Origin of the sequence: Sorangium sp. So ce131 (genome assembly GCF_051519095.1) — a bacterium.
Classification (GTDB): domain Bacteria; phylum Myxococcota_A; class Polyangia; order Polyangiales; family Polyangiaceae; genus Sorangium.
Genome location: NZ_CP150455.1, coordinates 9,499,135 through 9,614,477 on the forward strand (window position 1 = coordinate 9,499,135; position 115,343 = coordinate 9,614,477).

General features: G+C 68.9%; 66 protein-coding genes and 1 tRNA gene (1 of these 67 running past the window's edge). 27 read left to right on the forward strand and 40 right to left on the reverse strand.

What is annotated here, in order from left to right:
* Positions 1 to 7 precede the first annotated feature (7 nt).
* The 7 genes from WMF43_RS34420 to WMF43_RS34450 form a co-directional block, all read right to left on the reverse strand.
* Positions 8 to 1,282 (reverse strand): extracellular catalytic domain type 1 short-chain-length polyhydroxyalkanoate depolymerase, encoded by a 1,275-nt coding sequence (locus WMF43_RS34420; protein WP_437671165.1) that lies wholly within the window; start codon positions 1,280 to 1,282, stop codon positions 8 to 10.
* A gap of 140 nt (positions 1,283 to 1,422) precedes the next feature.
* A complete protein-coding gene (locus WMF43_RS34425; protein ID WP_437671166.1) occupies positions 1,423 to 2,472 on the reverse strand; it encodes a hypothetical protein in 1,050 nt (349 codons plus the stop codon).
* Positions 2,473 to 2,491: 19 nt separating this feature from the next.
* A complete protein-coding gene (locus WMF43_RS34430; RefSeq protein WP_437671167.1) occupies positions 2,492 to 3,775 on the reverse strand; it encodes a glucuronyl esterase domain-containing protein in 1,284 nt (427 codons plus the stop codon).
* Between the two features lie 1,354 nt (positions 3,776 to 5,129).
* The gene (locus WMF43_RS34435; protein ID WP_437671168.1) at positions 5,130 to 6,497 is read right to left on the reverse strand and encodes a Kelch repeat-containing protein; all 1,368 of its coding nucleotides are present in this window, start codon (positions 6,495 to 6,497) and stop codon (positions 5,130 to 5,132) included.
* A gap of 983 nt (positions 6,498 to 7,480) precedes the next feature.
* On the reverse strand, positions 7,481 to 8,044 hold the full coding sequence (locus WMF43_RS34440; RefSeq protein WP_437671169.1) for a hypothetical protein: 564 nt from the start codon (positions 8,042 to 8,044) through the stop codon (positions 7,481 to 7,483).
* The gene (locus WMF43_RS34445; RefSeq protein ID WP_437671170.1) at positions 8,041 to 8,817 is read right to left on the reverse strand and encodes a hypothetical protein; all 777 of its coding nucleotides are present in this window, start codon (positions 8,815 to 8,817) and stop codon (positions 8,041 to 8,043) included. The genes WMF43_RS34440 and WMF43_RS34445 overlap by 4 nt, the downstream gene beginning before the upstream one ends.
* Positions 8,814 to 9,347 (reverse strand): hypothetical protein, encoded by a 534-nt coding sequence (locus WMF43_RS34450; RefSeq protein WP_437671171.1) that lies wholly within the window; start codon positions 9,345 to 9,347, stop codon positions 8,814 to 8,816. The genes WMF43_RS34445 and WMF43_RS34450 overlap by 4 nt, the downstream gene beginning before the upstream one ends.
* An 862-nt stretch (positions 9,348 to 10,209) precedes the next feature.
* Here WMF43_RS34450 and WMF43_RS34455 point away from each other — a divergent pair.
* The 3 genes from WMF43_RS34455 to WMF43_RS34465 all read left to right on the forward strand — a co-directional run bounded on the left by WMF43_RS34455 (position 10,210) and on the right by WMF43_RS34465 (position 13,794).
* Positions 10,210 to 11,685: an MYXO-CTERM sorting domain-containing protein gene (locus tag WMF43_RS34455; RefSeq protein WP_437671172.1), complete on the forward strand. Its 1,476-nt coding sequence runs from the start codon at positions 10,210 to 10,212 to the stop codon at positions 11,683 to 11,685.
* Positions 11,686 to 11,824: 139 nt separating this feature from the next.
* Complete coding sequence (locus WMF43_RS34460) at positions 11,825 to 12,514, forward strand: helix-turn-helix domain-containing protein (protein ID WP_437671173.1); 690 nt, start codon at positions 11,825 to 11,827, stop codon at positions 12,512 to 12,514.
* A gap of 119 nt (positions 12,515 to 12,633) precedes the next feature.
* Positions 12,634 to 13,794 carry an epoxide hydrolase family protein gene (locus tag WMF43_RS34465; protein ID WP_437671174.1) on the forward strand — a complete coding sequence of 387 codons (1,161 nt, stop codon included), beginning with the start codon at positions 12,634 to 12,636 and terminating at the stop codon, positions 13,792 to 13,794.
* Here WMF43_RS34465 and WMF43_RS34470 read toward each other — a convergent pair.
* The 6 genes from WMF43_RS34470 to WMF43_RS34495 all read right to left on the reverse strand — a co-directional run bounded on the left by WMF43_RS34470 (position 13,791) and on the right by WMF43_RS34495 (position 23,076).
* Positions 13,791 to 15,599: a tyrosine-type recombinase/integrase gene (locus WMF43_RS34470; protein ID WP_437671175.1), complete on the reverse strand. Its 1,809-nt coding sequence runs from the start codon at positions 15,597 to 15,599 to the stop codon at positions 13,791 to 13,793. The two genes, WMF43_RS34465 and WMF43_RS34470, sit on opposite strands and share 4 nt — an antisense overlap.
* 524 nt (positions 15,600 to 16,123) lie before the next feature.
* Entirely contained in the window at positions 16,124 to 16,912 is a 789-nt protein-coding gene (locus WMF43_RS34475) for a hypothetical protein (RefSeq protein WP_437671176.1), read from the reverse strand.
* Positions 16,913 to 16,926: 14 nt separating this feature from the next.
* Entirely contained in the window at positions 16,927 to 18,378 is a 1,452-nt protein-coding gene (locus tag WMF43_RS34480; protein ID WP_437671177.1) for an OmpA family protein, read from the reverse strand.
* A gap of 24 nt (positions 18,379 to 18,402) precedes the next feature.
* Entirely contained in the window at positions 18,403 to 19,026 is a 624-nt protein-coding gene (locus tag WMF43_RS34485) for a peptidoglycan-binding protein (RefSeq protein ID WP_437671179.1), read from the reverse strand.
* A 437-nt stretch (positions 19,027 to 19,463) separates the two neighbouring features.
* Positions 19,464 to 20,963, reverse strand: coding sequence for a hypothetical protein (locus WMF43_RS34490; RefSeq protein ID WP_437671180.1), 1,500 nt, complete (start codon positions 20,961 to 20,963; stop codon positions 19,464 to 19,466).
* A 175-nt stretch (positions 20,964 to 21,138) separates the two neighbouring features.
* Positions 21,139 to 23,076, reverse strand: a complete 1,938-nt coding sequence (locus WMF43_RS34495; protein WP_437671182.1) for a protein kinase domain-containing protein — start codon at positions 23,074 to 23,076, stop codon at positions 21,139 to 21,141.
* A gap of 403 nt (positions 23,077 to 23,479) precedes the next feature.
* Here WMF43_RS34495 and WMF43_RS34500 point away from each other — a divergent pair, with 403 nt between their 5' ends.
* Complete coding sequence (locus tag WMF43_RS34500) at positions 23,480 to 25,447, forward strand: type VI secretion system Vgr family protein (protein WP_437671184.1); 1,968 nt, start codon at positions 23,480 to 23,482, stop codon at positions 25,445 to 25,447.
* A 13-nt stretch (positions 25,448 to 25,460) separates the two neighbouring features.
* A complete protein-coding gene (locus WMF43_RS34505; RefSeq protein WP_437671186.1) occupies positions 25,461 to 26,447 on the forward strand; it encodes a hypothetical protein in 987 nt (328 codons plus the stop codon).
* Between the two features lie 12 nt (positions 26,448 to 26,459).
* On the opposite strand, the gene WMF43_RS34510 is transcribed toward WMF43_RS34505, so the two are convergent.
* Positions 26,460 to 26,753, reverse strand: coding sequence for a PAAR domain-containing protein (locus WMF43_RS34510; RefSeq protein ID WP_437671188.1), 294 nt, complete (start codon positions 26,751 to 26,753; stop codon positions 26,460 to 26,462).
* A gap of 59 nt (positions 26,754 to 26,812) precedes the next feature.
* Between WMF43_RS34510 and WMF43_RS34515 the strand changes: the two genes are divergently transcribed.
* The 3 genes from WMF43_RS34515 to WMF43_RS34525 all read left to right on the forward strand — a co-directional run bounded on the left by WMF43_RS34515 (position 26,813) and on the right by WMF43_RS34525 (position 30,495).
* Entirely contained in the window at positions 26,813 to 27,400 is a 588-nt protein-coding gene (locus WMF43_RS34515; protein WP_437671190.1) for a hypothetical protein, read from the forward strand.
* Between the two features lie 155 nt (positions 27,401 to 27,555).
* Entirely contained in the window at positions 27,556 to 28,161 is a 606-nt protein-coding gene (locus WMF43_RS34520) for a hypothetical protein (protein ID WP_437671192.1), read from the forward strand.
* A 714-nt stretch (positions 28,162 to 28,875) separates the two neighbouring features.
* Positions 28,876 to 30,495, forward strand: a complete 1,620-nt coding sequence (locus WMF43_RS34525) for a protein kinase domain-containing protein (protein ID WP_437671194.1) — start codon at positions 28,876 to 28,878, stop codon at positions 30,493 to 30,495.
* 435 nt (positions 30,496 to 30,930) lie between these two features.
* On the opposite strand, the gene WMF43_RS34530 is transcribed toward WMF43_RS34525, so the two are convergent.
* The 4 genes from WMF43_RS34530 to WMF43_RS34545 form a co-directional block, all read right to left on the reverse strand.
* A complete protein-coding gene (locus WMF43_RS34530; RefSeq protein ID WP_437671195.1) occupies positions 30,931 to 31,242 on the reverse strand; it encodes a hypothetical protein in 312 nt (103 codons plus the stop codon).
* 170 nt (positions 31,243 to 31,412) lie between these two features.
* Positions 31,413 to 31,877: a hypothetical protein gene (locus WMF43_RS34535; protein WP_437671197.1), complete on the reverse strand. Its 465-nt coding sequence runs from the start codon at positions 31,875 to 31,877 to the stop codon at positions 31,413 to 31,415.
* 121 nt (positions 31,878 to 31,998) lie between these two features.
* Complete coding sequence (locus tag WMF43_RS34540; protein ID WP_437671199.1) at positions 31,999 to 32,412, reverse strand: hypothetical protein; 414 nt, start codon at positions 32,410 to 32,412, stop codon at positions 31,999 to 32,001.
* Between the two features lie 1,193 nt (positions 32,413 to 33,605).
* Positions 33,606 to 33,896 carry a helix-turn-helix domain-containing protein gene (locus tag WMF43_RS34545; RefSeq protein ID WP_437671201.1) on the reverse strand — a complete coding sequence of 97 codons (291 nt, stop codon included), beginning with the start codon at positions 33,894 to 33,896 and terminating at the stop codon, positions 33,606 to 33,608.
* 167 nt (positions 33,897 to 34,063) lie between these two features.
* On the opposite strand from WMF43_RS34545, the gene WMF43_RS34550 reads away from it, so the two are divergent.
* The 6 genes from WMF43_RS34550 (at position 34,064) to WMF43_RS34575 (ending at position 45,820) form a co-directional block, all read left to right on the forward strand.
* Complete coding sequence (locus tag WMF43_RS34550; protein WP_437684143.1) at positions 34,064 to 34,714, forward strand: sigma-70 family RNA polymerase sigma factor; 651 nt, start codon at positions 34,064 to 34,066, stop codon at positions 34,712 to 34,714.
* A 91-nt stretch (positions 34,715 to 34,805) separates the two neighbouring features.
* Complete coding sequence (locus tag WMF43_RS34555; RefSeq protein WP_437671202.1) at positions 34,806 to 35,435, forward strand: JAB domain-containing protein; 630 nt, start codon at positions 34,806 to 34,808, stop codon at positions 35,433 to 35,435.
* A 199-nt stretch (positions 35,436 to 35,634) separates the two neighbouring features.
* Entirely contained in the window at positions 35,635 to 39,234 is a 3,600-nt protein-coding gene (drmD, locus tag WMF43_RS34560) for a DISARM system SNF2-like helicase DrmD (RefSeq protein ID WP_437671204.1), read from the forward strand.
* A gap of 4 nt (positions 39,235 to 39,238) precedes the next feature.
* Positions 39,239 to 43,279 (forward strand): Eco57I restriction-modification methylase domain-containing protein, encoded by a 4,041-nt coding sequence (locus WMF43_RS34565; protein ID WP_437671206.1) that lies wholly within the window; start codon positions 39,239 to 39,241, stop codon positions 43,277 to 43,279.
* Complete coding sequence (locus tag WMF43_RS34570) at positions 43,276 to 44,970, forward strand: DUF262 domain-containing protein (RefSeq protein ID WP_437671208.1); 1,695 nt, start codon at positions 43,276 to 43,278, stop codon at positions 44,968 to 44,970. The genes WMF43_RS34565 and WMF43_RS34570 overlap by 4 nt, the downstream gene beginning before the upstream one ends.
* A 61-nt stretch (positions 44,971 to 45,031) precedes the next feature.
* Positions 45,032 to 45,820, forward strand: a complete 789-nt coding sequence (locus tag WMF43_RS34575; protein ID WP_437671210.1) for a hypothetical protein — start codon at positions 45,032 to 45,034, stop codon at positions 45,818 to 45,820.
* A gap of 102 nt (positions 45,821 to 45,922) precedes the next feature.
* Here WMF43_RS34575 and WMF43_RS34580 read toward each other — a convergent pair whose 3' ends face one another.
* Positions 45,923 to 46,945, reverse strand: coding sequence for a hypothetical protein (locus WMF43_RS34580; protein WP_437671212.1), 1,023 nt, complete (start codon positions 46,943 to 46,945; stop codon positions 45,923 to 45,925).
* The gene (locus WMF43_RS34585; protein WP_437671214.1) at positions 46,942 to 47,580 is read right to left on the reverse strand and encodes a hypothetical protein; all 639 of its coding nucleotides are present in this window, start codon (positions 47,578 to 47,580) and stop codon (positions 46,942 to 46,944) included. The genes WMF43_RS34580 and WMF43_RS34585 overlap by 4 nt, the downstream gene beginning before the upstream one ends.
* 158 nt (positions 47,581 to 47,738) lie before the next feature.
* Here WMF43_RS34585 and drmA point away from each other — a divergent pair, with 158 nt between their 5' ends.
* From drmA to WMF43_RS34615, 6 genes are all read left to right on the forward strand, one after another.
* Entirely contained in the window at positions 47,739 to 51,158 is a 3,420-nt protein-coding gene (gene drmA / locus WMF43_RS34590; protein ID WP_437671216.1) for a DISARM system helicase DrmA, read from the forward strand.
* Positions 51,155 to 53,014 (forward strand): DrmB family protein, encoded by a 1,860-nt coding sequence (drmB, locus tag WMF43_RS34595; protein ID WP_437671217.1) that lies wholly within the window; start codon positions 51,155 to 51,157, stop codon positions 53,012 to 53,014. The genes drmA and drmB overlap by 4 nt, the downstream gene beginning before the upstream one ends.
* Positions 53,011 to 53,787: a DISARM system phospholipase D-like protein DrmC gene (gene drmC / locus WMF43_RS34600; RefSeq protein WP_437671219.1), complete on the forward strand. Its 777-nt coding sequence runs from the start codon at positions 53,011 to 53,013 to the stop codon at positions 53,785 to 53,787. Before drmB ends, drmC begins: the two co-directional genes overlap by 4 nt.
* Before the next feature lie 1,272 nt (positions 53,788 to 55,059).
* On the forward strand, positions 55,060 to 59,925 hold the full coding sequence (locus tag WMF43_RS34605; RefSeq protein WP_437671221.1) for an FAD-dependent oxidoreductase: 4,866 nt from the start codon (positions 55,060 to 55,062) through the stop codon (positions 59,923 to 59,925).
* A 607-nt stretch (positions 59,926 to 60,532) separates the two neighbouring features.
* On the forward strand, positions 60,533 to 61,540 hold the full coding sequence (locus WMF43_RS34610; protein ID WP_437671223.1) for a hypothetical protein: 1,008 nt from the start codon (positions 60,533 to 60,535) through the stop codon (positions 61,538 to 61,540).
* Positions 61,541 to 61,699: 159 nt separating this feature from the next.
* On the forward strand, positions 61,700 to 62,968 hold the full coding sequence (locus tag WMF43_RS34615) for a sigma 54-interacting transcriptional regulator (RefSeq protein ID WP_437671225.1): 1,269 nt from the start codon (positions 61,700 to 61,702) through the stop codon (positions 62,966 to 62,968).
* 6 nt (positions 62,969 to 62,974) lie between these two features.
* Here the strand turns inward: WMF43_RS34615 and WMF43_RS34620 are convergent, their stop codons facing one another.
* A complete protein-coding gene (locus tag WMF43_RS34620) occupies positions 62,975 to 64,885 on the reverse strand; it encodes a bifunctional serine/threonine-protein kinase/formylglycine-generating enzyme family protein (protein ID WP_437671227.1) in 1,911 nt (636 codons plus the stop codon).
* 367 nt (positions 64,886 to 65,252) lie between these two features.
* On the opposite strand from WMF43_RS34620, the gene WMF43_RS34625 reads away from it, so the two are divergent.
* On the forward strand, positions 65,253 to 67,115 hold the full coding sequence (locus WMF43_RS34625; RefSeq protein WP_437671229.1) for a HEAT repeat domain-containing protein: 1,863 nt from the start codon (positions 65,253 to 65,255) through the stop codon (positions 67,113 to 67,115).
* Between the two features lie 515 nt (positions 67,116 to 67,630).
* Here the strand turns inward: WMF43_RS34625 and WMF43_RS34630 are convergent.
* Positions 67,631 to 68,548, reverse strand: a complete 918-nt coding sequence (locus tag WMF43_RS34630; RefSeq protein WP_437671231.1) for a TIGR01777 family oxidoreductase — start codon at positions 68,546 to 68,548, stop codon at positions 67,631 to 67,633.
* A gap of 138 nt (positions 68,549 to 68,686) precedes the next feature.
* On the opposite strand from WMF43_RS34630, the gene WMF43_RS34635 reads away from it, so the two are divergent.
* A complete protein-coding gene (locus tag WMF43_RS34635; RefSeq protein WP_437671233.1) occupies positions 68,687 to 69,781 on the forward strand; it encodes a hypothetical protein in 1,095 nt (364 codons plus the stop codon).
* Between the two features lie 129 nt (positions 69,782 to 69,910).
* On the opposite strand, the gene WMF43_RS34640 is transcribed toward WMF43_RS34635, so the two are convergent.
* Positions 69,911 to 70,750, reverse strand: coding sequence for an acyl-CoA desaturase (locus tag WMF43_RS34640; RefSeq protein WP_437671235.1), 840 nt, complete (start codon positions 70,748 to 70,750; stop codon positions 69,911 to 69,913).
* A 164-nt stretch (positions 70,751 to 70,914) separates the two neighbouring features.
* Here WMF43_RS34640 and WMF43_RS34645 point away from each other — a divergent pair, with 164 nt between their 5' ends.
* A complete protein-coding gene (locus tag WMF43_RS34645; protein WP_437671237.1) occupies positions 70,915 to 71,685 on the forward strand; it encodes an NTP transferase domain-containing protein in 771 nt (256 codons plus the stop codon).
* Between the two features lie 42 nt (positions 71,686 to 71,727).
* Here WMF43_RS34645 and WMF43_RS34650 read toward each other — a convergent pair whose 3' ends face one another.
* The 3 genes from WMF43_RS34650 to WMF43_RS34660 all read right to left on the reverse strand — a co-directional run bounded on the left by WMF43_RS34650 (position 71,728) and on the right by WMF43_RS34660 (position 75,399).
* Positions 71,728 to 72,720 carry a D-cysteine desulfhydrase family protein gene (locus tag WMF43_RS34650; protein WP_437671239.1) on the reverse strand — a complete coding sequence of 331 codons (993 nt, stop codon included), beginning with the start codon at positions 72,718 to 72,720 and terminating at the stop codon, positions 71,728 to 71,730.
* Between the two features lie 85 nt (positions 72,721 to 72,805).
* On the reverse strand, positions 72,806 to 73,309 hold the full coding sequence (locus WMF43_RS34655; protein WP_437671241.1) for a biotin/lipoyl-containing protein: 504 nt from the start codon (positions 73,307 to 73,309) through the stop codon (positions 72,806 to 72,808).
* Positions 73,310 to 73,500: 191 nt separating this feature from the next.
* Entirely contained in the window at positions 73,501 to 75,399 is a 1,899-nt protein-coding gene (locus WMF43_RS34660; RefSeq protein WP_437671243.1) for a hypothetical protein, read from the reverse strand.
* 229 nt (positions 75,400 to 75,628) lie between these two features.
* Here WMF43_RS34660 and hutH point away from each other — a divergent pair, with 229 nt between their 5' ends.
* A complete protein-coding gene (hutH, locus tag WMF43_RS34665) occupies positions 75,629 to 77,191 on the forward strand; it encodes a histidine ammonia-lyase (RefSeq protein ID WP_437684145.1) in 1,563 nt (520 codons plus the stop codon).
* Between the two features lie 149 nt (positions 77,192 to 77,340).
* Positions 77,341 to 77,646, forward strand: coding sequence for a hypothetical protein (locus WMF43_RS34670; RefSeq protein WP_437671245.1), 306 nt, complete (start codon positions 77,341 to 77,343; stop codon positions 77,644 to 77,646).
* A 330-nt stretch (positions 77,647 to 77,976) separates the two neighbouring features.
* Here WMF43_RS34670 and WMF43_RS34675 read toward each other — a convergent pair whose 3' ends face one another.
* The 6 genes from WMF43_RS34675 to WMF43_RS34700 all read right to left on the reverse strand — a co-directional run bounded on the left by WMF43_RS34675 (position 77,977) and on the right by WMF43_RS34700 (position 82,972).
* The gene (locus WMF43_RS34675; protein WP_437671247.1) at positions 77,977 to 78,177 is read right to left on the reverse strand and encodes a hypothetical protein; all 201 of its coding nucleotides are present in this window, start codon (positions 78,175 to 78,177) and stop codon (positions 77,977 to 77,979) included.
* 763 nt (positions 78,178 to 78,940) lie between these two features.
* A tRNA-Leu gene (locus WMF43_RS34680) sits at positions 78,941 to 79,026 on the reverse strand.
* A 160-nt stretch (positions 79,027 to 79,186) separates the two neighbouring features.
* Positions 79,187 to 79,417, reverse strand: a complete 231-nt coding sequence (locus WMF43_RS34685; RefSeq protein ID WP_437671249.1) for a hypothetical protein — start codon at positions 79,415 to 79,417, stop codon at positions 79,187 to 79,189.
* An 867-nt stretch (positions 79,418 to 80,284) separates the two neighbouring features.
* Positions 80,285 to 81,073 carry an IS21-like element helper ATPase IstB gene (istB, locus tag WMF43_RS34690; protein WP_437671251.1) on the reverse strand — a complete coding sequence of 263 codons (789 nt, stop codon included), beginning with the start codon at positions 81,071 to 81,073 and terminating at the stop codon, positions 80,285 to 80,287.
* Positions 81,070 to 82,557, reverse strand: coding sequence for an IS21 family transposase (gene istA / locus WMF43_RS34695; protein ID WP_437668776.1), 1,488 nt, complete (start codon positions 82,555 to 82,557; stop codon positions 81,070 to 81,072). Before istA ends, istB begins: the two co-directional genes overlap by 4 nt.
* Positions 82,558 to 82,645: 88 nt before the next feature.
* Positions 82,646 to 82,972: a hypothetical protein gene (locus tag WMF43_RS34700; protein WP_437671252.1), complete on the reverse strand. Its 327-nt coding sequence runs from the start codon at positions 82,970 to 82,972 to the stop codon at positions 82,646 to 82,648.
* Positions 82,973 to 83,392: 420 nt separating this feature from the next.
* Here WMF43_RS34700 and WMF43_RS34705 point away from each other — a divergent pair, with 420 nt between their 5' ends.
* Together WMF43_RS34705 and WMF43_RS34710 are read left to right on the forward strand one after the other, a co-directional pair.
* Complete coding sequence (locus tag WMF43_RS34705; RefSeq protein WP_437671254.1) at positions 83,393 to 84,028, forward strand: hypothetical protein; 636 nt, start codon at positions 83,393 to 83,395, stop codon at positions 84,026 to 84,028.
* 437 nt (positions 84,029 to 84,465) lie between these two features.
* Positions 84,466 to 85,422 carry a hypothetical protein gene (locus WMF43_RS34710; protein WP_437671256.1) on the forward strand — a complete coding sequence of 319 codons (957 nt, stop codon included), beginning with the start codon at positions 84,466 to 84,468 and terminating at the stop codon, positions 85,420 to 85,422.
* 194 nt (positions 85,423 to 85,616) lie between these two features.
* On the opposite strand, the gene WMF43_RS34715 is transcribed toward WMF43_RS34710, so the two are convergent.
* From WMF43_RS34715 to WMF43_RS34750, 8 genes are all read right to left on the reverse strand, one after another.
* Complete coding sequence (locus tag WMF43_RS34715) at positions 85,617 to 86,531, reverse strand: cupin-like domain-containing protein (RefSeq protein ID WP_437671258.1); 915 nt, start codon at positions 86,529 to 86,531, stop codon at positions 85,617 to 85,619.
* Positions 86,532 to 86,812: 281 nt separating this feature from the next.
* On the reverse strand, positions 86,813 to 98,359 hold the full coding sequence (locus WMF43_RS34720) for an amino acid adenylation domain-containing protein (RefSeq protein ID WP_437671260.1): 11,547 nt from the start codon (positions 98,357 to 98,359) through the stop codon (positions 86,813 to 86,815).
* Between the two features lie 23 nt (positions 98,360 to 98,382).
* Complete coding sequence (locus WMF43_RS34725; protein WP_437671262.1) at positions 98,383 to 100,599, reverse strand: B12-binding domain-containing radical SAM protein; 2,217 nt, start codon at positions 100,597 to 100,599, stop codon at positions 98,383 to 98,385.
* Positions 100,600 to 100,819: 220 nt separating this feature from the next.
* Complete coding sequence (locus tag WMF43_RS34730; protein WP_437671264.1) at positions 100,820 to 101,899, reverse strand: SGNH/GDSL hydrolase family protein; 1,080 nt, start codon at positions 101,897 to 101,899, stop codon at positions 100,820 to 100,822.
* Positions 101,896 to 102,108: a hypothetical protein gene (locus tag WMF43_RS34735; RefSeq protein ID WP_437671265.1), complete on the reverse strand. Its 213-nt coding sequence runs from the start codon at positions 102,106 to 102,108 to the stop codon at positions 101,896 to 101,898. Before WMF43_RS34735 ends, WMF43_RS34730 begins: the two co-directional genes overlap by 4 nt.
* Before the next feature lie 11 nt (positions 102,109 to 102,119).
* Positions 102,120 to 103,958 (reverse strand): carbamoyltransferase family protein, encoded by a 1,839-nt coding sequence (locus WMF43_RS34740; RefSeq protein WP_437671267.1) that lies wholly within the window; start codon positions 103,956 to 103,958, stop codon positions 102,120 to 102,122.
* A 168-nt stretch (positions 103,959 to 104,126) separates the two neighbouring features.
* Positions 104,127 to 108,878 (reverse strand): amino acid adenylation domain-containing protein, encoded by a 4,752-nt coding sequence (locus tag WMF43_RS34745; RefSeq protein WP_437671269.1) that lies wholly within the window; start codon positions 108,876 to 108,878, stop codon positions 104,127 to 104,129.
* 2 nt (positions 108,879 to 108,880) lie between these two features.
* A protein-coding gene (locus WMF43_RS34750; RefSeq protein ID WP_437671271.1) for an amino acid adenylation domain-containing protein crosses the window boundary here: on the reverse strand, positions 108,881 to 115,343 show its 3' portion. 6,197 nt of this gene lie beyond the right edge of the window; only the last 6,463 of its 12,660 coding nucleotides appear in the window; its start codon lies off the right edge, out of view; the stop codon is at positions 108,881 to 108,883.

Consider the following 115,343-nt stretch of genomic DNA (forward strand, 5'->3'; position numbering starts at 1 on the left):
GCACCTATCATTTCCGGCGACGGAACGTCAACAGCGCGAGGCCCAGGGCGACGGCCGCTGCGTAGGAGCTCTTCGGCTTCGCATTGCCGACGACACAGGCACATCCGCCCGACTCAGAGGAGGAATCCGGGCCCGCGCCCGGGTCGGCGCCGCCCGCAGTGCCGCTCGGGGCGCTGCCGCCCGTCGCGCCGCCGCCGGGGCTTCCGCCCTCCCCCGCGATGCCACCGCTCCCGGCAGCAGGTCCGGCGCTGCCGACGTTCTGATCACCCCCGGCGCCGCCGCCCGAGCCGCCCATGCCGCCGCTGCCGTCTGGACCCGAACAATCGATCTCTGGATCGGTAGCACCGGCCCTGTCGAGACCGAAGAACGCGAGGATGGCGTCGTGCTCGTACGGCATGGAGTGCGCGCCGTTTCTCCCTGACCAGGCCTCGAACACGGTGTAGCCACATTCGTGCTTCCAGAACTGGCGGTCATAGGTGGTCCCGTTCGCGGTGGTCGTGTTGTCGGTCGAGGTCGGGGTCTCGCTCAACCCGAGGACGTTCGTCCACTCCTTGATCGCCTCGCCGTAATTGTTGTAGTTGATCGTCGCATCCGCCGTGCCGTGGAAGATCTGAAGGCGCGGGCGACGCCCCGTATAACCAGGGTACATCGCACGAACCTGGTCTCCCCACGCCTGCGCCGTCTTGCTCGTCCTGCCCGCCGCGCAGTTGCCGCTCCACTGGTTGCTCTGGTCGAAGCCGTCCGCCCAGCACCCCGCCGGCACCCCTGCCCTCGCCGCTCCAGCCCTGAAGATGTCCGGGTACACCGCGAGCAGGGCTTGCGTCATCATCGCTCCGGAGGAGCCGCCCATCGCGTAGACCCGCTTCGGGTCGCCGCTGTACTCCGCGAGCGTGTACTTCACCATCTGAGCGATGGCCTGCGTGTCGCCGCCGCCGTCATGGGTCAGGGATCTCGTCGTGCCGACGTCCCAGCAGTTTCGGCCGGCGGCCTCCGGAAGGATGATGATGAAGCCGTTCCGGTCGGCCCCCTCGCGGATACCCGAGATGCTGTTGAAGAACCCGCTCACCGGAGTGCTGCAGGAGTGGCAGGCCACCACGATGGGTGGGTTCTCCGCCAGCTGATCCGGGACGTAGATGTGCATGTTGACGTAATCCGGTACGCCGCTGGCTCCCCACGTCGCCCGGTTCACCATCACCACGGACGCCGCGTGCACCGGCACGGCCGCGAGCAGTCCCAGAGAGATCGACGCGACCGCGAAAACGCGATTCTGAACTCGACGCATGTCCGAGCACCCCTTGAGCTGGCGTCGCCGACGATGGCGCGCTTGACGCACTGAGCCTAATCGACAAAAGACATTCGGCTCTTCAGAGCTTCAGGATCCACCAGGCGGCGGTTCGACGCGAGCGGCGAGGGAGGTCGCCGTCACTCCCAGCCGGACACGCCGTTCGTGTCGCGCAGGATGGCGTGGACGGCGTGCACCTCACCGCCGGACATCTTGATCATATGCATGTCCAGGTGCCCGTCCGTCATGAAGTCGAAGAGGGTGAGACCGACGGCGATGCCGCGCACCTCGTCGGCCAGGATGACGCGCGGGATGAAGGTGCCGCCGGGCCCCGGATCGCCGGCGCTGCAGGAGGCTCCGGTGCGGCAAGAAAAGTTGCCGCCCCCGTTCTCCAGGCGCCTGCAGGCTCCCGTGACGTCGCAGACGCCGGCGGGGAACGCGCGGAAGTACTTGTCGATCCAGCTCGTCAGCTCTTCCCGGGTGGCCCGCTCGGCCTCCGGGACCTCGTCGTGCCAGCCGATGTCGTCCGAGATGGCGATGATCGCGGCAGGATCCGAGGCGACTGCGAAAGATGCCGTGTAGTCGCCCGGGCGGACGACGATCGTCTCGATCTCCGTCATCTCCGAACCTTCCACCTTGATGCGGAGGGCGACGGGCAGATCCATCCCGCCTTCCGGGATCACCGCCTGAGCGCCGGCGCTGCACGCCTCGGTATCCAGGGCGCGCTGCGAGTGCTTCACCTCGCCGGCGTTCCTCCAGAAGTCCGTCGTGCCGATCCCGGCCTGCACGGCGTTTTCGGTGAACTTCACGCCTTCTGCCAGGGGTAGGCTGGAAGGATCCCCGGCGGCGAGGGCGGCGAAGTAGTCGTCCAGCAGGCCATCCAGGAGCTCGCGCGTGCAGTCGCCCCCCGGAGCGCCGCCCGACCCCGGGGATCCACCGCCGCTGGAGGTGCCGCCGCTCGCCCCCGCCCCGCCGGTCGGCGTCGCGCCGCCGCCCGATGAGGCGCCGCCGGTCTCGTGCGGCGCGCCGCCGGCGCCTCCCGAGGGGCTCAGGCCGCCCGAGCCCACCGCGCCGCCCGAGGCTCCACCACCTCCGGTGCCGCCCGTGGCGTCACCGTCTTGGCCAGGGCCGCAAGCGCCCAGCGTCAGGGCCAGGGCGACCCCGAGAGAGCGGAACGAGTGATGATTCATGCGCTGCCTCCGCGCTGGATCAAAGCTCGCCGGTGAGCGTCGGCGGTGTCCAGTCGATGTGGTCCAGGTGGTTGGGCCGGTTGGGCAGGTCCGTCGCGAAATTGCCGGTCTCCGTGGCGGCGTTGCCCTTCAGGAACTTGTCGACCATGGCGTTGAGCGATGCAGTGTACTGCGAGCGCCAGCTGCAGTGGCTCCCGCCTGCGCCCGTGTAGGCCATGTTGTCTCCGACGCCGAGCGCCTCGAAGATCATCTTGCCGACGTTGGCGGTGACCCACGCCGAGTTCCGATCGAGCCCGTTGTACATGGTGCTCGGGTTGTCCACGATGTAGAGGCCGCGTGGAGCGATGAGGCCCATCATCTCGTGCATGTCGACGGGCAGCTTGTTCGTGTTGTCGGCCCCAGCGCTGTTGCCCGTGGTGAACTGGCCGAGCGCCACCTCCGAGAGCCAGCGGACGTAGCTGATGCCATGATAGGGCCACTCGGCGCCGCTGTAGCTGTCGAGCACCTCGACGAGGCGCAGGCCGACGGTGCCCCCGAGACCCGACTCCACCGGGATGGTCAAGGCGATGCGGTTGTCGAGCGCGCCGGCGACGAAGGCGCCCTTGCCCCAGCGTGAGCAGCCCGTCACACCCACCCGGCGCGGATCGATGACGCCGGGGTTCTGCTCCAGGACGTCGAGGACGCGGCTGATCTGCCAGGCCTGTGCCGTGAGGTACCCCGCGGGGTGGTCCGAGCCGTACACGCTGTAGAACGGCCCGTTCTTCGCGCCGCTGCCGCCCGTCGACTCGACCGCGGTGAAGGTGATCGTCGCGACGCCGCTCGGAACTGGCATGCCGCTCAGGCCCCCGTAGCCGATGATGGCCGGGGCGGGCGCCGTCGCCCCGTTCATGTTCACGGTGAGGTTGAACGAGGTGCTGCCGCCGCCATCGTTGACCTGGACCGTGATCCTGCTGTCGCTCACGGTGCCGGACACGGTTCCCTCTGCCGGGACGGGCTTGTCGCCGTAGATGAACTTGTAGGCTTGCTGGAGGATCTCCTCGCGCCGGCAGGCCCACTCGCTCTTGTCGGAGATGCGGCTGCCATCCATCTTCTTGAAGGGGTCCGGCAGCTTCGCGTTCGCCGTGAGCGAAGCGGCGCTCGGCATCGGTCCGACGGTGCATCCGGCCCCAGGGTTCTCCACCTGGCCCCACTCGGCGCGCTCGGCGTTGCCGCTGCCGCCGCTGCCGTCGGTACCACCGGTCCCCGTCGCTCCGCCCGTTCCGGCCGGGCCCCCACCCCCGGTGCTGGCGTCGCCCGTCCCCACGTCGCCGCCCGTCCCGGTCGGGGAACCGCCCGAAGAGGGCGCTCCACCAGTGCCCGTCGGCGCCCCTCCGGTGCCGCTGCCGCTCCCCGTGCCGACGGCATGGCTTCCTCCTGAACCGCCAGGATCCGATCCGTCTCCGGTACCGCAGGCGGCGAGCGCCCAAGGCAGCGCTGCGAACAAGGCCAAAGAGATCGTGGGACGTGCAGTGCGTAGACGCATGTTGAGCGCTCCTCGTGAGGGGGTCGTGAAGCAGGATCCCGCCAGGGTCGGGCGATGGGATGGCGGCCGAGGGCCCGACCCGCGAGTGCCGGCGGGGTTATTCCTCACTTTGCCGGTCGTCTTCAAGTCAATTCTGTCCTATCTCGTGGCGTCCGCGCGCTGCGCAGGTAGACGTTTGTCGGCACTTGCGGGAGCTCGACTCCTGCGGAATGCGCCGGGCGTGCAGCCGGTGCGCTGCTTCGACGGCCCGCCACCGAACGAGCTCTCTGCGTCCTTTTCGATGGCCGCGAGCCCTGCGGCCGCAGCGGATAGTCGTCCGCTTCGCCCACGCCAGGGGCCAGGAGCAGGCCGAAGCCGATTCCCTAGCTGCCCCTCGACGGTGCGACGAAAGAAGTCTTTACCTTCTACGCGAAGCATTGAGATGCACGATCGAGCTCTCGCAGACGTACGGCGAGTCGCCGATGAAAGATATCTATGTGTGCCTGCACCGTGGTGAGTGGCCCGCCGGCATAGGGCGCAGCGCTCTCTTCTGTGGGGAGAAGGGAGTCCGAACGTCTCGGAGACGTCAAGCCTCACCTTTGGGACCTGCCCTGGGCTGACAGGGCGTTCTTCTATGCGCTCCGCCCTCCTGAACAACGACGCTAGTTCACCAGTTTATCCATGCATCGAAAAGGTCGCCTGAACGAAGCAGCCTGCGGGGCGACTCACGCCTCGAAAAATTACACCCACACCGAAAGCACTGTGTCTCTCCGCACCACCACGCCGAACGTCGGACATCGGTCCCTTGAATGCCCGCGCGGCGGCGCCTTGATCACGAGCCCGTCAGAAATCCGACGACCTCCGGCGCGCGCGGCGTCCCAGGGACGGCTCCGAGCTCGACCAGGTGGACGGTGGACGGCGACGGCCCCGAGCTCGCGCGGCGCTTCTACATGGAGGAGATGATCCCCCGCCGAGGTGCGTGCCGCCCGAGCTCCCTCGCGGCGAGTATCGCCACGGCCGCGCCGCGGGCCGAGTAGGCCGGCTCAGTCCCTCCCGCGAACAGGCGGAGCGGCTCGTTTTGAGGACCGTATCGATCCCCCACTCGGCGGATCATCGCTTTCCACGTCGGGTACTGTCCCTCAAGGATCCTTGTCCCTCAAGGACCCTTGTGGATGCAAGGCGGCGGTGCGGAGAGATATAGCTCCGCGCTGGAGAGCGCGACACTGCCGGTATCGCCTCCCGCCACCAGCACATGGCCGTCACCGAGCCTCGTCGCGGTGGGGTTCATGCGAGCGTGGGTCATCGGCGCAGCCGCTGACCAGCTGTCCGTTACCGGGTCGTACAGCTCCGCGTCCGACAAGGCCCTTAGCAACGTACCCTTCCCACCGGCCACCAGGACCGTACCGTTCCCCAGCAGCGTCGCGGCGTACGATGCGCGAGCCACGCTCATGTCGCCGGCGTCTGCCCACCTGTTCGTCGCCGGGTCATACAGATCCGCGCTCCGCACGGAGTCTGAGTAACCCTCGCCTCCCGCGAGCAGCACCTTACCGTTCCCGAGCAGCGTCGCGGCGGCCGCGCCACGTAGCAGTCGGATCGTGCCGGCGTCGGACCAGGTGTTCGTCGCCGGATCGTATAGCTCCGTTTGCGTCACAGTGCTCATGTTGTCGGAACCGCCTGCCACAAGGACCTTACCGTTCCGGAGCAGCGTCGCGGTGTGCCATGCGCGGAGATGCCGCATCTCGCCGGCATCGGACCAGGTGTTCGTCGCCGGGTCGTACACCTCTGCGCGCGGCCGGAACACCGCTCCATGGAGGGTACCGCCGGCCACCAGCACCCTGCCGTCCCCGAGCAACGTCGCGGTGTGATACAAGAGACTCTCGCTCGTGGCGGCGGCGTCCGACCAGGTGTTCGTCATCGGGTCGTACAGCTCCGTGCTCGTCATGTTGCCGCCGGCCACCAGCACCCTGCCGTCCCCGAGCCGCGTCGCGGTGGGGTAGCTCCGAGGCTGGCTCATTCCGCCAGCCGACGACCAGGTGTTCGTAGGCGGATCGTACAGCTCCGCGCTCCTCATCGCGGACGAGCCATCGAAGCCGCCCACCACCAGAACCTTGCCGCTCCCGAGCAGCACCGCTGCGTGAAATGTGCGGGCATGGCTCATCGAGGCCGCGGGCGCCCACAGCGGGGTGACCGGCCCCGCCCCGCCAGAGCCGCCCGTCCCGTCGTCGCACGTGGGCATGCCGCCCTCACCGCCCATGCCGGCGACACCGCTCGACCCCATGTCACCCCCGACGCCGCCCTGACCGCCTGTGCCGCCGACGCCGCCCTGGCCGCCTGTGCCGCCGACGCCGCCCTGGCCGCCTGTGCCGCCGACGCCGCCCTGGCCGCCTGTGCCGCCGACGCCGCTGGACGACGCGGCGTTCTCCGCGCCCACGAGAGCATCCTCTCCCAGGGGCTTTGCGCATCCGCCCTCTGCAGCGATCGCCATTGCGATCGTCACCGAAACAGCTGACCAGGTATGTTTCATGGCTTTTTCCTTGAAGTGCCTTGTCCCATGATCGACCCTGCCACGTGCCTGCGCAGGCGCACTCGTGATCCCTGCGAGGAGCCGAGTCTAGCAAGGTGGTTCGCATCAGCGTGGGGAGCGGGTCGATCGCCGCTGGCGCGCTCTGTGGCCGTGGTCACTAATGCACCGTATGTGCCAAGAGGGGACCACGGGGGAGGGGGTGCTCTTGCCGCTCCCCGGCGGGTTTCCCCTTCGACTGCACCCGAGGCAACCTCTTCGGTTGCGGGAAGCGGGGAGGCGGCTCATCGCCCACGGGCTCAGCCCCCGGTGTCCCGCGGTCCTCGCTCGGAGACATCGAGCGCCGTGTCGCGCACACGCGGCAGCTCCGCGATCACCACCACCTGAACCCGCCACGCCGCTGCCGGCGCGTCCAACCCCTCCGGGGAGGCTGCGCCCTAGGGCTCCTGGCCGGACAGCCCGCGGTCGCACTCTGCCGCGCGGATCGATCAAAACGTCCGATCCGCTTGATCAGACGATCAGCGGAGGGGGCCTTCGCGACGACCGGTACCCCGGCGCCTGGCTGGTCAGCCCTGTGGTCATAAACACCTACACGGCCCGACCGGGCGAGCTCGTTTGTGTCAACGCGCACGACCCGGTGACCGTCCGCCTTCCGCCGGCCGCGGGGAACGTCGGCGCTGAGATCGTGGTGAAGGAGGTCGCCGGGGAGGAGGAGGCGATCGAGGTCATCGCGAGCACCGGCCAGCAGGTCGCGCGGGATGGGTACCCCTACCTCACCATCCGGCTGGTGAGCGACGGCGCGGCGTCCGCCGGGGCCACGGGCGGACGCAGCCGCGCCCAGCATCGTCGACCCCGGCGAGCTCCCCCCTGCGCGTGTCGCCACGGCCACGCCGCCGCGGAGGGGGCGCCGCCGAACTCGCCGCGAGCTCCTCGACGGCGAAGCGCCCGAGCTCGGCCACGTGGACCGCGGTCGCCCAGGGGAGTAGCTAGGGATCCACCCAAGTCCAGACGTTCGAGAAGAGGCACACATAGATCGTCGCCTCGCCCATCATCAACCCGTCCATGTCCACATCCGGCACCACCTCGTTCCCGAGTTCCGGTGGGATCGGCTGGTAGCCGGGGTACGTGGCCTCGATCTCTTTTGCGACCGCCGCCGGTATCTCGTCGGGCTCGCCCCTACTGTGGATTCCATAATGGGGCCCGAGAAGGCTCACGTGGAAGCTGAGCGAAGCCCTGTCGCTGATCGAGGGAACAGGCCCCGAGTCCCGGGGGCGATAGATGCGGGCCGAGTACGCCGGGTCGCTCCCCCCCGCCACGAGGCTGAGCGACTCGTTTTGAAGGCCATATCGGTCCCCCAGTCGGCGGATCATCGCTTTCCACGTCGGGTACTGCGCTCGCCCGTGGTTTGCGGCTTCTACCAGGCGGCGGTGCTCCTCCGTGTCCTCGTAGACGGGCTCGCCCGGAGGCACATAGATGCGCTGGATTTTATGCACACCCCGCGGGTAGAAGCGGTAGACGACGTCGAGCAGCTCGGAGCGAGTTATCGTCATGGGTTCGTCACCGAGGCGCCGAGTCGGGGGTACTTGGACTTGAATGCAGCGTCCGCCTGAACGGCAAATCTTTTGCAAAAGATCCCCGGCGGGAGGTTGTAGTCCATGAGCTGTCCGACCTCCTCCGCGATCTCTTCACTTAGGTTGGCTGCACGGAGCGGATCGATTTTTCCCATCACCTCAGTCCGGAGCGGCATTTTGATGGTGATAGCACAGTGCCACTCGGTGGTGCCGCCTGGAAATTTGTGCGTAAACTTCAGGTTTGCCTTGGCCTGCTGGTACCCTCCGCCCTTATCCGTTCCATCATCCTGGACAATGGTGACAAACGGAAAGTCCGACGGATCGAAATCTACGTAGACGAAGTGGGCCATTCCAGGCTGCGGACACTTCGAGCTGCATGCACCGCTACAGCTCAAGAAGGTCGCTCCGTCTCCGGCCATGTCATCGAATCCGGCGCACGGGTCTTGCGGTTCCGCTGGGCTCTCTGTCGGCCTCTCCGAGCTGTCGCTCGGTCTCTCCTCTTCGTCGTCGAGGTCCGACTCGTTGCATGCGATCCTGCGCCCGCTGCCGTCGTGCGGGCCGTCCGGCGGCTCCGCCCCGAAGTCGCCGGATCCGGCGGAGGTGAAGATGGGGCGGGGCTCCGAGCCTGGACCGGCACCTACACCCGAAGTGCCTTCCCCGACAGGATAGCAGTCTCCTATCGTCCAGTTGCACGCCGCCAGCGCCCAGATCGCGATGGGCACGATCAACAATGCAAATCTTCTCGCGTTCATTTGGCACTCCATCGAAGCACAGCACCAGCAACAACGACGACGGACACGTAGCCCGGGAGCACCAGACTTCCCCGACCGACCCAATCCACGTTGACGCTCACCGACACCCCCAGCGGTTCAGCAACGTACGCGTTGGTCTGCGCGTGGCCGCCTACGGCCAAGCCACCGACGAGGCCGCACAAGGTGATGCCGCACGCCGGCACGACGTAGAACGCGACCGACGGCCCCGCGCTGACGTTGCCGTCCTCCCACGCGTACCCGATGTCAACCGAGGTCTGGTTGTAGACCCCGGGCCCGCCCTCCTGGGTCGGGGGTAGGATCGTGCACATGTCGTGCACCGTGAACAGGATGTCTCGCTGGATGGGCCACGCTATGCCGGCGTGCGGACCCACCGCGAGGCGCGGAACGGTCCCGGCCTGGAACCACCCGAGGCTCACACCGGCGCTCAGCTCGGTCGCTTCTACCTGCGTCGGAACAAGTACGAGAGCGGCCAGTGCCGCCGATGGGATCCGCCGGGCCAGTGTTCTCACCGTCTCATTGCCCCCTCCACAACCCCCGGACAACGTAGCGATGCGGCCCATCCTTCTAATGGCAGGATTAGGCGTCAACCGGAATCCATGGGAGATCAGCATGGTGGCCGTGGGTCGTACCGTCCAGGGCGTGCGCCAGCGCAACTGCCTGCGGCGACCGGCGCCTGTGCTTCGGAGCGTTCGCCCGGACCGGTCGCCCGCGGCCATCGCGCGCGCCAGCCGGCAGGTCCGCAGGAGAGAAACGCGCCCTCAGCCTCGGCGAGGCCGGTCGACCCACGTTCACCCTGCCGCCGTGGCGGCGTCGGTACCGGATGGGCGAGCCAGCTCGCGCCGGTAGCACGCAAGGCCTGTTGCCGCGGGGATGTGGCCTCCGCGGGTTTGCACCGTGTCGCTGCTGCTCTTGGTCAGCTACGGAGAGCAGGTGTTAGCGCTTCCTGTACATTATGGCTGAAGACTGATTTCGCTCAAGCGAGCGATGATGGCTCGCTCACGCGCTCGATGGCCAGCGCCCATCCGGTACCCTGAGCCGCCGCCGAGGCTTCGTGACGCCATCACCTGCGCGACGCGGGCGCCGGGGCGCGAAGGGCGCGTCAAGGGCGGTGTAGCGGTTGGAGGTGGCAGGCACCGTCAAGGACCCCGGATCTCGAGCGGGCAGCAGAGACTCGGCTGCCATCGGCGCGGTCAGCTGCTGGAAGACAGGGTGGCCATCAGCTGCTCGGCCGCGTGCGCCGGGTCGCCTGCGCGGGGAGTGTCGCGGAGCAGCGGGATGGCGAATGACCGTTTGGGGAGAAGGTCGCGCACGGCCGTCACACGTTGCACGCGCCGTCTTGACGGACGAGCGCACCGGCGCATCCTGGCAGCCATGTCGCTACGCCGCGCGCCCATCGCTCCGCTCGCCCTGCTCACCTCCCTCCTCCTCGCCGCCCCCGTCGCGGCGGCCGTCGTGCCGGTCGGCACCACCGACGAGCTCGTCGCCGCGATCGGCGCGGCCAAGGCCGGCGACGAGATCGTCCTCGCCTCGGGTACCTACGCCTTCGACGGCGTCTCCTGCGCGGCCGCAGGCACCGAGGCCGCGCCGATCGTCGTGCGCGCCGCCGAGCCGCTCGGCGCGATCCTCGAGCTGTCGGGCCTCGAAGGCTTCAAGGTCAGCGGCCCGAGCTGGCACTTCGAAGACCTCGACATCCGCGGCGTCTGCGCCGACGACTCGGACTGCGAGCATGCCTTCCACGTGTTCGGCGCTGCGAGCCGCTTCACCCTCCGCCGCTCGAAGGTGCGGGACTTCAACGCCCAGCTCAAGATCAACGCCGCGCAGGTGGACGGCGTCTGGACGGCCCCCGACGACGGGCTGATCGAGCGATCGGAGCTGTTCGACACCCACCCGCGCAGGACCAGCAATCCCGTCACCAAGATCAACATCGACGGCGGCAAGCGCTGGAGCGTGCGCGACAGCTACCTGCACGACTTCCAGAAAGACGGCGGCGACGCTGTCAGCTACGCCGCGTTCATGAAGAGCGGCGGCTCGGACGGGCTCTTCGAGCGCAACCTCGTCGTCTGCACCACCACCGGCTCGCCGGACGGTACGCGCATCGGGCTGTCGTTCGGCGGCGGCGGCACGGGGGCGCAGTACTGCGCCCCGGCGTACGACCCCAACGTGCCCTGCGATGTCGAGCACACCGGCGGAACGATGCGGAACAACATCATCGCGAGCTGCTCGGACGTCGGGATCTATTTGAACCGCGCGACGGACACGCGGCTTCATTTCAATACGCTGATCGCGACGAGCGGGATCGACTTCCGCTTCGCGACGACCAGCGGCGTCGCGCGCGGCAACGTGCTCACGGGCAAGATCCGCGACCGCGACGGGGGCACGCATCAGGAGAGTGACAACCTGGCCGAGGTAGGACTCGCGACGTTTCAAACGTGGTACGAAGATCCAGGTCTCGGCGACCTGCACCTCAAAGGGGATGTGGCGTCGCTCGTCGGCGAAGCGCCCGCCGAGGCCGCGGTGACCGACGACTACTGCGCGCGCGGGCGGCCGGGCAGCGGGAGCTTCACGCTCGGCGCGCTCGAACATTCGCTCGGCGACTGCGCGACGGTGCCACCGCCGGGGCCCTCCGGCGAAGGGGGCGCGGGCGGCGGCACCACCGGCTCGGGCGGGATGGGCAGCGGCACCGGCGCGGCCGGCGGGGGTGGCGACGCCTCCAGTGACGGCGAGGGCTGCGGCTGCCGCGTCGCGGGCGTCGGCGGGGATGACACCCTTGGCCTCCTGACGGCGGTCCTCGCCGCGTTCGCCCTCCGGCGACGACAGGCCTCCTCATCGAGGAGCGACGCCAGTTAGGTGGAGAGGGGCATCGAGAAGCCGCAGCCGAACCGGTTGCAGCTGGGGTCGGACCGAGCCGTCCGCCGCGCCCGGCGTGGGAATTCCCCTTGCGGCGCGGGTCGGCCATACTGCGCAGCATGACGAAGGGAAGCTGCCCATGAGGACCACGCGCTCCATCCGCGGCAGCGACCATGCGCTGGTGCAGCGGATCACGCACGTCGCGTATGGCGACGACACGCAGGACCAGTCCCTGCCCGACGGCTGCTGGGACCTGGTGTTCATGAAGCACCGCGGCCGGCTGCAGGTGCTGCATACCGGTCTGATCACGCACCCGGTGACGCTGGGCTACGAGACCGGCGACGAGTACCTGAGCATCGCCTTCCGGCCAGGCGTGTTCATGCCGGGGGTGCCGGCGATGGGCATGCTGGACCAGGGCGTGCTGCGCCCGCTGGCGAACCCGCGCTCGTTCCTGCTGGGGCCGCAAGCCTTCGAGGTGCCCGACTTCGAGAACGCCGACGATCTGGTGGCACGCCTCATCGGGGCCGGCCTGCTGGTGGCGGACCCGGTGGTGTTCCGTGTCCTGCAAGGCGATTCCGCCGGCACCAGCCTGCGCTCGGTGCAGCGCCGGTTCCTGAGCGCCACCGGTCTCACGGCGAAGCAGCTGTCACAGATCCACCGTGCGCAGGCGGCGCTGCAGCAGCTGATGCATGGCGATGCGCCGGCCGATGTGGCTGCCGCCTGCGGCTACGCCGACCAGGCGCACCTGGGCAATTCGCTGAAGCGGATCATGGGCAGGACGCCCGGCGAAGTGGTGCGGGCTGCGGCCCGGCCCGGGCCTAGGCGCTGAGGCCCAGACGGTCCGTCGAGGCCTGAGCCTGTCGTTTTCTTCCAAGACCGGGCCCACCCCGGTGGATACGGTGTCGCCGCCGGCTCGCACCGGCGAGTTCGACCAACCCGAGGACCCCCATGCACCGCGACTCCGAGCTCCACCCCTTCCGCATCGACATTCCGCAAGCCGACATCGACGACCTGCGCGAACGCCTGGCGCGCACGCGCTGGCCGGCGCAATTGCCGGGCGGCGACTGGGTGAGGGGCGTGCCGGTGGTCTACCTGCAGCGGCTGGCCGCGCACTGGCAGCACCGGTACGACTGGCGACGCTGCGAGGCCCACCTGAACAGCCGCCCGCAGTTCACCACCCGGATCGATGGCCAGACGATCCACTTCGTGCACCTGCGCTCGCCCGAGCCGGACGCGCAGCCCCTGTTGTTGCTGCACGGCTGGCCCGGCAGCTTTGCCGAGTTCGACCGCGTGGTGGACGCGCTGTCCGACCCGCGCCGCCACGGCGGCGACCCCTCGCAGGCTTTCCACCTGGTGATCCCGTCGATCCCGGGTCACGGGTTCTCGATGCCGCTGGCCGACGCCGGCTGGAACCACGGCCGCTGTGCCCGTGCGTTGGCGGCGCTGATGCAGCGCCTGGGCTACACACGCTACGGCGTGCAAGGCGGCGATGTGGGCGCGTTCATCGCGGTGGAGCTGGGCCGCATCGACAGCGAGCATGTCAGAGGCCTGCACTGCAATGCGCTGGTGACGGTTCCATCCGGCGACCCCGCCGAGCTGGAAGGCCTGACGGCCTCGGAGCAGCAGCGCCTGGACCGGCTGCAGAACTTCCGCGACCGGATGATGGGCTTCGCGCACATCCAGGGCACGCGGCCGCAGACGCTCAGCTACGGGCTGCACGATTCGCCGGTGGGCCAGCTGGCCTGGATCGTCGAGAAGTTCAAGGAATGGACCGATCCCGCGGCCGCGCTTCCGGAGGATGCGGTGGGCCTGGACGCGCTGCTGGACAACGTGAGCCTGTACTGGTTCACCGGCACCAGCGGCCCCTCGGCCAACCTGTACTATGAAGCCTTCAACGACCCGTCCGCCTGGGCGCCCAAGCCGCGCGGCACCGTGCCCATGGCCGTGGCCGTGTCGCTGACGCAGGACGTGGCCGTGCGCCGGCTGGCCGAACGCGACCACCACATCGTGCGCTGGACCGAGCTGGCGCGCGGCGGGCATTTCCTGGCGACGGAGACGCCCATGGCGCTGGCCGTCGATCTGCGGGAGTTCTTCGGTTCGCTGTCCTAGGGCCAGCCTGTCCACACGACTTGCGCGCCCGCGCCGGCGGGGGGAGCCACCGCAAATTCGTCCTTGGGCTTCTTCCCTGGTTGTGGCGAGGGAGCGGCGGAAAGCAGAACGATTTCAGGGTGTTCTAGCTCGTCGTCGGCTGGGCCTTCTTCCGGTGTGGCCCAACGCGGGCCCAACCGGCGCCCCTTGGCCGGCACAGCGTCCACCTCGGGGAGGGCGGCATCGTCGCCCAGGGCCAGCGCCCCGTCGGACGGCGCGGAGGCGAGGGAGACCGCGTCGCTCGACGAGCCCGCGTCCGGCTCCTCGGACTCCTCGGACGCGCGACCGCTTCCTCCGACCGAGCCGCCCTTGCCGGCCAGCTCAGGGATGGCCTCGTCTAAGGGGGCGAAGTCGCCCAGAGCGAGCTCCGCGACCTTGCGCGCGGCGCGCTTGTAGTTGTGGATCTGATCGCTCGAACTATGCCCGGTGCGATCAGAGATCCACGTCTCTGTGCGGCCGTTCGCGAGCTTGACCGTGATGAAGGTCGCACGGGTGTCATGCAGGCGGATGTTCAGCCTCGCATCCGTGGTCTCGAACAGCTCTGGCCGATCGACTCCGGCACGGCGGAGGTGATCTCTGAAGTTCTTCGCCCCGTTGTGCCCCGGCAAGGCGTTGCCCCACTTGCCGACGAAGACGCGTACCTTGTCCGGGCAGATCTCGCGCCACTTGCGGAGCGCGCGCACCACGTCGGGCGAGAGTGCCCAGGCCCGGGGATCATCCGTCTTGTTCTCGTCGAGAACTACGGCCCCCCGGTCGAGGTCCAGATCCGACCATTGGAGCCTGCCGGCCTCATCAGCTCGCATGCCCTCCCGGTCGAGGAAGCCGTAGTAGATCCGGAAGCACAGGGGGATGGCCTTGCACCGCATCAGGCGATGGTCCTCGTCGGGGTAGAGGTATCCCTTTGCCTTCTCATCATCGGTTTTGGGGATCCACCCCCGCGGCAAGGGGTTGCTGGCGATAATGCGCGCCGGATAGGTCGCGAGTGTCAACATACGATGGATGATTTGAGCGATCTTTTGACGCGTTCCGGGCTGCAAGTGCCCTGGAAGCAACGACATCGCGTGATCGGCGTGGTCGAGCGTGAAACGCACGAGAGGGACGGGACCGAGCACGTCAAGTACGTGAGCGAGTCTCCTTCTATAATCATCGGTACTTCGAATCGCCTTTACATGATCCGGATACTGCTCGGCGAGCTTCCCGGATAGAACCCGCTCCGCGAACTCGGCGAAGGTCGTTTCCCCGGTTGCGCGGGCCCGCGCTTCGCCTCGGCACAACTGGTCGATCGCGAGCCGGACATCACGGAGCGCGTTCCCCTCGCGCGCGGCAGCCTGCTCCAGCAATGGCAGGCCGAGCACGATCTGGCCGGCTGCGAGCAGGCGGCCGGCGAGGTCGGCCAGCACCTCCAGGCGCGCGTTGGCTTCGTGCTCAGTCCGGCACGTCGGCAGGCTGAAGGTGCGTCGACCGGCCTCGCCAAGGGTGAGGCGCGCGGTCCACGTGTTCCTGCGCAGCCGGACGGAGCCGGAGCCATTGGCGCGCTTTTCTCCTGCTGGACTGCCGGGGGCGCGGGCGGCCAGCTTCGGACGCTCCGTTCTGCTCGCCGAGCGCGGCGAGCCCGCAACGGGTGCTGCTGCCTCCGCCGGAGTGGGGCGTCCGCCAGAGCGGCTCGAGCGCAAATGCCGGTCGGTCGATGCCGGTGCAGGGAGGGATGAGGTGGGGATCGAAGCCGAGCGCTTGGCGCGCGCCCGTCGCGGGGGTACGTCGGTCACGGGTCGGTCTCCGGTGAAGGCGGGGGTCGATCAAGGGCCCGTCCGGCGTTGGTAGCGCCGAGCGGGCCCGCTCTACTTCGGCGGCAGCCTAGCATGGCTTGCGCCTGCGGGATCCGCCCGCCCGGCCGGTGCGCGGACCTGGGACAGCTTCGAGGCCGGCAGAGGCCAGCACGGCGGCAAACATCACCATCGCGGAGACGCACAACGTGCTCTTGATGGGTGCACCGCGCTCTGGTCGAGCCGGAGGACCCAGGCCCATGCGGACCATCCGGCCTCCGACTGCCGCCTGTTGGCGCCGATTGCCTGAGATGGCCTTCTGGAAAGTGCGCAGAAATCCGGTCCTACCGCGACACCCGTTCAGATGGTGTTGGATGCGGCAAAAGATGCTCCGCTGAGTTTTACGGCACGTAGCGTGATTATCATGAAAAATTCATGAAACAGCCATTTGTTGAGCAGGTCTGTAATTCGTGCGCTTCGCGCTCAACTATCTCAACGCGCGTCATGCGCGGAGAACACTTATGACTCTAGATTGTGGAGCAGCCAGCGCGATGGAATGCGGACTTTATAGCATTATCAACAAACCGGTTCGCTACTGGCGGATTGAGCTCAAGCGGTGGTCCAGGAGGAACCTGAAGCATGCCGTCCAAAGTCCCTTGTGGGTCAGATCCAAAATCGTAATCACCATTCACATTGATACTGAGGCGCATCGAGAAGCCATAATCTTTTGTTGACGTTGCTATCCAAAACACATCTTTTCCACGTCTGGCCAACAAACCGGCACGGAAGAAGACGTCAATGGTGGACTCAAGGATACCGCCGCACTTCGTCATGCCAAAAAAGTGCACCATGGGGGAGTCATAAAACTCGAAGTCTGGCACTGTCACCACTTCGTCTATCGTTGTTGTGGTGACTATCACCGGAGACATCTTTCCTTGATTCCCCGGCGCATCGGGGGTTGAGCACCAGACGTCCGTCGCGTCGCTTAAGACATCCAGGAGCGGTACGCCGACAAACCATGATACACGACCATTGTCGTAACGATTATTTCCCCGGTGGATGACTACATTCTGCACCAGACCGATCTCCCACCGGCCAGGAACAGGAAAACGGAGCTGCAGCTTATTCGCTCCTAAATACATGACTCCGATAGGAATATCGTAATATCCGAAACGATGGAAGCCCGGTGTAGAAATCTTAGACGCTCCTTGGAGATGACGCTCGAATCCGCCGCCGACAAGTTCAGGTGCAGAGCTGGCACTCGCTCGGATCTGGGCGCGGGGCGGGACGACGGGACGGCGTAGGGGCGGGGGCATGGCGCTCCTTGTGGTCAGGTGGCCGAGAGTTCTTCATGCACCGCGACGAGGCGCGCCTCGGTTGCGTCATCGAGGGATCCCGTCTCAAAGAGCTCTTGGTCTCTCTGGAAAGCGCGGATGTTGTCGGCCAGGGGCTCGGACTCTGGGTAGCCGATATTGTGGAGGCGGCGCACAGCGTTCTCCTCGCGCGACCCAGAGTCGACGTCGATGTGGACCGTCATCTGCCACCGGGCTGTCCCGGAGCGCTTTTCTAACTTCTCGTCGCCGGGCGGGCTCCACTCGACGAGGCAGTCGGCCGGAAGCACTACACGTTTGAGGGTCAAGACCGCGCCGAGCAATTGCCCGGCGCGCACCTCGACGCCGATGGTGACCCGGTAATGAGCCTTGTCGACCGGCTTCGCGGCGTCATCGTGGAGGTGGAGCGTGATGGTCCTCATCGCGACGCCCTCGCACGGCGACCGTCGCGCGAAGCCGTCATAATAGCGGCAGGCGAACGTGTCGCGCGTGCGCCGGTACTCGCGCTCCGCGTCGCCCGGTTGACGCCGCGCGTCCCCGTCGGGCCAGAACTGCGCCTTGCAGCCGGTATCGCCTTCGCTCACGCGGGGGCACGGCCAGTCGGTCACAGCAATATGCGTGCCGGCACGGAAGAAGAACACGAGGGCGCGGCGATTGATACCATTGCGCTGGTTGCGCTCCTCGGCGGTCTTGCCGAATGCGGGCTTGTTGGCGTCCGCCTTCGCGAACAGGAAGACCGGGTTGAACTCGCTGCACCCCTGGTACGCACCCTTACCGTTTGGATCGCCGCCGTGGCCGATGAACTGCTCCGGGGGGACCTCGAAGGGGCTGTTGTCACCCCGGACGCATACGGCATCCATGTATGCACGAAAGAGCTTGGCGCGCGTCTTCGGCCCCGGATCGCCATCGTCGGCGAGATCGTTGTCCCTCTGGAACGCCCGCGTCGCCTCATAGGATGAGCCGGATGTGGTGTCGAGGTAGGAGATCCCGTCAGAATTCTTCAGAACGGAGAGCATCGTACGGATGACGTCGAGCCCCCAGGTGTCACCGCCGATTGACGTCGCATAGAGGTCCTCCCAGAGATCCACCCGCCGCGTGAGGAGCGCGTAAACAGAGGTTGCGCGGCGGCCGCTCAGCTGCTTATTATACGCGTCGTCGCCTATAGGATCAGCATGGCCGAACACCGAGAGCGGCGCTCCCGGGTTCGCGTCATAGACCGCGCCGAGCTGCTGCAACGCGGGTCGCATTTCTGGGGACACGAACGACGAGTCGAAAGCGAAGCCTGCATGATTGAGCCGCGCGCACGCGATCGGGATGGGGCGGAACCGGATCGTGTTGATCTCGCCCTGCGTCGCGGGGGCGACGAAGAGCGGGAGGACGGGCCTGGCGTCGTGGTGCGCCGCGATCCCGGGGCCGTCGACAAAATCCGATGAGGAGTATTCGTCTGCCATATCTAGGGCCTAAAGGGAGGGCGATCAGCAGCCATGGATATCCAGGAGCTTGGCGCGCGTCGCATCGTCGAATGCTCCGGTGATCTTGATCCCATGATCGGCCTGAAACTCCTGGAGCGCGAAGCGCAACTCCTCCGTGTCGTCGGCGTCCTCAACGACGCCGATCAGATAGCCCAGATTGGCGAGCCGCGCGCGCAGCCCAGACTCCTCATCGATAGGATCCAGGTGCCCGATGTGGATCGTCGCGGAGCCCTGAGGGAGCGTAATTGTCCCGCCCTCAGCCGCCGCCGCGATAATGAGCTCCATGCGGCCATCGCCGTCGGTGATCGCACGCAAGTTCGATTGTATATCGAGCGCACCTTCTGTATTCGCGATGGGTCGGTGCAAGAAATCGAGGAATGCCAAGCGGAGCTGCAACCGGGATCGCTTTACCTTGAAAAAATGCCGTTTGCCGGACGATACCTTGGCGCTTTTCACTTCTCTGTCAGGAATGAAGACCCGATCGCCCGGCATGAGGACGTTGGGGGTGCGGCGCCTTGCTTTGAGCTCGGCATTGCGTGGGTGATTCCATATCACATCATAGCTCGTGAAGCCGAAGCGTACCGCTATCTTCGTGAGATGATCCCCCTGTTTTATGATGTAATCCACGGTCACCGCGTAGAGCGCCCCCGCACCGCAACGGATATCGCGCTCGTGAGCGTAGAACAAGCATAGGCCCGGAGGCAAGTCCGAAAGTGTCCAGATGCCTGGAGCGGCGACGGATCGGTGAGCAGGCGATCAGTTATACGGCCGTGGACTCTCGGTCCGTCGAAGAGGAGGAAAAGGACTGGCTGGACGGGCAATTCCGCGCGTCGCCGAGGAGCATCTTGCCGAAGCGCGAGGAAGGCCGCTCGGGAACCGCCGGGTCGTGTCGGGCCGGCATGCGGGCCCGGGAAGCTGCTCGCTCGAGCTCCTTGCTTGTATCGTTCGTCCATTCGCATATGTATCCAGAACGGAACCTTTGCTCGTCTCTATTCGTGGTCGTCGACGACCTCTATAGATGTGCATCGTGTACATGCTGTGGTGTTGCGGAACATGGCAACACCTCATCGACCGGAATTGTCGACGCCGAGGATCCATGCCTTATATACGGAGTAGGCACGTTCCCAGGCGGCGCGCACATTCGAGTTTTCTGCCAATCGTTGCGTCCAGTGATTGTGGATGTGTTGCCATTGGTCCTGGGTGATCCGATAGCGAACAAGGATTTCACCACAACGGATGGGATTCAGGTCGAGCTCGACACGTAGCGAAGCGTACTGCTCGATCGACAGAGAAGTTGGCGCCCTTTCAGTAGACAGAAGCGAGCGATTACCAGCTTCATCGCGTGTGTGAGATGAGGGGCGCAGCTGGTTGCAATCGCGTTCGACTGCACGCGACGGACTTATTGGTTCGAATCTGTGTTCGGAGGCTTTCAACGGCTGCGTCGACCCGATTGGCGCCTCGGTGGCGCTCGGCATGCTCCTCTCGTTTAAGAGCTGGGTACCGGCAACGTCGGCGAAGCCTCGCATTCCGGCTGGAAGCCAGGATGCCAGCTCGGTGGAGGACAGGGCGGGCGAGGAAATTGGGGGCTCGTCGGGCACTTGTGCTTGAGCGAGGGACTTGTTCGGTTCTTGTGATGTCGCCCGTGGTTCAAACGGCAGGACGGCGCTTGTCGGCGTCCCGGTTGTGGCTTGCGTGCCTCCCCCGACTAGACGCATAGTACCCGCGCCGTCGGCGAAGCCCCGCATTCCGGCCGGAAGCCAGGATGCTAGCTCGGTCGATGACAGGGCAATTGAGGGAACTGAAGGGTTGTTGGGCGGTTGTGCTTGAGCTGGCGGCTTGTTCGGCTCTTGGGATATCGCCCGTGGTTCGAATGGCAGGATGGCGCGTGTTGGCGCCTCCGTCGCGAGTTGAGTTCCATGGACGTCCTGTATTTGCTGCATTGCCTTGGGCGCGCTCACGACCGGGGAGGCAGGTGCGGCCGGCTGTGAAGCAAGCGTCGAGTATGCAGTAGGATCGAACGGGAGGGCGGGGCTAACAGGCACATAGGCGGTGATCTGGGTGCCGTGGACGTCATCGCACTGCCTCATGCTTGCAGGAATCCATGGTGACGGAGCGACGGAGCTCGCAGCCGTTGAACAAGCCAGGGCATGCGCACTGTTAGCGGAAGCGGAAGGCAAGAGGAACGACGGCAGTTGCGCAGCCGTCCGAGCGGCCGCAGGCACCAGGAGCGAGGCAAAAGCAGCTTCTTCGCGCTGGGGCTGAAACTCAGCGCTCAAGACGCGCAGGTCCTCCTTCGGGAAGGCATCCTGAGCTGAACTGTTGCGGCGGGCATCGCGAAGCGCCTGCCGAGCTCGAGCGTAGGCATCGCCGAAGCGCTGCGCTAACGCAGCGGTTCCATCGGGAGCCTTCGCGAAGGTTGCGGCCCAGTGCGCGCAGACTTTCTGGTAGGATTTCTCGTTAAGGTTGGCATTGGTGAGCACCGCAGCGCGATCCGCGAACACATCCTCTGTTCGGGCGAGGAGTTCGGCGAAGGTGTCGAGGTCTGTGTGAAGGCTGCTGAGCATGGTTAATCCTCAATCGTTTGTGCAGTGGAGCAGCCTTGGGCGGGTGACAACATATGTTTCATCTGCGCCCTTCCACCATTTCATCTCCAGAAGCTGGCCAGAACACGGTGTTTTATGCTGTCGAGCTATGTATCGGAGCGCTCAGAGCTTTCGATAGCGTTCAAGCTCCGGCGCTCTAGAACGGCCGCGGCACGGACGGACCTGACCGGAGCTTTGTTGCCGGCCCAGGCTTTATCTCCGGTTCTGGTTTAGCCGTTGACTCTGATTTCGCTACGGGCGGGATCGCTGGCGGGCCTGCGTCCGCGGAGCGCCCGCTCGGCGCGACGTCTGCGGCGGCAGGAGCACGCGCCGAGTCTCCGCCCCCTACAGGTACCGGCGCCGTAGAGAACGGGGCTGGTTTCTCCCCCGGTGCTGACACCGCCGGCGGCGGGGCTGATTTATCCGAAGGTACAGGTGCTGCAGGCGGGGGAGGCTGTGTCTCCGGCGGCACGGATGCTGCCGGCGGGGAGGGCTGTGTTTCCCCGGGTACAGGTGCTGCAGGAAGGGGGGGCTGTACCTCTGCGGGCGTTGACAAGCCTCGCTGATTGGAGACATGCGGACCCTTCTTGGGCCAAGAATCAGCCGACGCGAATGGATCGGGTGACGGCGGTCGGATGGTCGCCGGAAACATTGCTGCAGACATGCTGGGCTCGGGGGACAGCCGGTGGACTAAATCTGGCGTGCTTGCAGGCGGAGGCGCATGGAGTTCGACCGTTGACAGGGGCATCATTGCCTGAAGACGTTCCGAAGAATCGGCGCCAGTCTCAACTCGGTCACCCAGCGACACGAAACGCATAATGCCCACAGTCGTTACGGTTAATGCGACTAGGAAGCCCGTGACAACGAACGGGGCGCGGCTATGCAAGTGTGTGCGCTGCTTGTACGATGCGGGCGGCGAAGTGTTCTCTGCAGCTGAAAGGACATGAGAACTGTCACTGCTCGCTCCGGGCGAGCAGGGGATTGTCGCTCGTGGAAATTCTAGTATGGGCGGAAGCTCAACGGTGGTCGCCAGTGCCGATGAGGACGCTGCGACGGGCGGCGCTATCAAAGCCGTCCCAGTCGGAAAGGAACCGCCGGCTCCTGCTGAGCTCGAACCACTGCCGGGAACGGGCGTGGACACCGCCGTTAGAGCGGGTACCACAGCCGGGAGCTCTGGAGAAGGTGTCGGTACCCGCTTGGCTCGCAGGACGCGCGAGACGCGCTCCGCATACATGCGCGCCCCTGCGGGTGCATGAGGTACGAGCGCGGCCGCAAACTCGGCGACGTCACGCCAGCGTCGCTCTGGATCGCGCTCGAGGCACCTCAGGATCACAGCCTCGAATTCTGGTGGGGTGTTGCTTCGGTACTCCCCGAGCGGCGTCGGGCGACCAAAGAAAACACGCGTGCAGAGCGCCTGGATCGTGTCAGCGTGGAACGGCGTCCGCCCTGCTACGAGTTGGTACAAGCTGACGCCAAGCGCCCAGAGATCGCTGCGCGCGTCCACATCTCTTGAGGAGTTCATCTGCTCGGGCGACATGTACAGCGGCGAACCGAGCGCCTGTGAGTTGTTCGTGAGCGTCAGGTCGCCGACAAGCTTTGAGACACCAAAGTCCAGCACCTTGATGCACGGCGAGCCGCTTACGTCCTCGGTGAGAAAAAGGTTCGCCGGCTTCAGGTCGCGATGGACGATCCCTACGGCGTGCGCCTCGCCGACCGCCTCGCAGGCTTGGAGCACGTACTCGGTGGCCTCGTGGTAGGGGAGCGGGCCGCGTACTTGAAGCAGCGCAGCAAGGTCCTGGCCGTCGAGGAACTCCATCGCGATGTAGGGCGCACCATTCTGGAGGGCGTCCACGTCGAGTACCCGGGCGACGTACTGGCTCCTGAGCCGGACAGCGGCGCGCGCCTCGCGCAAGAACCGCTCCCGCTGCTCTGGGCCGGCGGTCCTGCCCGGCAGCATCAGCTTGAGCGCGACGAGCTGGCCGTGGCCCATGTGCGTCGCCGCGACGACCACCCCCATGTTCCCCGAACCGAGGACCCGCTCGACGCGGTACTTGCCCGCCAAGATGTCGCCAGGCCCAACAAGGGCAACGTTCATGGATACGTATGACGCCCCAACAGCCGGACGAGGTCAAGCCTGCCCGAAAAAACCGTTAGGGCTGCCGCAGGTAACGCGCAGCTTGTGTTTCATGCAGGCAATGACTGTGCCCGGTGGAGGTCGCGAAGGGGCCGGGCTGCAGTTAGCACGGGTCAGGCTTCCGCTATGGACGTACCTACTGGTGACCATCCGCTCGCGCTGTCAAGGACGGCTCATGCCGCCGCTGGGTTAAGGCGGCGCTCGGTCGATCTTGGCTTTCGCCGGCCATGCTGGCATTATCGCGCCTCGGTGACCCGAGCCTTCGAAGCCTTCTGTCCGCAGCCATAGACGCTTCTCCGGCTCTGCTGGAGCCGGGGATTATTCAGTTCATCCCGAGAGGTAGCGGCTTCCCGCATCGCAGCTTATGGCGCTCAACGTGACGCTCGATTTTCTTCATCGCGAAAGGCCATCGCCAATCGCGGCGCTGTTTGTCCACCGATATCACTTGCGCGATGGCCTTTCCGAGCTCTTCGAGCTCACGCTCCAGATCGTCTCGACCGATCCGGCTATCGACATGCACACACTGATTGGTGAAACGGTCATCGTTCACTTCGAGGACGAGCCGGTCGTGAGCCAGATCCAGGGCATGGTCCGGGGCGTGCGGCAGCTCTCCACGGGCTCTACCGCCACCTCGACCCAGGGCTCCTCGATCTATGAGGTCGACGTCGTGCCGCCGCTCTGGCTCACGACGAGACGGCGCGATCACCGCATCTTCGTCAACCAGGATACTCCCGGGATCGTACAGGAGATCCTTGACGGCTACGATCTGCGTATCCCAGCGCCCACTGTATCTCTGCGGGTGCCATCGCCGAAACGTGAATACGTTGTTCAGTACGGTGAAACCGACTACGATTTCATTTCGCGTATTCTCGCCGCCGACGGCATCACCAGCTTCTTCGACCATGCGAGCCAGAGCACCTGGACGCTCCTCGATGACACTGCGATCCTGACGGCGCAGCCGGTTGCCCCGACGCCGTTCATTCCACCTTCCCATCTTACCCTGCCTCCACCGCATGTCTTCAACGTGGCGGTCTCGTCGAACATCGAAACGTCGGCGACCCACGTGCGTGACTACAACTTCGCGAACGTCGACGCGTCGCTTGACGCCGACGGTGAACCACGCAGGTCGGGCAGCGGCCGCTCTTCGGTGGACCGTCCATATCTCAACGAACCTCGGCTCGAGGCATACTTCTTCGAGGTGGGGAAGTTCACCACCGAGAGCGCCGGCAAGCAGCGGGCATCCGGTCTGCTCGAAGCCCTGCGCGCGCGCGGGCGCTCTTACACTATGGAGGCGAACTTCACTCAAGGACCAGGCACGCAGATCGAGATTACAAACCACCCGCGCGATGACGCAAATGGTAGATTCGTGGTCGTGCGTGTGCGCGTCATCGTTGACGATGCCGCAGCGAACACTGGGGATTCCATCACCAATATTCACGTGCTCGAATGCGTGCCCGCGAGCGTCCCGTTCCGACCCGTCCCAGGACCGAAGCCGCGAATCCACAGCAATCAAACGGCCTTTGTCGTGGGCGGCGATGACGGCGAGATCGTCTCCGATTCGATGGGTCGAGTGCGGGTGCAGTTCAAGTGGGATCGCGAGGACGTGGGTTGCACGACACGTATGGTCCGTGTCTCGCAGGCGTGGGCGGGCGGGGGGTATGGGTTCTTCGCACTGCCGCGCGTCGGTGATGAGGTGATCATCGCATACCTCGACGGTGACCCGGACGAGCCACTCATCGTGGGTCGGGTTCACAACAACAAGCGCCCCGTGCCGGTTAACCCGACCGGCAACACGAGGACCGTCTCGACCTGGCGGTCGCAGTCACTGAAGGACCCACAGGGGTTCAACGAGGTCCTGATGGATGATGCGACGGGCAAGGAACGGCTCGAACTCCACGCTCAGCGCGACTTCAGGTCCGTCGTGGAGCACGACTCGACGGCGGTGGTGAAGAACGACGACAAGCGAAGCGTCGAGCACGATCGATTCGACAAGGTGAAGCAGGTATACACGATACACGCCGGGAGCCTCAACATCGCGTGCGGGCCGTACCAGCTTTCGACGAGCAAGATCAAGGCGAGCGCCACGGGCACGATCCACCTCGAGGCCGACGAGCCGCTCACGGCGAAGGCGCCCGCCATCGAACTAGATGGAGGCTCAAGCATCGTCCTCAAGAGTGGTCAGGTGATCATCGATACGGACGCAATCGTGCTTCAGGCTGGCGCAAGTTCGATCGAGATCGGCGCGAGCGGCGTCACCATCAAGGGTCCACAGGTTACGATCGAGGGCTCCGGCGTCGTCGACATCGACGGCGGCCTGATCACGCTCAACTGACAGACGCAGACCGATGAAGCTCCTACGCCTCACGCTTGAGAACTTCCGTGGCGCCCCGAATGGCACCCACTTATTCACCCGCACGGACGACGGTCCGCCCGTGGACACGGTGTACATCACCGGCGCCGAGGCGTCGGGAAAGACGTCGTTCCTGGAGGCGATCGTCGCGCTGAAGGAGAGTGTCGGAGCCTACGGTGCACCGCCCAACCCGGCGCGTCTGCTCCGCTCCGGAAAGAGCACGGGGCGGGTCGAGGGTATTTGGCAACTCTCCCCCGAGGAGATGGACCGAGTAAAAACGACTCAACGCACTTGGACGACGAAGCTCGATCTCGGCAATCTGACGCCCGAGCCAGCGGACCCCACAATACGCCAGCTCTTCGAGGCATACGACCACGATCCTGCTCACGGCAAGTTTGAGTACTTTCCCTCGAACCGCCGCCTTGAAGGGCGTGACGCGCGCACGTCGACGGTGCTCGACGTGGAGGCGCGGCTTCGCCCCGGCACCGAGCGCGATAAGTATACCTCAGTCAAGCGGTTCCTGATCGATCTCGCCTTGAGCGACGGGGTCAAGGCCATCGAGGAGTCGATGGCGCGGGGGGTCCTGTTCCGCGCCGAGCAACGGGACTCGCTCGCCCCGTATCGAAGAGACCTTGCAAGCGTCTCACCTAGCATCCGGCTGAGCGGCGTCGAAACGAACAGAGGCTTGCCCGATTTGGCGTTCGAGCGAGCCGACGGGACGCGGCTCTTCGTCGATGATCTATCCGACAGCGAGAAGCAAGCGGTCCTCTTCTGCGTCACGTTCCGACGCATCGGGCTTTCGAGGTCGATTGTGCTGGTTGATCAGCCAGAACTCCATCAGCACCCCGATGCCCACGTCCGCATCGTGCAGGCCATCACGCAACTCGGCGAGAACAATCAGATATTTTTCGCGACGAGTTCGCCCGAAGTCACGCGGACGGCGGCGCCGCACCAGATCGTCCGGCTCGGAACTAAGGGGTAAACCGTGGGCGCGTCATCCGCCGATGTGAACCGTTGGAAGGCCACCTGTGAGTGTGCCGCCGTGAGCTGTCGCGTCGCCAAGGCGTGCGGCACCAAGGCCGCCAATCTTTACCGTAGCGGAGCCGGCGACGATGGCGTCCGGAGGGCCGGCGCAGATGGCCACGTCGCCGATGCGGGCGGCGGGCATGCCGCCAATGAGAACGGTCAGTTCGCCTGGTGGCAGCACAGGGCCCCCGACGTGCGGCACGCCGGCCGTGTTCATCGGGCACGCGTGCATGTCTGCGATGCGAGCGGCTGGGTTCCCCATCAGCGAGGATGGTCGCCCGGAGGCCCGGGCGTGGTCAAGGTCGGTCAGCGAGTAGCGGCGTGACCACGGTGCTGTTTCCGTCCTGGTACCTGCGTGGGCTAGGCGACGAACTGCTCGTGGTCCAGCCGTTCGAAGCGCCGCGGCCGCCGCATCACGATGTGCTGCCCTCAACCTTCGTGCTCGGGTACCTGGAGCGGTGGCTCGGCGATCCGGATGCGCGACGAGTCCTTCTCGACATCCACGCGCGGCTATGTGGAGGTCTGAGCCTCGGAGTGTGGGCGTACGACGAGGTTGAGCGAGACGTCAGGCCGGTACTGGTCGCGGCTCTGGAGCGGCGCGACTTGGTGGTGCTGACGCGCCGGCCGGTAAGCGTACCCGCACCGGGAGAGCCAGTCGGCACGGTGCCGTCGGAGAGGATCCCTACAGGAAGGCCGCAAGAGGTAGGCACAACGTTCATCGAGATTGTACTGATGGACCAAGCCGGTGTTCCAGTGGCTGGCGGGCGCTTTCGGATCACTCTGCCCGATGGGACAGTGCGCGAGGGGCGACTTGCCACGAACGGCTTTGTGCGGATCGATGGGATCGAGCCGGGAGAGTGCGAAATAGAATTCCCGGACCTGGATGGAAGGGAGTGGGGGCCACAGTAACTCGAAGAGAACCTGAACCCCGAAGAACATCGTCTAACGACTGCAAGGATCAAGGTCTATCGTACCCAAGAGATCTCGCCCCTCGAGCCGCCGGAGGGTGGTCGTGCCAGAGCCGATGGACAGTGAATGGACTCGTTACAACGAGGAGGTTCAATATGCAAATGCGCCTTCTTGCAGGATCTATTCTGGTCGCTTTCTTCTTACTAAGCCATGGTGCCCATGCCGGACCAGACGATAATAGAGCATTGTCCGACGCACTGTTCAATGAAGGCCGTGCGCTTGTCAAGCAAGGCAGGTATGCCGAAGCATGTCCGAAGCTCGAAGTTAGCCAAAGGCTCGATCCCGCGGCGGGAACGCTGCTGGTGTTGGGGGATTGCTACGAGGGGAACGGCCAGACGGCGAGCGCTTGGGTGACCTTCCATGAGGCTGCTGCGATGGCCCGCAAAGCGGGAGACGAACGTCGTGCTAACGAGGCGGTCCGTCGTGCGTACCTCCTTGATCCGAAGCTCTCGAAAATCGTAATCGAGGTGGCAGCGGAGAGCCGGACCGCGATGCTTGAAGTGCGGCGAAACGGTAAGCCGATCGATGCGCTTCTCCTCGGCACACCGATTCCGGTGGATCCGGGGATGCACACGATTGAAGCGTCCGCGCTCGGAAAGGAGACGTGGAGCATGACGGTACAGGTCGACGGTAAACCTGGCCTGACCATCGTGCGGGTACCTGCACTCACCACTCTGAAGTGGCTGAGGCGGAGGCGTTAAACCTCCCTACATCCGTCCTTGCGTTCATCGCAATTCGCCTTCCATCCGAAGTCGCTCGAGCGCTGAAGCTACGGGTACGACAATGTCTAGGCGTCTAGGCCGCGCCTCAGTGATGGATCATGGCTAAACACCGGACATTTTCGGCATAGCTGCCGAGCTCCGCCAGCCGGAGCGTGATCTGCCCGAGCGTGGGCGTCTCTCTCGGGATCCGCTCGTTGCACCGCTTGTTCTGCCACGTCACGAGCGGGAGGTTCAGTGCCGGATGTACGGATTGGCCAGGAAATCGTAGCCGGCCTGTCGCGCCTAGCTGCTGGGGAACACCTCGTGAACCGCGCCGCCGGGCCAGGGGGCCGCGGTGGTGCCGCGCGTGTCGCCTAGCTCCACGTGTCCGAACTCCGCTAAGCCCGTCGCCTTGCGTCATCCCGACCGACGTCACTCACGGCGACCCGGGGCGACCGCCCCTGGATCAGATTGACGCAGCAGATCGAGATCCGGTCGATGCCGAGGGGGAAGTGGAGAGGAGCACTTCTCCCGCGTTCATTCTTCGGCCAAAAGAACGCGCCCCTCTGCTGGCGCAAGCCGGCAGATTTTGCTTACTGAACTATAGAACAGTAAACACAATGAGGGCGGAAATGCTAGGCGCTGGTTTCCTCACCCGAGCAGTGCTCTACACCACGCTTGACCCCGGCAGGCCGATCAGACGTCATGGTACCCATGAACGATGCTCCTGTTCGGCTTGGCGACGTCTTGGCGGGCAAGTACCGCGTCGAGCGCATCCTCGGTGCGGGAAACATGGGGGTGGTCGTCGCAGCGACACACGTGGGCCTGGGCCAGCTCGTCGCGCTCAAGCTCATGCTGCCCGGCAAGACCGCTGGCCCGGAGCAGCGTGAGCGGTTCTTGCGCGAGGCTCGCGCAGCCGTGAGGCTCAGGAGCCAGCACGTCGCGCGAGTGTCCGATGTAGGCGTGCACGAGAACGGGGCGCCCTACATCGCGATGGAGTTCCTGGATGGGCAGGACCTCGCCGCCTTGCTCCACGCGCGCCGGCAGCTTCCCTTCGAGGAGGCGACGGAGTACGTGCTCCAGACCTGCGAGGCCGTGGGAGAGGCGCACGCCGCAGGGATCGTACACCGTGACCTGAAGCCGGCGAATTTGTTCCTGACGACAGACGTGAGCGGCTCGCCCTGCATCAAAGTGCTCGATTTTGGTGTGTCGAAGCTCGCAGGCGACCTGACACTTACGAACGAATCGCAGGCACTGGGCTCGCCGCTCTACATGTCGCCCGAGCAGATGAACTCCTCAAGAGATGTGGACGCGCGAAGCGACCTCTGGTCCCTCGGCATCATCCTGTACCAGCTCGTCGCCGGGCGGACTCCCTTCCACGCGGACACGATCCAGGCGCTCTGCGCGCGCGTGTTTTTCGGGCAGCCGACGCCGCTCGGTGAGTACCGCAGCGACGCTCCGCCGGGGTTCGAGGTGGTGATCGCGAGGTGCCTCGGCCGCGATCGGGAGCGGCGATGGCATGACGTCGCCGAACTCGCTAGCGCGCTCGCGCCGTACGCCCCTGCAGAGGCACGCGTGTACGCACATCGCGTGTCGCGCGTGCTGGCAGGGAAGATAGCGCCCACACCATCGTCGCCCGAACTGCGGGCTAGGACGCCAGGTACAGCCGCATATCTCTCGCCGATTGTACCAGTCCCCGTGCAGCCTACAGGAGCCGTTGCGTCCCCTCCGGCTACAGCGGCCCCGGCGCCCCTGTCTACTGCGTTGCCGCCGCCGGTCCAGGCGGCCGAGGCCACAGCACCGCTTGCATCAGCAACGTCGCGAGCAACGGCGCCAAGCACGCCCGGGGCAAGCAGCAACATCTCTCTTGGCCTCTCGACCACGAAGAACGCTTCGTCGTCTTGGTCGCAAAGGCAGCGAGGGCGCTGGCTCGGCCTCGCTCTCCTCGGTGTCCTGGGACTCGTGATGGTGGCGGTGCCCGTGGCCGTCGTCGTGAGGTTCGGCATGCGAGGCCAGTCGGCCGAGTCCGGCACGGTGCCCCTCGCGACCCACCAAACGACTGTGGCCCTGGTCTCGGCCGCCGAACTCCCCTCGACTCCCAGTGCAAGTGCGTCGGCTCCGGCGATCGAACCGCCGCTCGCACCCAGCACGACTGCGCCAAGGGCTTCGACGACCGTATCGCCTCAGCCGACTTCGCAGCCACCCGCTCCTACTACCCCCTCGCGACCGAAGCGCCCTCGCCCCCCCAAGCAAGAAGATTCATATGTGTACGACGATGTGGAAAAGTCCAATGCGGAGCGAGGCGCGACGGGACTTTACGACCAAAAGCGTTGATGTCTGGTGGTGTAGGTCGTGTGCTATTGATTCGATCGCCAAAACTATTCTGTGTTGTATTATTGCTTGTCCACCATGTTCACGTTTTCTGACGACGGAGCAGCGACCAACGCGCTGTTCAAAGAGGCCCGCATGCTCTTCAAGCGAGTCAATTACGGAGAGGCGTGCCTGAAGCTTGGAATCGGCAACAGACTGGATTCGGCAGTTGGAACGCTGCTGGCCTTCGCGGGCAGGCTGCCCGACGCGCAACTTCTGCGAGGCCGACGAGTTCCACCTTCGGACTGATCCGGGCCTTCGCCGAGAGCGCCTCATGGTCAGCGCCGCGGGCGCGTTGGGCCAAGCGAGGCCCTTCGACCCGCTCCGCGCGTAAATCATGGGCGCGATGCGTCCTTAACCCTCCTCGAAACCGCGCCAGCAGCGACGGAGCGCAGCGCTTCACCCCTCGTCCTTGGTCCTTGAGGTTATTCCCTGAGATCGCCGCCGCCTCCTCCGGACCTTCCGCTTCACCCAGGCCACGATCTGCTTCGCCTCCTCGGGCGTGAAGCCCGATTTGGCGCGTGGCCCCGGGGTGAGCTTTCGACCAGGAGAGAGCTCCGTCCCGAGGTGCCTGCGGATGGTCTGCATGGAGCACGCCGCCCGCCGCGCCACCTCCTCGAGCCCGACGAGTTCTGGCTTCGGGCCGAGGCGGGTCTTCTCCCGGAGCGTTTTCCGGAGGACGTCGACCTGCTCGGGGTTGAACACCCGCATCTTGCGGCTCCCCTTACGGTGGGCGAGGTGGGACGAACGCGGCAGGGAGCGAAGGCGAGCACTTCGCACGCGCCCGCCACCGCTGGGCGAGATCATTCATGGGTCGGTTTCCAGTTGCATCGGGGCCGATGACGCGCTCGCCCGGCATTTTCAGCGCCGGACGAGCCCCCCTACTTCCGCGGCAGCCTACTACCGGTTACGCCGTCGGGAGCAGCGCCCGCTCGGCCAGTGCGTGCGCACCGGATGGGCTCCAGGCCTGCGGCTGCCAACACGGCGGCAACGCGCGTGCCCTCGTCCGCCTCTGCGTCACGGCGCGACGCCGGGTCACCGGCCAGCGCTTGGAGGTAGGCAACGAACGCCTCGCGCTGGACAAGGCGCAGCTTGCCGAGCTTCGTGACCGGCAGCGGGAAGCCGGGCCCGCGGATCGTGTCGAGGAACACGCGTGCCGGGATCCCGGTGACCGACTCGACGTTCTTCTGTGAGAGCATCTCCGGCTGCGGCGCTGTGAGCGTGAGCCCCTCCAGCGGGATCGCGAGCGTCGCCGTTGCCGTCGTCGCCGCGGGCGGGCCGAGCCCCCTGGGGCTGCCCGGGCCTCTGGCGGACACCCCCGGGACTGTCCTGTCGACCACGCGCATGCGGTTGTCTGCCTGACGAAGAGCAAGGGGTGCCGATACACGCGCGAGAGCCGCTCGTGTCATGCTGTACCTCCATCCGTGTTGGGTTCGCGCGAAACCATCAATGGCATGGTTGTGAAGCTCAAGATCGTTGTTGGTCCCAAGTAGTCCCGCGCAGGATCCGATCGTACGGCAGACGTGCATGCCGATCGCCCGAACGTGGGCTTGGGACCGCGGGCGTCCCGCGCTCCGCTGCCTCCCACGCGGCGCGCAGGCTGCTGGGAGCTTTTTCTCCCCCCTCCATCGGCGGAGCCATTCGCTTCAGCGCCTCCAGGCGCGCAGCCTCCAGCCTCGACCGGCGCGGCGCCGTCGCCCGGCGCTTCTCCACGAGCTCACCGAGCACCTGCGCCGCGCGCTCCCACTGCGCCGCCGCCCCCGGCGCGTGCGCGATCCTTCGCACGGCGTTCCAGGGGGCTTCAAGCTGATCACACAGGTTGCCGATCTCGGGGTGCAGCCGTGCGATGGCGCGCAGGTGGCACCGGGTCTGCTTGTTCATCTGGAAACACTCTTCCAGGACGTGGCTCGGCGCGCGGACAACTCCGCACGCGAGCTCGTACCAGCGCCGCGAGCTCATGCGCCTACAAAAGCACCGAAACACGAACCTGCCAGAGCGAAGCCTTGATTTTCCGTTCAACTTTAAAGAGCGTTAAAGCGAAGTACCAGGGTCGGCTCCTGGCGAGGACGGCGGCATTAAAGTCTGATGTAGCGTGCGACCAAGAGAACGCCGGTTCTAACATGGCACCGTGACCTGACTGGCATTCGCTGGGCCCCGAGCACGTGACCTCGGTGCGCGAGGTGACCCCTCCGGCGATCCCACGGCCCGGCCGTCGAGCGGGGCCAGCTCGCCCGGCGCCGCGGCCGCGGGTCGCGCTGGCGTCCACCTGGGCGAGCTCCGCCTTGCGCCAGCCTCTCGCCTGGACGAGCTCCGCGGCCCTGTGCGCCGAGTTCGCGCCCCGCCACGTGCTCGGCTCCACGCCCAGGCCGCCCCGGCGTCCGCCGGGACGAGCTCGCGCCGCGCCGCCCGGGTCGCCCCGCGGTCGTACCCGCCGCGCGGCGCCCTATCGCATACATATGCGACAAGACCGAGGTTGGCGACCCACAGGAGACCATCCGCCGACCCCGCGCAGAATTACCAAATCGAGCCCTTAGCGACCCCCCCAAATCGGCCTCTCGGGCGCTCGCTCGAAACGACCTAACTGTGCATCACCAGAACGGTTTCCCCGCCTGACCAGATCCCGGTAATTCGCGACGAATTACCGGGTCGTCAGAATTACCATTTCGGGCCTCCTCACGGGCTCTCGTTCATGCGCCGTCCCGAACCCTGTCAAGCGACAGTAACTTTTACTGACGCTGTACACTCGGCGAACCTGGGGGGTCTCGACGCGCTCGGCGCGCCCTGCTACCTGGCCCAATGGATCGCCAACGCCGGGCTGAGGGACCTTGAGGAGCGCGAGCGCCACCACGGCGCAGCGTGCGAAGCGCGCCGGCGCAAGGTGCCGTGAACGCGGGACGGCTCCTTCCAGCTTGCGTACGTCCGCGCTGCGTAGCGCGCGACCTGCGCGGGCCGGTGGCGCGGCACTGGTCGCGCTCCCTCCACCGCCGGTTCCGCTCTCAATAGAGCAAACTCTTCGGCAGTGCGGCACTGCCGGCTAGCGGAGTCCTTCGCCTCGCACGACAAGCCGGGCTCGGCTAACCTGAAGATCCCCGCTTCGCGCGTGCCCTGCGCGGCCTGCCGACCGTCGCTTCCGGCAAAGTGGCGCGGCGCATCAGAACACCGGGCGCGACACCGAGCGCGTCAGCTAGGCGGACAAGAATGACGACCCCGAGGTTCGTCTTTCCCCTCTCGACGCGCTGCAGGAAGCCGGTGCTGATACCCGTCGTTTTGGCGAGTGCCTCCTGGCTCAGACCGGACCGTACACGAAGCCGATGCACGTTCGCCCCGATGTACTCGAGCACCGCATCCGCATGATCGCCCTCCATACCTGCGGCGTCCCCTCCTCGTCCTGCGAAAACGCAACCTTTAGGTTAGGTTCCCTTGACTGCCATGGTTCGCGGCGCATAAGCTGCGGGCAGCGCAACAAGTGCAGCCCGCGGGCGCGCCAACGCCCCGGGCTGCGTGGCCGAACCCCGCTTGCACGAGGTCCGACATGGAAACAGTACGTCCACGCCCTGAACAGGGCCAAGAGATCGATCCGTCCTCTCGCCGCCGCCTCCGTCCCGCTGCTTGCTCCCAGCTCGCCGGTCCGCCCAGAGTACGGTCCCAGCCATCTCACCCCGCCGTCTACCTCGAAGCTACCGCGCTCCTCGAACAGCGCCCGCTCATCCGCAGCACCCTCCGCGCCCGCGGCGTTCTCCCCGCCGATCTCGACGACGTCACGCAGGACACCGTCCTCGGCGCTTGGCGCAGCATGCGCGCCGGCCGCTTCCGCCCGCCCCCTGCTCTTGGTCCCGCCGACGCCCTCCGCACCTGGCTCGCCGGTGTCGCCTCGCGACAGGCTTCGCACTACCGAGACAAGGCCTACCGCCGGCACGAAGCGCCCCCGCTCGATCTTGAGCGTCTCTCCACGCTCGTCGCCCCCTCTCCGGAGGATCGCCTCGTCGCGCGCGGTTTGCTTCGTGCCTTCAACCGCCTCCGCCCTGAGCTTCGCGAGGTCCTGGCGCTCACCGCCACCGGCCTGACGATGCTCGAGATCGCCGAATCCCTCGCAATCCCCAGACCGACGGTGGCCACGCGGCTCCGTCTGGCGCGGCGCCTGTTCGCCCGCTCCCTCGCTCGCTGCCGGAGGTGGTCGCGATGAGCCGCGCCGAGCAGAGTGCCTGCCTGAGGGTGCCCGCGGATCTCCTCCCAGCCCTCGACCCGCCGCGGCTCACCCTCGCGAAGGGGGCATCATGAGCGATGCGGCCGAGAGCCCCCCTGTCGCCCCACTCGTCGACGTGCCCACCGCCCCGGAGGCCACGCTCGTCGACCTGGTGCTCGGCCTGCCCGGTGCGGCGTCGCGCGTGCTCGGCATGCACGGCCTGCTCGAACTCGGGCGCCTGACGCCCTACGCGGTCGCGCAGCGGACCGAGCTCGCGCCCGAAGACGCGCTGCGGCTGCTCGCCGCCCTCGAGCTCGGGCGGCGCGTACACGCTGCGCGCTCGCGCCGTCCGAGGCGCTTGCGCTCGCCGCGCGACATCGCCCGCTTCTTCGAACCCATGCTCGCCCATCTCGTGCACGAGGAGCTCTGGATCGCTGCACTCGACGTCCACCACGGCGTGCGCGGCGTGCGCATGCTCTCGCGCGGCGGCCTCATCGGCACCGTGGTCCAGCAGACCGACGTGCTGCGCGCCGCGCTCGAAATGGCCGCCACCTCGTTCGTGCTCTGTCACAACCATCCAAGCGGCGACCCCAAGCCCACCGACGAGGACGTGTTCCTGACTAACGCCGTGGAGCACGCCGCACACCTGCTCGGCGTACCTCTCGCCGATCACGTCATCGTCACGCCCGCCGGGCGCTTCTCCTCTGTGTTCCGCCGCTGAGATCGGTCCGGTCCCGCTCCCGAGGTGCTGACGCTCACGATGGTTGCTGCTCGATGGCGCAGGCTGGTTGATGGCCATCGCGAGGGTGAGCGCTCCCGGGCACGACCGTGATGGTCGGCCCATCCTCCCCCGCACGCTACAGCTCGCCCGCCGCGCGGTTGGCTGCGCTGCCGGCCGTAAGGTCGTCTATCCTGGCACGGTGACGGCCCCGTCGACGCGTTCCGTCCTCCAGACGCTCACCAAGGCGCGCCTGCTCGATCTTGGGCAGGCCTTCTCCATCAACGTCCCACCGAACACCGCCAAGGAGCAACAGGTCGAGCTGATCGCCCGCTCCGGACGGATCCGGTTCCGGGAACTGCTCGGGAGTCTCGGGCGCGACGAGCTGAAGGCGGCCTGCCGGCTCCACGGGCTGGACGACACGGGGCGCGCCCGGCCCGAACTCGCCGCGCGGCTCCTCGGGGCGCACGGCGCCGCGGACACGGCGCCGCCGCCGCCGATCTTCACCGCCCGCGAGGTCCCGCGGTACGCGCCGAGGCAAGGCGACATCGTTCAGGTGCGCCACCGGCAGTGGCTCGTCGAGCAGGTCGTGCCGCCGCCGGCGGAGGGCCACTCGACACTCGTCCGGCTCGTCTGTCTCGACGACGACAACCCGGGCCGCCCGCTCGACGTGCTCTGGGAGCTGGAACTCGGCGCGCGCGTCCTGCACCCCGAGGCGCACGGGCTGGGCGAGACCGCGGGCGTCGATCCTCCGCGGCGCTTCGCCGCCTACCTCCATGCGCTCAAATGGAGCAGCGTGACTGCCACAGACGCGAAGCTGTTCCAGGCGCCGTTCCGCGCGGGCATCAAGCTGATGGCCCACCAGCTCACGCCGCTACGCAAGGCGCTGATGCTGCCGCGCGCGAACCTGTTCATCGCGGACGACGTCGGCCTGGGCAAGACGATCGAGGCGGGGCTCGTCGCGCAGGAGCTCCTCCTACGGCAGCGGGTCGACTTCATCCTCATCGTGTGCCCCGCGTCCGTCTGCCTCCAGTGGCGGGACGAGATGCAGCGGCGCTTCGGCCTGCACTTCGAGGTCATGAGCCGGCCGTTCGTGGGGCGCCGGCGCAGGGAGCGGGGCTTCGGCGTGAACCCCTGGGCGACGCACGCGCGCTTCATCATCTCGCACGCGATCCTCCGGCGGCCGGAGTACCGGGACCCGCTGCTCCAGCACATCGGCGAGCGCGCGACGAAGAGCCTGCTCATCCTCGACGAGGCCCACGTCGCGGCGCCGGCGAGCGCCAGCCGCTACGCGATCGACTCGAAGATCACCGAGGTCATCCGCGACATCGCCCCCCGCTTCGAGAACCGCCTCTTCCTCAGCGCGACGCCGCACAACGGCCACTCGAACAGCTTCTCCGCGCTGCTCGAGATCCTGGACCCGCAGCGCTTCACCCGGGGCGTCCCCGTGCGCGACCGGCAGAGGCTCGATCCGGTCATGGTCCGGCGCCTGAAGGAGGACCTGCGCCAGCTCGGCGTCGAGCAGTTCCCGGTGCGGCGCCTCGTGCAGATCGAGCTCACGCACGACGGGGCGGCGTGGACGTCGCGTCCCGTGGACGTCGATCCGCGAACGAAACGCGCAACGCCGGGTCCCGCGCAGGCGCTCGGCGAGGGCGCGGGCGCCGAGCTCACGCTCGCGCGCCTGCTCGCGAGGTACACCGATCTCGTGCGGCCCCCGCAGGGACAGGGGAAGCTCGTCTTCATCAACCTCCAGAAGCGCCTCCTTAGCAGCGTCGAGGCGTTCTACCGCACGCTCCAGGCCCACCACCGCGCGGTCGCCGAGGGGCGCGCCAGGACCGCGGTCCAGCTCTCGCTCCTCGGCGACGAGGACGAGTACGGCGTCGACGACGACGCGATCGACCAGGCCGACGAGCTCGGCGTCGAGGCCGCCTCGCGCGCCCTCGCGCCGCTCCTCGACGCGGGGCCGCGAGCGGCCCCTGCCCCCGAGCCTTCAGGGCAGACTTCAGGGACCGAGGCGCGGAAGCTGCTCGACGAAATGCTCCGCCTGGCCCAGCAGCACCGCGGCGCCCCCGACGCTAAAGCGCTCGCGCTTCTCGATTGGATCCGCCGGCACCAGTGCCCGGCCGTCCAGGTCGGGGGGGCCTCGCCGCGAGGGCCCCGCGCGGAGCGGCGGTGGAGCGACCGCCGCCTGATCGTCTTCACCGAATACGGCGACACCAAGCGCTACCTACTCCAGCTCCTCCAGGCGGCCGTCGAGGGCACGGAAGACGCCGACCAGCGCATCCTGGTCTTCCACGGCGGGATGAGCGACGAGCAACGCGAGGAGGTCCAGCGGGCCTTCAACGCGCCGCCGGACGAGCACCCCGTCCGCATCCTCATCGCCACGGACGCGGCCCGCGAGGGCGTGAACCTTCAGGGGCACTGCGCCGACCTCGTGCATTTCGACATTCCCTGGAACCCCGCGCGCCTTGAGCAGCGCAACGGACGCATCGATCGGACGCTCCAGCCGTCGCCGGAAGTGCGCTGCCACTACTTCGTCTACCCCGAGCGGCCCGAGGACCTGGTGCTCCGGACGCTCGTCGCGAAGGTCGACGTCATCCACCGGGAGCTGGGCTCCATCAGCTCGGTCCTCCTCGACCGCATGACCACCGTCATGGACGCCGGGATCGACGAGGGGACGCTCGCGAGGCTCGAGGCCGCCGAGGAGGCCGGAGGGCTCAAGGATACGGCCGCGAAGGAGCTGGAGGAGCAGCGAGGGGAGCTTCGCCGGCTCCAGGACGAGATCGAGGAGGCGGGAAGCATCCTGAACCGGTCGCGCAAGGTGATGGACTTCGATCCGGCCCTGCTCCGCGACACGATCGACGTCGGCCTGGAGCTCGCGGGGGCCGGGCGGCTCGCCCCGGCGGAGATCCCCGGCGCGGACGCCTGGACCGTGCCGGATCTGCCCGCGTCCTGGCAGGACACGCTCGACACGCTGCGCCCGCCCCGCAGGCGGGACGAGCCGTTCTGGGAGTTTCGCAAGCGCCCGCCGCAGCCCGTGGTGTTCCGCCCGCCGCCGCGCATGAACAGCGCCCTCGCGCACCTGCACCTCCAGCACCCGTTCGTGCAGCGCGTGCTCGGGCGCTTCCTGTCGCAGGGCTACAGTGCCCACGACCTCAGCCGGGTCACCGTGGTGCGGACGCGGCACGACGCGCTCGTGCGCGTCATCGGCTTCGGGCGGCTCTCGCTGTTCGGCCGCGGCGCGACGCGGCTCCATGACCAGCTCGTCAGCGTGGCCGCGCGCTGGATCGACGGCAAGGAGGCGGAGATCAGGCCGTTCGCCGAGGAGGCTGATCGCAAGGCCGTCGATCTGCTCGAGCAGGTGCTCGCCGAGGCGCCGGAGCTCGAGCAGGTATCGCAGGCCGTCCAGGAGAAGGTGCGGGCCGCCGCGCCCGGGCTGTTCGCGGCGCTCTGGCCGCACATCCGGGACGAGGCCGACAGCCTGGCGCACGATGCGGAGCGGAAGCTCGTCGCGCGAGGCGCGGAGGAGTCCGAGGCGCTTAAAGAGATCCTGGCGTCGCAGCGCGCGGCCATCCTGGCGGAGATGCGGAGCCGGGCGCAGCTCACATTCGCCGACCTGGGGCTAAACGACCGCGAGCAGGAGCAGTTCCGCAAGGAGCAGCAGTGGATGAACGACCGGCTCGACGCGATCCAGCGCGAGGCCGAGCGCGAACCCAGGCAGATCGAGGCCCTGTACCAGATCGCGCTTCGGCGCCTGGAGCCGGTCGGCCTCGTCGTCCTCTGGCCGGAGACCCGCGGTTAAGACCATGTCCGACGTCGAGCAACGATTTCACGAGACCTGGCTCGGGATGGTGCAGCCCATCGAGGGGCTGGTGGTGTCCATCCCTGTCCTCGCCGATGCCCAGTGCATGGAGCGGCAGCCCCCGGAGACGCAGGCGCGGCTCCTTTCCCTGTGCCCGCCGAGCCGCGAGGACGAGACCGGCCCGGCCGGGCGCGGCATCGGCGACCTCCCGCGGTTCCTCGCCGAGCTGCTCGGGCTCACGCCGGAGATCTTCGACGCCGGCGACGCGATGCCCGAGGAGCTCTCGCTGTACGTGCCCGAGGGCAAGCAGACGCTGCGCCCCACCCTGGCGCTCCGGAAGCCGACGGGGGCCGCGGCGCCGCCCGACGGGGCCGACGCGACGCCGGCGAGCCGCGCGGGCGCGGGGTACGAGGCGCTCGTCTGGGACGTGCCGCGTGGGCTCGATCTCGACCGGTCCGAGACGGTCACGGGCACGTGGGACTACCCGCCGGCGGCGAAGTTCGACCGGCTGCTGCGGCACTGCCGGGTGCCGATCGGCCTGCTCACGAACCGGGAGGTCGTGCGGCTTGTGTACGCGCCGCACGGCGAGTCGTCGGGCGCGATCACGTTCCGCATTGACGACATGGCGAGCGTGGGGGGGCGGCCGATCCTCGACGCGTTCGTGATGCTGCTCTCGGCGGGGCGCTTCTTCGGCGTGGCCGCGGACCGCTCGCTGCCGGCGCTCCTGGCCGAGAGCCGGAAGCGGCAGGCGAACGTCACGAACGAGCTCGCGGAGCAGGTGTTCGACGCGCTCCAGATCCTGCTGCGCGGGTTCGAGGGGGCGGCCGAGCGCGGCGGGCGAGACCTGCTCGACGACGCGCTCGCCCGGGCGCACGACCACCTCTACAAGGGGCTGCTCACGGTGCTCCTGCGGCTCGTCTTCGTGCTCTACGCCGAGGATCGCGGGCTCTTGCCGGTCGAGCAGCCGCTCTACCAGGGGCACCTCTCGCTGCTCGGCCTGTTCGAGCAGCTCCAGGCCGACCACGGCGCGTACCCCGACTCGATGGCGCGGCGGTTCGGGGCCTGGGGGCGGATCGTGACCCTGTTCCGGGCCGTGTACCTCGGCGTGGAGCACGGGACGCTCCGCATGCCGCCGCGGCGCGGGTCGCTGTTCAACCCGCACACGTACCCGTTCCTCGAGGGCTGGGGGCCGGCGGGGGGCGCGCCGATCGGGCAGGCGGAGGCGCAGGCCGAGGTGCGGGTGCCGACGGTGGACGACGAGACGGTCTACCGGGTGCTGGAGAAGCTGCTCGTGTTCGAGGGGCAGCGGCTGTCGTACCGGGCGCTGGACGTCGAGCAGATCGGCAGCGTGTACGAGGCGCTGATGGGCTACCACGTCCGGCGCATGCCCGCCGAGGCGGTGTGCATGAAGCCGGACCGGCTGTGGGTGACGGCCGAGGAGGTGCTGGCGGTCCCGGCCGGGCGGCGGGCGAAGTGGCTCAAGGAGACCGTGGGGCTGAGCGCGGCCCAGGCGGAGAAGCTGGCGCAGGAGATCGCGGCGGCGAAGGGGGCCGGGCAGGTCGTCGAGGCGCTGGCGAGGCAGGCGGCCGGCGGGCGGAAGGCGGAGCGCGCACTGACGCGGGCGAAGGTCGGGCAGCTCGTGCTGCAGCCGGGGAGCGAGCGGCGGCGGACGAGCTCGCACTACACGCCGAGGAGCCTGTCGGCGCCGATCGTGCGGCGGACGCTGGAGCCGTTGCTCGCGGTCATGGGCGAGGCGCCCGCGTCGGAGCGGATCCTGAACCTGAAGGTCTGCGACCCGGCGATGGGGTCCGGGGCGTTCCTCGTGGAGGCGTGCCGGTTTCTGGCGGATCGCGTGGTGGCGGCGTGGACGCGGGAGGGGGCGCTGGAGGCGATCAGCGCGGAGCACGGGGAGCCGCTGATGCACGCGAGGCGGCTGGTGGCGCAGCGGTGCCTGTACGGCGTCGACAAGAACGACGCGGCGGTGGAGCTGGCGAAGCTGTCGCTGTGGCTGGTGACGCTGGCGCGGGAGCTGCCGTTCACGTTCCTGGATCATGCGCTGTGCCACGGGGACTCGCTGGTGGGGCTCGACTTCGACCAGATCCGGAGCTTCCACTGGAAGCCGGGGAAGCAGCAGGAGCTGTTCACGAAGGAGCTGGACGCGGCGCTGGAGGAGGCGATCGCGCTGCGACAGCAGATCCTGCGGATGGCGGAGCAGGACGACGGGGTATCGCAGCGGGAGAAGGAGCGGCTGCTGTGGGATGCGCAGGACGCGCTGGACCGGGTGCGGCTGATCGGGGATCTCGTGGTGGGGGCGTTCTTCGCGCACGAGAAGGACAAGGACCGGGAGAAGGAGCGGGAGCGGCGGCTCGACCGGGTGACGGCCTGGCTGCGAGAGGGCGGGGCTGCGCCGGATGAGCTGAAGGCGATGCAGGAGGAGATCCGGGGGAGGATCCCGGTGTTCCACTGGATGGTGGAGTTCCCCGAGGTGTTCTACGCGGAGCGGCCGGATCCGCTGGACGAGAACCAGGTGAACCGGGCGGCATACATGGATGCGTTCGTGGGGAATCCGCCGTTCATGGGAGTGAGCTCCATTTCCGGCTCATTTGGCACCCCGTACAGAGATTGGCTATCCATGCTGCACGCAGGCGCGACGGGAAAGACCGACCTCTGCGCCCATTTCTTTCGCCGCGCCGACACGCTACTTGGAAACAACGGGACGTTAGGACTTATCGCGACAAATACGATCGCGCAGGGAGACACCAGAGTTTCTGGACTGGAGGCACTCCTCAAGAATGGCCACAAGATATATGAAGCGACATCTTCGCTGCCTTGGCCCGGAGAGGCAAGCGTGGCCGTGTCCGTGGTTCAAACGGCAAAAGGCAAGGTCGGCACAACGCTCGGACCAGGTTTACACCTAGACGGAAAGATTGTTCATGAGATCAATTCGTCGCTCAAACCGGCCGCTGAGCGGCCCGTACCAACTGCGCTGGCCGCAAATGCCGGGATCTGTTACCTTGGATCGAAGCCTTACGGAGATGGATTTTTTCTTACCTCCAGCGAACGCGAGGCTCTCCTACAAACAGATCGCTCCAATGCGCAAGTGATCATGCCGTACATCGGCGGAGAAGAGGTCAACACAAGTCCTCTACAGGAGCCACACCGGTTTATCATCAACTTCCGCAACCTGTCGCTGGAAGAAGCAAGACGCTGGCCAAGCGCGCTCGAACGAATTCAGCGCCTCGTCAAACCAGAACGCGATCACAACAATCGCGCATCCTATCGCGATCTCTGGTGGTTGTACGCAGAGCGACAGCCAGCCCTCTACGAAGGGCTATCGCACTCAAGAAGATGCATCACGCTGTCCCAGGTCTCCAAGCATCTTGCCGTATGCTTTCAGCCCACAGATCGCGTCTTAGGAATCACCCTGAACGTATTTCTACTGCAAAACGACACAGGGTTCACTGTACTCCAGTCCCGCCCTCACGAAGCATGGGCCCGCCACTTGTCCTCATCGCTCGAAGACAGATTGCGCTATACCGCATCTGATTGCTTCGAAAACTTCCCCTTCCCCCAGCCCGATCCCCGCGCCGTCATCCCCGCCCTCGAATACATCGGCCATCGCCTCCATGACTTCCGCGCCGCGTACATGGTCGACAACAACGTCGGCCTAACCATGACCTACAACCGCCTCAAGGACCCGGCCTGCGCCGATCCGCGCATCCTGGAGCTGCGCCGCCTCCACGAGGAGATGGACCGCGCCGTCCTCGACGCGTACGGCTGGTCCGACCTCCCCGTCCCCCCCTACTGCCCGACGACCGACGCGGACAAGCAGAAGCTCGAGCGCTTCGGAGACGAGGTGATCGACCGCCTCTTCGTCCTCAACGCGCAGCGCGCCGAGGAGGAGAAGCGGAGGGGCCTCGCGCCGGCCACCGCCAAGCAGAAGGGCGCCGCAAAGGGCGCCGCCTCGAAGAAGACGGGGCGATCCCGATCGACCGCATCCGCACAGATGTTCCTCCCGGACGACGACAGGAGCGAAGACGCATGAGCGTGTCCATCAGCGGCAAGGAGTCCAAGGTCGGCGATCTCTTCAGCCGGGAGTTCGTCTTCCGCATCCCGCCCTACCAGCGTCCGTACGCGTGGGAGACCGAGCAGGCGGGCGAGCTCCTGAGCGACCTGCTCGACGCCCTCGGCGACATCTCGACGGCCGCGCTGGATCACGCGCCCCCCTACTTCCTCGGCAGCATCGTCATCATCAAGGCCGAGGGCAAGCCCGAGTCCGACGTGGTGGACGGACAGCAGCGCCTCACGACGCTGACGATCCTCCTCTCGGTGCTGCGTGCCGAGATCGAGGATTCCGAGGTCCGGGCGCAGCTCCGCGATCTGATCTACGAACCGGAGAACCGGCTCCGGCTCATCCCGGCCCGCTACCGCCTGACGCTCCGCCAGCGCGATGAGGACTTCTTCCGGAAGCACATCCAGAGCGATGGAGCGCTCGACACCCTGCCCACCCTGAACCTGAACCAGCTCTCGGACAGCCAGCGCAACCTCGCCCGCAACGCCATGCTGCTCCGCAAGCGGGTCCAGGAGCTTTCCCCCGACCGGCGGATCCTCCTCGCGCAGTACCTGGTCCTCCACTCCTTCCTCGTGGTGGTGTCGACCCCGACGTTCGAGTCGGCCTACCGCATCTTCTCCGTGCTGAACAACCGCGGCCTCGACCTCTCGCACGCGGACGTGCTCAAGGCCGATGTGCTCGGCGCCATCCCGCGGGAAGCGGAGCGCGAGACGTACGCGCAGCGATGGGAGCAGATCGAGGAGGACCTCGGGCGAGACGCGTTCCGCGACGTCATCTCGTACGTGCGCACCGTCCTCGTCCGGAAGAAGGTCGAGAAGAGCGTGCTCGCGGAGATCCGCGAGCTCGTCCAGTCGGCCAGCAACCCGAAGTGGTTCGTGGACGACGTGCTCGAGCCGTATGCCGAGGCGCTCAAGGTCATCCAGCACGCGTCCTACCCGAGCGACCGCGACGCAACGACGATCAACGGGCTCCTCAAGTGGCTCGGGCGCATCGACAACGTGGACTGGATCCCCGCGGCGCTCGTGATCGTCTCGCGGTGGCAGGCCTCGCCCGACAAGCTGGAGGCCGCCCTCGCCGCCCTCGATCGGCTCGCGTCGGTGCTCATGGTGGGCCGCGCCGACATCAACGACCGCATCAACCGCTACGCCGGCGTGCTCGCCGCGCTCGAGACGTGCGGCAACGACGTGGAGCCTGCCCGCAAGGAGATGACGCCCACGCCCGGGGAGCTCGAGGACGCCTGCGCCGTCGCCGAAGGCGACCTCTACCTCAACACGAGGGTGCGCGCCTACGTGCTGCTCCGCGTGGACGCCGCGCTGGCCGAGAGCAAGGCGCCGCACACGGATGAGAACCCCACCGTCGAGCACGTGCTCCCCCAGTCGCCGCCGGCGAACAGCGAGTGGCTCTCCTGGTGGCCCGACGCGGCGGTCCGGGAGGAATGGGCACACCGGCTCGGCAACCTGCTCCTCCTGACCCGCCGGAAGAACGCGCAGGCCTCGAACTACGACTTCGACACGAAGAAGACAAAGTACTTCTGCACGAAGGGAGGTGTCTCGAATTTCCCGCTCACGACCCAGGTGCTGCAAGAGAAGGAGTGGACCCCCGCGATCGTGAAGCGCCGGCAGGACGAGCTCGCCCGCGTGCTCAAAGGCACGTGGTCTGATTGACAGAGCGTGAGCGCTCGGGCGGGGGCGACCAGACACGGGAGCCTCCAGAAGGAGAGGGCCCATGGGGTGGAGAGCGCTGCAACCCAAAGGACGCTTCCTGCGCGAGAAGGTTCTCCAGAAGTACTTCGCCCACGAGCGACGGCAGGATGGATGGCGCGCCGCCGGCATTCCTGCTTGGTTCGCCGAGCTGAAGGTGAAAGCAGCCGACCAGGTGGAGGAGACCGGCCTCGGCTACATCTACCGTCCTGACCTGATATGCTCGAAGGAGAATCGCTCCTACGTCGTGGAGCTCAAGCACGCCGACAAGTTCGAGCCGCTCGGTCTCGCGGAGGTGCTGCACCACTCATGGATGCTCTCTGCGGGAACCATGACAAGCGCGCGACCGGACGCTGGGCAGCCGATCCCAGTGCTCGTCACCCAGCATAACCAGTGGCTGCGCGCCAGCTTGAGCTACATGTTCCAGAACGGCTTTCGTCGCGACGCCATCCGATACGTCGAGCTAACCCTGCTCCGTGACGGCAACCAGACGCTCGTCTGGTTCGATGACATCACCGCGGACTGGGTTGAATGCGATGTGAGCGATGTCCCGCATCATGATCTGCTGCTGGCGCCTGGAATCCAGTGGCATCAGGTGACAGACGCCGACACCTGGATCGGGGTCAACGACAAGCTCCAGGAGAGGCCGCTCCTGTGGCGCGTTCCCTACGTGATGGTGAGCAGACTGGAGGGGCCGCAGGACGAGGTCCTCGTCTGGCAGGGCGGACCGATCGGTGCCGGCAGGTACCACCTCGGTTCACGGGCCGGAGGACACGGCTGTCTGCCGATCACGCTGGGAGCATCCCAGCGGTAGAGCGGGTCTGGTACGCCGCGGATGGATGCGGCAACCACGATGGGGCCATGCTGTCCACCCCGAGCAACCGTGGAGCGCGTTGACGGGAACGCGCTCGGTGCGCTACGCCGCCGCGCGACGCTCCATCGCCTGCACGCGCCGCTCCGCCTCCGACGAGAGAAGCTCGATCACGTTGCTCTTCGGCGGAGCGCTCGCAGCGACCGCGCCGAGCCCGGCGAGGTACAGCGCGTCGAACGTCGGATCCTGCCCAGCGAGGAGGCTATCCAGGACGAGCTGCGTCGCATGAAGCTCCCTCCTCAGCTCCTCGGACCTGGCTTGAACCAGCCCGATGCCGGTCGCCTCGCGCGCCCGCAGCCACCGCGCTCGCGCCCCGTCCGCCCTCGCCAGCTCGATCTCCGCGAGCGCATACATCAGGCAAACCTCGGCCCCGGCTCTGTCGAGCGACGCCCTCGCGCGGCCGAGGTGCTCGTCGGCATCGCCGGCGGACAGCGCGCGCGCTGCGACGAGCACGCCCATGGCGGTGAACTGCCGGTTGTCGGGCTCGAGCCGGTGGGCCCTGGAAAGAGCGCTCCACGCCGTCTCGAGGTCACCCCCAGCTTCGGCGAGGCGGTACGCCGCCCACCAGAAGCCAGGGATCCCGGGGAATTTCGACAGGACGAGGTTCACCTCGCGAGCCGCCCGCGCCCGCTCGGCCGCTGACGTGGGCACGAGTGCGCCGGCGATCCTGAGCTGCCGCAGTGTCGTACAGCTCCCGATGAGCTTCGCGAAGCCGCGGCGGCTCGCCTCATAACGCGGCGTGAGCCGTGACAGCAGCGCCTCCGCCGTGCCGCCGTCCACGTCGCGCTTCTCGCGCAGGATCCTCCCCCAGACCTCGCCAGCCCCCGGTGGATTCCGTCCTTCGACGAGGCAGAAGCACTCTTCCACGGAGGCGGCCAGGCGCGTCGACGCGGGACAGGCCGGCAGGACCTCGGCAGCCCGACGCTCGAGGCGCGCGGCCTCGTGCAGCAGGACGCAGGCTTCGAACGTCGCGTCAGGCCCGCCCTCTGCCAGACGAGCCGTCGCCCGCAGCTTCAGCTTCCCGCTGCTCGCCAGGCCGAACTCGTACAGCTCCGATCCGCTCGTCACGGCTTGACCTGCTCCATCATGCTGACCCGAGGCGAGGCGCACCAGAGGGAAAGATGGACCTCGGCGATGTCGCGCCGGGCGCGCAGCTCCGCGGCCTTCCCGTGCTTCGCCCGCGCCCCGCGCCTCGACGCCGCTCCGTCCCGGACCGCCAGCAGCGCGCTGCGGCCCCCCGTGGCGCGCCCCGCTGCCTCGACGCCGCGGAGAGAGCCCGGCGTGACGTCGAACAGGATGTCCGGCGCAGAGCCCTTGCGCATGGTCTTGACCCGCCGGCCCGGCATCAGCGTGGAGATCGCCACGAACGTCAGCCCGTACGCTGCCAGCTCTGTCACGTGTTCGCGCTGCGCCGTCCGCCCGTCGCGCAGCCGCCGAGCATGGGCGTCGACTCCAGGAACGAGGCGCTCCAGCAGGGCAAGATCCCAGGTCAGGTCGACGTGCACGGTCCTCGACCTCCCGGCGACGACGTGGTCGACCACGAAGCGGAACGGCTGGCTCCGCTCGTTCCTGGAGCTGCCTGGAACCCACGCCAGAACCGGAGCGATCGTGTCGCTCACCCAGTCGTGCTCTTGATCGATGAAGAGCTGCTCGAGCGCATAGCGAATCTCGACAACGTCTGCGCTCCGATTCGCGGCTACCATGTCGTCCTCCAGGCGGCAGCGGAGCGTACTACGGCGAACGCTCCGACAAGGCCGGAGATCCCATCGGCCCTGCCTTGCCGTCGCGTTCGCCTGAAGCGCGCGGCCGCCCTCGCGAAGCGCTTGTCCAGCAGCGCGCAGCGGGCGATCGTGTCACCACGATGCCCTCCTCGACCGATGTTCGCGCTGGCCTCGTCGCCGCCCTTCAGGCCGATCTGGTGGGCCCCTTCGCCCCGGGGACCCCTGCCGGCGCTGCCGAGGAGCTGCTCCCCCTCCCCCCGTCGCGCTGGTACCTGACCGGCTTCCTCGCGCCGCAGGCGGACCGCGAGACGCACGATCCCACGGCCGACGACGAGTTCACCCAGGCCGGAGAGGACGACGACGAGGAGAGCAGCCCGCCCGAGCTGGAGCCGAAGCAGAAGAACCACTTCCCCGCGTCGATGGGCCTCTCCGTCCTGCTGCCCAGGCCCTCGGCAGAGCCCGAGACGATCCGGGCGACGGTCACCTTCGCGGAGTACGTGCGGGTGGAACAGAAGACCGACGAGCCCCGCAAGCGAAAGGTCGTCTGGCCCAGGGTGCCGCAGCCGCCGCGCAGCGTCGAGCTCCCGCTCGAACCAGGGGCCATCGAGGAGGGCCTGCCGCTCCCCGATACGCCCGGCATCCAGGTGTGCGGCAAGCTCGAGCCGGCCGACGCGCCAGGCCTGGCGGGGACGCGCGCGCTCTCGCTGTTCGTCGTGAACCGCCGCCAGCCGGGGGAGCGCGGCCAGCAAGACACGCAGTTCATCTTCCAGGTCGAGCTCGAGCTCCACTACGCGCGCGGGTTCGTGCCCCGCCCGAACCGCCAAGGCGAGGGCGCATCGGATCCCGATGATCGGGTCGCGGATCTCCAGTTCCGCGCGCACAGCGAGTGGGCCGTGGGGCACGGGGTCGCCGTCGAGGCGCCCGATGGGCAGCGGTCCGTGACCACGCTGCGAACGACGTGGATCCCGCGCCACGAGGTGCGCCGGGTGAAGACGCGCAAGGACGACCGGGTCGTCACGCGGATGGAGGAGCTGGCGAAGCTCGCCGCGCAGGCTCTCGAGGACGGCGCGGCGACGGGCGAACGGCCGGGAGCGACAGTGGCCGCGGCGCTGCAGCCGCTCGTCGAGGCCTACACGGCGTGGATCGGCGACCAGGCGAACATCCCCCTCGACAGCCCGCGGCGCGAGGAGACCCGCAAGCTGCTCGTCATCAAGCAGGCGCGGCGCGCGTGCGCGAGGATCCAGGCCGGGATCGATCTCCTGGCCCGCGACCGGGAGGTCCTCGAGGCCTTCGGCCTCATGAACAAGGCGATGGCGCAGGCCGCGCTGCAGCGGAACCCGGACCGTTACGACGAGGACAAGCGGCCGACCTGGCACCTCTTCCAGCTCGCCTTCGTGCTGCTCAACCTGGTCGGCATCGCCGACGAGACCCACGAGGACCGGGAGGAGGTCGAGCTCATCTTCTTCCCGACCGGCGGCGGCAAGACGGAGGCGTACCTGGGCGTGATCGGTTTCACGCTGCTGCTGCGCCGGCTGCGGGGACAGCGGCGGCCCGACGGCGGGCTCGGCGTGGCGGTGCTCCTGCGGTACACGCTGCGGCTCTTGACGCTGGACCAGCTCGGTCGCGCCGCGACGCTCATCTGCGCGCTGGAGCTGATCCGGAAGGAGCATCCGAAGAAGCTCGGCGAGGTGCGCTTCGCCGTCGGGCTGTGGGTCGGCCGGTCGGCGACGGCCAACACGCTGGAGCAGGTGAAGAAGCTGGTCATCGAGTACAAGAACAGCTCCTCGAAGAACGCCTCGTCGCCGTTCCCGCTCACGAACTGCCCCTGGTGCGGGCGGCGGCTGGGCCGCGACAGCCTGGTCCTCGCGCCGAGCCGGACGGCCCCGGAGGAGGTGGTCGTGAGCTGCGTGACGCCCTCGGGGGAGCCGCCCAGCGATTGCGCCTTCAACCCCCGCAACAACGCCGAGGGCCTGCCCGTGCTCTTCGTGGACGAGCAGATCTACCGGGAGCTGCCCTCGTTCCTCGTGGCCACGGTCGACAAGTTCGCGATGCTGCCGTGGCGCGGCGAGACCGGGATGCTGTTCGGCCGGGCCGCCGCGCACGAGGGGAAGAAGTTCTACGGGCCCATGGACCGGCCGCCGAAGGGCGCGGTCAGGCTCCCGGCCGGGCTGCTTCCGCCGGAGCTCATCGTGCAGGACGAGCTGCACCTCATCGCCGGGCCGCTCGGCACCATGGTCGGGCTCTACGAGACCGCCATCGAGCACCTGTCGTCGCGGCCCGGCCAGGCGAGGCCGGTCCCGCCGAAGGTGATCGCCTCGACGGCCACCCTGCGGCGCGCGCGAGAGCAGATCCGGGCGCTGTTCGGCCGCGAGCACATGGCGCTCTTCCCTCCGCCCGGCGTGGACCACGCCGAGACCTTCTTCGCCACGCTGGATCGCAAGTCCCCCGGGCGGCTATACGTCGGCGTCGCCGCGCCCGGACGGCCGCAGAAGGCGATCTTGCTGCGCACGTACGTAGCGCTGCTCGGCGCGGCGCAGAAGCAGTTCGACCCGAGGGGCGCGAACGATCAGCCGGCCGACCCCTACATGACGCTGGCGGGCTACTTCAACAGCCTGCGCGAGCTCGGCGGCATGCGGCGGCTGGTCGAGGACGACGTGCGCACGCGCGTCGCGACGATCGAGAAGCGCATGCCCGAGGGCCACGATGGACCGCACCCGTGGGCGCAGAACCGGGCGATCTCGATGCCCGTCGAGCTCACCTCCCGCGAGAAGGCCGGCGCCATCAAGGAGGCCAAGGACCGCCTCGGGGCCGCGCACACCGCGAAGGAGCACGTCGACGTTCTCCTCGCGAGCAACATGATCTCCGTCGGCGTCGACATCGACCGGCTCGGGCTCATGGTGATCGCAGGGCAGCCGAAGACGACCAGCGAGTACATCCAGGCGTCGAGCCGCGTCGGCCGGCAGCATGCCGGGCTCGTCGTGACGTGCTTCAACGTGCGAAAACCGCGGGACCGCTCGCATTACGAGCGGTTCGCCGCGTACCACGAGAGCTTCTACAGGTACGTGGAGGCGACGAGCCTGACGCCCTTCTCGGGGCCAGCGCTGGATCGGGGCCTCACCGGAACGCTCGTGTCGATGGTGCGGCTCGCCAATCCCGGGATGACGCCGGCCGCGGCGGCAATGGAGATCAACGCCCACCGTGCGCTGGCGGAGGCGTGCGTCGAGGTGATCGCGCAGCGCTCAGGGCGACACACGGCGCAGCTCGAAGGCGAGGATCACGAGCGCGCGGTCGACGCCCTGAGGCGCCGCGGCCGGAAGGTCGTCGAAGCGTGGGAGAAGCTGGTGCACGAGGCGCGCCACGAGGCGGCGGCGCGGCGCTGCTACTCCCCCTTCGACAAGGACAAGGCGGCTGGTCGGCCGCTGCTGTTTTCCGTGACCGACGACAACGCGCCCGACCCGAACTCGCCCGACGGCCGCTTCGCGGCGCCGACGTCGATGCGCGACGTGGAGCCGTCGATTCACCTGTGGATCGAGCGCCGGTCGCTGGGAGGAAAGCGATGATGAAGCCCCGGGGGCCGCACGCGCCCCGCGTGCAGCAGCAGCCCGACGGCACCATCCGACAGAGCCAGGTCGTGACCACGTTCGGCCCGGGATCGATGGTCGATCTGCTCAACGACGCGGTGCTGGTCGGGGGCCTGGACTTCTGGAGCTACGACAAGAGCTACGCGATCCCGCACATCCCCGAGCCGCGGCTCCGCGACGCGGTCGTGGAGCGCTTCCAGCAGGTCGGGCGAGAGCTTTCGGCGGAGTATCCCTTCCGCGCGCCGCCCGTCGGCAACGACCGGGAGCCGAGCCGCTTCGCCGGGATCCAGGTGCTGGAGTTCCCTCAATGGTTCGTGTGCCAGAACGCGTCGTGCCGGGCGCTCCTGCGCAAGGACGGGCTGGAGCTGAAGAGCCACCGCTACTGGCACCAGTGCACCCGGAGCGACAGGGCCGAGTGCGTGCCGGTGCGCTTCGTCATGGCCTGCAAGAAGGGGCACGCGGACGAGTTCGCCTGGATCACGTTCGTCCATGAGGCCCAGCAGCGTCCCCGGTGCGCGGCCCCCTCGCTCACCTTCGAGGAGGGGCCGACAGGCGACTTCAACGACATCCGGGTCGCGTGCGCGTGCGGCGGCTCGGCGCCGCTCAACCAGGTGCTCGGCGGACTCAAGCTGCACTGCCGCGGGGAGCGGCCGTGGCTCGGGCCCGAGGGCAGGGAGGAGTGCAAGGAGACCGCGAAGCTCCTCGTCCGCACGGCGAGTAACTCGTATTTCCCGCAGGTGGTGAGCGCCCTGTCCATCCCGGACCCTTCGGGCGAGGTCCGGGAGCGCGTCCAGGGAGCATGGGACGTGCTGAAGTCGGCCACGAGGGAGAACCTCCCGATCTTCCGCCAGATCGAGAAGGTGAGGATCGCGCTGGACGGGCTTACCGACGCGGAGGTCATGGAGGCGGTGAAGGCGCTGCAGAGCGATCGGCCGGCGACCCAGGGGCCGATCCGGACCGCAGAGTACCGGCAGCTCACGGCGTCGAAGCTGGAGGCTCCCGGCGAGCTACCGCCGACCGGGGCGACCTTCTTCGCGCGGGAGGTCAAGCCGAAGAAGGGCCTGCCGACGGGGATCCGCAAGCTCGTGGTGGCCCCGAAGCTGCGCGAGGTCGTGGCGCAGATCGGGTTCACGCGCCTGGAGCCGGTCACGCCCGACGTGCAGGGCGAGTACGACCTCGGCGTGCAGACGGCCGCGTTGGGGTTGACGACGAACTGGCTGCCCGCGTCGGAGATCCGCGGAGAGGGGGTGTTCATCGAGCTCGACGAGGCGGCGGTGCGGGAATGGGAGGAGCGCGACTGCGTGAAGAAGGTGCGTGCCGTGGCCCTGAAAGCGGGTCACGACGCCTGGGCCGGGACGCTCGATCACCCGCCGCCGTTCCCGGAGGTCCGCTTCTACATGCTGCACACGCTGGCCCATCTGCTCATTTCGGCCATCAGCCTCGAATGCGGCTACGCGTCCAGCGCCCTTCGCGAGCGCATCTACTGCGGCCCGTCGCACCGCGACCCGACACCCATGGCCGCGATCCTGCTCTCGACGGGCACCTCCGGGACGGAGGGGACGCTGGGCGGCCTGGTCGAGCAAGGGCGGCAGCTCCGCGCACACCTCCAGCGCGCCTTCGACCTCGGCCGGCTGTGCTCGAACGACCCGGTGTGCGGGACGCACTCGCCGGAAAACGACCACGCCGAGCGGCACCTCGAGGGGGCCGCATGCCACGGCTGCCTCTTCGTGGCGGAGTGTAGCTGCGAGCGCTTCAACCGGTACCTGGACCGCGCGCTCGTCGTGCCCACGCTGGGGCACCCTGCGGAGCTGGCCTTCTTCTCGACCCGGCCATGAGCGCCAACATCCCGAGCGGGCTCTCCCAGGTGCCGCGGCCCGTGCTGGAGCGGCTGCTGGAAGCCATCGACCGCCGGCGCCTGGAATGCCCGCTCTCGGAGCTGGAGCTCCTCGCCTCGGGCTACGGAGCGCTCGTCCCCGCGCTCCTGGACGCGCTCGGAGGGCTCGGCGCCGAGGCGGCCACGGCCGCGCTCCGCCTGGTGCTCGCGGAGCGGACGCATCGTCCACCGCCTCGGCTCAGCCTCGTCTGGACGGGGCCGGAGGCGCGCGGCAGCGTCGCGCGCGACACCGCGCTCCTGGTGCGCGATCTGTTCGAGGGGGCGAAGCGCTACGTCATCGTGGGAGGCTATACGTTCGACAGGCCCGGCATCCTGGAGCCGTTGCATGCAGCGATGCAGAGCCGGGGGGTCAGGGCGCTCCTGTTCCTCGACATCCCCGGCGAGGCGAGGAGCGCTCAGGACGCCGACGCCTTCGCGACCGCGGCGATCGACCGCTTCTTCCGCGAGGTCTGGACCTTCGGCGCGCCGAAGCCAGACGTCTACTTCGACCCGAGGACGGCCATGCCGGGCCCCCCCTGGGCGAGCCTGCACGCGAAGTGCATCGTAGTGGACGACGAGCGGACGCTGATCACGTCGGCAAACTTCACGGACCGCGGGCAAACCCGGAACATCGAGGCCGGGGTGCTCATCGAGGATCGATCGTTTGCCGAGGAGCTCGGCGCGCAGTGGCGGATCCTGATCGCGGCAGGGCTGGTACGCCCCTACAGGGGATGAAGAGCGCGGCGCCGGACCGGAGCGCCATGCAGCGCTACGAGCTCAGATCGCAGCTGCCCTCCCCGACGTGGGCTCCATCTCGCTCACCGCACGGCCGCCGGCCACTCCACCGCGCCGCGCACGGCCGCGGGCTTGCCGCCGCGTGTGCACGCCAGGTGGCCTCGAGGCAGGACCTTTACCATGCGCGCCGTCAGCGCCGGGCCGCGGCGCTCTGGGCAGCACCCGGGCGCGCTCGATCGAGCCGTCCTCGCGGGCGTCGAGCCGCGCCAGGACCAGCCCACATCGCGCCGCATCGCAGCGCGCGAGCGCCGGGGCAAGCGCGTCCAGGTTGTGGATACCGAGCCGGTGGACTGACCGCGAGGCGCCCGCCGAGCGCGTGGCGTGCCAATCCTCCGCCGCCGTGTGCAGATTCGTTGTCGCGTCGACGACGCGCAGCTCAGGGCGCGGCCGGCCGCGGTCCCGGGAGCAGCGTAATCGACGCGCAGCACGCGCCGTCCGCCCGCCGCCTGCAGCCCCGCCGAGTTCCGGACGGCCGCGCACAGGCAGGCCTTGCGATTCCGCCGCCGACCCTCGATATCGTCGAGATCGGCGACCTCGCCGCTCGGGCGAGCGGGTCGATCAAGAACTCGTCCGCCGCGTCCTCGCCCCGTAACACGAGGCGAGCGCGGCGGCCTGATCGCGCCAGATGCTCGTCTCGGGCCGGCACGCGGAAAGGGCGCCTGCTCGCACACGGTGGCGGTGCCCTCCGTCACGGCGCCGGCGCCGCCGCCGCCGGCGAGGCCACAGAGGAGCGTCGAGCCGTCAGGCCTCCGTTCGAGGGCCACGAACGCCTACAGGTAGCGCGCGAGCGGCGCGGCGTTCGGGTTGAACACGCCGCCGAACGTCAACATCGCCGTGCTGCCCCCACCACGACCTCGTTTCACAGCTCCCCACAGCCCCTCGCCGGAGTTCCCGGGAGGCCGCGACAGCAGGGTCTCGGTCCAGCGCCACCTCGCGCCCTCGGCGCGCCGCTCGAGCGGGACCTCGTTGAACGCGCCGCGCGCACGTGGTCGCCGACACCGGACGGAGCTTCGCGTCGAACTCCTCCAGCGGGACCAGCGCGTGGTCCGGCGCCCGCCGCGAGCACGCTCGCAAGCGTCTGCCGCAGGGCGGCGCGCTCGTCGCGAAACAGTTCATCGTCGAGCACGGGCCGAAGGGCCGCCTTTACTCCAAGCCTCCAGCTGGTTGAGTCGGCGTAGCTTTCGCGGTACGGTAACAAGGTAGGGTATATTCATGGCCTCGTACGAACTTCCCGAGCAGCTCCGCAGGACGCAAGTTCCGAAGATGTCAAGAGTGTACGCGCTCGGTTCGTATGAGTCACGCGTCACTATCCTTTCGCAACAGATTCGCGCTCTCAACCTGATCGAGGACCTCAACGGCGATCGGCCGCTTTCCGAGCAGCAGGTGCTTGTTGTCGGCGCAGGGATCGCGGGGCTAACGGCTGCTACGGCCGCGGCAATTTACGGAGCCAGGGTGAAGATCATCGAGCGCCGCGCAGGACCGCTCATGACTCTCGAGGGAAGCTCAACGCGCTGGGTACATCCGCACATTCTCGACTGGCCTGAGGACGGATCCGGCAATCCTAATGCCAACCTGCCGATATTTGGATGGTCCGCGAACACGGTCGACCGGCTGGTGACCGCTTTCCGCGAGGAGTGGACCAGATGGAAGGCACAGCTCAACATCGACGCGCGCTGGAACGTAAGCGGTATCCGCTTCCCGGACGAAGAAGCAGGCGACAGACTGCGCGTCGGCGAGGTGCGGGTGGAGTGGATCGAGAAAAATGGCAAATTAAAGCACGGCCGATTCCACGTCGTGATCCTCGCCGTCGGCTTCGGCGAGGAGCGGCGGGATACCGCCCATGGTTTTGCTCCTCCGCTCTACTGGGAAGCCGACAGCCTTCACCAGGAGAAGGGCTCTCCAACAGATCCACCGCGACGCATTCTGATATCGGGGACCGGCGACGGAGGGCTCATCGATGTACTCAGGGCTCGCCTAACGAGCTTCGAATATGAGGAACTACTAACAATGGCCGAGCAGGCTGGCTCGGACGTAAAGAAACGCCTCCTCGACATTGAGCGTGAAATCGCTCGTGACGAGGTTGACGCGGCGTCCTTGAGCAGCAGGTACAAGCGCCTCCGGTCCGGCACCGACGCGGCACTCAAGCAGAAGCTCGGGAAGCACAACACCGTCGTACTCAATGGATCGGAGGAAGCGCCGTTCAACCTGGGCTCATCGATACTCAACCGCTTTCTCGTTGCTCGCCTCCTCCTCGTTGATGAAGGGTTCACCACCTATATCGGAGATCGCCTGGTCGAGGTCCAGCGTGAGGGGGCACGCTACCGAGCAAAATTCAAATCAGGACGAACTGAGCTCTTCGATGAGGTCGTCCTGCGCCATGGGCCGCGCTCTCCCCTTGAGGCTCTGCTCCCGTCGCTGCACGACAAGGCTCGAACGGCGTTGGGACACCTCGCGCGCCGGTCGCTGCCCGAGGAGCGCTTCGATCGCTCCAAGTTCCGAGGGGCGAGGGGAGCAGCGTTGGCGGCCCCGCCAGATCCGTACGAACATGGACGGAGCGGTTCGAGTTCGCCCGATGCCGATGCCGGCGCGGCGGTCACGAGCACGGAGGTGGCCGAAGCAGCAGAGGTCACCGCGGCACCGACGATACCGACAGCGCCAACGACCACGGCGACGACCAGCTCGGCGGCTTCTACGACCCTGAAGGATCCGGTGCTTGCGATGGCACGGGAGCACCTGCAAACGAGGCACCTTGTGCTCCTGCAAGGCCCCGTCGGCTCCGGGAAGCGCACGCTGGCGCACGCACTAGCCAAGGAGATGGCCGGCCAGATCGCCGAAGTCGTCGTCGAGCGTGGTACCGGTCGCCTCACGTTCCGGGCCTTGCCAGGCGATGAAGTACTGGTCATCGAGGAGCCGTTCGGACGCCACGAGCTGTCCCCCGAATGGCCACGTACAGCGGAAGACCTCGTCACCTTGGCGGCCTCAGCTTCCTTGTCACGTAAGGTGCTCGTCACGTCGACGCCCACTCCACTCCATGAGCTCGCCGAGAAGCTCGGAGCGCTGCCCTCATGGATCGAGAGAGTCCGCATCGACATTGTGGAGGCCGAAGGGGACCAGTTCCGATTCGACCTTCTCGCTGCCGAGCTCGAGGCCCGCGGGGTCGCGAACGACCACGCCGTAGCTATCTTCTCAGATCGTGCAGCGCTTGCCCGGGAGCTACGGCGACGCATTGATGTGGTCGCGTTCGCGGCCCACGCAGCCCTGGATCCCCAGGCGTCTGTCGGATCGCTACTCAGCCGCATGCGTGAGGAGATGGCACGTATGGCGCTGCACATAGCGATTCAATCGCTCCCGTGGCATGTCGAGCAGCCATCGGCAGCCGCGGTCATCGCCGCCTTTCTGGCTGCAGGGGGGATCGATCAGGACGACAGACGAGCTCTCGCTTCGATCGAGCAAGCAAACCGCATTCCCATCACCAGGATGCTCGATTGGTTGACCCGCCGCAGGCTCCTCCGCGATGCAGATCGGCAGAAGCAACAAGCCAGTGCTCCGATCATTGAAGCGCTCGCGATGGGTTTGCGCCGTTCGCTTTTCGAGGATCGTCTCTTGACCATCGTAAAAGTCGCGCGCGCTCTCGTCGAGACCGGGCAGAGCTCGCGCGTGCGCGAAACCGTGGACAATGCAACCACGCTGCTAGAGCTCTCGCCGGAAGACGTAAGGGGCGCCCTCTGGGATCTACGGAGCGCCTTGATTCGGGAGCTTCTTCAGATCGAACCTAACCGCTTCTCCGAGAGGTTCACATCCGTCGCGGCCTTTCTGCATCAGAGCTCCAGCGCGGAGCGGGGGCCCCTCGAGTTGCTCGCGCGCGCCCTCACCACGACGGCGGAGGCCCCTCGCGCTCGCTGGGGCCTCCGATCCGAGGCACGCACCTGGACACCCCCTACGCTCAGCCTCATGGAGCGCCGTCGGATCTCACGATCTCCGGAGGCACGCGAGTTGGGTCTCCGGTACGTCCGGCTCGCGCTCGCGGACAGGAAATTCGACCTCGGCAGTAACACGATAGCCGATTTCTTCCGGTCCCTGGGATTCACCTTTGGTGATGCGTGGATCGACGCCTTAGAGCAGGCCGTTAGCACCCGGGGCAAGCACGCTCGCGCGATCACGGCAGCGCTGCTCGAGGAGGCCCAGACGAACCCAGAGATACTGCCTTTGGCGGAGGACGTGCTGCGTGAGGCATGGAAGAACGCCGAGCGGCGGTGGGCTGAAGTCGCGGCTCCTATAAAACGGAGAATGAGAGAGGGCGCTGACAGTCCAGTCGACAGCGACGCGCTGGAGCACTATTCGGAAGACATCTACTCCGATGTCCTCGATGCGTTCGATGGTTATGTCGAGATGCGGCGCACGCGGCATGGCTACCAGTGGCTCCTCGATGGGGGGCACGTCGAGCCGCCGTGGACGCGGGCATGGAGAAGCGCCGTGCAGTACGATGACGGCGGGGCGCACGAGGACGAGCTCGTTGCACTCGCCGCACGCGGCGATGACGTGGCGATCTATGGCGTCGCGAGCCTCCTCGCACGGCGCATCGATCTCGTCCCCCGGGTATTTACCCCGGCCAATATCACGGCGCTTGGATGGGCAGCGCCCCAGGTTCTGGCCGCGCTGTTGGCACGGCGCTGGCCTGCGAAGGCCCTCCCCGCCATAAAAGCGGCGCTCGCGAGCCTACAACCCCTCCATCGTCTCGTCGTGCTCGCCTCATGGAGCGACGCGGATGCCGAGGAGCGCACGGAGCTCGAGGCCGTCGTCGATCCCTCCGACGCCTCGGTCAGAACCGCGCTGGCACTGATTCGGTACCGTCATGGCGGCGCGCCGCCTCCCGATGCACTACTCGACGATGCTGCGCGGAGTTGGCTCCTGCGACTCCTCGATGTCCCCCTCGCCAATGTGAACCTCGCGGCGGCCGACGCACTCCTCATCGTGGCACCGGAGACGTGGACCTACCTTCAACGCCATCGCGAGGCGGACGTGCGCGTCAGCGCGATCGATCGGTCCCCGGCGTCGGGTGATGGAATCGGCATGATCGTAGCGGCCTGCTCCGACCCTGACTGGCGGGTGCGCACCGCTGCGCTCTCGGCGCTGCGCACGCGCCCTGTCAATCTCGCGGAGAACCGAGCAGCGCTCCTTGCGATTGCGCACGATAGGAGCCACTCCGTGCGAAACGCCTGGCTCTCGTTCGTCTCCGAGAAGCGATGGGTCGATGCGAGTGTTGCGGTTGCCCGCTTGCTCGAAGACAGGTACGACGAGAGTCCCTCATGGGAGAAGAATTTCACCATCGCTCGACGGGCCGCTGAGGTGATGAACGATCTTGAGCCGATGCCGGACGAGGCCGCGGAGTTGCTCTTATCATTTATAGAGAAGCAACGAGTCAAGGATGAGGATGTGGGCGTGGTCCATAGAGCCCTTGACGTCCTTCCCAAGATTCCGCAGGCGCTCCATGGGCGGGCGACGGACATCGCGCTCGTCCTTGCTGACGGTCGAACGCTGCCGTTTTCGGAGGATGAGTGCGAAAACCTCCGTATCGCAGCGATCTTTGCAGTCGCGACGCTGTTGTCCGATAACGAGATAATTCGGACCACTGAGCGCATCGGACTGCTTTCCGAGCTCGCGACGGGACGCGGACGGCCCGCCGGTTTCACTGCGGTCTCGCTCGGCAGCCTGGGTGAGCAGATGGTCGATCCACGCAGCGTGCACGCTTTGAACAATGCCGACGGAGCCCTACTCTGGAGCGTCGGCGCGTTCCTTGAGGGGCGGCTCGCGACCCTCCGCGAAGGCACACGCGCGTGGCTTAGGGGTATCCTTTTAGAATCACCGTACCGCGAGCGGTTCGACGCGCTGTGCACCCGTGCCGCCGCACCGGATCAAGTGGCGCCTCCAGAGGTAGTGAACATCTTCAGGCGTTGGCTCGAGGACGCCGAGATTCAACAAGGCGGCACGCGAGGCAGCATCCTTCGTGAGATCTTGCCGGATATCGCGAAGACTACCGAGGATGGATTGCTCTCGATCACTTCCGGGGACGAACATTGATCTCCGCATAGGCTGGGCGCGAGCTCCCTGACGTAGAGGGCAGGCGGGTGGCGCCTCGATGCGAGCAGCCGGGTCGACTATCAGCTCAAGTCTGCTCGCTTCTCCGGCTCCAACAGCAGCCCGAGTAGCTGGCCGAGCGCTTGGTGGACGACCCGGGCTGCTTCCGCATCACCGAGTGCGACGGCACGGCTGAGGGTGCTGGCAAGCTCGGCAACCACCGCGACCCGAGGGGACGGGTCGGCTGGCATGAGCTCCTCAGGCCCGAGGCTCACCGGTTGGGCCCGGGTTGGGTCCATGCCTCCCGAACGGGTGCGATCCGTCGTCTTGCCCCCGATAGATCCCGGCCGATCCCACGGCTCGCACCGGTTCGCCACGGCAAATTCGTCCTTGGGCTTCTTCCCTGGTGCCGGGGAGCTCGTCCTCGACCGCCTTGCTCCCACGGCGAGCGCGCGCCGCCGTCGCGCGATCGCGATCGCACAGGGCAGCGCCGGGCGTGATCGCGATCGGACATCCGCTCTGAATCGCGGCCCTAAGTCCACGAATTCACGTCGGATCTCGCCGGCACACGGGCTGCAACAGGCGTCGCTCGGAGAGGAGCCCGATGTCGATGATGACCCGAAATACCTCCGACACGTCCATCACGTTCTCGCTCGCGGAGCTCGCCGAGCTCGAGGAGGCGCGCGTGCGGGAGGAGCACCTCCGGCGCGCGAGGGCGCGCGAGCAGGAAGCCCGCGAGCAGCGCGAGGCCGAGGCGCGCCGGCGCGCAGCGGAGGCGGCGCGGGCCGCCGCCGAGGCAGAGGCGCAGGCGCGGCGCGAGCGGGAGCAGGCCGAAGCGGAGGCGCGCGCGGAGGCGCGGGCGCGGGCGGCGCTCGAGGTCGCGCGCATCGAGGCCGAGGCCAAGGCGCGCCTCGAGGCCGACAACGCGGCGCGCGCGCACGAGCTGGCCGTCGCCCGCGCGCGCGCCGAGGGCCGACGCCGCAGCCTGGTGCACGCGCTCGCCGCGGCGCTCGGCCTCGTGCTCTGCGGCGGCGCAGCGGCCGCGTACGGGGCCGCGCAGCACGTGGCGGGCCTGGAGCAGGAAGCCCGGCGGCTGCGCGACGCCCAGGCCGCGCTGGCGGAGGAGCGCGAGAGCGCGAGGGCGGCCGAGCTGGCGGCCCTCGACCGGCGCCACGCGGCGCTGCGCGGCCGGCCCCTCGCCCGCGACGCCGAGGAGGCGCGCGCGACCGCCGAGGCGGCGCGGAATGCCCTCGATCCGCGGGCGCTGGACCACGACCGGCTGCGGGCGTTCGGGGACGCGCTCGACGCGCTGGAGGCGCGGCTCGACGCGCTCGAGAGGATCGCGGCGCTCGATCGGCGCCACGCCGACCTCGCCGCCTGGGCCGTCGAGCGGCGGCGGACCGAGGCCACGGCGGCGACCCGGGCCGCCGCGGCGCGCGCGAGGGCGGCGGGCGCCGACGAGGGCGCGCTCCGCGCCTACGAGAGCGCGCTCACCCGCCTCCGGGAGGCGCTCGCCCAGCCTGCGACGCGGGGCCCGCAGCCGCAGGTCCGGTCCCCGCAGCCCGAGTGCACGAACCCTGGCGACCCGATGTGCGGGCTCGACGGGCGGCCTCTCTGAGGCGCTTTCGCCGCGCTTCTCTCCGGGCGAACGACGGCGCCGCTCTCCGAGCGAACGACGGCGCCGCTCTCCGAGCGAACGACGGCGCCGCCGCCCCCGGGCGCGGCGCTTCCACGCTCCGGAGGACCATGGCACCCTGCGAGGAGAATGGCCAAGGACGTGCCGAGCACCAGCGAGCACCGGGGCCCGGTGCGGCCCGAGGCCGGGCGGCGGCGGCCGGCGCTGGTGTGCGCCTTCCCGCGGCCGATGGCGCTGGCGCTGCCCGACTCCGGGACCGTCATCGGCCGCGCCTGGCTCGCCGAGCGCGGCCTCGCCGACACGGAGGTTTCGGGCAAGCACCTGCGGATCGATCGCGCCGGCGGCGCGCTGCGCGTCGCGGACGTCGGATCGCGCAACGGCACGTGGGTCAACGGATCGAGGCTCGCGCCGCGCGACCTCACGCCGCTCGACGACGGCGCGGTGCTGAGGCTCGGGCGCACCCTCTTCGTCTTCCGCGAGGAGCTCCACGGCCCCCTCGACCCGGCGCCGCCCGTGGGCGGGCTCGTCGGCCCGTACGGCCTGCGCGCCGTCGCGCAGCCCCTCGCGGGCCTGCCGCGGAGCCGCCCCGGCAACGTGCTCATCGAGGGGGAGACGGGCGTGGGCAAGGAGCTCGTCGCGCGCGCCGCGGCGGCGTCGCTCGGGCGCGCGGCGCCGTTCGCGGCGGTGAACGTGGCCGGCGTCGCCCGCGGCGTCTTCGAGTCCCAGATGTTCGGTCACGTGGCGGGCGCGTTCTCGGACGCGCGCAGCGCCGCGCCCGGGATCGTCGTGGCCCACGACGGCGGGACGCTGTTCCTCGACGAGATCGGCGAGCTCGACCTCGATCTCCAGGCGAAGCTCCTGCGACTCCTGGAGAACCGCGAGGTGCTGCCGGTGGGGGCGCAGCGGCCGGTCCACGTCAACGTGCTGGTCGTCGCTGCGACCAACCGGGACCTCGAGGAGATGGTGGCGCGCGGGGCGTTCCGGCGCGACCTGCTCGCGCGGCTCGCGATGGCGCGCATCCACGTGCCGGCGCTCCGCGAGCGGCGCGAGGACCTCTTCAGCGTGGCGTGCGAGCTCGCGCGGCGCGCGGGCGCCGCGCTCCCGGCGGAAGCGGTCGAGGTCGAGGCCATGGAGCGGCTGCTGCTCGATCCCTGGCCCAGCAACGTGCGCGGGCTCGACGCGGCCCTCGCGGCGGTGCGCCGCCTCGATCACGAGCCCGGGCTGCGGCTGTGGGCGCTCGAGGAGGTGCTGGGGAAGGCGCCGGACGACCAGACGACCGCGCTCACGCAGGAGCGCGTCGAGTCCGCCCTCGCGGCCGCCGGGGGCAACGTGACGTCGGCCGCGGAGCGGCTCGGCGTCTCGCGCGGCAAGCTGCTGCGGTTCCGCAAGCGCACGCAGCAAGAGGAGTGATCGCGCCTACCGGGTCCTGGCGCAGCGGAAGCCGATGCTCCAGCCGCGCGCCGTGGGAGCGCTCGGGCGGCGGTGGGCGGAGCGCACGTACTGGCTCTCGACCGTGTCCCACCCGCCGCCGCGGAGCACGCGGCGGGAGTCGTCGCAATCGCCCCTGTCGTAGGGGCAATAATGGCTCTCGGTCCACTCCCAGACGTTGCCGGCCAGATCCACGGTGCCTGCGGGCGATTTCCCCGCCGGCGATCGTCCGACGGGGGCAGTCGCCGGGGCCGCGTCGCCGTCGTTGTACATGCGAGGCCACGGCCCCTTCCCCACCTTTTCGAGCCGCTCCGTCAGCATCTGGCTGCACTCCGGCCCGCAGGCGTTGAGGCGTTCGCCCGAGGGAGGCGCGTGGCCCCAGGGGTAGGTCCATGCGTCCTGGCCGCGCGCCGCGAGCTCCCACTCCGCCTCGGTGGGCAGCCGCTTGCCGGAGGCGGCGCAGTACGCCTTCGCCTGGTACCAGTCGACGCAGTTGATGGGGTGGTCCGGCGCCTCGGGGCCGTTGCAGAACTGGCTCCAGAAGGAGCGGCCGTTCGGCGTGAGCCCCTCCGACTCGACGGTTTGCCGCGGGCGCTCGCAGGCCTCGCAGTCCAGGTAGGACTTCACCGTGACCTCGGTGGCGTCGAGGCAGAACGACCTCACGGTCACGCCGTGCCGCGGCGTCTCGTCGCTGGGCGTCTCCGCGTCCGCTTCGGAGCCCATCTGGAACTCGGCGCCTTCGATGAGCACCATGCCGCCCGGGCAGCCGCCCGATCCGGCCGGCGGCGCGCGCAGGAAGAGGTACCCCCCCGCGCCCGCCGCGCACGCGGCGGCGGCGAGCCGCACCGCGCGTCCAGCGAGCGTGGCGCGCGTGGCGCGCGCGCCCGAGGCCCCCCGCGCCGCGGGCCGCTCCGCGGCGCGCGGGTGGAGCGCGGTGTGGCCGGCCGCTGAGCCAGGGACGGAGCCTGCCGTCACCGGGTCGCCCGCGCGGCCAGCGGGCGCGTCGCCCTCCATCACCTGCGCCTCGATCGGCGCCTCCAGCCCCAGGAAGGCCTCGACCATCTCGCGCGCCGACTGGAATCGGCAGCTCGGATCGACGGAGAGCGCCTTGGCGAACCAGTCGTCGATCGACGCCGGCAGGTCCGGCCGCTGCTCGGTGGCGGGGCGGAACTTCCCCTTCAGGACGGCCGCGCCCACGGCGACGAACGAGCTGCCCTGGAACGGCTGCGCGCCGGTCAACGTCTCGTAGAGGACGACGCCGAGCGACCAGAGATCCGAGCGGAGATCGACGTCCTTGCTCCCCTCGAGCTGCTCGGGGCTCATGTAGGGAGCCGATCCGATCACCATCCCGGTCTCGGTGAGCGCGGGGCTCGCCGCCGGCGCCGCCGCGTCGCCCGCCATCTTCGCGACGCCGAAGTCGAGCACCTTGACGAAGAGCGGGTATCCTTTGCTCCCCTCCGTGATGAAGACGTTGTGGGGCTTGATGTCGCGGTGCACGATGCCGTGTTCGTGGGCGCACTCGAGCGCGCTCCCCACCTGCCGCACGAGCGACCTCGCGGTGGCGAAGCTGAGGCGGCCGCCGCGCTCGAGGAGCTCGGCCAGCGAGAACCCGCGCAGGAGCTCCATCACGAGGTACGGCACGGCGCCTTCGACGGCGCCGTAATCCATGACCTGCACCACGTGCGGGTGCGCGATCCGCGCCGTGGCCATCGCCTCCCGGCGGAAGCGCGCGACGAGGGCAGGGCTCGCCGCCACCCGCTCGGGACGGATGAACTTCACCGCGACGTCGGTGTCGAGGGCGAGGTGCCGCGCCGCCCACACAACCCCCATCCCGCCCTGCCCGAGAGGCCTCAGCAGGTGCAGCTTGTCCGCGATGACGGCGCCAGGTCGGAGCTCCACGATGGCCGGGCGATTGTACCACCGGCGCGCCAGCGGCTGCGCGGCGCCGAGCCGGCCTGAAAAAGCGAGGCCAGCTCAACGACGTATCCATGCCTGTTCGAGGACCCGGCAGCGAGGCGCGATGTATCCAATGCCATGAGCGTTCGACTCGAGAGGATTGATCCCGAGCCCATCCCCTCGAGCGTCACGAGGGCACACACCCCCCTTCCCCACCGTCATCTCCGCTGGTTCCGGGCTCGATTGCGCCGGCGGGCGGGCTCCCGCGCCCCTCGAGCCATCCCGGCGAGCAGCTCCGCGGAAGCGGCGCGGGGCTCTCGAAACAACACCCGCTCGTCGCCGGGCGACAACGTACTACGCTCCCTCGGCGATGACCCAAGGCGTCCGCCCCTTGCACGAGCTCCGCGACGAGGCCCGCTCCGCGCTGGCGCGGAGCGACCTCGGCCGCGCCCGCGACGCGCTCTTCAGCGCCCTCCAGCACACCATCGCCCGCGAGGAGGACTACGTCGCCATGACCGACGAGCTCCGCGACGTGCTGGTCCGCCTCGGCGACCACAAGAGCGCGCTCACGGTCGCCTGGTACGCGGGCAGCGAGGTCACCCAGCGCCCGCTCATCCCGCACGTCCCGCCCATCGACCGCGCCCGGACCGTGCTCGCCTGGGCCGAGCGGGAGCAGGACCCCGAGCGGCAGAAGCGGCTCTACGCCCGCGCCGCCGACGAGTACGAGGCCGCCGGCCTCGTCGCCCAGGCCGCCATCGCCCGCGAGCGCGGCCAGGACTTCGCCCGCGCCCGCGCGCTCTGGTCGCGCCTCGCCCAGCTGCTCTCCGCGTCGGGCGCCGACCTCTACGCCGCCGGCCTCGCCCGCTTCAACCTCGCCCGCACCTCGCTCCGCACCGGCGACGCCGCGGCCGCCCGCGAGGCCGTCTTCGCCTCCGTCCACCTGCTCGAGGAGGCCGCCGACCGGTACGAGACCATCGGCCAGCGCGAGCGCGCCTTCGACTGCTACCAGGTCCTCATCGCCGTCGGCCGCGAGAGCCGCGCCTTCGAGCACGTCCTCGAGGGCTACGTCAACGTCATCCGCATCCTCCGCGAGGACCACCTGCGCTACTACGCGCTCCAGTCCTACGAAGAAGCCGTCTCCGCCGCCGAGAAGCAGGGGGAGATCTCCGCCGCCGCCACGCTCGCCCGCGAGATGGCCACGTACGCCCGCAAGGAGGGCCTCGCCGCCGTCGCCAACTTCGCCGTGCTCGCGCAGGCCCGCCTCTGGCAAGAGGTCTCCGCCGTGTCGCAGAAGCGCGCGGCCCCGCCGGAGATCGCCGAGAACGCCCTGCTCGCCGCGGTGATCGCGCTCGGCGAGGCGGGGCAGTACAGCAAGGTCGGCGGCGTCTACCGCGCGCTCACCCAGCTGCCGCTCGAAGAGGCCCGCAAGAAGCACTACGCCCGCGCCGCCGGCCGCTACGTCGACGCGCAGGACCTGCCGATCGACGCCTCGCCGCTGCCCGCGCACCTCCGCCACGAGCTCGGCTTCCCCGACGTCTGGCACATCGATCTCGTCGAGTGGGAGCAGGCCGGCAGCGCCAGCCAGGCGTGCGGCGACATCGTGCTCGACCCGGCGCAGTGGTCCGAGGTCACCCGCCGCCGCGCCATGCTCGCGCGCCTCCTCTCGCTCCAGGTCGAGGGCGCGGCCCCCGAGGGCGCCCCCCGCGCGGCCCAGCAGATCATCAGCCTCGCGGAGCAGCTCGCGACCGTCGAGCTCTACACGATCCTCTCGCCCCTCGAGCACCTGTTCCGCCGCCCCGAGCCCAAGATCCGGGTGGCCGTCGTCCGCGCGCTCTCCCGCTTCCTCTACAAGCGCACGTTCATCACGCTCCGCGACGCGCTCGCCGACCCCGACCCCACGGTGGTCCACGAGGCCGCGCGCGCCCTCGAGGAGCTCCGCTTCCCCCACGCCTTCGACCCGCTCGCCCGCATCTACCGCGAGTCGCAGGCGCCCGCGGTCCGCGCGAGCGCCGTGCGCGCGATCGCGAAGATCGACACCCTCGAGGCCGCCGAGATGCTGCTCGGCATCCTGCAGCACGAGGGCAGCGACGAGCGCGCCGCCGCCGTCGACGCGCTCAAGCGCGCCCGCGGCATGAAGTTCGTCGACCTCGCCCGCGGCTCGCTCGCGGAGCTGCCGAGCTCCGCGCAGGCCGTCGTGCGGGAGATCCTCCAGAGCCGCGGGGTCAGCGCGTGAGCGCCCCCCCGAGGGCCCCTGTCGACCCCGCGCGGCAGAGCGCCGGGGCGGCTGCCTGCCCGATCAGGACTCCATCGTGTGTCGATATCCCACCTTTGCCGCGACGCGCGATGTAACCTCGCGATTGCGCGGCGCGGCAAAGGGGATTCCTTAACGACTTTGCACATCACCTTGCGCCGCCCGCCGCGCTCCAGTCGGGGTACCCTGCACGCGTCAATCCAACTCATCCCGAAGGATTCTCGACGCGCGATGTCGTAAGTATGGAATCGGACGGAGCGCTTGGGGGAGCGCGGGAAACACCGTCCGGGCTCCCGGTGGTGCGCTGCTCGACGACGGTCGACTTCTCAGCGCCCCACCGGCGGCTCTTCTTCGCGGTGGGCGAGCAGCTGGACGCCTCGCTTGGGGCGCCCGGCTGTTCGCCCACACGCGTCTTCACGCGGCCGCGGCGCAGCGGCCGACCGCCGCGCGCGGCGCAGCGGCCGACCACGCGCGCGCAGCGGCCGACCACGCGCGGCTCAGCGGCCGAAGATCGACTCGAGCGCCGGCACGAGCAGGGGGCGGCGGAACGTGTAGCCCAGCTCCTCGGCCCGCCTGGGCTGGACACGCTGCCCGGTGGTCACGATCTCGGCCGCGTCGCCCATCCCGAGCTTCACCATCACCTCGGGCACGCGGAGCCACGTGGGCCGGCGCAGCACGGCGCCGATCGCCCGCGCGACCTCCTCGCCGGTCGCCGGGTTCGGCGAGGTCACGTTGAGCGGGCCGCGCACGGCCTCGTTGTCGAGGGCGAGCAGGATCATCCCCACGACGTCGTCGCGGTGGATCCACGAGATCACCTGCTTGCCGTCGCCGATCGGCCCGCCGAGGAAGAATTTGAAGGGGGCGATCATCTTGTCGAGCGCCCCGCCGCCCTCGCCGATCACCACGCCGATCCGCAGCTGCACCGACCTCACGCCGTGCCGCTCCTCGACGGCGCGCGCCGCCTGCTCCCAGCGGACCACGACGTCGGCGAGGAAGCCCTGCCCGGGCTCCGCGCCCTCGTCGAGCGCCTTGTCGCCCGGCTGCGGCCCGTAGTAGCCGACGGCCGAGGCGCACAGGAACGCGCTCGGCTTGCGCTTCGCCTGGCCGATCGCCTCGCCCATCAGGCGGGTCGTCTCGATGCGGCTGTCCACGATCTCGCGCTTCGCCGCCTCGGACCACCGCTTGGCGATCGGCTCGCCCGCGAGGTGGATGATCACGTCCACCCCGTCGACCTCCTCGAACCACGGCCCCGGCCCCATCGGGTTCCACGAGGCGACGCGCGCCCCGGGCAGCGCCGCCTGCGCGCGCTTCACGTCGCGCGTCAGCACCGTCACCCGATCGCCCCGGGCGAGCAGATCCTTCACGAGACCGCGCCCGATAAACCCGCTGCCGCCGGTGACAAGAACCGTCTTCACGCGATCGTTCTATCACGGCTCGGACGGAGGCGGCGACGTCCGCGTGGGGAACGTCGGATGCATGGAGAGGTGCTCCGTTGCGGCCGGCGGCGGTCCTGTCGTGACGCGGAGCGCGGGAGACGGTAAGAGGCCGAGCTCATGAGTGACCTAGAGACCTTCAAGAAGCTTCCGCTCGGCGGCATCGACCGCCGCGCGCTCGTCGGGGCGCTGGCCGAGCACGGCGCGCGCGCGGCGAGCGAGCTGCTCGCGGCCCACCGCGCCCGCATCACCCCCGCGGGCACGAAGATCGCCCCGGACGCCGCGGTGCTGATCCTGGGCGGCTCGAACGGCATCACCCGGGCCCTCGGGCTGCAGCTGCTCTTCGGGGAGCGGGTCGCCGTCTTCGGCGTGCACTTCGACAGCGAGAAGATGCAGATCGGCCCGCACCACGTGAAGGCCCTGACCGACGCCGCGGAGGCCGAGGGGCTCACCGCGCGCTTCTGGAACAACGACGCCACGAAGCCGCAGGTGATCGACGAGGTGGTCGCCGCGCTGAAGGAGCGGTATCGGGCGGTGCACCTCGTGAACGGCATCGCGAACGGGGCGACGAAGCGGTACGTGGAGCACGGGCCGACGACGGTGAAGGACCTCGACGTCGTGTTCGACCCGGTGCTCCAGGTCCCCGACTTCTCGCGCCCCGAGCACATCCGCAAGCTCGGGCTCGTCGAGGTCGAGGTCGCGAGCGACGCGGACATCGAGCGCACGAACAAGTTCATGGGCACGTCGTCGCTGCTCTGGGCCGAGCCGCTCGCCGCGGCGGGGCTGCTCGTGAAGGGCGAGAGCGTCGTGGCCTTCTGCGACTACGACTACCCGAGCGACGACCCGGTCTACGCGATGGGCCCGCTCGCGGGCTCGAAGATCCTGCAGCGCAAGACGATGGCCGACATCCGGGAGCGGTTCGGCGCGCGGACGGCGCGCATCTGCTACCCGGCCCTGGCGACGACGGCGCTCGGGGCGATCCCCGGCGGGCTCCTGATGTACGCGCTGAGCGCGCAGATCCTGAAGGAGCGCGGCCAGCTCAAGGACGTGATCGACCTCGCCCACGACTCGATGGAGGTCTGGCGCCCGAGCTGGGACGGCGGCGACCTGCGGGTGGACGCGGCCTACCAGGCCGCTCTGCCGGAGTTCAACAAGCGCAAGGCGGAGATCGGGCCGAACGACGTCCCCGGGGCGTTCCGGCTGCTGTTCGAGTAACGAAGCGGACGACGCGGACGACGCGGACGACAAAAAACGCTGCGGCGCGGGGCCCTCTGAGCCCCGCGCCGCGCTTTGTGGCCCTTCCGGGCCGCCCCCCTCACCGCGGCCCGTCCGGGCCGCGGCCGTTCAGGTCTCGGCCTGCGCCGCGACCTCGTGATCGAGCCGGGCGACCGGGCGCGCCTCGGGCACCTCGAGCTCGTCCTTGGCCGCGACCTCGGGCTCGAAGCGGGCCACCTGGCGCTTGTCGGACATCTTGAGGATGCCCATCCAGGTGAACACGCGGATGACCTGGTAGGCCGGGTCGATCTCGAACCAGCGCACCGCGAAGTTCGGGCTCATCGAGTACTTGTGGTGGTTGTTCTGGAAGAGCTCGCCGAGGGTCACGAGGTCGAGGATGAGCGTGTTGCGCGAGTCGTCGTCGCTGTTGAAGTTGCGGTAGCCGTACTTGTGGCCGCACCAGTTCACGATCGCGCCGTGCATCGGGCCCATGGTCCAGTGGAGCGGGAGGAACAGGAACTGCCACCACGCCGTGGCGAAGAGGGCGTAGAAGCCCACGTAACCCGTGCCCCAGGCGAGGCGGCTGATCCACGAGTTGCCGATGCGATCGAGCGTGGGCCACTCGGGATAGCCGCCGAGGAAGCGCGGCTCCACCTGGGCCGTGCTCGCGTAGATCTCGTCGTAGCGCTTCGCCGTGTCCCACATCATCCGCGCGACGTCCTTGTAGTACCGCGGCGAGTGCGGGTCCTTCGGCGTGTCGCTGTAGGCGTGGTGCATGCGGTGCAAGATCGCGTAGACCCACGGCACGAGGTACGAGGAGCCCTGCGTGAGGTACGTCAGGAAGTGAAAAATCCGCTCCCAGCGCTTCGACATCGTGAACATCCGATGGGAGGCGTACCGGTGCAGGAAGAAGGTCTGGAAAAAGACCGAAAGCGTAGAGTGGGCGATGAGTACGATCGCGATCTCCATGATTTGCTTCTAACCGAGCGGCTCCCGGGAGCCGGTCAGCTCCCGGTCACGATTCCGTAAGGAGGCGCCGCGGTGCGAGGGGTCGTCGCGCCAGTGCGAGGGGTCGTCGCGCCGGCGCGCAGGTCCTGTGCTCGCCCGCGCCGGTCCGTGGTAACGGCCGGGTCGTGAAGGCCGTGATCATCGGGGCGGGCCGGGGCAGCCGGCTGCGTCACCTGACCGAAGAGCTGCCGAAGACGCTGGTCCCGATCCTTGGCCGTCCGATGCTCGACGGCATCCTCGACGCGCTCGCGGCGGGCGGCTTCAAGCGCTCCGACGTGGTGTTCATCTGCGGCTACAAGGCCGACGTGATCCGCGCGGCCTACCCGGATCTGACGTACGTCGAGAACCGCGGCTGGGAGCAGAACAACATCCTGCTCTCGCTGCTCTGCGCGCGCGAGCACCTCGAGGGCGGCTTCGTCTCGACGTACGCCGACATCGTCTACCGCCCCGAGATCGTCGCCGATCTGGTGCGCTCGCCGCACGACATCGCGCTCGCCTGCGACACGGACTGGCGCCGCCGGTACGTGAACCGCTCGCAGCACCCCGAGACCGACGCCGAGAAGCTGCGCGCCGACGGCGATCGCGTCGTCGAGCTCTCGCGCCGCATCCCGTCCGAGGCGGCGACCGGCGAGTTCATCGGCGTGATGAAGCTCTCCTCCCGCGGCGCCGCGCAGCTCCTGTCCGCCTTCGACGCCGCCCGCGCCGCCTTCGAGGGCCGCCCGGAGTTCCGCGAAGGCCGCTCGTTCCAGCGCGCCTACCTCATCGATCTGCTCCAGCACATGATCGAGTCCGGCGCCCTGCTCCACAAGGTCGACACCCACGGCGGCTACATGGAGATCGACACCCTGGAAGACGCCTCGCTGGCGGACGCGTGGTGGCGCGGCGCGCCCGGGTGACGCCCGCTCCGGCGCGGCGCGCGCAGGGGGCGCCCGCGCCGGCTACAGGGCGTCCGTGAACGACGTCCCCTGGGCGAGCAGGCCGGGCAGCCCGCCCGTGTGCAGGAACAGCACCCGCTTGCCCGAGAGCTCCCCGCGCTCGGCCATGTCCCAGAGCCCCGAGAACGCCTTGCCCGTGTACACCGGGTCCAGGATGAGGCCCGCGAGCCGCGCCGCCTGGATGATCCGGCGCCGCTGCTCCGGCGTGGACACCGCGTAGGCCGGCCCCTTCGCGGAGTCGTCGACGACGAGGTGGGCCGGCGCGCCCAGGCCGGGCTCGAGCGCGCGCGCCTCGTCCATGATCTGCAGCGCGATGCGCGCGAACGTCGCCCGGTCCTCGCACACCGCCATCGCGCGCACCTCGCCGGCCACGTCGTGGTGGGCGGCGCCGAGCGCCGTGCCCGCCGCGGTGCCGCCCGAGCCGCACGCGTGCACGATGACGTCGAACGGCTTGCCCCCCGCGAGGCCGACGTCGAGCTGCTTCCGGATCTCCTCCATGGCGCGCACGTAGCCGAGCGCGCCGAGGCCGTTCGAGCCGCCCTCGGGGATCACGTACGGCCGCCCGCCCGCGGCGCGGATCTCGGCCGCGGCCTCGGCCATCACGGCGTCGCGGCCCTTGTAGGCCTCGGGCGAGATCAGCCGGATCTCCGCGCCGGCGAGCCGGTCGAGCAGCACGTTGCCCTCGAGCGTCGCGCCGGCCGCGACGTCGGCGGCGCGCAGGAACAGCACCGCGCGCATCCCGAGCGACGCGCCGAGCAGCGCGGTCGCGCGCGCGTGGTTCGACTGCAGGCCGCCGCAGGTGATCACGCAGTCGGCGCCCTCCTCGCGCGCGGCCGCGAGCAGGTACTCGAGCTTGCGGATCTTGTTGCCGGCCTCCGCGCCGCCCGTCATGTCGTCGCGCTTCACGTAGAGGTCGACGCCGAGCGCCTCGGCGAGCCGGCGCGGGCGCTGGATCGGGGTCGGGAGGTGGGCCAGCGCGAGTCGTTTGCGCATCATGTTCTCCGTCCTCGAAGGGTTCCGACTGGTTCCGGCGGGCGCCGGCGGTGTCGGCGGCGAGCAAACGCGCCCGCGGCCGGCGCCGTCACCCGACCTCGACGAGCGGCGCGCCGCTCTCGACCGTGGCGCCCGGGGTCGCGTAGATCTTCTTCACCACGCCGCTGCGGGCCGCGCCGAGCTCGTTCTCCATCTTCATCGCCTCGACGACCACGAGCGGCGCGCCGGCCGCGACCTCGTCGCCCTCGCGGACGAGCACCTTCAGGACGCGGCCCGGCATCGGCGACGTCACGAGCCCCTCGCCCACGGCGTGCCCCGCCTGCGCGGCGCTGCGCAGGGCCCGCGCCCGCTCGCTCTCGACCCGCGCGCCGAAGCGCCGGCCGTTCGCGGCGACGTCGACGTCGGGCGGCGCCCCGTGGAGCCAGAGATCCACGCCGCGGCCGTCGAGGCGGAGGTGCGTCGAGGCGCCCTCCCCGATGGCGTCGGCCACCATCGTGCGCCCCTCGACCGAGACCTCTACCTCGCCGTTCGGCAGGTGCGCAACGTCGACGGGGATCTCTCGGCCGGAAGGGAGGGTGACGTGGTAGCGCATCTCGTCTTCGTCTCGTTCGACTCGTTCGACTTGTTCGACTCGTTCGGTCTCCGCCGGGCGGCGGGCCGGGCGCCCGATCCCCGGCGCGACGTCGCAGCCGCCCCTCTAGCATCCTGGGCGGTCCTCGTCTGCTGTGTCGCACGCGAGCTCGGCCGTGGGCGCGCGCGGCGGCGGCGGAGGCCGCGGCCGGCTCAGTGGATCAGGCCCAGCTTGAGGGTGAGCAGGAACTGATCCGGGAGCTCGGTCCCCGCGGCGTCGTTGAACGCGCCGCCGGGGAAGAAGGCGCCGGCCTCGGTGCCGAGCTGGATGGTGAGGAGCCGGCCCATCGCGATGCGCGCATCGACGCCGAGGTCGAGCTCGACGCCGAGGTCGCGGCGGCGCCGGTCGCCGCCGTCGTAGTTGGCGAGGCCGCCGTCGTCGGGGTCGCGGTACGGGTCGACGGGATCGGCGGTCGCGTGCGCGATGACGGCGCCCGCCTTCAGGTCGAGCCAGCGCGCGGGCCGCACGACGAGGCGCGGGTTCACGTAGGCGGCGCCGAAGACGCCCCCCTTGGAGGGCAGCGCCCGCAGGCCCGGCGCCGGGACCTCGCCCGAGCGCTCCTTCTCGGTGAGGGTGGCCGCGCGCGCCGTCTTCCAGGCGAGCACCTCGTCGAACAGGAGGAGCCCGACGTTGTGGCTCGGGTCGAACGTGAACCGCCGCGCCACGCCGTCGCCGGGGTCGTCGTCGCCCGAGGCGTAGCCGACCTCGAGCTCCGTGACGACGCGCCCCCACCGGTCGGCAGGCCGCGGCCCGCGGACGGCGACGTGCACCGCCCCGAGCGTGGCCGCGCCGCCGACCGAACGCACCGCCGCGGGCGCGCGCCCGACCCGGGGGACCGAGGGCAAGTCCGCGTCGCTCGGGGCGAAGGTCGTGGCGCCGAGGACCGCCGCGGCCTCGAGCTCGCCGTAGACGTGGGCGCCGCCCCCCGGCACCGGCGCGTCGAACCTGCCCGCCACGTCGATCACGCCGGCCGTGAGCGCCTCGGTGTAGGGGACGACGCCCGCCCGGGTGCGGCGCTCGCGCGTCTGCCGCCGCAGGGCGCCGTAGATCCCGACCTCGCCGCGCCGCGCGCGCCAGAGCGCCGACACGACCGCCTGGACGGCGAGATCGCCCGCGCCCGCGTCCTGCCGCTCGACGCCGTCGACGTCGTCGACGTCGTCGACGTCGTCGACGTCGTCGACGTCATTTCCTAGCAGATCGGCCGCGTTGTCCTCGAACACGAGGTCGCCCGCGACCGTCAGGACGAGCGGCCCGTCCCGGCCCATCGGCGTCGCGGCGAGCAGGGCGCGCTCCACCAGCGACCCGCGGGTGTAGTCCCCGAAGAGCGACGGGCGCTCGCCGTCGTTGGCGACGAGCCCCATCCCCCAGTGCGCGCCCTGCTGGCCGGCCCGGACGACCCCGATCGCGGTGGGCACCTCCAGGTAGAGGTAGCGCGGGTGCACCTCGGCCCACGACAGGGCGGCGCGCGCGTCGCGCACCTGGTCCACGTGCTGCGTGGTGTCCCCGGCGATGAGCCCCCGGACGAGGTCGAGCTGCGCCACGACCGAGGCCTTGTCCTTGTAGTGGAAGCGCGACGTGAGGCGCAGCCAGTGGGCGATGAACTGGTGCTGCCCGAGCGTCGTCGCGGCCGGATCCGACGCGGGCGCCTCGAGCCGGAGCGAGGTCATCGCGCGGTAACGGAGCTGGTACTCGCCCTCCACCGAGAACGTCGCGCGCGTCGGATCGGGCGGAGGGGGCGGCGCGCGGCCCGTGTCGATCACGAACCGCCGCTCGAAAGCGACCGCGGCGGGCGGCGGCGTCTGCTCCACGCCCGGGCCCGCGCCCGCGCCGTTCGCGCTCGGGCCCGCGCCGTTCGCGCCGGGGCCCGCGCCGTTCAAGCCCGGGCCCGCGTCCGGGCCCGCGTCCAGGCTCGCGTCCGGGCTCGCGTCCGCGCCAGACGGTGCGCTCGTGCTCACCTCCAGGCCCGGGCCCTCGGCGGGCTGAGCAGCGCCCGGCGACGGGAGCGCTACGGCGAGCGCAAGGGAGGCGAGCGGGACGAGGAGGCGACGCATCGGAAGCAAGCGGAGGAAGCGTCGCCCGGCCGGGGACGCGCGCTGCGGAGGATAGGCGGATCGATCTCCGCAGGGCACAGATTCCTTCCGTTGCTCCGCGCTTTCCAGCGAGCGCCGCCGGGACCTTGCTCCGCCCTTGGCGGGCGGTCGGACAGCGCCGGCTTTGCCCAGCGGGCGTCCTTTTCTCTGGGCATCCGCCGCTCTAGCGTGGGCCCCCGTGACCCTCTCCATGCAGCACAACGCCTCTGTTTCTCCTTTGCTCCTCGGCCGTCCCCTCTCGCTCGCGGATCTCGAGGACGTCGCGCGGCGCGGCCGTCCGGTGGCGATCTGCGCCGAGGCGCGCGCCCGCGCGGCGGCCTCGCGGGGCGCGATCGACGCGATCGCGGCGGCGGGGGACGCCGCGCCCGCGGTGTACGGCATCAACACCGGCTTCGGCGCGCTCGCCGAGACGCGCATCGCCGATCACGACATCCGGGCGCTCCAGCGGAACCTCGTGCGGAGCCACGCCTGCGGGGTGGGCCCCGACCTCGGCGACGCCGAGGTGCGCGCCATGATCGTCCTGCGCGCGCAGGTGATCGCGCTGGGGCACTCGGGCGTGCGCACGGAGGTGCTCGACCTGCTCGCCGCCCTGCTCGAGCGCGGCGTGTGCCCGCGGATCCCGGCGCAGGGCTCGGTCGGCGCGTCGGGCGACCTCGCGCCGCTCGCGCACCTCGCGCTCGCGCTGATCGGCGAGGGGGAGGCGCGCGTCGGCGGGCGGCTCCTGCCGAGCGCGGTGGCGCTCGCGGAGGCCGGCCTCGCCCCGATCGAGCTCGCCGCGAAGGAGGGGCTCGCGCTGATCAACGGGACCCAGTACATGACCGCGCTCGGCGCGCTGGCGCTCCGCGACGCGGCCGCGCTCTGCACGGTCGCGGACATCGCCGGCGCGGTGAGCCTGGAGGCGCTCATGGGCTCGAAGCGCCCCTTCGACGACCGGCTCATGCGCGTCCGCCCGCACCCGGGCCAGGCGGTCACGGCCGGCAACCTGCGCGCGCTGCTCGGGGGCAGCGAGATCATGCAGAGCCACGCCGACTGCCCGAGGGTGCAGGACGCCTACTCGCTCCGCTGCATGCCCCAGGTGCACGGCGCGACGCGCGACGCGGTCGCCTGGGCCGCCGAGGTGCTGACCCGGGAGGTCAACAGCGTCACCGACAACCCGACGGTGTTCCTCGGGGACGGCGGCGCCGAGCTGATCTCCGGCGGCAACTTCCACGGGCAGCCGGTCGCGCTCGCCCTGGATCTCGCCGCGATCGGGGCGGCCGAGCTCGCGAACATCAGCGAGCGCCGGGTCGAGCAGCTGGTGAACCCCGCGCTCTCGACCGGCCTCACCCCGTTCCTCGCGCCGCACAGCGGGCTGCACTCGGGGTTCATGATCGCCCAGGTCGCGAGCGCCTCGCTGGTCAGCGAGAACAAGGTGCTCTGCCACCCGGCGAGCGTCGACTCGATCCCCTCGAGCGCCGGCCGCGAGGACCACGTGAGCATGGGCAGCATCAGCGCCCGCAAGCTCGCGCAGGTGATCGAGAACGTCCGCAGCTCGCTGGCGATCGAGCTGATCACGGCGGCGCAGGGCGTCGACCAGCGGCGGCCGCTGCGGCCGAGCGCCGGCGTGGCGGCCGCCCATGAGGCCGTCCGACGCGTCGTCCCGGAGCTCGTCGAGGACCGGCCGCTCTACCGGGACATCGCGGCCGTGGCCGAGATCATCCGGAGCGGGGCGCTGATCGCGGCGGTCGAGGAGGTGGTGGGACCGCTCAACTGATTTTTTCTGTTTCGAGAATTACATCAGAGACGATTCTTAGGAAATCTGATGCGAGTTACAGGAATGCGATTGCTCCATCGGGCGGCGGTTTGCTGTACATTGGCGCAGTGCCCATTCCGGTTAGCGCCCCGCCTTTTCCATTCGATGCCGTGAGAGATCTGCTCGGGGTGGTCCGGGCGATCTACGCGGCGGCGAAGGACGGCGGGGCGTCGCGGGAAGAGCTCGCGCGCATCGCCAAGGTGGGCAAGGAGCTGAGCCGGGCGCTGGACCTGGCCGGCGCCCCCCAGCAGGGGGCGTCGGGGCACGCGGCCGCGTGGAAGGTGACGGACAAGGCGATGCTCCAGGTGAACGACCTGGTCGATCCGCTTACGCCGGCGGCGCCGCTGCTGCTGGCCGCCAGGAGCCGCGTCACGGGGAACAAGGTGATGACGCGCAGCAAGACCCCGGGGCGGTGAGCCGGGCCGGGGGAACACGCGGCCGCGGGAGGGCGGCGGCGGGAGAGGCGGCGGCGGAGAGGGGCGGCCGCGGAAGGGGCGACTGCGAGAGGAGCGGCGGCGGGAAGAGGGCCGGGGGCTAGCTAGGCCAGGGGCTGGCCGGGCTAGCCGGCAGCGCGGGCTGTCTCAGCGGCAGCGACGATTCTGCTGATAGAAGAAAAAAAAACCTGTCGGACGTAGAGCACGCCGAGGATGTCGAGAACCACGTCACGTCTCGCGCGCGCCTGAGCGCAGGACGGAGACGCACGAGGGTGTGCGGCCCACGGCAATACGCCGCGGGTTACAGCAGGGTCACCGGCGACCGAAGAACCTGCGCCCCCGCGACCGCTCGGCGTCGCGCCGGATGCCCTGCATCACCACGCGGATCAACTCGCGTGTGTAAGCGCGCCTGTCGTGGCGCTTGTGGTCGGGGAGCCTGACCCCCAGAGCGTGCGCAAGACGCTCAACATTCTCTACCTTGGCCTCGCGCAGACAGTCGATGTCCAGATCCATGTAGTCGCGCTCCCCCTTACCCGAGTCGATCCGGTTTGTCGAGGCCCAAGAGGGCCTGGAACGTGCGTTTTGCTGTCTACTGTCAGACCGTGACGGGCGAGAGGCGTCTCGGGCAAGCGGGGGTGGAGCAGGACGGAGACGGAGGGAGCCGCGGCGAACATGGCTGTGGCGACGGCCGTCGTCGGCGGCGACGGCATCGCGGGGCCGTCGGCGGCATCGCAGGACGTCGGCGGCATCGCAAGGGTGGCCGCGGCGGGCGCGGCTCGCGGGGCGCGACCAGCGCGTGCTCGAGACGCACACCCCGACATGGCGAAGGGCATGGCACGGCCGCGTGCATGCTCGGCAGCCTGCCGTCGGCCGAGACGGCCGGCGCGGAGGCGAGCAGGATCGGGCGGATGAGGCAGAGCAGGCGTGAGGGGAAGCGGGTGCGGAGGCGGGGGCGGTGCCGAGGGGACGTTGCGTTGTGAGATACCTAACAACGAAGGCTGCCCGCTGGCATCGGGATGAGCTGAAATTCACGACGGAGCCTGCCGACAGCCGCGGGGGTGAATTGAAATTCAACCCGGAGCCTCTCGGCAGCCGCCGGGGTGAATTGAAATTCAACCCGGAGCCTCTCGGCAGCCGCCGGGGTGAATTGAAATTCAACCCGGAGCCTCTCGGCAGCCGCCGGGGTGAATTGAAATTCAACCGGAGCCTCTCGGCAGCCGCTGGCCGAGCCTCAAGCCAGACAGTCGGCCAGCCGATGCTGCCCGACGACTCCGCCTGGTAGCCCCGCCCGGACTCGAACCGGGACGCCCGTACGGGCCGCGGATTTTAAATCCACCGCGTCTGCCATTTCGCCACGGGGCCAAACTGTTGATTTTGCTGCTAATTTTCGTCGCACTGTCCCGTCCCCCCCTCTTCTGTGACGTTTCCTGTGCCTCCTCCCGCTAGCTCGGGGATCGCCTCGGCAAGGGAAGCTAGCTCGCCAAGGCCCAGCTCTGCAAACGTCCTGACCGCCCGGCGACCTCTAGATCATGACGGAGCCCCGGTGCCCGGTCCGGTCGGCGACCCAGGTCTCGCTCCGGCCGTTCGCCAGCGCGGCCGTGATGAAGGTCGAGCGCGTGTCGTGCGCGCGCACCTGCTGGCGCTCATCGGAGTCCTCGAAGAGCTCCGGGCGATCGATGCCGGCGAGCTGGAGGTGAGCGCGGAACCGCTCGGCGGCGTGCTCGACGGTGAAGCGCTCGCCGTCCTCGTTCACTGAAGAGCGGCGCGGAGGGCGCCGGAGTGCCGCGGAGGGTGAGCCGTGCGCGGAGCGCCTGGGGAACGCCGGGGGAGAGCGCCCAGGTGCGGGGGTCGCTCGTCTCGTTCTTCTCGAGGCGCAGCGCCGCGCGGGCGAGGTCGACGTCCTGCACCTGCAGGCGCGCCGCCTCGCTGATGCGCGGGCCCTCGCGGTTCAGGAGGCCCCAGAACACGCGCCAGCAGAGCGGGATCGCGGTGCTGGCCAACAGACGGGCGTCCTCGTCGGGGTAGAGGCCCCCCTCGCGGGGCCGAGCTTCGGGAGGAAGCCGCGGGGGAGCGGGTTCGTCGCGAGGAGACGGCAGGGGAAGACGGTCATCGAGTCGCCGCCGGAGACCACCTTCGCTTGCGCGCCGCCTGATCGACGTCAACTACTCTTGCCGGTCAGCGACAACTATTTTTGCCGGCCGCAGCCAGGTCCTTCCTCTCGTCGCCGTCCCACTTCGCCCCCCTCGCTCTCGTTCGTGTAGTTGTCGTCACCTCCGCCGTAGTTGTCGTCGCGTTCCCCGCCCTGCTCCCGCCGCTTCCTCGCGCACTTCCTCCTCGTGTAGTTGTCGTTCCGTCGGCCTCACATTCCCTCGCGCCCACGCCATCGAGGCCTCGGCCGCGCGCCCGCAGTGGCGACGCGGTGCCCCGACGCGCCCCCGCGCCCCCACCGCCGTCCCAGCGCGCCACGGCCATTCCGTTCATCCGCCCTCCTTTGCCACTCGCATCGCTCGTCCTCCCGCGCCCACGCCATCGAAACCTCGGCCGTGCGCCCCCCGTGGCGGCACGGTGCCCGACGCGCCCCGCGCCCCCACCCCGTCGCAGCGCATCGCCGCGGTCTCTCTCATCCCTCGTCCTCGCTGTTCCTCTTGCCTGCGTTGCGCTTCTTCGCCTCCTCTGCCCGCACGCTCTTTCGCTCGATCTCGATGATCGTCGCGTGGTGCACGATCCTGTCGACCGCCGCCGCGGTCGCCATCGGCGTCTTGAAGATCCGGTCCCACTCGCTGAAGACCAGGTTGCTCGTGATGATCAAGCTTCGGCGCTCGTACCTCTCGGCCATCAGCGTGAAGAGCACCTCCGCCTCCTCCGCCGTCTGCTGCACGTACCCCAGGTCGTCGAGCAAGATCGCGTCGAAGACGTCCAGCGCCCGCAGCGCGCGCGGCAAGCTCAAGTCGCGCCGGGCTGCCAGAAGGTGCTGCACCAGCTGGTAGGTCGGCGTAAACAGCACGCTCCTGCCCGTATCGATGAGCGCGTGGCCGAGCGCGCAGGCCAGATGGCTCTTGCCCACGCCGGGCATCCCGAAGAGCAGCACGTTGCCGGCGTGGTCCACGAAGTCGCCTCGCGACAGCTCCTGCACCCGCAGCAGCGCCGACTGCGGCACGCGCGTCTTGTCGAGCGTGTCGAAGGTCTTGCCCGGCGGCAGCTTCGAGGCGCGTCGCAGCCTGTCGGTGCGCCGCTCCTTGCGCCCTGCGGCCTCGAGCTCCAGCACCTCGGCGACCACCCCGAGCGCCTCACCGTGGCCGCCGGCCACAAGCCGCCGCACCAGCTCGCCGGCCGCCGTCGGCAGCTTCCACTCCGACAGCAGCGCCGTGATCCGAGCCCCCATCTCGGGCGTGTACGTCAGGGCGCTCATGACGCGCCTCCGGCCGCGAGCAGCGCGTCGTACTGACCGAGGTCGGGCGCGCCGATGCGCAGCGCGGGCACCGCCGGTGTCTCCGGCTGCGCCAGCGCCTTGACCGCAGCGTAGTCAAACGCTTCGCCCCGCTCAAGCAGCGCCGAGAGCGCCTGTTCCACCGCCCGCTCCCCCGTGCTCGCAGCCAGGTGCAGCACGCGCACATACTCCACGTCGGCGCGGTCGCCACGCCGCTCGCGAAGCGCGTCGTAGGCCCGCCGGAACACGAGCGACGGGAACAGGTCCTCGCGGTAGCGATACGCCGCGAAGGCGCCGGGCTTGCGCACCAGCGACCAGATCACGTGCCGGTAGTCGATGCGATGGCCGTACTCGCCGCGCAGCCGCGGCATCGTCTCGACCAGCTTGCCGGCGTACCGGACCTCGACGACATCGGCGAACAGCCGCGCCTCGACCTCGTGCCCGATGAGCCGCGAGGGCACCGAGTAGATCCGACCCGCGACCGGGATGGTGCTCCACTTGCGCACTGCGACGACTACCCGCGTGTACTCGGGCACGCGGCTGGAGGGCAGTGGCCTGAGCGCCGCACGCTCCTCGGCCAGCCGCGCCTCACGGCCTCGGTGAAACTTCTCCTCGACGACGCGCCCGACAAATGCCATGTACGCCTCGACGGTCAGGAAGTCGCGGCTGCCACGTAACAAGAGCGCCTGCTCCAGCGCGCTCTTGAGCAGGTGGTGCGCCTTCTCCACGACTCCATTCTCATGCGACTCGCCGGGCTGGATGCGCGAGGCCTGAAGGCCGTAGTGCTCGACCACCTCGGCGAACCGCCGTGTCAACGTGCGACCACCCGTCTTCACCAGCTCGTGCGTCGCCGCCGAGAGGTTGTCCAGACGAACCCTCTCGGGCACTCCGCCGAGCGCCCACAGCCCGCCCTGCAGGCCCTTCACGAGCGCCTCGAACGTCTCGCCGAACGCGAGCTCGACGAAGCGCCAGCCGCTGTAGGCGAGCACGAGCTGGAAGAACAGGTGCACGAACAGCTCGCCGGCGATGGTGACGCCGAGCTCGGTGGCGTGGGTGAAGTCCATCGATGCCATGCGCCCCGGCGTGTGCTCCTGCGGGAAGTAGACTTCCTTCTCCGGCCCGTGCTGCGCACGCCACTCCCGTACGCGCCGCTGGAGCGTGCGTAGCTGCCCTGGCTCGAACACGCCCGGCTTTCTGCGCGCAAGCTCCTCGAAAATCGTCTTCGCCTCCAGCTCCCCCTCCTTGTCCGCGACCAACAGCGGCTCGATCTCCGTCGCCCACACCTCGACGAACGGGTCCGGTCGCGTGCGCCATGTCCGCGGTTGCTTCGTCTCCGAGGGCAGCGGCCCGCGCTGCCACGTCCGCGCCGTCCTCTCGCTCATCCCGGCCGCCGCAGCGGCCGCCTCCAACGTCTTGCCTTCCATCCGCTTCTTTCTCAGCACGCGGACCTGCCTGTCGCTGACCATCCGGGCTCCTCGAGCCCCGGCACCCGGCCGGAGCCCTCAGCTCCGCACCGTCGCACAGGCCGTCCGCACGGCCGCCACACCGGCAAATCTAGTTGTCGCCAGGCGGCAGAAGTAATTGTCGCTGATCACCGCCCTTGCAGATGACGTCGACCGCCGCGATGACGTCGCGGAGCGCCCTGCCCTCGCGTACCGCAGCACGCTCCAGCAAGGCGACGATCGCGTCGCGCGTGACGTTGCGCGAGGTGCGCAAGCGCGCCGCCAGGTCGGCGATGAGCTCCTTGCGCTGCTCGGCCTGCTCCTCGGTCAGCTTCGGGTCGACGGGGAAGCTCTCTCGGTCGTTGTCACCGACGAGGACGCGGACGTAGAGCCGGTCAGCAGCGTTGCGGAAGAGCGTTCCCCTGGGCCTGCGGGGCATGACGCCTCTCTTCTACCGCGATTCGCGGCCGCGCTCACGCCAGCGGCAGCCTACCGGCGCGGCAGGATGGCGCGAGGCCGACCTCTGAGGCACCGCCGCGTCGCCGCCGTGGTCACGTCGGCATCGTTCGCGCTCTCCCGTCTGCTCCTTCGCTGCGCGAGCCTGGACTCGCGCAGCGGCAGCGCTTCCAGGGAGGCAATCGCGCTGCGCAGCGCTGCCGACTCGGCAGGCGTCGCGGCAGACTCCACGAGGAGCGACGTCGCTTCAGCCTCGCAGGATTCGCCGGAGCCACACGTCCCACAGCGCCTTCACCTGCGCGACCGCCATCGTGGCCTCGAATGTACCGGCACGAGTAGCCACGCCGAAGCCCGATCGGCGCGACGCTGTCTGCTGGACTCCAACCATGTTACGCTGCCCAGCGTGCGCAAGCGCACGACCGCCGAGCTCGCCTCCGTGAACGTCGCATCGCTCGCCGGCGCCATTCGACGCGGCGAGGTCGACACCGATGTCGAGATCGACCTCGTCGGCGAGCATCTCGTGCTGGCCGGGACGATCAGCCTGCCGATCGAGACGACCCGATTGGCCTCGAGCGGCCTCCGGTTCTGGGCGCGTTGCCCGGGGTGCTCCGCACGAGTGGCCGTGCTCTACGTCGATACGCCGGGCCTGCGCTGCCGCCGCTGCGCCGGGCTCGTTAAGCCCTCGACACGGCAGCGCCAGCAGCGTCCCGAGGGGCGTGTTCTCGAGCAGGCGATCGCCCAGAGGACGAGGGCGCGGAACGCGCTCGGCGCTGAGCCCGATCCGCGGGAGCCAATCCCGCCGCGACCTCCGTACGTGAGCTCTTCGACGTGGGCCCGCCGTCTCGAAAAACTCCGCGAAGCTGACGCCGCCGTGCAAGCGGCGCTCATCACGCTCGTCGATCAGATCCGCTCTGCTCCAGAGCACTCGCTCACCAGGCCAGCCTCCCCGGCGCTGCCGGTAGCGCCCACGCCTGAGACGCCTCAAGACAGGGACGGCAACGATGCGGAACCACGCCCTGAGGGGCCTCGGGAGACGTAGCGGCGAGCGGACCCGCTCACCAGGCGCAGCTTGCCGAGCGCTCTTCCAGCGCGATTCGCGGCCGCGCTCACGCCTGCGGCGGCCCGTCGGCGCGGGGACCATCACGAACCCGACCCCCTGGAGCACCGCCGCTTTACCGACTCTTCAAGGCGGGAGGCCCGCCGTCCCCTCAAGGATTCGCTGTTGCGCCCCAACAACGGTCAGCCGCGGACCCTCCTCATGTACGGCAGGTGGGAACGACGAGCGGCACCTTGGTGTACTTCTCATTGACAATATCAGCACGCAACGTCCGGTATGCTCGGAATACGCACACGTGCCTCGCTGCCCGTGGTTGGAGGTCGGCCGGCGGCTGCGCTCTGCACGGCGGGCGAGAAATCGTCCGCAGGGTTTAAAGGAACACGGGACGGCGCGGAATAGGGCCAGAGACGAGCCGGCTCATGACGCGCCGGCCCGACGGGAGACGCGAGCTGCCCCTGCGCAGGAACTGCTCCTACACCCTGCTGGGACACTCCACGCAGCCCACGCGCGCACACCCTTACCTGGAGAAGGACGTCCTAAATCACGAGCTGGGCCATGCGCTGCACTACGGCCTCTGGCTCGCCTCCGGTCCGCTCGGCGAGCGCCTCAGCACCGCCGCGAACGAGGCCATCGCGGACATTCTCGCGCACGTGTTCGACGGTGATCCCTGCCATGGCAAGGTGCTGGGCGAAGGGGGCACGCCCGTCGACTGCCGCCGGAGGATGGACGTCTACGAGCAGTCCGTCTCGGATGCATTCTGGCACTTCGGTCGCGCCGATCACGAGACAGGCCAGTCGCTCCGGCAGCTGATCTGGACCCTGCGGGAAGAGGTGCCGGCGGACGTGCTCCGAGCTGCCATCGTCGATGGGATCGCCGCGGTGCAGGTCGCGCTGAATCAGATCGATGCGGAGCCGCTCGCCAACGTTCCGATGTTCGACGACGAGATCCGGGCCACGCGCTACCGCTTCGTGCGCGAGTATGAGGCGGCGAGCGCGTTCTTCCACGCCGTGTGCGCGCGCGTGGGGGATGCGCCGCCGGCCTGCGGCGAGCACGCCCAGCGCATCGGCGATCCGCGCGTCGCGATGCGCGAAGCGTGGCTGGCGAACGCGCCGACATCCATCGGTCGTAGCGGCGTCACCCTGGCGGATGGCCGCCGCGTGACGTTCGAGCTGGAGGGCGCGCTCATCGGGCAGATGACGGTCACGCTGGCGGACGGCGAGCAGCGGAGCTACCCGGGCGATCCCGATCTCGGGCTCCCCGAAGTGGAGCGTGAGCCTACGAGCGGTCGCATCACGCTGTGGTTCTCGGAGCCGGGCGCCACGGCGCCCGGCGCGCAGGTGGGGTGGACCTCCGACGGGGAGCTGATCGCCCGCTGAAGCACGACGAGGCCGCACGTGGACGCGTCACGGATCGCTCGTGCAGCGGAAGCGGGTCGCACCGGCCGGATGCCCGGACCGCAGGCTACGCCCGTCAAGTTGGCGCCGAAAGTGCGCAAGCGCCTGGCTTGGTCCCACCGTACGGCCACGCTGCACGTCCGGAGCCGGCGGTAGGGGGCGACGAGCGGTACGCACTACGGATTGATGGGATTCAGGATCCTGTCCTGCATCACCTGCAGACACATGCGCTGCACCTCGGGACGCACGCCCGCGTCGATCTCGCCGCACAGGGTGTCGAACGCCTGGTGAATCCTGAGCAGGTCCGGGGTCATCCACCACGTGTTGACAGACACGCCGAACGTGACCGTCTCGATGTGATGAAGCCAGCACACCGGGATGTACAACATGTCCCCAGGCTCGAGGATGGTCTCGTAGGCCCGCGCCTTGCGGAAGTCCGGGAACTGCTGCTCATCCACCTTCGTGAAATCCACACGCGTGTGCCGGTCGTGCACCGTCCCGTTTCGATTGAAGTAGAGATAATCGTGGTCCGCAGGTGAAAAAAGGAGGACCCTCTTCTTGCCGCGAAGCTGGAGGAGAAAGTTCTCCTCCGTGTCGTAATGAGCCACCGTGATGGTGCCCTCGCCGATCCAGGCGTACCGGTTGATCACGCACGCCTCCGGGGGAATCAAGGGTGACGTGGGCAGGTCCTCGAGCAGCGGGCCGAGCCGATCCGGAGGGCACTGGTAGATGTAACAACGCTCCCCCTTGGCGAGGATGGGATCGGAACGCCGCCCGTGGAGCCGATCGAGGTACTCGGAGAACGTCATCTCGAGGATCCGGAACTTCGAGGGATCCCACGGCCCCTTTCCCGTGGCGAACTGACCTTCGGCCGCCACCATGACCGGCAACATGACATCGCCCAGGGATCGGCGGAGCCCCTCGTCGGTGAGGCGCTCGGCGCATGTAGGCGGGATGGGGACACCCGTCAGGACGACGGGGCGCCCGGCGCGCAAGTTGCCGTACTGCTGCGCGAACTCCACATGCGACGACAAGGCCGGTCGTCGCTCTATCTGGCCCGCGATCACGGGCCAATCCTTCAAAGTGGTCATCGCAAACTCCATGTCCGAAATCAGATACTGCCAGAAGCTCGCCGAGCAGCTGCTGCTCGAAGCAGGACGAAAATGCTGGCGCCCGGCCGTCACCCTCGTCACCCGAACCGGACAGCGACGGCCGCCGCAGCGCAGCGCGCGCCCTCGATGCGAAATCCGTCGATCACGGCCGCCCTCGAGGGCATCCATTTACAGAGAAAGCGCCGAGTCCAGGCTATACCCCTCCTTTCAAATGCGTCAAGGTGCGCCGTTCCCTCTCGGGCCAGACCCGCTGCCCCTCTTCATCGAAGCCGCGCCCGGATCGTTCGTGCGAGATCACCGAGGATGGGCGGCCTGAGGAGCCCGTAATGATCGGTGGGGAAGGTCGTCCGGCTCTTCACCGATCCGACCCCGCGCCATGACGCCTCCACGGCGTCGAGGCCTCGCCAGTGCGTCCTCTCCGAGAGGAAGAGGTGCAGCGGGATGTCGGAGGATGTTCCGGGATGGTACTGCACGAGCGCGCGGCCGTTGGCGTCGAAGATCTTCTCGAGCGACGCGCGGAGCTCCGCGTCGAGCGTGGCGGCGCCCGGGAGGCTCCCCAGGAGGTCGTCGTCGAACGACGGGAGCATGTTGTTCTCGAAGTCGCCGTCGATCACCAGAACGGTCGCGTCCTCCCGGTCGGCTCGGAGAATACGAGCCATCTCGAAGGCCACGAGGCTCCCGAACGACCAGCCCCCGAGCAGGTAGGGCCCGGAGGGCTGAACCGCCCGGATCTCCTTCACGTAGGCGCGCGCCATCGACGGGACGTCGGTCAGGATCTCTTCGCTCGCATCGAAGCCCGAGGATTGCAGTGCGTGCACCGCAAACCCCGTGAGCTCCGCGGCGAGGTCACGGTAGCAAAAGACGCTGCCGCCGACCGGATGGACCAGGAAGAGAGGCGTCGCGTCGCCCTCGGCGCTCAGCCGCACGAGGAACCGCGGACGACCCGCCGGAGGTGCGCCGCTCGCGACGCCCGACGTATCCCCCGGACGTGCTCCGCGCGCCTCGAGCTGCTGCGCGAGCTCGGAGGCCAGATGGGGGGCGGCCAGTCGGCCAAGGTGCTCGTGGATCGCGGCGGCCAGGTGCTCGATCGTGCCAGACCGGAAGAGGAGGAAGTGGATCGAGCGAGGCAGCGCGTGGCCCACGGCCTTCTCGATCCGCGACATCAGCTGCATGGCGCCCAGAGAGTGGCCGCCGAGCTCGAAGAAATTCTGATTCACCCCGATGGGGCGAACACCGAGGACCTCCTCCCAGGTACACACGAGTAACCGCTCGATCTCATCGCGCGGGGCGACCCGAGACGCGCGCTGCGACGCCTCGGTCCCCCCCGGATCACCGAGCGCGATCAGCGCCTGTAGATCGCGCTCGCCGCTCGCCAGGCGTGGTAGCTCCGAGGCGATCCGGAACGAGGTGGGCAACATGTACGCAGGGAGCTGTTCTCCTAAAAGGGCGCGAAGCGCGGCGGCCGAAGGAGGATCACCGCGCGTCACCACGTGGGCGACGAGGCGCGCCTCCGCCGGGCCGGGGACCGCGACGACGGCCGCCTCTCGCACCCCGGGGTGCGCGGCGAGAGCGGCCTCGATCGCGCCGAGATCGACGCGGTAACCGCGCAGATCGACCTGCCCGCCAGCCCGACGGAGCTCCTCTGCGCCGGGGAGCGACAGCTCGCCGAGGCGCACCTCCGAGCGCGTCGTCACCTGGTGCAGGAGCTCCCTGAAGAGGCGAGCGAACCTGACGATGGTGCCCTCGTCGAACAGGTCGGTGGCGTACTCCCACTCGAGGTGGATCCCGCTCTCAGCCAGCCGCACATTGAGGGAAAGGTCGAACTTCGAGGTGCCGTGGCGCGCCGGAGCGGGAGAGAGAGAGAGCTCCCGCAGGCCGAGCACGTCCTGGGAGTGCCTGTCCCGCAAGGTCTCCTCGATCACGAGCATCGTCTGGAAGACGGGATCATGCGAAGGGTCGCGCCGGACGCGCAGCGCCTCGACGACGCGCTCGAAGGGGACCTCGTGATGCTCGGCGAGCTCGAACGCGGCGGCCTGCAGCCGCTTCACGTAGTCGTCGAACGTCTCCTCGTCGTGCGGCCTCACGCGATGAGCCAGCGTGTTCACGAACAACCCGACCACACCTTCCATCTCGGCGTGCGTGCGCCCCGCGTGCGGCGTGCCGACCACCACCTCGCGCTGGCCGCCGAGGCGCGTGAGCAGCAAGCCGTAGGCCCCGAGCAGCGTCACGAACAGGGTCACGCGCGCCCGCTGCGCGTACTGCTTCAGCGCGGAGCTCAGCTCCGGTCCCAGCTCCTGCTCGTACGTGTCGCCCGCGAAGCTCTTGACCGGCTTTCGCGGCCGGTCTGACGGCAGCGACAGCACCGGCAGCTCTCCACCGAGGTAGCTGCGCCAGTACGAGAGGTGCCTGTCGATCACCTCTTCCGTCAGGTGCTCACGCTGCCAGAACGCGTAATCGATGTAGTCGTACGGCAGCTCCGCCCAGCTCGCGCGGCCTCCCCGCTGCCGGCTCGTGTACGCCTCCCCGAGCTCCCGCTCCAAGATCTCCACCGACCAGCCGTCCACGATCGCGTGATGAAATACCCACAGCAGCGTGTACTTCGGCCCCGGGCGCTCGAACAGCGTCGCCCGCACCAGCGGTTGCTCCGCGTCCCCCACGCGGAACCCCCGACGCAGCTCGCGCTCCACCGCCTCGCGGGCGCCCGGCTCCGACACGACCTCGTGCCCGAGCGCGAGCGTTCCGGCTCCCTCGCGCTGGTAGGCTTCCCCGTCGCTCTCCACGATACGGAGCCGCAGCGCCGTGTGCCGCGCCATCACGTCGTCCAGCGCCCCGCGCAGGCAATCCACGTCCACGCGGCCCTCGAGGTCGAGCACCAGCGCCACGTTGTAGGCCGCGTCTCCTCCTTCGAGCTTGCTCAGGAACCACATCCGCTCCTGCGCGTACGAGAGCGGATATCGCCCGCGCCCCGGGAGCGCGCCGCTCGCCGACCAGGGCCGGTCCCGCGGGACCTTGCGCAGCGCACGCGCGGCCGCGCCGCCGCCGCTCGCTGCATTCGCGAGCCGCCTCGACACCGCTCGGACCGTGGCCCCCTCCGCAAACTGCCGCAGCGTCAGCGCCACGCCGAACGTCTTCTGCAGACGACCCAGCAATCGCAGGCTCTGAAGCGAGTTGCCTCCCGCCTCGAAGAAGTCGTCCTCCACGCCCAGCTTGCTCGCCTCGAGCCCCAGCACCTCGCTCCAGAGCTTCAGCACCTCGCGCTCCTGCTCGGTGCGCGGCGGCTCCAGCGCGCGCGGCTCGTCCACACGCTCCGACGCCTGCTTCTGCAGCGAAGCCCGGTCCACCTTCCCGTTCGGCGTCAGCGGGAGCTCCGAGAGCTGCACCAACCGGCTCGGGATCAGCCGCAGGGGGACCCGCTTGCGCAGCTCGTCGCGCACCAAGGACACGTCCCACGCCGCAGGGTCGCTCGTCACACAGAAGCCCCAGAGCTCCTTCTCGCGCCCGTTGCCCACGACCACCGCCGCCGCGGCCTTCACGTGCGGCACGAGCAGCAACGCACTCTCCACCTCGCCGAGCTCGATGCGCACGCCATGGACCGTCATCTGCTCGTCGCTTCGGCCCACGAACAGGAGCTCTCCTCCGCCGATCTCCCGCACGAGATCGCCAGTCCGATACATCCGGGCACCGGCCTCCTCGCTGTAGGGATCGGGCACGAACGCAGCGGCGGAGCCCGCTGCGTCCGATACATCCCCTCGGTCCACCCCGAGCCCCCCGACGTACAGCTCACCAGCGACGCCCTCCGGCACGAGGTTCATCTCGCCGTCGAGCACGTAGAGCCTTTGCGCTCCGAGCGCCTTGCCGATCGGCGCCGTCGGCCAGATCACGTCATCCGCGCTCCGCACCTGCGCGTGCGCGACGTGAATCGCGGCCTCCGTCGGGCCGTAGACGTGCACGAGCGTGGTCTTCGGGAAGGTCGTGAGCCAGCGACGCGCCGCCTCTCTCGGCAGCACATCGCCGAAAGCGAGGACGAAGCGCAGCTCGGAGGCGTCGGGGCCAGGCTCGAGCTCCTCGTACGCTCCGGCGAGGAGCGGCAAGAGCGACGAAGCAAGGTGGCAGACGCTGGCGCGGCTCTCCCCCAGCCATCGGATCAACGCCGTCGCTGTCCGCGTCACCTGGTCATCCGCGATGACGGTCGTACCTCCGCATACGAGCGGTCCGAGCATCTGGAAGATCGAAGGATCGGACATGGCCGCCGTCGTCTGGGCCACGCGCGAGCCGGGGCCGAGGCGCAGCTCTCTCCGAAGGCTCAGGAGATGGGTCGCGAGGGACCCGTGCGCGATCCCCGCGGCCTCCGGCGCGCCCATCGAGCCCGACGTGAAGAGGATGTACGCGAGCTGATCACGACGCGCCGGACGCACGGAGAACGAGCTGGAAGGCGCGCCCACGTCCTCGATGAACACGACACGGGCGTCGGAGCCGGCTGCGCGGGATTCGTCGCGTTGCAGCACGGGCGCCGCAGGCGGCGCACCTCGGGGCCCGAGGTCGCGGCTCGTCACGACGTACTTCGCGCGGGCGGCCTCGCACAGGGCGCGACGGCGCTCGGGGGGCAAGTCGAGCGCGATCGGCACGTAGACGCCGCCTGCCTTGAGAATGCCAACCAGCGTCAGCGCGAGCTCGGCGCCGCGCGGGAGGACGACGGCGACGGCGTCCTCCGCCTGGACCCCCGCGCGCACGAGCGCTCCTGCGATCGCATCCGATCGCTGCTCGAAGGCGCGGTAGCTGACCTGCGTGGATCCATCCTGGATGGCGCAGCGCTCCGGGAACTCCCGGGCCGTCCTTCGAATCAGGTCGACGCACGACGCGCTGGCAGGGACGCTCGAGCCAAGCGACAGGACGCGACGCAGATAGGCGCGCTCCGCGTCGGCATCGAGCATTCGCAGGCTCCTCAGCGGGACGCCGCTTCCAGCCTGCTCCAGGCATCGCCTCAGGAGATCGCGGAAGAGCTGACCAAAGCGGGCGATGCTCGCACGCTCGAACAGGTCGATGCAGTACTCCCACCGGAGGCCGATGCCCGTCGTGGAGGACACGCGCGCGGTGAGGGTCAGGTCGAACTTCGAGACCCCCTGATGCGCGGAGGTGGCGGTGAGCCGCGCGCCCGCTACCGCGACTTCCTCGTCCGACGCTTCCTCGAGCACGAGCATCGTCTGGAAGACGGGATCATGCGAGGGGTCGCGCCGGACGCGCAGCGCCTCGACGACGCGCTCGAAGGGGACCTCGTGATGCTCGGCGAGCTCGAACGCGGCGGCCTGCAGCCGCTTCACGTAGTCGTCGAACGTCTCCTCGCCGTGCGGCCTCACGCGATGAGCCAGCGTGTTCACGAACAACCCCACCACACCTTCCATCTCGGCGTGCGTGCGCCCCGCGTGCGGCGTGCCGACCACCACCTCGCGCTGGCCGCCGAGGCGCGTGAGCAGCAAGCCGTAGGCCCCGAGCAGCGTCACGAACAGGGTCACGCGCGCCTGCTGCGCGTACTGCTTCAGCGCGGAGCTCAGCTCCGGTCCCAGCTCCTGCTCGTACGTGTCGCCCGCGAAGCTCTTGACCGGCTTTCGCGGCCGGTCTGACGGCAGCGACAGCACCGGCAGCTCTCCACCGAGGTAGCTGCGCCAGTACGAGAGGTGCCTGTCGATCACCTCTTCCGTCAGGTGCTCACGCTGCCAGAACGCGTAATCGATGTAGTCGTACGGCAGCTCCGCCCAGCTCGCGCGGCCTCCCCGCTGCCGGCTCGTGTACGCCTCCCCGAGCTCCCGCTCCAAGATCTCCACCGACCAGCCGTCCACGATCGCGTGATGAAATACCCACAGCAGCGTGTACTTCGGCCCCGGGCGCTCGAACAGCGTCGCCCGCACCAGCGGTTGCTCCGCGTCCCCCACGCGGAACCCCCGACGCAGCTCGCGCTCCACCGCCCCGCGGACGCCCGGCTCCGACACGACCTCGTGCCCGAGCGCGAGCGTTCCGGTTCCCTCGCGCTGGTAGGCTTCCCCGTCGCTCTCCACGATACGGAGCCGCAGCGCCGTGTGCCGCGCCATCACGTCGTCCAGCGCCCCGCGCAGGCAATCCACGTCCACGCGGCCCTCGAGGTCGAGCACCAGCGCCACGTTGTAGGCCGCGTCTCCTCCTTCGAGCTTGCTCAGGAACCACATCCGCTCCTGCGCGTACGAGAGCGGATATCGCCCGGGCCCCGGGAGCGCGCCGCTCGCCGACCAGGGCCGGTCCCGCGGGACCTTGCGCAGCGCGCGCGCCGCCGCGCCGCCGCCGCTCGCCGCATTCGCGAGCCGCCTCGACACCGCTCGGACCGTGGCCCCCTCCGCAAACTGCCGCAGCGTCAGCGCCACGCCGAACGTCTTCTGCAGACGACCCAGCAATCGCAGGCTCTGAAGCGAGTTGCCTCCCGCCTCGAAGAAGTCGTCCTCCACGCCCAGCTTGCTCGCCTCGAGCCCCAGCACCTCGCTCCAGAGCTTCAGCACCTCGCGCTCCTGCTCGGTGCGCGGCGGCTCCAGCGCGCGCGGCTCGTCCACACGCTCCGACGCCTGCTTCTGCAGCGAAGCCCGGTCCACCTTCCCGTTCGGCGTCAGCGGGAGCTCCGAGAGCTGCACCAACCGGCTCGGGATCAGCCGCAGGGGGACCCGCTTGCGCAGCTCGTCGCGCACCAAGGACACGTCCCACGCCGCGGGGTCGCTCGTCACACAGAAGCCCCAGAGCTCCTTCTCGCGCCCGTTGCCCACGACCACCGCCGCCGCGGCCTTCACGTGCGGCACGAGCAGCAATGCGCTCTCCACCTCGCCGAGCTCGATGCGCACCCCACGGATCTTCACCTGCTCGTCGTTGCGGCCCACGAACAGGAGCTCTCCTCCGCCGATCTCCCGCACGAGATCGCCAGTCCGGTACATCCGGGCACCAGCCTCCTCGCCGTACGGATCAGGCATGAACGCAGCGGCGGTCTTCACCGGGTCCGACACGTAGCCCAGGCCCACCCCGCGCCCGCCGACGTACAGCTCGCCAACGACGCCCTCCGGCACGAACGCGAGATCGGCGTCGAGGACGTAGAGGCGCTGGCCCCGGAGCGCTTTCCCTATCGGCACGGTCGGCCAGATGAGCGCCTGCCCGGCGCTCACGAACCCGTGCGTGACATCGTCGGAGCACTCCGTCGGTCCATAGGCGTTCACGAGCGGGATCCGCGGGAAGAGCTGGTGCCACTCCCGCGCGAGGGGCGCCGGGAACGCCTCCCCCGTCACCATCAAGAAGCGCACGCTCTCCAGCGCAGGGCGCTCGGCTCGATCCATCACCCACTGCGTGAGCACGCTCAGGTGGGACGGGACCGTCTCGATGACCGTCGGGTGGTCCTCGGCGATGCGCGCGAAGAAGGACTCGGGATACCAGGCCGACTCCTCCTCGAAGATCGCGACCCGCCCGCCGACGCACAGAGGCGCCAGAAACTGCCAGATGGCGACGTCGAAGGACTGCGTCGTGGTCTGGGCCACGACATCCGCTTCGGTGAGCGCGAGGCTCTCGCACTTGGCCGCGAGGTGATTGAACATCCCGCCGTGGTGCACCATGGCGCCCTTGGGGACACCGGTCGACCCGGAGGTGAACAAGATATACGCGAGCGAGTCGGGCGTTGGTCTCGCCCTGCGAACGTCGTCCGCAGCGTCGCTTTCCGTGGCGGTGCATGGCTCGCGGCGCTCGCTCCGTGACGCGGCCTCTTCGTAGATCGCGAGCGGCACCCCCCACCCGGACAGCTCGGCGGCGAGCGCTGCCCGCGTGAGAACCAGCTTACAGCCGGCCTGTTCGAGCATCAGCCGGGCGTACTCGCGAGGGCTCTTGGGGAGGATGGGTACGTAGGCGCCACCGCTCCGCAGGATGGCCACCAAAGACACGAGGAAGGCGACGGACCGATCCATGACCAGCGCCACAGGGGTCTCGCGGCGCACGCCGCGCGCACGCAAGTGCTCCGCCACCCGCAGCGACGCTCGATCCAGCTCGGCATAACTGAGCGACGTGCCGCGGTCGGTCGCAGCAAGCCGGGAGGGACCGCGGCGCACCGCTCGTTCGAACGCCTCGATGAAGGTAGGTCCCTCGGGCGCCGGTCCGGGCTCGGGCGACGACAGGACGCGCCGCGCGCCGGGCGCGGTCGGCACCCCGTCCAGGCGGGTGGCCTCGGGAGCCTCCTGGAGGAGCCTGTCGAGGAGCGAGGCAAAGATGCCTGCCCAGCGGGCGATCGTCGGTGCGTCGAAGATCTCCGCGTTGTACTCGAAGCGGCACGAGATGGGGCCGCTCTCCCGCTCGATCGCGTTGAGCGTCAGATCGAAGTTGGCGAACCGCACCGCCGGCGCCACCGCGCTCACCGCGCTGCGCTGCGCGCCGGGCGCCGCGAGCGGCGCACCTCCGGTCCGCAGCGACACCCCTTCGAGGGGTGTGTTCTGGACGATGCAGAACACCTGGAACAGGGGTGTTCGCGAGGGATCGTGCTCGATCTGCAGGTCCTGGACGAGCTGCTCGAACGGGTAGTCCTGCCGGTCGTGCGCCCGCATCACGGCACCGCGGGTGGCCTCGAGGAGCTCGACGAACGTCGCGCCGCGCGGCACGCGGAGGCGGAGCGGAATCGTGTTCACGAACAGGCCGGCGACCCTCTCGAGCTCGGGCGCGGACCTCCCCGCGAGCAGGGTGCCGATCACGATGTCGGTCTGATTCGTGATTCGACTCAGGAACACGGCGAAGGCCGAGACCAGGACCTGGAACACCGAGAAACCCCGGTTCGTGACGAGCTCGCGAAGCCGCGCCACGGTCTGTTGCTCCAGCTCGAACTCGTGTGTCTCGCCAGCGCGGCCGAAGACGGCGGGGCGCGGGAAGCTGGCCGGCAGCTCGAGGAAGGAAGGCGCGCCCGCGAGCTCGGCGCGCCACGCCGCGCGCAGGACGCGCGCTTGCTCCGAGTCGAGCAGCTCGCGCTGCCATCGAGCGTAGTCGATCGGGCTGAACGTGGGCCGCGGCAGCTCCACGGAGCGCCCCGCCGCGAGCGCGTTGTACAGCGCCGCGAACTCCGAGAGGAGGATTCCGAGAGACCACCCGTCGACCACGATGTGGTGGAGGACGATCGCGAGCCGCGTGTGCTCGGCGTCCTGCGCGATGCCCGCGCGCAGGAGCGGCGCCCGGGCGAGGTCGAACGGCCGCTCGCAGAAGTCGGTCACACGGCCTTCGAGTCGCTCGAGCGCGAGCTCCGCCTCGCCGGCCACCTCCTGGAAGGCCTCCGCGCCACGCTGCACGAAGCGCGTGCGGAGCGCGGGATGACGCTCGATGAGCCGCCCCAGGGCCCGCACGATGCTCGGCTCGTCGAGGGGACCGCTCACCTCGAGCACGACCGGTACGTTCAGCAACCCCGATCGAGGGAAGAGCTGTGCCTGGTACCAGAACCCGAGCTGTCCAAGGGAAAGCCGGCCCGAGTCCTCGCCGCGGAGGCGCCCCGCACGGGGCACGAGGGGCGGAAGCAGCGCCCGCCTCGTGGTGGCGAGCGTCTCGGCGACGTACTCTGCCTGCTCGCGCAGGGTCCGGCGCAGAAAGAACTCCGCGATCGCGAGCTCGTTGCCCCAGGTGCGACGCGCGCGCGCCGCGACCTGCATCGACGAGAGGGAGTGTCCTCCGAGCGCGAAGAAGTCGCTCGACGCGGTGACCTCGGGAACCTTGAGGACCTCTCTCCAGAACGTGCCGAGCTGGTGTTCGAGATCCGCTCTTCGCTCCCGCCGAGGGCCGCCGGCGGCGAGCTCCCCCTGCGATGACAGCCAGCGCCGCCGGAGCTCGTCCGCGGTCGGGGCAGCGGGTCCGATCCACTCGTAGACCGACAGCGGGGCGGCCTGGGCGAGATCGCGCGGCAAGAGGGCCCGGATGCGGTCACGGGCGTCTTCCTTCGCCGGAGCGAGCGGTGAATCCGACCTTCCATCGACCTCCGCCCGCGACCCCTCGAGGACGCAGATCAGGCGCGAGGGCCTCGATTCTCGCCACAACCAGACCTTTTGACCGGAAGCCTCGGTGAGCGCGCGCTCCCTGTCCTCGAGCGAGCACCACATGCCGTCGACCTGCACCCAGCGCGATCCGAACGTCACCTCGATCAGAGAAGCGGTGATGAACCTGGCCAGAGGTGCGCCGCTCACGGCGCCCGAGGCCGAACGCCGCCGCGCGGCGGCGGCGGCGGAAGGGCCGCCGTCCTCGGTCGTCGTGCGCGGGGCGAGCGAGCCGAACTCCAACGGGAGAGCCGCTCCGCGCTTTCCGACGACGCGCGGTCGGTCTCCGCTCGACGGAAGCCGGATGAAGACTGCGTCCGACTCGTCAGCCGTCCCGGCCCTCGTCCCGACCACGCCGAACCCCTCGATCGCGACCGCCTCGCTCGCCGCGCTCGAGCTGCCGCCGCGCTCACCGAGGACGACCTCGCTGTCCGCGACGACGGTGGCAAGGAGCTCCCCTACCCGCGCGCCGAGCGAGGACGAAAGGCCCCTCAGCACCACGCCGAACTGCCGGAAGACCTCGGTCGCGCACGCGCTGGCGAGCGGATCGTCCTCGATACCCGCGCCGAGGAGGAGGTCGATGTGGAGGTTCCCCTCGGCGGGCAGGACGCGGATCTCGAACGGAAACTCCGTCCCTTCCTCGACGCTCGCCTCCGTCACCTTCACCTCGCCGAACATCGAGCTCATCGTCGACGCGGCTGGGTAGTTCTCGAAGGCGATGAGGGTATCGAACGTCCGCGCGCCCCCCTTGTGAGCCGAGAGCGCCTCGGAGAGGGAGAGGAACGAGTAATGCAGATCCGCCGTGCGGCTCGCCTGGTGACGCAGGATCAGCTCACGGACCGTCGAGCTCTCGAGCGACGAGAAACGGCACGGGAGCGTGTTGATGAAGAGCCCGATCATGCTCTCGCTGCCGGGCAGCTCCGGCGGTCGACCCGAGCCGACCGTGCCGAACACGATCTCGTTGCGCCCGAGGTGCCGGGCGAGGAGGATCCCCCACGCCACCTCCACCAGCGAGTTGAGGGTGACGCGCAGCTCCCGGGAGACATCCCGGAGCGCACGGGCCGTCTCCGGACCGAGCTCCACCGACCGGGCCGAGGCGGGGATCTCGCTCCAGTCCCTCGGAGCCCGCGGGAAGGTGGGAGCGAGCAGCGAGCTGTCGACGCGCCGGAGGCGCGCGTTCCAGTACAACGTCGCCTCGGCGACGTTGGCCTTCTGCAGCCAGCGGATGAACTCTCGGTAGGGCGGCCGGGGCGGCAGGCGCGCCGCGGCGCCGTGCTCGTAGACGGCGATCACGTCGTGGAGCACGTGCCCCATCGACCAGCCGTCGAGGAGGAGATGGTGAATCGTCAGCACCAGCGCGCTCCCGTGCTCGGTCCGGATGACGGCGACGCGCAGGAGGAGCGGACGCGCGAGATCGAAGCCGCGGCGCCGCTCCTCGCCGGCAAACCGCCGCACCGCCTCGCGGAACCCCGCGACGTCGCCCGCGCTCTCTCTCCGCACCTCGACGCAAAACGGGTACTCGCGGAACACGAGCTGCAGCGGACGATCTCGATCTTGCCAGAAGAACGCGGTCCTCAAGGCCGGCGTGCGCGCGAGGACGACCCGGAAGGCGGACTCGAGCCGGGCGACATCGAGATCCGCGGCGACCGTCGCGACCAGCTGCACCACGTAGAGCGATCGCTGCTCGGGCCGGGACGCGCACTCGAAGAGGATGCCCCGCTGTGTTCCCGAGAGCTCGTAGACGTCTTCGACTTTTTCCACGGTTCAACTCGACATGAATTCGCTCAGCGCGACGGTTGAATCACCTGGAGCGAGGTCCTCCGCCGGAACGGAGCCGGCGGACGATCCGTCCGATGGTCGTTGACGACCACGAACCCCTGCTCCCGCAGGTCGTCGAGCGTCTTCATCCACGCCTCGTCGTCCTGCGGAGGGCTCTCCGCCCTGGCTCGCTCGCGGATCTCGTCGAGGAACCGAGGTGCCCCCGAGAGGAGCTCGAGGAGCCACGCGGACGTGACGGGGAGCACCATCCGCTGACCGGAGATGAAGTTCACGACCAGGAGCACCGCCCGCGCCTCGAGCACGCGGGCGATCACGAAAGGCGACAGCGTCAGCGCGGCGCGCTCCGAGAGGCTCCCCTCGTAGTTGCCGGCGTAGATGCCGGGCGTCGTCGCCCGCGGTCGCACGAGGTGCGCCGCTTCGATCCGCGCGACGAGGTCCGCGAACACCGGATGCTCGAGGAGCGGGATCGAGCTCTGCCCCTGCACCGTGCTGAGCAGGTGCCCCTCCTCCAGCTCCTCTTGCTCCTGCTTCGTCAGGATCGCGCCGTACGTCATGGCCGCGCTCGACTTGAGCGTGCCCAGGGCGCAGTCGCCGTACAGGTGGTCCAGGTGGAAGCGGAACGGCGCGAGCGGCTCTTTCCTCCCGTAATTGAGCCCGATCTCGGCCTCCGCGAGCGAGCGCCCGATCCTGAACTCCCCCAGACGCTCGATCCCCTGATTGGGGCCGTCCACGGTGCAGTAGATCCCGCTGGTGATGTTCCGGTACTTCGGCGCGATATCCAAGTAGTCTTGCGCCCATCGCGTCGGGTGGAGGCCGTACCGCTCGAGATCCTGAAAGATCGGCTGCCCCGGCATCACGGCGAACGGCTCGGTGTTGACGCTGAGGTTGGCGAACTCCTGCTGGATCTCCTGGAGGACCCGGGCCGTGTGCAGGAAGCGATGCCGCGTATCGCCGGGGAAGCCGGCGATGAGCCCTGCCTGGACGACCATGCCGGTCTGGAGGAAGTTGCGCAGCGCCTCGATGTTGTTCGCCTCCTTCCGCCGCTTGCGCATCATCTCCAGCGTCTCGTCCGACATCGACTCGATCCCGAGGAACACGTTCCGGCAGCCCGACTCGAAGACGAGCGACGCGACATCAGGAGACATGTCCGCCCGCATGTATCCACCCCAGAGGACATCCAGCTTCTTCTTGATCGCCGTCTCGGAGAACTCGATCAGCCGCGACATCTTGCCGTTGAGCAGCGAATCGGCGAACCAGATCCCGTCTGCCTTGTAATGGGACTTCAGCTCCTTCAGCTGCTCGACCGAACGCTCCACCGGCCCGACGCGGTACGTCCGCCAGAAGACCCACTCGCTGCAGAACGAGCACTTGTCCGTGCAGCCGCGCGACAGCTGGAAGGGCAGGATCCGGAGGTTGTTGTACTTCGGGTCGTCGTACGGGCGCCCGTACGACGAGATGGACATCTCCTCGAAGCTCGGGAGCGGGAGCTCCTTCATCCGCAGAGGCTTGCGGTCGGTCACGCGGAAGCCGTTCGTCTCCGGATCACGCTGCATGGTCCCGGGTACGAACGTGGTCACCTCACCGTTGCCCTGGCAGAACGCCTCGTAGAGGGACAGGAGCGTCTCTTCCCCGTCGCTCAGGGCGACCGCGTCGAAGAGGCCGCTCGCGAGCCCGAGCTGCGCGGAGTGGGCGCTCTCGGTGACCTGGGGGCCGCCGACCACGATGAAGGGGGGCGATCTCCGGCGCTTCAAGTGCGCCGCCGCGAGCATCGTGGCGAGGTAATTGGTCGTCCAGCAGGAGAACCCGATGAAGCGCAAGTCCTTCATCTGGGAGAACACGCGCTCGAAGAACCGGTCGAGCGCGGTCAGGTAGGTGTGCAGGTACACCGAGTTGATGACGCGCTCCGCGCAGTAGCGCTCGAACAGCTCCGTCGGCGGACCGATCAGCGGCCCCCCTTCGTCGAAGTTGCGGAGCATCTGCAGCACCAGCGGGAGCTCGGGGACATCCAGGACGAACGTCTCCCCGAACGCGCCGACCTGCTGGTGCGTCGGCGCGAAGCTGTAGGGGACCCAGAGCCTGAGATCGAGAAAATCGAAATCGTAACAGCCGTTGGCCTTGAGGTACCCGAGCAGCGCGGCGGGACCGAGCGGCACCGATGTGAGTGGATACGGAGGGACGATGCAGAGCAGATTTGGCTTGAGCTTGAAGTCGCGTGCGCTCATGTCGTTGTACCTTCCGTCCGCGTGACCCGCCGTGACGGCTCCGACTACCTGAGGGGATAAACCGTGGATGTCAGCCTCGTGCGCTTCTTCTTTCTTCGAAACACGAAGTCCACGAGCCGGACCCACCAGGACACCTTCCGAGGTGCGAGCGGAGGCAGCGGGGCAGCGAGGTCGCGGCCCACCCCCTTCGCCCCCGACCCCCGGTCCTTCGGGGTCGCGCTCACGACCGCGCTCCCGCCGGCGGCAGCACCTGCTTGTCGAGGAGCCGCGCGACGCCGTCGTAGCCGTGATCGTTGAGGTGCATCCGGTCGACGAAGATGTAGTCCTTGCCAAAATCGGACGCGCGGATCATCTCGTTCAGATCGTAGAAGGGGATGCCCAGGCCGGTGCAGGCCGACTCCAGCGCCGACCTGTAGCGCGGGTACACCTCGCGCCCGAGGATGCCGCCGAAGAGGCGCCAGAAGTTGTTCGGACAGCTGTCGGTCGCGTGGATGATGTCCTCCTCCTCCGGCGTGAACTCCGTCTTCGTCCAGGTCGTCAGGGGCTGAAGAACGAAGTCGAGCGAGGCGCCGTGGGGCGCGAGCAGGGCCTTCCACTGGGCCAGCGCGCGCGCGGTCGCGTCGGCGCACCGCTGGATGCGCGTCGCCGAGTCCACGCCCTCGTCGGTGAAGATCGGCTCCGAACGGTCGTTGATCGCGTTGGAGAGGCGCTGCATCAGGCTCTGCTTCTTGCGCCCCTGCTCCTCGTTGTACATCGACATGTAGTGAATGTACTCGTACGAGTAATAATACTGTCCATGGTCGCTGCGCAGGGACTCGGGCAGCCCCTCGAGCACGAAGTTGTTCATCCCGCTCAAGATGATCACCTTGTTGATCTTCTTGAATCGATGCATGTGCATCAAGAAGAGGATGATCTCCTGCGTCGAGTTGTAGGCGCGCGCGGCGAAGTTCAGCCAGACCTCTCGCCGGTGGTGCGCGAGGCGGGACGCGATCGTGAACGCGTCCGAGCACGACCCCGTGCCCATCGCCGTCGAGCTCCCGACGAGGAGGTTCACCGGCTCCTCGTGCACGTCGGAGACGCGGTGCTCCTTCCCGTGGGCCGTGGTGAGGCGGAAGCCCAGGTCGTCGGTGTTGATGGTCTTCGAGCGGTAGTTCTTGTGCTGGAAGAACATCGTGTACGGCAGCCATCGCATCTTGGCGGGAGCCAAGAAATCGTCGATGTCGATGATCTGCGGGGTCAGCCGGTAGACTTCCTGGAGCGCCTCGTCGTGCGTGAGCTCTTTGTGTTTCTTGCCACTCATTGCTTGTCCTCGATGGTCAACTGACTGAATCCGTTGGGAATGGCCTTGGACCTGCCGCAGGTTCGTCTGTAGGTCGGCAGCATCGGGTCGTACCGCAGTCCCATCGGGTCCCTCCCGCGCGCCCTGGAGAGCAGGTTCAACGGCAAGAACACGACGAGGAACACGATCGCCAGAATGGGTCGGACGACAAATCGAACGATCGCCTTCACGAGGTTCTTCCTCAGTCCAGCTCGAATTCCACTTGCCCGCGTGGGTCTCTCCACTCGGGCTGCAGCGACTTGTCGAGCAAGAAGTCGCCCAGCACCAGGAAGTCCATCTCCGTTCTCATGAAGCATGCGTACGCGTCTCGAGGGCTCTCCACGATCGGCTCCCCTCGGACGTTGAACGACGTGTTGACGAGGACCGGACAGCCGGTGATCCGCTCGAACGCCTCGATGAGCTCGTAAAAGCGCGGGTTCGACTCGCGGTGCACGGTCTGGATGCGCGCCGAACAGTCCACGTGCGTGACGGCGGGGATCGAGGAGCGGACGACCTTGAGCTTGTCGAGGCCGGAGAGGCCGTCCTCTCCCTCCGGGGCGGCGCGACGGTGGCGATCGAGCACGGGGGCGACGATCGACATGTACGGGCTCTTGCCGGCGAGGTTGAACCACTGGCTCGCCTTCTCGGCCAGCACGGCCGGCGCGAAGGGGCGGAACGACTCGCGCTGCTTGATCTTCAGGTTCATGACCGACTGCGTCTCGGCGCTGCATGGGTTGCCCAGGATCGACCGGGCGCCGAGCGCGCGCGGCCCGAACTCCATGCGTCCCTGGAACCAGCCGACCACGTTGTCCCGCGCCAGGAGAGCCGCCACCTCGCTGGTGAGGGCCTCACCTTCGAGCTTGCGATAACTGGCCCCGACGGAGTCGAGGAACTCCTTGACGTCCTCCTGCGAGTAGCTGGAGCCCAGGTAGGCGCCGTGCATGCGGTCGCCGACGGTCGCCTTTCGCGGGTTCTTCATCTCGAGATGCCAGGCGGCGTAAGCCGCCCCCACCGCCCCACCGGCGTCCCCCGCGGCCGGTTGTACCCAGATCTCCTTGAATGGCCCTTCCCGGAGCAGGCGGCCGTTGGCCACGCAGTTGTAGGCCACGCCGCCGGAGAGACAGAGATAGGGCTCCCCGGTCTCCGCGTGCACGGTGCGGGCCAGGGCCATCACGACCTCCTCGGTCACGACCTGGATCGACGCCGCGAGGTCGCACTCCCGCTGGGTGATCTTGCTCTCCGGAGCGCGCGGCGGCCCGCCGAAGAGCTCTTCGAATCGCGGGCTGATCATGGTCAGACCCGTCGCGAAATCGAAGTACTTCATGTCGAGGCGAAATGTGCCGTCGGGCTTCAGATCGAGGAGGTGCTCGAGGATCTTGTCCCGGTAGATGGGGCGCCCGTACGGCGCCAACCCCATCAGCTTGTACTCGCCCGAGTCCACCTTGAACCCGCAGAAATAGGTGAACGACGAGTACAGAAGGCCGATGGAATGGGGGAAATCCAGCTGCCAGAGCGGCTCCAGGGACGCGCCGCTCCCTCGCCACACCGACGTGGTCGCCCACTCACCTACCCCGTCGACGCAGAGCACCGCCGCCCGCTGGAACGGGCTGGCGAAGAACGCGGAGGCCGCGTGGGATTGGTGATGTTCGAAGAACGACACCTCGGGCATCCGGCTCTCCGGCGTCCCGCCGAGCGCCCTCAGCTGCCGCTTCAGCTCGGAGCCGACATACAGCTTGTCGGTCAACCAGCGGGGCATGTCCGTCACGAACGTGCGGAACCCCCTCGGGGCGAACGAGAGGTACGTGCTCAGCAGCCGCATGAACTTGAGCGAGGGCTTCTCGTAGTAGGCGACTCGGTCGAGCTCGCCCATCGAGATGCCGGCCTGCTTCAGACAAGCGAGGATGGCGTTTCCAGGAAACCGGCTATCCTGCTTCTTGCGCGAGAATCGCTCCTCTTGCGCCGCGGCGACCAGCTCTCCGCCCTTCAACAGCGCCGCGGCGCTGTCGTGATAGAAGGCAGAAATGCCAAGAATATAACTCATGGTAGGCGACCTACGCGACGAGCGGGCAAGAGACGCGGGAAGAGACGCGGGAAGAGAACGCCGAGATCTCCATCTTACGACTCACGCGGGCTCGGTCAAGCAAACACCCATTGAATCAACATGAACACACGCAATCTTATACCATCTTAACACGACCATCACTCGACATCACGTGACGAGCTGCAGGTGCTCGCGGAGCGCCGCGAGGTCGTCTTCGGACAGCGCCGTCGCTGAAAAATCGCTGGCGACGACGACATTGGCGCCCTGGAGCGCGTCCTCGTCTGCGAGGCGCTCGAGCTCGTCGAACATGCGATCCAGGATTCCTTGAATCGTCGACGGATCATGGCGTGCGCCATGGCCGATGACGATATGCAACCGTCCGCCGGACAGGTAGCCGGCCACGTCGAGCAGCTCCATAGGACCGCGCTCGGGGGCGCGCAGCCCGGTGATGAGCGGCTCGACCGAGCGTAGGAGCGCGTGATTGCCTGCGTTCCGGTCGAGATCTCCCAGGTAGTTCAGGGTCACGCCGAGGCGCCAGGGCTCACGCCCCCTGCGCATCTCGGCGGCCTCGAACCCGGTGAAGCCGGCGCCGCCCCGGGTGACCGCTCGGACCGCCTGCTTTGCTGCGCGGATCCGCTGCGCGCGATCGTCGGTGATCTCGAGCGTCACCGGATACACCGCCGTGAACCAGCCGACGCTGCGGCTCAGGTCGACGCGCTCGTCGAGCTCGTCGCGCCCGTGACCTTCGAGCGCCATCGTGATCCGCTCCCGCGGCATCCACCCGGAGAGCGACTCCGCGAGCGCGGCCACCAGCGCCTCGAGCGGCTGGATGCGAAACACGTCGCGCAGCCGATCCAGGAGCTTCTGCGTCGTCGCGCGATCGAAGCTCCGCGCGAGGTGCGCTCGTGCGCCTTCGTAATCCTGTACAGCCTCGTGGTCGACGGGAATCTCGTCCGCAGGAAACGCGCGTCGGATGGCCTCCGCCCAGAACGCCTCCTCGTCGGCGAACGCAGGGGAGCCTGCCACGCTGCGAAGCGCGTGGAGCCAGTCAGCGAAGCTCGTCACCTCCGGCAGGACCTCCCGACCGCCCTCGATGGCCGAGAGCAGATCTTCGACGATGATCTGCAGCGACACCGCATCCGTGACGAGGTGGTGGGCGACGACCATCACCTCGTCCGAGCGCCCCTCGACGAGGCCCAGCGCGAGCTTCGGGCCTGACAGGGAGATCTCGCGACAGAGTCGCTCGACACCCCCCGCCGAGGGGCCGGGCACACACAGGACTGCGACGCGCCCATGCTCCTCGACGGTCTGCGTGAAGCCGCCGGCGCGCGGCTCGAAGCGCGCGCGCAGCATGGGATGGGCCCGAAGCAGGATCTCGCTCGCGGCCGCGAGCTCGTGGAGCTCGAGCTCGCGCGCGAGCTGGACGTGCACCCCGAGGTTCCAGTGATCCAGCCCCTCGCCGGGCGTCGCGAAGAAGCGCTCCTGCAGCGGGGAGAGAGGGACCTCGCCCACCTGAAAAGCCGCGGTCGACCGACGATCTGCCTCCTCGAGATGAGCGGCGAGCGCGGCGACCGTCTGGTGCTGGAAGATGTTCCTGGCGCTGACCCGAAATCCGCGCTGCCGGAGCCTGGCGACGACCTGCAGGCTCGATATCGAATCGCCGCCCAGGTCGAAGAAATTGTCCGCGCGTCCCACCGACGGGGCGCCCAGGACCGCGCTGAACACTTCCTGTACGGCGATCTCGCGCGACGTCCTCGGCTCCTCGACGGTCGCGGCCCCGGGTCCGACAAAATCGAGCCCGAGCCCACGCCGCTCGAGCTCGTTGCGATCCACCTTCCCGCTCCGGGTGAGCGGCAAGGCATCGACGGCGACGATCTGGCTCGGGACCATGGCGGCCGTCAGGCGCTGCGCGAGCTCTGCGCGCAGCGCCGCGGCGACGTCGATCCCTCCTCCTGCGGAATCGCTCGACACCACGAACGAGATCAGCCGCGGCTGCGCGCGCTCCGGCTTCACGAGCACCGTCGCGGCCTCGCGGACCGCCGGCAACGAGCAGAGCACGGAGTCGATCTCTCCGAGCTCGATGCGGTGCCCCCGCAGCTTTACCTGATGATCGCGCCGGCCGAGAAACTCGATGATACCGTCCGGCCTGACGCGCGCGACGTCGCCCGTTCGGTATACACGGGCGCTGGGCTCCGCGGCGAATGGATCCCGTACGAACGACGAAGCCGTGCGGTCAGGATCGCCGAGATAGCCGCGTCCGACCGGGAGGCCGCCGGCGAGCAGCTCGCCCGGAACCCCGATCCCGCTGAGCCGCATACGGTCGTCGACGACGTAGAGCGTCGCGTTGTGAATCGGCCTGCCGATGGGAACGCGGAGGCCGCGCGTGTCCTCGGGCAAGATCCAGTGATGTGTGATGTCGTCCGAGCACTCCGTCGGTCCATAGGCATTCAGGAGGCGCACCTCCGGAAAGCGCTCCAGGAAGCGCGCGCAAAGCCTCGGCTGGACGGCTTCTCCGGTGACCGAGACCGCGCGCAGCGGGAGGGCGGGGGGCGATTCGAGGCCGTCGATCACGTCGAGCAGCGCCCCCAGATAGGACGGCACGATCTGGAAGATCGTCACCCGGTCGTCCGCCAGCGCGCGGAGCTGCGCGTCGGGATCCCGCACGACATCGTCGTCGTAGACGACGGTAATTCCTCCGGCGCCCAGCGCCGCGAGGAGCTGCCAGACGAAGATGTCGAAGGAGAGGCCCGCGGTCTGCGCGACGACGTCTCCCTCCGTTATCCCGAGGTCCTCGATCTTGGCGAGGAGGTGATTGACCATACCGCCGTGCTCGACCATCGCCCCCTTGGGCTCGCCGGTCGAGCCCGACGTGAAGAGCACATAAGCGAGCCCTCGAGACGAGCACGCCGGACGTGCGCCGCTCGCGCCGCCCGCCGCGCGGCCAGGGCCCGCGTCCCTGCCCGGCGAGCGGTCCACGCCCCGCGCGCGGAGCTCGTCGTAGGTGAAGAACCTCGTCCGCCCCGCGAGCGCCCTGGACTCGAGATCGGGCGCCGCGGCCGGCGCACCTCCGGGTCGATCGGCCGTGGAGATGCAGAATCGGGCCCCGGACAGATCGAGCAAGCGCTCCCGGCGCAAGGCCGGAAGGCCAGGATCGATCGCCACGAACGCGCCGCCAGCGCGGTGCGTGGCGAGCAGCGAGACCAGGAGCTCGAGGCCGCGCGGAAGCATGAGCGCCACGCGGTCTTCCGCCTCCAGCCCGACACCTCGGAGACCGGCCGCGAGCTCCTCGACGAGGTCGACGAGCGTCCCGTAGTCCGTGCGGGTCGAGCCGTGGACGAAGGCACACGCGCGGGGCGACCTCTCGGCACAGGAGAAGATCCGATCCACGAAGGGCGCATCGTGGACGGGGTAGCTCCTTCCATGCATCGCCGTGACGAGACGATGTCGCTCCGATTCGCTCACGTGGCTGACGTCGCGCAATGGACGCGAGGGGTCGGCGACCAGCGCCGACAGCACGGTCAGGTAGTGCTGGACGATGAGCTCGGCAGTGGATGCGTCGAAGAGGTCGGCGGCGTACGCGAGATCTCCGCTGAGGCCGTTCGCCGCGTCGTGCACCGAGAGGACGAGGTCGAAGATGCTCGTGCCGCCGTCGAGCTTCTCCGCGCGGAAGGACAACGCGTCCGTTCTCCTCTTCTCCTCCGGCACGTTCTCGTACGAGAACATCACCTGGAAGAGGGGCGCCTGGCTGAGCGAGCGCCTGGGATTCAGCGCCTCCACGACCATCTCGAAGGGGACGTCTTGATGCTCGAGCGCAGCGAGCGCGCCCTCGGACTCCCGGAGGACGTTGCTCCGGACGCTCGCGTCCTCGTCCACCGCGCTGAGGAGCACGATGGTGTTCACGAAGAAGCCGAAGATGTCCCTCACGGTCGAGTGCCCTCGCCCGGACACCGGCACGCCGATCGCCGTGGAGCTCCCCCCAGCGCCGTACCTCGCGAGGAGGACCCGGAAGGCGCTCAAGGCGACGGCGAACGAGCTCACACCGAGCGACGAGGCCAGCTGCCTGAGGCGCGACGTCGTTTCGGATGGAACATCGAAGACGAGGGTACCACCGCGGAAGGACTGCTCCGGCGCCCTCGGGCGGTCCGCGGGCAGGTCGATGGGTGTGTCCTCCGCGGCGTGGTCGCGGAGGCGCGACACCCAGTACGCGAGCTGCTTTTGATGCTCGGCCTCCACCTCGGGGCGCCGCTGCCACTCCGCGAAATCTGCGTAGGAGAACCGCAAGGGCGCGAGCGCGGTCGTCCCCGAGAGGTAGGCCTGGACGAACTCGCGCATGAAGAGCTCGAGGGACCACGTATCCGCGATGATGTGGTGATAAACGAGCGTGAGGCGGTGCCGGTCCGCTCCCAGGCGATGGAGCTCGAAGCGGATGAGCGGCGCCCGCTCCAGGTCGAAGGGGATGCTGCGCTGCGCCTTCGCGAGGGCATCGGACCGCGCCAGCTGCTCGCGAGCCGGAGCCGCGGACAGATCTCGAAGCGGCACCTCGACCCGCAGCTCGGGGAGCACGATCTGGAGGATGTCGTCACCCTGCTGGCGGAAGACGGTCCGTAACATCGCATGGCGCGCCACGAGCGCGTGGATCACGGACCGGAACCGCGCGTGATCCAGGTCCCCATCGATCCAGAGGGCGATCGCGTTGGTGTAGTGGCCCTTGTCGGGATCCATCTGGTGGAGAAACCACATGCGCCGCTGGCCGTGCGCGACCGGGCGAGGCGCAAAGGGGTCACCCGCTCCCGGACCCCGGACGAGCTCGCGCCAGGTCGCGACGGGCAGCTCGGCCTCCCGTTGCCCGAGCCTTCGGAGCAGCTCCGCGCGCTTTTCAGGCGAGAGCTTCGCGATACGCGCCTTCAGGTCCGCATCCATGCCTACTCGATCTCCTCCAGGAGCCGTCTCAGCTCGTCGGGGTCGCCCTTCGCGAGGAGCGCCGTCTCGACGCTCGTGGACAGGACACGCGCGGTCCGCGCCGCGAACACGTCCTTCAGCGAGAGCTGTACATCGAACGCCGAGCGGATCTTCTCGGCGATCTGGGCGCTGTGCAGCGAGCTCGCTCCGAGCTCGAGCAGGTCGTCGAGGACCCCGATGCCCCCGATCCCCAGGATCTCGCCGAGGATCTCGACGACCTTCAGCTCGGTCTCCGACGCGGCCGGCACGAAGCTCGTCCGGAGGAGCGGCCGATCGTGCTGCGCCGGCCTCGACCCCGAGGTGTCATCCGCCGCGGGCCGACCTCCCACGCGAGCGGCGATGCGCCGGATGGGATGCTCGGTGGAGACGATGACGCTCGGGGGCGTGTTCTCCGAGAGCAGCGCGTCGAGGAGCTCGAGCGCGGCGTCCGGAGGGAGCGCCAGGCGGCGCGATTCGGCGGTATGAGGGATCGTGTCGTCCTCGAACATCCAGCGATCCCAGGCCACGGATAGCCACCGCACGCCCCCGCGATCCCCGGCGAAGGCGTCGAGGAACCGGTTGGCGGCCGCGTGCGCGCCGCAGCCGAGACCACCGATGTACCCGGAGAGCGATGAGAAGAGCGCCACGAACCGCACGGCGCGACCCTCGATGGCGCGCGCCAGGTTTCGCGTGCCAGCGACCTTCGTCGCGAAGTGATTCTCGAAGTCCTCCAGCGCGAGGTCGTCCAGCGCGCGGTAGGCGAGGGCCTTGTCGACCCCGGCCGCATGGAAGATCCCGGAGACGGGACCGAAGCGTTCCTCGCAGAGCGCGAGCGCCGCGGCGATCGACGCCGGATCCGCGACGTCGAGCGTCACGCAAGGGATCCTCTGCCCGCCCGGCAAGACGATGTCTTCGATGTCCTTGCGGCGTGTCCCGACCACGACGGTGGCGCCGTGACGCTCCGCGAGGTGGGCGGCCAGCCGACGCCCGATGGCGCCGAGTCCCCCCGTGATCAGGACCACGGCGCCCCGCGCGAGCAGGGCCCCTTCCGGCGCGGTGAGCGGGGCGCCGCCGGCGGCGGACCTGCGAGGCGCGTCGAGCGGAGCGAACTCGAGCTCGAAGCGCTGCGTGCCTCGCCAGGCGACGAGCGGGTATCGGCTCTCGCAGTCGAGCTCGGTGAGCAGCGCGGCGGCCAGCTCGTCCGGCGCAGCCTCCTCGGGGATGTCCACGGCTCGAAAGCGCACGTTGGGAATCTCCATCTGCGCCACCAGGCCGGATCCGTAGCCGAATGCCCAATCGGCGGACCGTACGGCCTCGCCCCTCACGGACACTCCGCCCCGGGACACGAGGACTCCGTGCACGACGGCAGACGGGTTATGCCGGGCCGCTCGACCGAGATAGCGCAGGAAGGCGTGGAGCCGCTCGAGCTCTGGCGCGCGCTCGGCGTAGACGACGGTCAGCACGCCGCCGCCCCCTTCGACCCGCACGAGGAGCTCGGAGTCGCCTCCCCCCGACAGCTCGTGGACGCGCCGCCCGGCCTCGGCCGAGGCGGACAGGAGAGCGCCCTTCCAGCGCTCGTCGACGTGGAACAGAGCGATGTCGCCCCCGCTCGCCGTCCGCACGGGCGCCGCTGTGCGCCAGCTCGGGACGTATGCGCGCGCGCGCGGTGCTTCGGGCGCTTCCGCGCGCTCCGGAGGATCGATCCAGAACCGCCGGCGCTCGAAGATCGCGCCCGGAACGCGGCGTCTCCGGAAGCTCGCCAGCGGACTGACCCGCTCGAACTCGATCGCGACGCCAAGCTCCCATAACTCACCGATGGCCGAGAACCACCGCCGCAGATCGCCCTCGTCGCGCGCCGGATGCCTGCCGAGCGGGACAGCCACCCGCTGGTCGCGCCGGAGCGACGTCGTCAGCGACTGACCCGGCCCTGCCTCGACGAAGATGGCGTCCGGGAATCGCCGCTTCGCCGCACAGACCGCCTCGTGAAACTGGACGGGGCGCTCGATCTGGTCGCGCCAGTGCCGAGCCTCTCTGAGATCCGTCGCTGTGATCTCGTCGCCGGTCACCGAGGAGAACACCACCCCGCGCCCGTGCGGCGCTCCGCGGAGCAGGCCGAGGGACGACTCGAGCTCTAGCAGGAAGCGGTCGGCGGCCGGGCTGGCCCACCTGGAATGGAAGGCGTGCGCCGTGACCAGCCGCCGCGCGGCGATCCCCCGTCGCGCGAGGAGCTCCTGAAACAACTCGACCTCGGCGGGCGGGCCCGCGAGGACGGTCATCGACGCCCCGTTGACGGCTGCCAGGTCGAGACCGGGAGGGCAGATCCCCTGGATGTCGTCTCTGCCCAGCGGCACCGCGAGCATGGCCCCAGGCGGCATGTCGTCCATGACCTCGCCCCGGACGCGGACGATCGCGAGCGCGGCCGACAGGTCCAGAGCGCCAGAGGCCACAGCCGCCGCGAGCTCGCCGACGCTGTGACCGATGTAACCGACCGGACGGAGCCCTGCATCCTCGATCGCGCGCAGCATCGCGTACGAGGCCACGAAGATCGCGACCTGCGCGAAGCGCGTCGGCGTCAGATCGGTGTCGCGATCGAGGAGCGCCCGGACGAGCGCGTCGTTCGCTCCGCCGAGCAGCTCGATACACGCGTCCTCGGCTTCTCGATACGCCGCGTTCGCGTCGCGGAGCGCTCCGAGCATGCCCCTGGATTGCGAGCCCTGCCCGGGAAAGACGACCACGATGGGCGGCCCGGACGTGGACGCGGTTCGAGCAGGCCGCGGCTCTCCCAGCGCGTCGCGGAGCTCCCCCACGGTCGCCCCGACGACGGCCCGCCGGAGCGGGAAATGCTCCCTGCCGTGCTGCGACGTGCGGAGCGGATCCTGGAGTGGCCCCTCGTGCTCGGACTCGAGGTACCGCGCCCACTCGGCTCCGAGCTTCGCGAGGCCCTCCTCCGTCCGAGCGGACAGCAGGAGAAGCTCCGGCGACCCCGGCGAAGCGTCGTCGGAAGGCGAGGCTTCCCCCCACGCCTCGAGGATGGCATGAGCATTCGTCCCGCCGATTCCGAAGGAGCTCACCGCAGCGCGCCTCCGGCCTCCGGTCCGCGGCCAGGGCCTCGACGTCGACGCCACGTAGAACGGCGAGGCCTCGACATCGAGCGCGGGGCTCACCGGATCGGCGTGCAGCGTGGGAGGGATCTCGCCGTGGTAGAGCGCGAGCGCGCACTTGATGAGCCCCGCGATCCCCGCCGCGTTGTCCAGGTGCCCCAGGTTCGACTTGATGGAGCCGAGCGCGCAGAAAGCTCGTTCGTCGGTATGCGTCCGGAAGGCCTCCGTCAGCGCCTCGAACTCGATGGGATCGCCGAGCAGGGTCCCCGTCCCGTGCGCCTCCACGAGCTGGATGGAGTCGGCCCGCGCTCCGGCGCGGTCGAGCGCCTGCACCAGGACCTCCCTCTGCCCTTCGACGCTCGGCGCGGTATACCCGGCTTTACGGGCACCGTCGTTGTTGATCATCGATCCCAGGACGACCGCCCAGATGGGATCGCGATCTCGGATCGCATCCTCCAGGCGCTTCAGGACGACGATGCCGGCGCCGTCACCGAGGACCGTCCCCGAAGCTCCGGCGCCGAAGGCGGCGCATCGCCCGTCGAGCGACAGGATCTCCGCATCGCCCGTCGAGTAGCCGGCCCTCTGCGGCACGCGGATGCTCGCGCCGCCGGCCAGGGCCATGTCGCACTCGCCGCTGGCGAGCGACGCGCAGGCCATGTGAACCGCCACGAGCGATGACGAGCAAGCGGTCTGCACGGCGACCGCAGGGCCCGTGAGCCCGAGCTTGTACGCGATCCGGCTAGGACCGCAGTCCTTCTCATTGGCCACGGCCAGCCGCCAGGCGCCCTCCCTGGCCAGGACGTCCCGCCGCGAGAGGAGGTTGTAGATGAGATAGCTGCTGAGCGTGCTGCTCGCGAAGACACCGACCTTGCGTCGCTGCTTGCCCCCCCTCATCTCCGCCGCACGAGGGTTGTAACCGGCGTTCTCCAGAGCCTCGTAGGCCGCCTCGAGGAGCACGCGCTGCTGGGGATCCAGGAGCTCGGCTTCCCGCGGCGAGATATCGAAGAGCGCCGCGTCAAAGAGATCGATGTCGTCGAGCTCGGAGCACGCCCCCACGAACCGCTCGGGATCGCGCGCGATCGCGTCCTGGCCCTCGGGCCCCAGCTCTGACGGCTGGAGTCGGCGGATCGCCTCCTTGCCCGCGCGCAGGTTCTCCCATAGCTGGTCGACGCTGCGGGCCCCCGGGAAGCGCCCTGCCATTCCGATGATGGCGAAGCGCACGTGCCCATGCGGGGGCGCGCTGGCACGGCGCTGCGGGTCGGCCGCTCGGGAGCCCGCGCCGCCGCGCGCTGAACCCTGCATCACCTCGACGAGGCGACGACCATTGCCGGTCCGGAAGAACAGGGTCACCGGCAGATCCCGGCCGACCCGTTCGCTCAGACGCTGCTTCAAACGCAGCATCGTGAGGGACGTTCCGCCGAGATCGAAGAAGTTCCTCTCCATCAGATCCGGCAGCTCGCCGAAGCTTTCGACGAGGACAGCGCGAACCGTCGCGTGTGTCGAGCTCTCCTCCTCGGCGGTCCGTGCTCGCGCCGGAGCCGCTCGCGGGACGGGAGCGCTCAGCACCAGGGCTCTTCGCTGCTCCGGGAAGGCCTCTCGAGGCGGCTCGAGGCTGGACAGCTCGCACCCGGGATCGTGCGCAATCCGGGCGAGCAGGGAGGAGAACGCCGAGACCAAGGCGCGAACGTCATCCGGCGCAGCGGCCCCTGGCCGCGCATGCAATCGGATACGGAAGTCGGTGTCAGGATAGACGATCGCCGTGAGGGGAAACGCCGTATCGTCGCTGGCCGAGACGACGCGCACGCGCAGCGCGCCCCCCTCCTCCAGACGGTCCGTCGGGTAGTTTTGAATGACGAGGGAGCTCTCGAACAGAGGGACGTGCATCGGGTAGTCGAGGGCCTCCGCGAGCGCCGCAGGGTCGTAGTCGCCGTGCGCCATCGCCTCGGACACCGACGCATGCACGTCGGAGAAGGCGCGCGCGCTCTCCGTCACGAGCACCGGGACGTTCTGGATGAACGCCCCCAAGGCCTCATGATGCGACGTTCGGCCCGAGGTCGTCAGACCGACGAGAGCATGGGAGCTCCCCGTCCACGCCATCATCACGCGGCTCCACGCGGCGACGAGCAGGGACGAGAGCGCGACGCCCGTGGTCCTGGCTCGCATGCGCAGCGCCTCGGCCACGCGCGGCGGGAGCACCTCCTCCAGCGCGATCGTGCCGCGCGCAGGCGACGCAGGCGACAAGGGCGCGCTCCTGGGAGGAACCGGGAGCCCTGCCAGCCTCGATACCCAGGTTGCGTGGGCCTCGGGCCGCGACGGCCGATAGAGCGCCCCGAGCGAATAACCTTGCGTCTCCCGGACCGGAGCCGAGCGGCCGGAGAGGAGCCGGCCAGTGACCGCCCCCAGGCTCCAGCCGTCGATGGCCACGTGATCCGTGGTGAGCACGAGGTGATGCTCATGGGCCGCGCTGCGCACCACGTGAACGCGCAGGATCGGGCCATGGGCCAGGTCGATCTTGGACGAGATCGCCCGCTTCACGAGGACGTCGAGGGCGCCGTGCCGCGCCGGAAGAGCTTCGCCGGAGAGATCGGAGAACGCGATCGACGTGGGCATCGCGGCCAGGACGATCTGGACCGGCTCGTCCAGGGTCTTCCAGTCGAAGAGGCTCCGCAGGACAGGATGCTCGGCGACGACGGCGCGATACCGGCTCTCGATTTCCTCGAAGCGGAGAGGCCCTTCCACGAGGAGGTGAACGTGACCGCTCGTCTGCGCCTCGGTGGGGTTCGCGAGGTGGCGCATCAGCATGAGCCGCTGGAGCGCGTTGAGCGGCACGATCTCCTCGATCGCGTGCAGCGTGCCCGGAGGTGCCGCCCCAGCGAATCGCTCGGAGAGCTCTTCCGCGACGGTCGGAGGGACAAGGACCCACGGAAAATCGGAGCGGCTGTAGAGCCCGCGCCGGGAGGCGTCGAGGGCGCGCACGGACGCCTGGAGCTCGTGGTGCCACCGCTCGCCGATCCGCCGCACGATCTCCTCGATCTCGAGGGGGCAGGCAACCTCCAGCGCGAGGCGGCCGGCGCGGATCAGAGCTGTCGCCTCGATCCGGGAGAGGGAAGAGCCCTGATGAAGCCCGAACTCCCGAACGCCGCCGCGCTCGACGACGGTGCCCAGGAAGTTGAACTGCACCCCAGGCTCCAGGAACCTCGAAGTACCGTCCGGAGACAGGGCGCCATCCACGAGGAGGGGCAAGAAGTCGAGCCCCCCGTACGCGAGCTCGGCTCGTGCATCCTTCATGGCCGCGATCGACTCGAGAGCGTCCTCGCTCGAGCGCACGACGTAAGGGACCCACGTG

Excerpts from the sequence above, each read along its gene's own strand:
- istA (WP_437668776.1), bottom strand. The coding sequence starts at position 82,557 with ATGGTCAGCGACAGGCAGGTCCGCGTGCTGAGAAAGAAGCGGATGGAA.
- WMF43_RS34460 (WP_437671173.1), top strand. The coding sequence starts at position 11,825 with ATGAGGACCACGCGCTCCATCCGCGGCAGCGACCATGCGCTGGTGCAG.
- WMF43_RS34465 (WP_437671174.1), top strand. The coding sequence starts at position 12,634 with ATGCACCGCGACTCCGAGCTCCACCCCTTCCGCATCGACATTCCGCAA.
- WMF43_RS34710 (WP_437671256.1), top strand. The coding sequence starts at position 84,466 with ATGACGCGCCGGCCCGACGGGAGACGCGAGCTGCCCCTGCGCAGGAAC.
- WMF43_RS34655 (WP_437671241.1), bottom strand. The coding sequence starts at position 73,309 with ATGCGCTACCACGTCACCCTCCCTTCCGGCCGAGAGATCCCCGTCGAC.
- istB (WP_437671251.1), bottom strand. The coding sequence starts at position 81,073 with ATGAGCGCCCTGACGTACACGCCCGAGATGGGGGCTCGGATCACGGCG.
- WMF43_RS34500 (WP_437671184.1), top strand. The coding sequence starts at position 23,480 with ATGGCGCTCAACGTGACGCTCGATTTTCTTCATCGCGAAAGGCCATCG.
- WMF43_RS34540 (WP_437671199.1), bottom strand. The coding sequence starts at position 32,412 with ATGAACAAGCAGACCCGGTGCCACCTGCGCGCCATCGCACGGCTGCAC.
- WMF43_RS34585 (WP_437671214.1), bottom strand. The coding sequence starts at position 47,580 with ATGGTAGCCGCGAATCGGAGCGCAGACGTTGTCGAGATTCGCTATGCG.
- WMF43_RS34635 (WP_437671233.1), top strand. The coding sequence starts at position 68,687 with ATGAGTGACCTAGAGACCTTCAAGAAGCTTCCGCTCGGCGGCATCGAC.
- WMF43_RS34565 (WP_437671206.1), top strand. The coding sequence starts at position 39,239 with ATGTCCGACGTCGAGCAACGATTTCACGAGACCTGGCTCGGGATGGTG.
- WMF43_RS34480 (WP_437671177.1), bottom strand. The coding sequence starts at position 18,378 with ATGGCAGACGAATACTCCTCATCGGATTTTGTCGACGGCCCCGGGATC.
- WMF43_RS34740 (WP_437671267.1), bottom strand. The coding sequence starts at position 103,958 with ATGAGTTATATTCTTGGCATTTCTGCCTTCTATCACGACAGCGCCGCG.
- WMF43_RS34445 (WP_437671170.1), bottom strand. The coding sequence starts at position 8,817 with ATGAACGCGAGAAGATTTGCATTGTTGATCGTGCCCATCGCGATCTGG.
- WMF43_RS34675 (WP_437671247.1), bottom strand. The coding sequence starts at position 78,177 with ATGGATCTGGACATCGACTGTCTGCGCGAGGCCAAGGTAGAGAATGTT.
- WMF43_RS34555 (WP_437671202.1), top strand. The coding sequence starts at position 34,806 with ATGAGCGATGCGGCCGAGAGCCCCCCTGTCGCCCCACTCGTCGACGTG.
- WMF43_RS34725 (WP_437671262.1), bottom strand. The coding sequence starts at position 100,599 with ATGAGCGCACGCGACTTCAAGCTCAAGCCAAATCTGCTCTGCATCGTC.
- WMF43_RS34715 (WP_437671258.1), bottom strand. The coding sequence starts at position 86,531 with ATGACCACTTTGAAGGATTGGCCCGTGATCGCGGGCCAGATAGAGCGA.
- WMF43_RS34435 (WP_437671168.1), bottom strand. The coding sequence starts at position 6,497 with ATGAAACATACCTGGTCAGCTGTTTCGGTGACGATCGCAATGGCGATC.
- WMF43_RS34505 (WP_437671186.1), top strand. The coding sequence starts at position 25,461 with ATGAAGCTCCTACGCCTCACGCTTGAGAACTTCCGTGGCGCCCCGAAT.
- WMF43_RS34545 (WP_437671201.1), bottom strand. The coding sequence starts at position 33,896 with ATGGAGGGCGATCATGCGGATGCGGTGCTCGAGTACATCGGGGCGAAC.
- WMF43_RS34650 (WP_437671239.1), bottom strand. The coding sequence starts at position 72,720 with ATGATGCGCAAACGACTCGCGCTGGCCCACCTCCCGACCCCGATCCAG.
- drmB (WP_437671217.1), top strand. The coding sequence starts at position 51,155 with ATGATGAAGCCCCGGGGGCCGCACGCGCCCCGCGTGCAGCAGCAGCCC.
- WMF43_RS34550 (WP_437684143.1), top strand. The coding sequence starts at position 34,064 with ATGGAAACAGTACGTCCACGCCCTGAACAGGGCCAAGAGATCGATCCG.
- WMF43_RS34440 (WP_437671169.1), bottom strand. The coding sequence starts at position 8,044 with ATGACGATAACTCGCTCCGAGCTGCTCGACGTCGTCTACCGCTTCTAC.
- WMF43_RS34510 (WP_437671188.1), bottom strand. The coding sequence starts at position 26,753 with ATGGGGAACCCAGCCGCTCGCATCGCAGACATGCACGCGTGCCCGATG.
- WMF43_RS34625 (WP_437671229.1), top strand. The coding sequence starts at position 65,253 with ATGACCCAAGGCGTCCGCCCCTTGCACGAGCTCCGCGACGAGGCCCGC.
- WMF43_RS34455 (WP_437671172.1), top strand. The coding sequence starts at position 10,210 with ATGTCGCTACGCCGCGCGCCCATCGCTCCGCTCGCCCTGCTCACCTCC.
- WMF43_RS34575 (WP_437671210.1), top strand. The coding sequence starts at position 45,032 with ATGGGGTGGAGAGCGCTGCAACCCAAAGGACGCTTCCTGCGCGAGAAG.
- WMF43_RS34535 (WP_437671197.1), bottom strand. The coding sequence starts at position 31,877 with ATGCGCGTGGTCGACAGGACAGTCCCGGGGGTGTCCGCCAGAGGCCCG.
- WMF43_RS34745 (WP_437671269.1), bottom strand. The coding sequence starts at position 108,878 with ATGGATGCGGACCTGAAGGCGCGTATCGCGAAGCTCTCGCCTGAAAAG.
- drmA (WP_437671216.1), top strand. The coding sequence starts at position 47,739 with ATGCCCTCCTCGACCGATGTTCGCGCTGGCCTCGTCGCCGCCCTTCAG.
- drmC (WP_437671219.1), top strand. The coding sequence starts at position 53,011 with ATGAGCGCCAACATCCCGAGCGGGCTCTCCCAGGTGCCGCGGCCCGTG.
- WMF43_RS34475 (WP_437671176.1), bottom strand. The coding sequence starts at position 16,912 with ATGCCCCCGCCCCTACGCCGTCCCGTCGTCCCGCCCCGCGCCCAGATC.
- WMF43_RS34530 (WP_437671195.1), bottom strand. The coding sequence starts at position 31,242 with ATGCGGGTGTTCAACCCCGAGCAGGTCGACGTCCTCCGGAAAACGCTC.
- WMF43_RS34520 (WP_437671192.1), top strand. The coding sequence starts at position 27,556 with ATGCAAATGCGCCTTCTTGCAGGATCTATTCTGGTCGCTTTCTTCTTA.
- WMF43_RS34490 (WP_437671180.1), bottom strand. The coding sequence starts at position 20,963 with ATGCTCAGCAGCCTTCACACAGACCTCGACACCTTCGCCGAACTCCTC.
- WMF43_RS34610 (WP_437671223.1), top strand. The coding sequence starts at position 60,533 with ATGATGACCCGAAATACCTCCGACACGTCCATCACGTTCTCGCTCGCG.
- WMF43_RS34640 (WP_437671235.1), bottom strand. The coding sequence starts at position 70,750 with ATGGAGATCGCGATCGTACTCATCGCCCACTCTACGCTTTCGGTCTTT.
- WMF43_RS34420 (WP_437671165.1), bottom strand. The coding sequence starts at position 1,282 with ATGCGTCGAGTTCAGAATCGCGTTTTCGCGGTCGCGTCGATCTCTCTG.
- WMF43_RS34605 (WP_437671221.1), top strand. The coding sequence starts at position 55,060 with ATGGCCTCGTACGAACTTCCCGAGCAGCTCCGCAGGACGCAAGTTCCG.
- WMF43_RS34495 (WP_437671182.1), bottom strand. The coding sequence starts at position 23,076 with ATGAACGTTGCCCTTGTTGGGCCTGGCGACATCTTGGCGGGCAAGTAC.
- WMF43_RS34425 (WP_437671166.1), bottom strand. The coding sequence starts at position 2,472 with ATGAATCATCACTCGTTCCGCTCTCTCGGGGTCGCCCTGGCCCTGACG.
- WMF43_RS34730 (WP_437671264.1), bottom strand. The coding sequence starts at position 101,899 with ATGAGTGGCAAGAAACACAAAGAGCTCACGCACGACGAGGCGCTCCAG.
- WMF43_RS34570 (WP_437671208.1), top strand. The coding sequence starts at position 43,276 with ATGAGCGTGTCCATCAGCGGCAAGGAGTCCAAGGTCGGCGATCTCTTC.
- hutH (WP_437684145.1), top strand. The coding sequence starts at position 75,629 with ATGCAGCACAACGCCTCTGTTTCTCCTTTGCTCCTCGGCCGTCCCCTC.
- WMF43_RS34700 (WP_437671252.1), bottom strand. The coding sequence starts at position 82,972 with ATGCCCCGCAGGCCCAGGGGAACGCTCTTCCGCAACGCTGCTGACCGG.
- WMF43_RS34660 (WP_437671243.1), bottom strand. The coding sequence starts at position 75,399 with ATGCGTCGCCTCCTCGTCCCGCTCGCCTCCCTTGCGCTCGCCGTAGCG.
- WMF43_RS34525 (WP_437671194.1), top strand. The coding sequence starts at position 28,876 with ATGAACGATGCTCCTGTTCGGCTTGGCGACGTCTTGGCGGGCAAGTAC.